This is a genomic window from Microbacterium sp. Root180 (assembly GCF_001428485.1).
Classification (GTDB): Bacteria; Actinomycetota; Actinomycetes; order Actinomycetales; family Microbacteriaceae; genus Microbacterium.
In genome coordinates this window covers 112,727-225,992 of record NZ_LMHS01000002.1, presented here as the reverse complement: position 1 = coordinate 225,992, position 113,266 = coordinate 112,727, and the positions used below count along the sequence as shown (strand labels likewise).

Here is a 113,266-nt window from a genome sequence, read left to right as displayed (position 1 = left end):
TTGGCCGACAGGAGCCGCGAGAGCTTCTTGTACTCGATCAGCGGTTCGACGACCGGATGCTTCTGCTCGGCCAGCTCCCATCGGCTCGTGGACTCGACCAGCACGCCCACGCGGTGAAGCGATCGCAGCAGCTTCGGCTGCGAGTCGAGACTGGCCGACGGGTCGCCGAGGGCCTCCCGCACCCGGCTCGCGGCAGCGGCGAGCCGGGCGGGCTGCCCCCCGCCGGGCGGGCGCTCCCCGAGGATCTCGACGAGAATGCGGTCGTGCTCGGCCACGTCCCAGGGCACCCCGGCGGCCCGCAGCTCCTCGGCGATGAGCGCACCGGCCGACTCGGCGGCGATGAGCAGCCGCAGGCGGCCCGCGTCGAGCGACGTCGCGATCGCCTCACGCTGACGAGCGAACTCGGCGAGCGCCTCCTCGAGATCGGAGGGCAGACCCGCCGGCTGATGCGACTCGTCCAGGTCGAACAGGGTCGGCGCGGTCGCCGGCGCAGCCTCGTGGGGTGCGGCATCCCACGCCATCGCCTGCCTCACACCCGTCGACTCCGGCACGAGGGCCGAGTCGCGCAGGATGGCATGAGCCAGCCGCAGGTCGTGGCATCGGCCGATGCGCACGCCGCCCGCGAGCAGTGCGGCATACCAGCGCGGCGCGTCGTTCCACACCCACCGCGGCGACCATCGCGCTTCACTCTCGGCTGCCCAGGAGCACAGGGCGGATGCCTCGACCCGCCGCCTCTCGAGCTCGGATCCGTCCGCGTCCAGGAGCGCGGCGTCGACACGCTCGCCCGCCCGCCCGAGGACGATCCAGGCCGGAGCTCTAGGGCTGACCGGCGTCGAAGTCACGTCGGAAGCTCTCTCGTAGGTCCATCGCCTCATTCGCCGCGGCATCCGCCCGCGCGTTCTCGAGGCGGGGCACCCATTCGAACGCGACGTCGCGTCCGGCGATCAGCGCGCGAGCGCGCCGCGCCTGCGCCTGCATGTCGGGGTGCGAGATGCGCCAGCGACCCGACATCTGCTCCACCACGAGTCGCGAGTCCATGCGCACGATCACCGATGCCTCGGGGTCCAGATCGAACGCGGCCCCGACCCCCGCGATCATCCCGGCGTACTCGGCGACGTTGTTCGTCGCGACGCCCATGTAGACGCCGACCTCGGTGAGGACGGACCCGTTGGCGGCGTCGAGCACCACGGCGCCGCCGGCCGCCACGCCCGGATTGCCGCGGGAGCCCCCGTCGGCCTCCACGACGAGGTGTCGGCTCACAGTCCCGAGTCGTAGGTGCGGACCAGGATGCTGCCGCACTCCGGGCAGTACACGACGTCGTCCTCCGCCGCCCGGCGCAGCGCGTTCAGGTCGGTGCCCGACAGCACCATGTGGCAGCCCTCGCACGTGCGCGCGCGAAGGATCGCTGCGCCCGCGCTGCGAACGGCGAGCTTCTCGTACGCGGCGAGGAGGTCGGCGGGCACCGAGGCGGCCAGGGCGGCACGGTCACGGGTCGCCGCGTCGAAAGCGGCGGTCGCCTCGGCGACGACGCGCTTGGCCTCGGCGCTCAGCTCGGCCCCCTGGGCGTTCGTCTCCGCGATCAGCGCCTCCTGAGCGGCGACCGCGGCGTCGGCCTGCTCGAGGCGCTCCATGACCTCGAGCTCGGCGTCCTCGAGGTCGGACTTGCGTCGCGCGAGGGATGCGAGCTCGCTCTCGAGGCCCTGCGCCTCCTTGGAGTTGCTCGACGCCGCGAGGCGCTCGGCATCGCGGGCGCTGCGGGCGTCGACGACCGCGACATCGGACTCGATGCGCGACAGCTCGGTGCGAAGGTCGTCACGGGCTCCGAGCCGCGCGGTGAGCTCCTGAGACAGCGTCTGGCGCTGCGCGAGCAGCTCCTGCACCCGGCCGGCCTGCGGCGGATTCCTGCGAGCATGATCGGTCTGGCGGATGCGGGCGTCGAGGCCCGCGACCTCGACGAGGCGGAGCTGGTCTGCGGGGCTGGCGTTCACGACACCAACCTACCCGGGCATCGACGGCCCTGCGCGGCGGGACTAGCATTCAACGACCGGCCCCCAGCAGGAAGGCGAGAACAATGAGCGTTCTGCGCACCAAGTCCGTCGAGCAGTCGATCGCCGACACCGATGAGCCGGAGTTCCGGCTGAAGAAATCGCTCACCGCGCTCGACCTGACGGTCTTCGGCATCGGCGTCGTCATCGGCGCGGGCATCTTCACGCTCACCGGCAAGGCCGCGCACGAGGTCGCCGGGCCCGCCATCGTCATCAGCTTCGCGGTCGCCGCCATCGCGTGCGCCCTCGCCGCGCTCTGCTACGCGGAGTTCGCCTCCACCGTCCCCGTAGCCGGGTCCGCGTACACGTTCTCGTACTCGTCGCTGGGTGAGCTCTTCGCCTGGATCATCGGCTGGGACCTGATCCTCGAGATGTTCCTCGGCGCGAGCGTGGTGGCCCAGGGCTGGAGCGCCTACCTCGGGACGCTCATGGAGCAGCTCGGCGCCCCGATCCCGGACGCCATCGGCTACGGCGGCACCGTCGACGTGATGGCGATCGTCCTCGTGCTCGTGCTCGGCGGCCTGATGACCTTCGGGATCAAGGAGTCCCTGCGCGTCAACATGGTGCTCGTCGCGGTGAAGCTGTTCATCGTCCTCTTCGTGATCATCGCCGGTCTGCTGTTCGTCAACCCGGCGAACTGGTCGCCGTTCGTCCCTGCGGCCGTGCCTGCCGAGAGCCCGTCGGGACTCACACAGCCGCTCCTCCAGTTCCTCTCGGGCATCGAGCCGACGGCGTTCGGCGTGGGCGGAATCTTCGCCGGCGCAGCGCTGGTGTTCTTCGCCTACATCGGCTTCGACGTCGTGGCGACCACGGCCGAGGAGACGAAGAACCCGCAGCGCGACCTGCCCATCGGCATCATCGCCTCGCTGGTCATCTGCACGCTGCTCTACTGCGCCGTCGCCTTCGTCGTGACGGGGATGGTCCCCTATCAGGAGCTCGACCCCACGGCGGCGCTCGCACAGGCGTTCGTGTTCCACGGCGCGACATGGATGGCCACGCTCATCTCGGCAGGTGCCGTCGCCGGTCTCACGACCGTCGTCCTGACCCTGCTGATCGGAGCCACGCGCATCATCTTCGCGATGTCGCGCGACGCTCTGCTCCCGGCGAGCCTCGCGAAGGTGCACCCCCGCTTCCGCACCCCGTGGGTGATCTCGATCGTCGTGACCGTGATCGTCGCGATCACCGCCGGATTCACGCCGATCGGCGTCCTGGAGCAGATGGTGAACATCGGCACGCTGTCGGCGTTCGTCCTCGTGTCCGTCGGTGTGATCGTCCTGCGCCGCAAGCGCCCCGATCTCAAGCGAACGTTCCGCGTGCCGCTGAGTCCGTGGCTGCCGGGCCTCTCCGCACTGATCTGCATCTACCTGATGCTGAACCTGTCCGTGGAGACCTGGCTGCGCTTCCTCGTCTGGCTCGCGGCAGGCTTCGTCATCTACTTCGCCTACTCGCGCCGGCACTCGCGGATCGGCCAGCCGGGGTACGAGGAATTCGCCCTGCCCCATGTCGTGTCGCACCAGCGGGACGACAGCGACGACGACCCGCGATCCTGAACGGTGGGCCCTGCCGGGATCGAACCGACGACATCCACGGTGTAAACGTGGCGCTCTACCAGCTGAGCTAAAGGCCCTCGCCGCCCAGTCTAGGAGGTGCATCCGCGCCGCCTCGGACTGGGTAGGCTGAGAGACGGCGCGTTGTGCACGGCGAACAAAGCCTGCACCGCTTCGGTAGCGATTAGCTGGCACGATCTGCCAGACGACGAAAGGTCATCTGTGACTGTCAACGATCAGGATCCGTACTCGCAGGACCCCCTCGACAGCGATCCCGATGAGACCTCCGAGTGGCAGGAATCCCTCCAGCAGCTCGTGCAGGCGAAGGGCCACGGACGTGGCCGCGAGATCATGCTCAGCCTGCTCCAGACCTCGCACGAGCTTCAGCTGAACGTGCCACAGGTCCCCACCACGGACTACATCAACACCATCGCGCCCGACAATGAGCCCGAGTTCCCCGGCGACGAGGAACTCGAACGGCGCTACCGTCGGTGGCTGCGCTGGAACGCGGCGATCACGGTTCACCGCGCGCAGCGCCCGGGCATCGGCGTCGGCGGACACATCTCCACGTACGCGTCGTCGGCGTCGCTGTACGAAGTCGGCTTCAACCACTTCTTCCGTGGCCTGGACGACCCGACCGGCGGCGACCAGATCTTCATCCAGGGCCACGCATCGCCCGGCATCTACGCCCGGTCGTTCCTCGAGGGACGCCTCAGCGAGACGCAGCTCGACGGCTTCCGTCAGGAGAAGTCGAAGGCGCCCGACGGCATCCCGTCCTACCCGCACCCGCGGCTCATGCCGGAGTACTGGCAGTTCCCGACGGTGTCGATGGGCCTCGGTCCGATCAACGCGATCTACCAGGCGATGTCGAACAAGTACCTCACCAACCGAGGCATCAAGGACCTCTCGAACTCGCGCGTGTGGGCCTTCCTCGGCGACGGCGAGATGGACGAGGTCGAGAGCCGCGGCCAGCTTCAGGTGGCCGCCAACGAGGGCCTGGACAACCTGACCTTCGTCGTCAACTGCAATCTCCAGCGGCTCGACGGGCCGGTGCGCGGCAACGGCAAGATCATCCAGGAGCTCGAGAGCTTCTTCCGCGGCGCAGGGTGGAACGTCATCAAGGTCGTGTGGGGCAGCGGGTGGGACGAGCTGCTCTCGAAGGACACCGACGGCGCGCTCGTCCACCTGATGAACACGACGCCGGACGGCGACTTCCAGACCTATCGGGCCGAGGACGGCGCGTTCATCCGCGAGCACTTCTTCGGGCGCGACGAGCGCACGGCGGCCCTCGTGAAGGACTGGTCCGACGAGGACATCTGGGGCAGGCTGCGTCGCGGCGGCCTCGACTACCGCAAGGTGTATGCGGCCTACAAGGCGGCGACCGAGCACAAGGGCCAGCCCACCGTCATCCTGGCGAAGACCATCAAGGGCTACGGCCTCGGTCACCACTTCGAGGGCCGCAACGCGACCCACCAGATGAAGAAGATGACGCTGCAGGACCTCAAGTACTTCCGTGACTCGATGCGCATTCCGATCTCGGACGAGCAGCTCGACGAGAACCCGTACCTGCCGCCCTACTACAACCCCGGCGCGCAGGACGAGACGATCCAGTACATGCTGGAGCGCCGTCGGTCGCTGGGCGGCTTCCTGCCCGAGCGTCGCAGCCACCACGTCGGCATCCAGCTGCCCGGCGACGAGGCGTACGCCCTGCCGAAGAAGGGCTCGGGAACGCAGGAGATCGCCACGACGATGGCGTTCGTCCGGCTGCTGAAGGACCTCCTGCGCGCGAAGGACTTCGGTCACCGCATCGTCCCGATCATCCCCGACGAGGCGCGCACGTTCGGCATGGACGCGTACTTCCCGACGGCGAAGATCTACAACCCGCACGGCCAGAACTACACCTCGGTCGACCGCGAGCTGCTCCTTGCCTACAAGGAGAGCCCGCAGGGTCAGATCATCCATGTCGGCATCAACGAAGCGGGCGCCCTCGCGGCGTTCACCGCGGCCGGCACCTCTTACGCGACGCACGGCGAACCGCTCATCCCGGTCTACGTCTTCTACTCGATGTTCGGATTCCAGCGCACCGGCGACGCCCAGTGGGCCGCCGGCGACCAGATGGCTCGCGGCTTCATCATCGGGGCCACCGCCGGGCGCACGACGCTGACGGGAGAGGGCCTGCAGCACGCCGACGGCCACTCGCAGCTCCTGGCGTCGACGAACCCGGCCACGGTCTCGTACGACCCGGCATACGGCTACGAGATCGCGCACATCGTCCGCTCGGGGATCGAGCGCATGTACGGCGGGAACCACCCCGACCCCAACGTCATGTACTACATCACGGTGTACAACGAGCCGCTGGTCATGCCGGCGGAGCCCGAGGGTGTCGACGTCGATGGCATCGTGCGCGGCATCCACCGCATCTCGTCCCCCGAGGGCGACGGCCCCCGCGCACAGCTGCTCGCGTCGGGTGTGGGCGTGCCGTGGGCCCTCGAGGCGCAGCAGCTGCTGCGCGAGGACTGGGGTGTCCAGGCCGACGTGTGGTCCGTGACGTCGTGGACTGAGCTGCGCCGTGACGGCCTCGCCGCCGACGAGCACAACTTCCTGCACCCGTCCGACGAGCCGCACACCGCGTACATCACCCGGAAGCTCGACGGCGCGGCCGGTCCGGTCGTCGCCGTGAGCGACTTCATGCACGCTGTGCAGGATCAGATCCGCCCGTGGGTGCCGAACCGCTTCGTGACGCTCGGAGCCGACGGCTTCGGATTCTCTGACACGCGCGCGGCCGCCCGTCGCTACTTCAAGATCGACGGCCCGTCGATCGTCGTTCGCACGCTCCAGGCCCTCGCGGCCGACGGCGTCGTCGACGGCGGACTCGCGGCGCAGGCGATCGAGAAGTACCGCCTGCACGACGTGACCGCAGGCACGAGCGGAAACGCCGGCGGCGAGAGCTGACCGGCGCGATGCCCGCCCCCGCCTCGATGGACAAGACCGAGACGCTCGCCTGGCTGCGGCGCATCTCGGGCGACCTCGCGACGGCCACGATCCAGCGCCTGGAGGACACGCTCCCCTGGTACGCCGATATGCCGCCCGCTCGGCGTTCGGCCGTGGGACTCGTGGCACAGGCGGGCATCACCTCGTTCATCTCCTGGTACGAGGACCCCACTTCCACTCCATGGATCGCGGCCGACATCTTCGCGGTGGCGCCCCGCGAACTGCTGCGCAGCGTCAGCCTGCAGCAGACCCTGCAGCTCATCAGGGTCACCGTGGAGATCACCGAGGAGCGCGTCGCGGGCAAGGGCGAGCACCTGCGCGAGGCGATCCTGCTCTACTCGCGCGACGTGGCGTTCGCCGCCGCCGACGTCTACGCACGCGCGGCCGAGGCCCGCGGGCTGTGGGATGCGCGCCTCGAGGCCCTCGTCGTCGACTCGATCCTCACCGGCGAGGCCGACGAGGAGCTTCCGAGCCGCATCGCGGCCCTCGGCTGGCACGGCCACGGCGAGGTCGCGGTGCTCGTGGGCACGACGCCCCCGCAGTTCGACATCGACCAGCTGCGGCGCACCGCGCGCAAGCTCGGTGTGGACGTGCTGATCGGTGTGCAGGGATCGCGTCTCGTGCTCGTGCTGGGTCGCGCCGAGCCGCCCACGCGCCCCGACGACCTCCCCGTCGATCTCCCCTTCACCGACATCGCCAAGCGCCTCGAGCCCGGCTTCGGCCCCGGTTTCCTCGTGCTCGGACCGACGGTGCCGGCGCTCGTCGAAGCCAGCCAGAGCGCCCGCGCCTCGCTCGCGGGGTTCGCCGTCGCGCGGGCCTGGCGCCACGCCCCGCGTCCGGTCGAGGCCGACGATCTGCTCCCCGAGCGCGCGCTCGCCGGTGACCCGCTCGCCAAGCTGACCCTCGTCGAGCGCATCTACCGCCCCCTCCAGGCCCACAGCGCCGACCTGGTGACGACGCTGTGGAGCTACCTCGACAACGGCCGGTCGCTCGAGGCGACGGCTCGTGAGCTGTTCGTGCACCCGAACACCGTGCGGTACCGCCTCAAGCGCGTGTCCGAGGTGATCGGGTGGGACGCCACCGGCCCCCGCGAGGCGCTCATCCTGCAGACCGCGCTGATCCTCGGGTCCATCGGAACGGATGCCGCACGCCGACGTGCGCCGCAGACACGCCGTTCCGCGCCCTGATCTGTACACCTCGCACAAAGGGTTCGGCGATTCTTGTGTCGGGATCGCCAGAACCGCACGCCTGATCCTTGGCAGGATGGACAAGTGAGAATCGCCGTCTTCCCCGGGCAGGGCTCGCAGTCCCCCGGCTTCCTCTCCCCCTGGCTCGCCCTCGACGGCGCAGCCGACCGGCTTTCGCAGTACTCGGAATGGTCGGGCGTCGATCTGGTCGCCGCGGGCACGGAGTGGGATGCCGACCGGATCCGCGACACGCAGGTCGCTCAGCCGCTCATCGTCGCGGCGAGCCTGCTCTCGTGGAACGCGCTGCAGAGCCGTGACGCGATCGACGGCGTGGCGGGCCACTCGGTCGGCGAGTTCGCCGCAGCGGCGGCCTCCGGCATCCTGAGCGAAGAGGACGCGCTGCGCCTCGTCGGCATCCGCGGTCGGGCGATGGCCGAGGCCGCCGCTGCCGAGAAGACCGGCATGAGCGCGGTGATCGGCGGGGAGGAGGCATCCGTCGTCTCCCGGCTCGAAGAACTCGGCCTCACGCCCGCCAACTACAACGGCGGAGGCCAGCTCGTGGCCGCGGGAGCCCTCGACGCACTGGCGCAGCTGACGGCGGAACCGCCCGCCGGCACGCGGGTCATTCCGCTTCAGGTGGCGGGCGCCTTCCACACCCGCTACATGGCTCCGGCCGTCGAGACGCTGCGCTCGGCAGCGGGGCGGGTGTCGGCATCCGACCCTCGCGTGACGGTGTGGACCAACCGGGACGGCTCTTCCGTCACCGCGGGGAGCGACTTCGTCACGCTGCTCGTCGATCAGGTCGCATCCCCGGTCCGCTGGGATCTGTGCATGGCGGCCTTCTCTTCCGCGGGTGTGTCGGGCATCGTTGAGCTATCACCCGCGGGTACGCTCACGGGGCTCGCGAAGCGGGCTCTGCGCGGCGTCCCCGCCGTCGCCGTCAAGGCTCCCGACGACCTCCAGGCGGCCGCAGACCTCCTCGGCTCCGCCGACGCATGACCGGAGAATCCCGCATGACCCCCACGCTCGTCCAGCCCACCGGCCCCGCCCACACGCGCATCTACTCGTACGGCGCCGCCCGCGGCGAGATCGCCGTGCCCAACGACGACCTCGTCGGCCCCATCGACTCGAGCGACGAGTGGATCCGTCAGCGCACCGGCATCATCACACGGACGCGGGCCGTGGCCGAGACCGACGCGATCGACCTCGCCTCGGACGCCGCGCGCGAAGCGATCGAGCGATCGGGAGTGGATGCCGCGAAGATCGACGCGGTCATCGTGGCCACGGTCAGCAACCCGAAGCAGACCCCGTCGGTGTCGGCGATCGTCGCCGATCGTGTCGGGTCCAATCCCGCCGCCGCCTACGACATCAACGCCGCGTGTGCGGGCTTCGCGTACGGGGTCGCTCAGGCCGACGCCCTCATCCGGGCCGGCGCCGCGCACTACGCGCTGGTGATCGGCACCGAGAAGCTCAGCGACATCGTCGATCCCGCCGACCGCAGCATCTCGTTCCTCCTCGGCGACGGGGCGGGCGCCGTGGTGATCGGTCCGAGCGACACGCCCGGCATCGGGCCGACCGTGTGGGGCTCGGACGGCTCGAAGGCCGAGGCTGTGGGCATGAACCACACGCTCACGGACTTCCGCGACGGTCTCGCGCCGTGGCCCACCCTCCGCCAGGAGGGCCCGACGGTCTTCCGCTGGGCGGTGTGGGAGATGGTGAAGGTCGCACGCCAGGCGCTCGAGGCGGCGGGGGTCGAAGCATCCGATCTCGCCGCGTTCGTGCCCCACCAGGCGAATATGCGCATCATCGACGAGTTCGCCAAGCAGCTGGGCCTGCCCGAGAGCGTCATCATCGGGCGCGACATCGAGACGACCGGCAACACGTCGGCCGCGTCGATCCCGCTCGCGACGCACCGCCTGCTCGAGGAGCACCCCGAGCTCAGCGGCGGGCTCGCCCTGCAGATCGGCTTCGGAGCGGGCCTGGTGTTCGGCGCGCAGGTCGTCGTGCTCCCCTGAGCCAGGACGAGCCCGACCATAGAATTGACCCGGACCACCCGGTCCCGCACCCCCGAGAAACAGGAGAAACCATGGCATTCAGCAGCGACGAGGTCCTTGCCGGGCTCGCCGAGCTCATCACCGACGAGACGGGCATCTCTGCCGACGAGGTCGCCCTCGAGAAGTCGTTCACGGACGACCTCGACATCGACTCGATCTCGATGATGACGATCGTCGTGAACGCCGAGGAGAAGTTCGGCGTCACCATCCCCGACGACGAGGTCAAGAACCTCAAGACCGTCGGCGACGCCGTCAGCTACATCGCGTCGAACCAGGCGTAGGACCATCCCGGTGGGGGCTTCGGCCCCCACCGGTCAACACCCGAGGACCTTGATCTCCATGAGTACACCCCGCATCGTCGTCACCGGCATCGGCGCGTCCACTCCGCTCGGCGGGACCGCGCCCGAGACCTGGGCGGCCCTCCTGGGAGGGGCCTCTGGCGCCCACACCCTCGAGTACGACTGGGTGGAGGAGTACCAGATCCCGGTGACGTTCGCCGCTGAGGCGCTCGTCCGGCCCGACACCGTGCTGGATCGCCCGGTCGCCAACCGCCTGGACCCGTCCGCGCAGTTCGCGCTCGTCGCGGCTCTCGAGGCGTGGGCGGATGCCGGGAGCCCGGAGGTCGATCCCGAACGGTTCGCGGTGGACTTCGCGACCGGCATCGGCGGGCTGCAGACGACACTCGCGGCCTGGGACGTCCTCAAGACCAAGGGTCCGCGACGCGTCATGCCGATGAGCGTTCCGATGCTGATGCCCAATGCCCCGGCCGCGGCGGTCTCGATGCACCTCGGCGCACGCGGCTACGCCCGCACCGTGGCCTCCGCGTGCGCGTCGAGCACGGAGTCCCTCATCAACGGGTTCGAGGCCCTCAGGGCCGGCCAGGCGGATGTGATCATCGCGGGCGGCTCCGAGGCCGTCATCCACGGTCTCACGCTCGCCGCGTTCGCCGCCATGCAGGCTCTGTCCAAGCGCAACGACTCCCCCGAGACCGCGTCGCGTCCGTACAGCGTCGACCGCGACGGCTTCGTCATGGGCGAAGGGGCGGCGTGCCTCGTGCTCGAGACGGAGGAGCATGCCAAGGCCCGCGGCGCCCGGATCTACGCCGAGATCGTCGGTGGCGGCGTGACTGCCGACTCGTACCACATCACCGCCCCCGAGCCGGATGGCCTCGGCGCTTCGCGCGCGGTGCGGATGGCGCTCGAGCAGGCCGGCGCCACCCCGGACGACGTGACGCACATCAACGCGCACGCCACCTCCACGCCCACCGGCGACATCGCCGAGTACAAGGCGCTGCGCAGCGTCTTCGGCGAACGCGTGCACGACATCCCCGTCTCCGCGACCAAGGGAGCCACGGGTCACCTTCTCGGCGGCACGGGCGCCCTCGAGGCGATCTTCACGATCCTCGCACTTCGCGACCGCGTCGCTCCGCCGACGATCAACATCTCGACGCAGGACCCCGAGATCCCGCTCCAGGTGTCCGGCGACGTCGTCCCGCTCGGCGACGGTCCGCAGCTCGCGATCAGCAACTCGTTCGGCTTCGGCGGCCACAACGCCGTCGTCGCGATCCGGTCGTACTGACGCACCCCTACCGACGCGAAGACGCCCCCGGATACTCCGGGGGCGTCTGTCGTGTCAGGCGGTGATTCGCGTTCCCGCGGCCCGGGATTGGTCTGCCTCCGAGCCTCGGTAGTGACGCCTCGCCCGCCTGAGCCTGTGCGGAGCCGTCAGCCGACCTTGTGCAGCCAGACGACCGGCGCGTCGTCGCTCGCGTGGCGGAACGCCTCGAGTTCCTCATCCCATGCGGCGCCCAGCGCGACCTGCAGCTCGCGGTGCAGCTCGATCATGTTGCCGGCGGCGACTTCCATCGCGTAGCGGATGCGGTCCTCGCCGATCACGACGTTGCCCGCCGAGTCGGTCTGCGCGTAGTGGATGCCGAGCCCCGGCGTGTGCAGCCACCGGCCGCCATCGCTGCGCGGCGTCGGGTCCTCGGTCACCTCGAAGCGCAGGTGCTCCCAGCCGCGGATGGCGGTCGCCAGCGCCGCGCCGGTACCGGCCGGACCCTCCCAGTAGTGCTCGGTGCGCCGGGCGCCGTGCAGCACAGGCTGGTCAGCCCAGTCGAAGCTGACCGCCTTGCCCAGGGCGCGGCCGACTGCCCACTCGAGGTGGGGGCACAATGCTCGTGGCGCAGAGTGAATGTAGATCACTCCACGCGCCTGTGGTGTCGCCATGATCTCTCCGTTTCATCAGGTGCGTCTTCCCCAACGACCTGACACGAAGCTCTGGCGGATGTTCGATTGTGCTGCGGCCATTATCGCCCACGCCGGCCCGGAATGACAAGCGTGTGATTCGGCCTGTCGCAGCATCCGTCCCACGACGAACGCCCCGGGCAAGAGACCGGGGCGTTCGAAGGATGCGAGGGTCAGGCTTCGCTCATGACGTTGACCGCCGCCTGGCCCTTCGCTGCGTAGTATGCGGCGCGCGCGGCGTCCTTGCGGGCCTGCTCGGCGTAGCCCGCCTCGAGCACGTCCTGCGGGACGGCGACGCTCTCGGTGTGGTTCACGCCGTTGTACTTCGCGATGTAGGCGTCGAGCTCCGGTCCTGAGGTCCACGACGTGATGAGGCAGTAGCGGGGATCGGTGCCGACGTGGGTCGCGGCGTGCCACAGTCGCTGCGTGTCGATGATGAGCTGTGCGCCCGCGGGAAGCGCGATGCGCACCTCGCCCTCGGGATCGGTGCGGTTCTCACGCAGGACGAAGAAGCTGTCCTTATCGTCGGTGAGGTTGAAGAATCCGCGCACGACCCAGCCGGTTCCATCCGGGTTCAGGCGGTTGTTGTCGTCCTGGTGCAGGTTGTAGAGGCACTCGCCGTAGGGCGTGGGCTGCAGCTCGATCACGCGGCAGCGGCCGACGTTCGCGCCGGGCTCCTGCGCGCGACGAGTCAGGTTCGGAGCCTTCTCGACCTGCGAGTCGATCCAGACGCCGTCCTTGTCGGTGCGCGGCGGCTTGTGGTTCCAGAAGCCGTTGCACTCGATCTCGCCGAATGCGCTCGCGAGCGGGGCGAAGCGCGTATCGCCCGACGACTTCCAGTCGTTGTACTCGATGTCGAGCCACTCCTGGGGGTCGAGCTCCTGGTTGTAGCGGTCGAGGACGACGTAGCCGGTCTCCTCGAGCGCAGCGGACTTGATGTAACCCATGACGGATTGCCTTTCGGTCAGCGGGCCAGCACGTTTTAACAGGCCCAACTAAGGCAAGCCTACCCGCGACCTCTGAGTGCCCTCGGGTACCGGACCGTGAATATCGGATGCCGCTCCCCGACCGCGCTCGGGACGGTCGATAGACTCGAGGAGGCGTGTCCGGCGGCTCTCGACCCCCGCGCCGACGAGATTCGAAGGAGCGTATCCGGGCGATGGTCACTGCCACGAACGTCGATGCCACCGCGGTCAACACGATCGGCTGGCTCTCGGCAGGAGACTGGACCATCGTCGTCCCGGTGTATCAGCGGCAGTATCGCTGGGACATCGGCGCGTGCGAGCAGCTGCTGTCCGACATCCGTGCCGTCGCCGACCTCGACGATCGACGCATGCACTTCATCGGATCGATCCTGTCGTCGACGGGCACCGTCGACGACCGCGCCGAACTCGTCCTCATCGACGGCCAGCAGCGCGTCACCACCCTCATGCTGCTGGTCGCGGCGCTGCAGCACACCGTGCGAGACACGGACCCGTCGCTGGCGGCGGAGCTCGCGCGCGTCCTCGTGCGGCCCGGCGACGCGGCCGCGACCAAGCTCCGTCCCCACGCGGCCTGGGCGGAGGTCTTCGAGAGCGTCGTGCTCGACAGGAGGGGTCCGGGCCAGGGGGCGCGCGACTCCCGATTCGACGACAACTACGCCTTCTTCCGCAGCCAGGTCAGCGCTGAGGAGGCGCCGCACGTCTGGCGCGGACTGCAGAAGCTGGAGCACGTCGCGATCACGCTGGGGACAGGGGCGAACGCCCAGCAGATCTTCGAGAGCCTCAACTCCACGGGCGAGCCGCTGCGCGACCACGAGCTGATCCACAACTACGTGCTGATGGGCCTCTCGCATGCGGAGCAGCGCGAGATCGAGAGGGAGTACTGGCTGCCGATCGAGCGCGACACCGGTGACTCCATTGCCGCCTTCTGGCGCCAGTACCTGGTGATGACGACAGGACGGGAGGTCGTCGTCACCCGCAGTCGGGGCGTCTACGACACGTTCCGCCAGGTCTTCCCGACGCTCGACATCCACGACCTCCGCCGCCACGCCGCCGAATGGCGCGAGTACGCCGAGATCTATCGCATCCTCCAGGAGCCCGGGAGGGAATCGGATGCTGCCATCTCCCGTCATCTGGCAGGCGTCGCGACGTTCGGCACCGCGATGCACCCGCTCGTCATGGAGACCTACCGCGACTGGAAACGGGGCTCGATCGGCCGGGAGGAGCTCACCGCGACCCTTGAGCACGTTCAGGCGCTCCTGCTTCGCCGCACCGTCGTGGCGACGGGGACCGACAGGATCGTGGCGCGCCTGTGCCGGGCCCGGCGCGGGGGCTGGGACGAACTCGTGTCGGCCTTCTCGCGGATCACCCCGTCGGACGAGCGGATCCGTGCCGCACTGAAGTACTCGGCACTCCCCCACCCGGCGTACGTTCTCGGCCGCCTCGCCGGCATCGACAGCACGAACGGGATGGAGGTCGAGCACGTGCTCCCACTCGCTCCCGCCGAGACGTGGACGGGCGACGGCGTGCGCACCTGGTCGGACTACAGCGAGGACGAGCAGAACAGCGCCCGCGCCCTCGCCTCGACCCTCGGCAACCTCACGCTCCTCGAGGAGGACCTCGCCCAGCGCGCCTTCGACGCCTCGTTCCCCGAGAAGCGGACGCTCTACGGGCGCAGCGGCGCCGACCTCACCCGAGCTCTGGCGACGGCGGAGTCCTGGAGCACCGCGGCAATCTCGCGACGATCGGCCGAGTTGGGCGAGCGGTTCGCACAGATTTGGACACGCCCCGGCAACTCCCTCATCGACGACGACGGCCTCACCCCCATCCTCGACGCCGTCCACCGACGCGGCTGGCCGATGGGCTGGGAGCGGGAGTGGGACTACGTCGAGTACCGCGGCGAGCACTGGGAGGTGCCCGACGTGAAGTACCTCTTCAACCGCATCTTCAAGCGGCTCTGGGCCGATGATCGCGCCGCCGTTATCGCGTACAGCGGGCGGCGCGGCGGACCCGTGTACCGGGCCCAGTCCTGGAACGGCCAGTGGGATCGCCTGGACGATCAGACCTGGCTCTACATGGGCTGGGACTCGAGCTACATGCTCAGTGCGCTGCAGGGCCTGCTCGAAGAGGCGGGCATCGCCGCCGAGGTCTTCGTGAAGTACTCGTACATCGGCACCGCGATGAACCGGGTCGCCGCGCGTTAGGCTCGGGTGCGCAAGGGGCGGTGGCCAAGCTGGTCAAGGCAGCGGGCTCATAACCCGACGATCGTGGGTTCAAGTCCCACCCGCCCTACGAGCAGGAGGGGTCGCCGTGCGGCGGCCCCTCCTCTCTTGTCCGCTCCGCGACGTCGGAGGGGGGTTATGGGGCCGGGTGACGCGGAGTAGCATGCCGATCGGCGAGGACGATCATGACTCAGATACGGGCTGCGACGGACGATTCGGACACGCTCCGCGGACGCCGGCGTCTCCGCGTGACGCACGCCATCATCGCGGCTTGTGCCCTGGGGGCGGCGGCGGTCCTCGGTACCGCACCGGCCGAAGCGGCACCGTCGGTCACCTGCGGCAGCGTGGTGACGAGCGATCTGACGCTGACGGCGAACCTGACATGCGCGGGCGGAGACGGCTTGATCCTGGGCTCCGATGTCACCCTCGACCTCGGAGGGCATCGCCTGTCCGGCGACGGATCGGGGATCGGCGTACAGACGAGCGCTGACTCCACGGGCGGCAACACCATCCGGAACGGGCTGATCGAGAACTGGGCGACGGGAGTCCAGCTGCAGGCGGAGAGTCTGAACGGCGTGCCGTACGCGGTGTCCGGGGTGAAGCTCGACCACGCGCCGGTCAGCCACCTTTTCGGAAACACCGAACTGATGCTCGTCGATGTCAGAGCCGCGGACTCCCCGATCACGGGGCAGTTCGGCGGCGATCTCGCGATCTCGGGTTCGAGGCTCACCCGCTCGCCGGTGGACGTGTTCTTCGCGAGCGCCGACATCGAGGACTCCACACTGATCCAGAGCGCGGTGAGCACGACCGCGCAGGGCGAGGTGCGGATCGAGGCGTCCCGACTCGACGGGAAGGGCAAGAGCGCGCTGGGGTTCGTGAGCGAGACGTCGATCACCATCACCGACAGCGTCGTGAAGAACTACGCACAGCCCATCAGCGGCTTCTGGGGCGGTGTGACCCTGACCGGCAACACCTTCACGGACATGCCCGGCGGTGTGCTCGGCGACATCAGCTCGAACATCGGCTCCGACGGTGTCTCGCTCATTTCGGGAAACTCGTTCACGCGCAGCGGGGTGGTGCTCCGGGGCAATGTCCCCATGGTCGTCGAGAACAACACCTTCACCCGCAACCGGGCCGGCGTGATCTTCAGCCGGGGCGAGCCTTTGCCGGGCGACCCGCCGCCGACGGCGGTGGGATCCCGCGCGACGGGCAACGTCTTCGCGAGGAACGCGGGCACGGGCATCGAGTCGCTCCTGCCTGGGCTCGCCGTGGGCGACAATCTGGCTCATCGCAACGGCGGCTACGGGATCTTCGCACCCGATGCAGTGGATCTCGGCGGCAACATCGCCTATCGCAATGGACTCGGCCAGTGCGTCGGGGTCACGTGCGCGGGCAGATGACCTGACCGCCGACCGAACCCGCACCTGGCAGAATTCTCCTGTGGACGCGATCGGATGGGTGGTGCTCGTGGCGGTCGCCGTCACCACGATCGTGTTGGTCGCGCTCGCCCCGCGTCTCAAGCGCGAACAGCTGCGGAAGCAGCTCGACGGGACGACGGGTGGCTCGCTGGCCGGTGTCGGATCGGGGTTCGACTCGGTGTGGCGGCCGTCTGCCGAAGACGCCCACGCCGATTGGGAGGCGTCGGTCGAGATGCCCGCACCGGCGCCTATCCCCGGAGACAAGGGACGCATTCAGGACGGCCGGCTGGTCATCCGGGTGGATGACGACGCCGCATCAGCGTGAGCCGGGGTCTTCCGCCCTGTTCTTGAGCGGGGGGTCCGGCCAGACCTTGGCGACCGCCTCGGTCACACGGATGGATCCGGTCATGGGCTGCGTGGAGTCGGCGCCGGGTTCGCTGCCGCGCTTGATCGGCAGCTCGTGGCTGTCGCTGAGGATCTGCGGATGGTACCGAGCGAGCTGATAGACGCCCCAGACGGCGACCGCGCCGACCGCGGTGAAGGCGAAGTAGACCCAGATCGGGGCCCCACTCGCCTCGCCGAGGATCGTGAGGCCGATCACGACCGCCACGATCGGATCGATGACCGTGAGCCCGGCGATCACGAGATCGGGCGGACCCGACGCGTACGCGGTCTGCACGAAGTACGCGCCGATGGTGGCGCCGAGGATCAGTGCCGCTAGGCAGGTCACGGTGAGCCACTCGAAGTCGCCCGTCTTGATGCGCTCGATGATCACCTTGGCGAGCGTGGCCACGAAGCCGTACATGACACCGGCGGCCGAGATGTAGAAGAGCGCTCCGATCCGCTTGCGCCGCCACAGCCACAGTCCGCCCAGAACGAGGGTCACGACCCCGAAGATGATGAGGATCGTGATGACCTGCGCGTTGGTGACCGGCCGCTCGGTCGCGAAGAGGGCGGCGATCGTGACGAAGACGAAGATGCCGCCGACGCACGCCGCGATCGCGATCAGCGACCGCTTGGTCGGACGGTGCCCGCTGATCTGCGCATTCAGCAGCGTGGTGATGACGAGGGCGATCGCTCCGAGAGGCTGCACGACGATGAGCGGCGCGACCGCGAGAGCCGATAGCTGGCACACGATCGCCAGCACCAGCATGACCGTCCCGATCACCCACGACGGCCGCGAAAGCAGCTTCAGAAGGTGATGGAAGTTGAGTCCGCCCGTGCCCGTGGACCCTGTGAGCTTCTCGACTTTGGTGACGCCGCGATGTTGGTACTGAGCGCCGAACGACATGAACACGGCGCCCAGAAGGGCCAGTGGGATGCCATACAGGAGGGCCGGATTCTGGAACGCGCCGACCAGCTGGTCGCCTACGTCCTGGAGTTCGTCCGCCATCCACACCACACGTCGACACTAGCCGCCGTCACCGCTCGGTAGGCTCAAGGCGTGGCCGTTCTGCCGATTCGCATCATGGGTGACCCCGTCCTGCACGCCCCTGCGGGCCTCGTCGAGGAGATCACGGACGAGATCCGCACGCTCGTAGCCGACATGTTCGAGACGATGGATGCCGCACCCGGCGTGGGGCTTGCGGGCCCGCAGGTCGGGGTGCCGCTTCGCCTCTTCACGTACTCCTACACGGACGACGACGGCGCACCCTGGCGCGGCGTCGTCATCAATCCCGAGCTGTGGCAGCGCCCGCTCGATCCGGGTGACCCCGACGAGGACGAGGAGTCCGAGGGCTGCCTGTCGTTCCCCGGTGAGCGGTTTCCCCTGCGCCGCTCCGACGAGGTGCTCGTGACGGGCACCGACCTCGAGGGCGAGCCCGTTCGCATCCAGGTCGCCGGCTGGCGGGCACGCATCATGCAGCACGAGTTCGACCATCTCGACGGCATCCTGTACGTCGACCGGCTCGGCGACGGCGACTGGAAGACCGCGCAGAAGATCGCACGCAAACGCGGGTGGGGACGCCCCGGCCAGGCCTGGACGCCCGGCGTCGACGACATCGACGCCTGACACGGCCGGGAGCCGCGGCACGAGCTGCCGGCATGAAGAAAGCCCCGGGGGTGGAGCCCCGAGGCCTTCGCTCCCCCACTTGGACTCGAACCAAGAACCTACCGGTTAACAGCCGATTGCTCTGCCAATTGAGCTATGGAGGAATGCTGTTCCGCTCGCGCGGGCAACCACACCATATTAGCAAACGATGGGACGTGCTCGTGACGTCACGAGGCGACCAGCCGATGATCTGCCTCGCCACTGGGCGTCCACAGCAGATCCTTCGTACCGTGCCCGTAGGCGATGGCGTGGCCCCCGCGAAGCACCAGCACATCGGCGTCGAGCTCCCGGACGACCTCGGGCTCGTTCGTCACCACGAGCATCGTCATGCCGTACTCTGCACGACGGCGCAGAAGCGCCTCGCGCGCGGCGCGGCGGACCTCGACATCCATGTTGGAGAACGGCTCGTCGCCGATGAACAGGCGCGGCTGCAGCACCAGCGCGCGAGCGAACGCAACGCGCTGGCGCATGCCCGCACTCAGCTCGTACGGGTACTTCGCCGCCGCGCCGAGAGGCAGCAGGAGCTCGTCGAGCAGCGTCGCAACGCGTACGGAGAGCGCCCGCTGGTTCACCCGCCGATCGCGGCCCGTGATGGGTTCGCCGATCACCTCCGACACGGTGAGCCGCGCGGGCAGGGCCGCCCCGGCGGCCTGCGGCAGGAATCCCGTCAGGTAGGTGAGCTGCCGGATGCCGCGACCCGGATGCCGCACGCCGATGCCCTCGACGAACGCGTCTCCGCCGACTACGGCGAGGCCGTCGTCGGTCGAGCCGGCGAGCACGGACACCAGGCTCGACTTGCCCGATCCGGTCGGACCCATCACGGCCAATGTGCCCGCATGCGGGAGCGTGAATGACACGCCGTCGACCACGCGCTGCGCGGGACCGCCGCGTCCTGCGCGTGCGATCGAGAGATCGCTCGACCGGATGGCGACGTCGGCTTCTCGGCGTCGAGTCATGCACTCATCCTGCCTCGTCGGACAAGACGGCGCCAGCGGTGAATGCGCTCAGACCTCGGCGACCAGCTGCTGCCGCTGAGCATCGAGCTCGCGCAGCCGCATCCGGATCTCGCGCCCTTCATCGGATGCCGCGGGCACGCGCTGGATCGCGCCGAGAAGCTCGTTCTTCTGTCCGTCCAGTCCGCGGATCACGAGGCGGCGCGCGAGGTCGGTCGTCGAAGAGACGGCCTCAGCGTCGTCCTGTGCCGGGAAGTCAGCGGCGAGCAGCTCGCCGCCCAGCGCCCGATATGGCTCGCGCACAGCGCCGATCGCCTCGACGGCCCAGCCCGGCCGAGACATTCCGGACGCACGCTGCTGCACCGCCTGGCGGACAGCGTCGAGGGCGGGATGCCGGAGCGGGAGCTCCAGTGCGCGCGCGACGAGTGCGGCATCCAGCCGGTGGCCGAACTGCAGCAATCCCATCAGCGCGTCGCGCTCGAGGGTGACGTCTGCCGTTCGAGGCAGCGACGCGAGCGTCACGCGCACCAGCGGCGCGTCCGGAGCATCGGTCACCGGGGGCGCGGCATCCGGAGCCTGCTCGCGGCGCGAGCCGCTGCGACCCGCACGTTCGACCTCTCGCCGCACGTCCTCCGTGTCCATGCCGAGCCGTCGTGCGAGCACGCGCACGTACTCGGGCTGCAGCAGGGCGTCCCGAAGCTCGGCCACCACGGGGGCGGCGGCGCGGAGCGCGCCGACCCGGCCCTCAACGCTCGCGAGATCGAAGCCGGCGATGCGCTGATCCAGCACGAACTCCACCATCGGCGCCTTGGTCTCCATGAGCCCGCGCACGGCGGCGTCGCCGCGATGCAGGCGCAGGTCGCAGGGGTCGAGACCATCGGGCCCGGTCGCGACGTAGGTCTGCGCGTTGAACCTCTTCGCATCGGCGAACGCCCGCAGGGCGGCCTTCTGGCCGGCGGCATCCGGATCGAAGGTGAAGACGACCTCGCCGGCGGTCGAGTCGTCGCCCATCACGCGGCGCAGGACCGTGATGTGGTCGGAGCCGAACGCGGTTCCGCACGTCGCGATCGCCGTCGTGATGCCCGCGAGGTGGCAGGCCATGACGTCGGTGTACCCCTCGACCACCACGACGCGGTGCTCGCGCGAGATGTCCCGCTTGGCCAGATCGAGCCCGTACAGCACCTGGGCCTTCTTGTAGATCACGGTCTCGGGGGTGTTGAGGTACTTGGGTCCCTTGTCATCGTCGAACAGACGCCGGGCGCCGAAGCCGATCACCTGACCCGTCACGTCGCGGATCGGCCACACGACCCGGCCGCGGAAGCGGTCGTAGACGCCGCGCTGCCCCTGCGAGACGAGTCCCGCATTCGTCAGCTCCTCGTCGGTGAAGCCCTTGGTGCGGAGGGCGTCGCGCATGCCCTCCCACCCCTTGGGCGCATAGCCGACGCCGAAGTGGGCCGCAGCGCCGGCGTCGAAGCCGCGCTCCCCGAGGAAGCGACGGGCGATGTCGGCCTCTCCCGTGGCGAGCTGCCCGCGGAAGAACTCGGCCGCCGCCGCGTTGGCGGCGTACAGGCGGGTGCGACCGGTGTGCTCCGGCGCCGCTCCCCCGTCCTCGTAGTGCAGGGTGAAGCCGATGCGGCCGGCGAGGCGTTCGACGGCCTCGGTGAACGAGACGTGGTCCATCTTCGTCAGGAAGGAGTAGACGTCGCCCGACTCCCCGCATCCGAAGCAGTGGTAGAAGCCCGCCTGGGGACGCACGTTGAAGCTGGGGCTGCGCTCGTCGTGGAACGGGCAGAGGCCCTTCATCGCACCGACGCCGGCGTTCTTGAGAGCGACGCGCTCGCCGATGATGTCGGCGATGTTGATGCGCGCCTTCACCTCCTCGACGTCGGCCTGACGGATGCGCCCCGCCATCAGCGGGCCCCGGTGACGCGTGAGGACGGGGTCCAGATGCCGACGGACGCGGGATCCAACTCGCCCACGAGCCTGCCGTGCCAGGAGATGGCGACCTGATCGGTGAGGCTTGCGACCTGATCCACCACGACGCGACGACGCGCCGCGTAGGTCTGGGCGGAGGCGAAGTCCTCGGCGTGGAGCGCGTCGAGCGCGTCGGGCTGCTCCCACAGGGCGGTCGCGAGCCGCTTCAGCACCCGGCGCTGCTCCTTGTAGAGGTCCTTGCGACCTTCGATCGACACGACGACGGCCCCGATGATGCCCTTGAGGACCGCCATCTCGGCCTCGACCACACGCGGCACCATCACGTGCGCACGATACCGGGTGAGCACCGACATCCCGTAGGCCTCCCGCGTGGCGGTCGTGGCCGCCCGGGCGAACCGGCCGATGAGGTCGGACGTGAGGTTCTTCAGCCGCGCCAGGGAAGAGCGCGTGCCGTCGAAGGCCGTGATCCACTCGGGCATGCGCATCAGGCGGTACAGCGCATCCTCGAGCTCGTCGCGGGCGAAGTCGAAGCCGACCCACGACTGGATCGCACTCAGCAGCGCCTGGTGCTCTGCGGGATCGGCCAGGCGCGCCGGGTCGAGGTAGCCGTTGACGACCGCGTCCTCGAAGTCGTGCACCGAATAGGCGATGTCGTCCGAGAGGTCCATGACCTCCGCCTCGATGCAGCGCACGCGTCCGGGGGCGCCCTCTCGCATCCAGTGGAACACTTCCTCGTCGTCGGGATACACGCCGAACTTGAGACGGCCCCCGGGATCGGGGAGCGGGTGCTCCGCCGTCCAGGGGTACTTGCACGTGGCATCGAGGCTCGCACGCGTGAGGTTCAGCCCGAACGTGCGTCCGTCGTCGTCGACGATCTTGGGCTCCAGACGCGTCACGATCCGCAGCGTCTGGGCGTTGCCCTCGAATCCGCCGATGTCGTCGGCCCACTCGTTCATCGCGCGCTCGCCGTTGTGCCCGAACGGCGGGTGGCCGAGGTCGTGACTGAGGCACGCGGTGTCGACGACGTCCGGCGCGAGCAGGAGCGCCGTCGCGAGCTCGCGCCCGACCTGGGCGACCTCGAGAGAGTGCGTCAGACGGTTGCGCGCGAAGTCCGCGGGGCTCGCCGGGCTGAGCACCTGCGTCTTGGCCGCGAGGCGCCGCAGGGCGGCGGAGTGCAGCACCCGGGCACGGTCGCGCGCGAAGTCGTCGCGCTGGGAGCGGTGGCGCTCGGAGTGGAAGCGTGCGCCGTCGGCATCGTCATAGCCCGACGGGCGCTCAGACGCGATGCCGATCGCGACGGCGCCTTCACCCGCCACTGTGGTCGAGCTCCGCTTCGGCGATGGCACAGGATGCCTCGGCACTGAGCTCGCGCGAGTCGAGCCAGTGCTCGGGCAAGGCGGGGCGCTTGGGGGTGCCGGCACGGCCGCGCTGTCCCTCGGCGGCGGCGCCCGGGTACGGGGCGTCGAGATCGAGCGTCGCGAGCAGGTCGTCGATCTCGGCGAGACTCGACACGGTCGCGAGGCGGGCGCGGATGTCTCCGCCCACGGGGTATCCCTTGAAGTACCAGGCGACGTGCTTGCGGATGTCGCGACATCCGCGGTCCTCGTCCTCGAAGAACTCCACGAGCAGCTCGGCGTGGCGGTGGAACGCCCGGGCGACGAAGCCGAGGGTCGCATCGACTGGAGCACCGGATGCCGCACCCGGCCCCCCGAGCTCGCGAGCGAGGTCTCCGAACAGCCACGGGCGGCCGAGGCATCCGCGACCCACGACGACCCCGTCGCAGCCGGTCTCGGCCATCATGCGGGCCGCGTCGGCGGCCGACCAGATGTCGCCGTTTCCCAGCACGGGGACGCTCGTGACCGCCTCTTTGAGCGCCGCGATCGCCGCCCAGTCGGCCTCGCCGGAATAGAACTCCGCGGCCGTGCGCGCGTGGAGGGCCACCGCGGCCACACCGGCGTCCTCGGCGATGCGACCGGCGTCCAGGTAGGTGAGGTGATCGGCGTCGATGCCCTTGCGCATCTTCACGGTGAGCGGCACGTCGCCCGCGGCACGAGCGGCGCGGGTCACGATCTCGCGGAAGAGGCCGAGCTTCCACGGCAGCGCCGCACCGCCTCCCTTGCGCGTGACCTTGGGGACGGGGCATCCGAAGTTCAGGTCGATGTGGTCGGCGCGGTCCTCCTCGACCAGCAGGCGGACGGCTGCCTCGGTCGTCGAGGGATCGACGCCGTAGAGCTGGATGGAGCGCGGCGTCTCGGACTCGTGGTGGGTGATGAGACGCATCGTGGTCGCGTTGCGCTCGACGAGCGCGCGGGTCGTGATCATCTCGCTCACGTAGAGACCGGCGCCGTACTCACGGCACAGGCGCCGGAACGCCGTGTTGGTGATCCCGGCCATGGGGGCCAGCACGACGGGCGCGTCCAGCTGGATGGGCCCGATGCGCAGGGTGCGCGCGGGAGCGAGGGCAGTGGTCACGTCGTCCATTCTCCCAGACTCCCGCTGGGCGAGCGCAGTGCGATCCCGGGCTGTGGAGCCGCCTCCTGCGCGAGGGCTTAGCCTGGGGTGATGACCGAGGCTACCGCGACAGATCTGCGCAGCATCCCGTTCCACACCGCCGACGGCGGCACCACGACGCTCGCCGACTACGGCGACAAGGTCCTCCTCGTCGTGAACGTCGCGTCGCGGTGCGGCCTGACCCCGCAGTACGAGCAGCTCGAGCAGCTCCAGCGCGCATACGCCGACCGCGGCTTCACGGTCCTCGGCTTCCCCTGCAACCAGTTCATGGGTCAGGAGCCCGGCTCGATGGACGACATCCTCGAGTACTGCTCGACGACGTGGGGCGTCTCGTTCCCCGTGCACGACAAGGTGAAGGTCAACGGAGGCAAGGCCGCCCCGCTCTACAAGGCTCTCAAGGATGCCCGCGACGTCGAGGGCAACAAGGGACGCATCCAGTGGAACTTCGAGAAGTTCGTGCTCACGCCCGAGGGCGAGGTGCACCGCTTCCGCTCCAACGTCAAGCCGGACGACCCGGCCATCGTGAGCGTCATCGAAGCGCACCTGCCCGGCTGAGCTCGGCTGCACGGAAGCCCGCCGCGTCCCGCGGCGGGCTTCTGTCGTATCGGTCGGAGGTCAGGCGCCGACGGGCGCGTCCTCGCGGCGCTCCGCCCACACCTGCCGCACGATCTGCGCGAAGGCCTCGGCGGGCTGGGCCCCCGAGACCCCGTACTTGCCGTCGATCACGAAGAACGGGACGCCGTTGATGCCGTAGGCCTGTGCCTGCGCCTGGTCGGCGCGCACCGCGTCGAGGAATCGTCCGCTGCGCAGCGCGTCACGCGCGGCATCCGCGTCCAGCCCGGCGTCGACGGCGAGCGCGACCAGCTCGTCCTCGTCGCCGAGATGGCGCCCCTCGGTGAAGTAGGCCGACATGAGACGTTCGGCGAGCTCGTGCTGCCGGCCCTGAGCCTTCGCGAAGTGCAGCAGCTCGTGCGCCTTCACAGTGTTCGTGTGCTTGAGCAGGTCGAAGCGGTACGCGAGACCGGCCTCTGCCGCGACGCCGGTCACCCGGTCGAGCATCTGCTGGGCCTGGTCCTGCGAGATGCCCTTGTGGGTCGCGAGATAGTCCGCCTCGCCGCCCTCGAAGTCGACCGGGGTGTCGGGCGAGAGCTCGAACGAGTGGAAGACGACCTCGACCGCGGGGGCGTCATCATCACCGGATGCTACGGCGAGCCCGTTCTCGAGGTTGCGCTTGCCGATGTAGCACCAGGGGCAGGCGATGTCACTCCACACGTCGATCTTGATGGCATCCGTCATGCTCAGGGACAACCACCCCGCACCGGGCGTCTATTCCGGCGAATGCGCCATCCGTCGCTCAGCATCGCGATGCGCGCGCGGTGGGAGCAGCCGGAACGGTGGCCTATAGGGCGGGCGCGTCGGGCGAGTCGACGGCGCCGCCGAAGCGGCGATCGCGATCGAGGTACAGTCCGATCGCGCGCCACAGGTCGGTGCGCGAGAAATCGGGCCACAGCGTGTCGAGGAAGACGAACTCCGCGTAGGCGGACTCCCAGAGCAGGAAGTTCGAGGTGCGCTGCTCGCCGCTGGAGCGGATGAAGAGGTCGACGTCGGGCATGTCGGGCTGATAGAGGCGCTTGCGGATGAGCTTCTCGGTCACAGCGGACGGTGCGATCCGGCCTGCGGCGATGTCGTCCCCGATGGAGCGCATCGCATCGACCAGTTCGATGCGACCGCCGTAGTTGACGCACATCGTGAGCGTCAGCACGTCATTGCCTGCGGTGAGGCGCTCGGCGAACTGAAGCTCCTTGATCACGCTGGACCAAAGGCGGGGCTTGCGTCCGGCCCATCGCACCCGCACGCCCCACTCGTTGAGCTGATCACGCCGACGGTGCAGCACGTCCCGGTTGAATCCCATGAGGAAGCGCACCTCGTCGGGCGAGCGGGACCAGTTCTCGGTCGAGAAGGCGTACACCGAGAGGTGGGTCACCCCTGCCTGGATGGCGCCGGCGACCACGTCGAGCAGGGCCGCCTCCCCCGCCTTGTGCCCCTCGACGCGGGTCAGCCCCTGACGGTTCGCCCAGCGGCCGTTCCCGTCCATCACGATCGCGACATGGCGCGGCACGGCTCCTGCGGGGAACGCCGGCGGATGGACACCGGTCCAGTCGATCGGACGGTAGGGGACGGCGTCGCGGTGCGTGAACGGCTTGGGCGTCATCGAGCGCCTCCTTCGGGCGCGGACACGACATGGGCGAGCGACCGGATGCCGCGCTCCAGGTGCCACTGCGCATAGGCCGCGATGAGACCGGATGCCGCGGCGCACGACGCCGGGGACGAGGCATCCACCCGCTCCCACTCGCCGGCCATCAGCGAGTGCAGGAGTCCGGCCGTCTCGGGGTGGACGCGCGCCGCACCCGTAGGCGCGCAGTCTCGACAGACCATGCCGCCGAGCTGGGCGACGAAGGTCTCGTGGGGTCCGGGGGCACCGCACCGTGCGCATTCGGAGAGTCCGGGTGCCCAGCCCGACAGCGCCATCGCCCGGAGCAGGTAGGAGTCGAGGACACTGCGCGAGGCATGCTCACCGCGGGCGAGGGCCCGCAATCCTCCGACCAGCAGCAGATACTGCTGGGGCGTGGCCTCGGCCTCGTTGAGCCGGTCAGCGGCCTCCACCATCGCATGCGCCGATGTGTACCGGTCGTAGTGCGCGGCGATGTCGGCGCCGTACGAGCCGAGCGACTCGGCCTGCTGGACGATGTCGAGGGAACGACCCTGATAGAGCTGCACGTCGGCGACCATGAACGGCTCGAGGCGCGCGCCGAAGCGCGAGGTGGTGCGACGCACGCCCTTGGCGACGGCGCGGAGCTTGCCGTGACGCCGGCTCAGCATCGTCACGATCCTGTCGGCCTCACCCAGCTTGTGGGTGCGCAGGACCACGACTTCGTCGCGGTAGGTGGGCACTCGTCAATTATGGTCGCCGCCGCCCACACGGGCGCGGTGGCGCCCCGTGGAGCGTCAGTGCCGGACGCCGCTCAGATCGGCCGCCACCTCTTTCAGGTGCGGGATGGCGCGCTCGATCGACTCCATCGTCGCCGTCAGCGAGATGCGGAAGTGGTGCGGCTGGTCGAACAGCGATCCGGGCATCAGATGCACGCCGCGCTCGGCGAGGGCGGCGCAGAACGCCTCGCCATCGCCTCCCGGCGCCTTTCCCCACAGATAGAACGTGCCCTCGGGCCGCGTCACCTCGACACCGGCGCCGACGAGCGCGTCGTACAGCCGATCGCGCTTGCGAGCGAGCTCCGCGACGTCGATCGACAGATGCTCGAGCGCGGGCACCGAGTACTGCATCACCGCATCGGGGAAGCCCCAGCCGATCGCGAGCCCGAGGGGGAACAGCGCCGCGCGCAGCTCTTCGCGCTCGGCCGGCGGGATCAGCGGAGACAGGGCGAGGTACCCCAGGCGCTGCCCCGGCGCGAGGAGGACCTTCCCGTAGCTGTAGTCGATGACCGTCCAGGGGTAGGCCGGCGCCGGGCTCGCGAACTCGATGCCGTCGAACCGGATGCGACGGTAGGGCTCGTCGGACAGCAGCCAGATCCGGCGGCCGTGCTCGCTCGACGCACGCTCGAGCACCTCCGCCAGGGCACGCCAGGCGGCCTCGGGGTAGACGCGTCCGGTCGGATTCGCGGGCGAGTTCACGATCACGATGCGCGTGCGGGGCGTGATCGCACGCGCGATGGCGTCGACGTCGAGATCGAAGGTGTCGGGATCGAGTGCGGCGCGCACGGGCACGAGGTCGGCGGCGTACAGCATCGGCTCGTAGCAGAACCATCCGGGGACGGGGATCACGACCTCGTCCCCGGCATCGGTGAGAAGTGCGAGCGCCAGGGAGATCGCGCCGAACGCCCCCTGGGTCATGGCGATGTCCTCGGGCTCGAACGGGAGTCCGAGTTCGGCTCGCAGTCCGGCCGCGACCGTGTGCTGCGCCTCGGGTTCGCTCGTCTTGTAGGCGAACCAGTCCACGGTCTGCGGCTCGACGTGGGCGCGCAGCGCGTCGGTGAGTCCCGGGAGCGCGAACTCGTGCGGGTTGCCGAAGGTGAAGTCGAGCGCGTCGGGGTCATCAGCGGCCCCCTGCACCTTCGCGAAGAACGTGGTGACGACATCCACCGCCGCCTTCGCCCTCGCCGCGCGTGTCGATATCGCCATCGCACTCACCTTCCCCAGCCGCGAGAACCTGTCGAAAGGATCCCAAGAGATCGGGGGCGGGTCAACGTCGAGGGCACATAATGTATTCTGTTCACTATGTCCGGAACGCACGTACTCGATACGCTCCTCGCGATCTCGCGCATCCTCGAGGCCGATCAGGAGCGCGAGCTCGATCGCCGCGGCCTCACCGTGCCGCGGACCCATCTGATGTGGGTGCTGTTCCACAGCGGTCCGGCGACGCAGATCCACCTGGCCGAGCAGCTCGAGGTCACCCCGCGCCACATCACCACCCTCGTCGACGCCCTCGACGCGACCGGTCTCGCGCGGCGGGAGCCCCACCCCACAGACCGGCGTGCCGTGCTCGTTCACCTCACCGAGCGAGGACTTTCCATCATGGAGACGATGGATGCCGAGCACACCGATCTCGGAGCGGCCCTGATCTACGGGCTGGACGACGACACGGTGGCCGCCGCCGTCCGCGCGCTCGACCACGTGCGGGAACGGCTCGCGCACCTGGTGGCCGAGCACGAGCAGGCCCAGCAGGAGCGTGAGGACCTATGACCCGCACGGCGCCCGCGCTGGCCGCGCCCGCGCGCACCGGCTTCCTCACCCGCGCCGCCGCACTCGCCCGCGCGGCGTGGCGGGCGGAGGTCGGCATCTGGCAGAGCCTCTACCGCTGGCTGTTCCGGCGTCCGCGGGTGCCGCGCGGAGCATCCGGCTTCTCCTACCACTCCCCCGTCCTCACGATCCTCGTGATCTTCATCGTGCTGTCGGCGATCGAGATCCCGATCGTCGACCTCATCGTGCATCAGTGGCCGTGGGTGCGCATCCCGCTCCTCGCGCTCGGGATCTGGGGCGTGACCTGGATGATCGGACTGCTCCTCAGCTACCTCACGAGGCCCCACGCCGTCGGACCCGAGGGCATCCGCGCACGCTACGGCGCCGACATCGACGTCGACCTCCCGTGGGAGGCTGTCGCGAGCGTCGAGAAGTCCCGCGACGTCCTCGAGAAGGCGCCCAAGGTGCGCGACGAGCCGCACGGGCACACCCTGGCCCTGCGCATGCAGAACGAGACGAATGTCCTCGTCATCCTCGAGAGGCCTGTCCGCATCCGGCTGGGCGACACCGAGACCGAGATCGACGCGGTCCGCCTGTGGGTCGACGACCTCGACGGATTCATGACGGCGGTGCGCACCCACATCCCGTGAACCGCCGCGACAATGGTGGGGTGGACGAACCGATCCTCGTGATCCCGCTATGGGCGGATCTCATCGCCGTGGGCCTCGGCGGCATCCAGGGCGCGCTGTTCGCCTCGGGCTTCCGCGGTCAGCGCCGCCTCGACCTGCTGGGCGTCGCGATCATCGGCATCGTCGTCGGCATGGGCGGCGGCCTCATCCGTGATCTGCTCCTCAACGTCACGCCGGTCTCGCTGCAGAGCAACTGGTACCTGCTCACGGCGACCGTGGCCGCCCTCGCCGGGATGCTGCTCGCCGGCGTCTTCCAGCGGCTCAACGCCGTGATCGTCGGCCTCGATGCCCTCGTCATCGGACTGTTCGGAGCCCTCGGCACCAGCAAGGCGCTGTACCTCGGACTCCCCCTCGTACCCGCCGTGTTCGTCGGGGTGTGCGCGGCGGTGGGCGGCGGCATCCTGCGCGACATCATCATGGGACTGCCCGTCGCGATCATGCACGTCGGCTCGCTCTACGCCGTCGCTGCGGGTGCCGGATGCCTCTTCCTCGCCGTCGCCAACACGCTCGGGCTCGATCTCGTGATCGCGGCCGTCATCAGCGTCGTCGTGACGACCGTCATCCGTCTGCTCGCGGTGATGTTCGACATCTCGCTGCCCGAGCAGCGCGCGCTCTACAGGCGCAAGGTCGCCGTCGAGACCTCGACGATCCCGATCGTCAAGTCCTGACGGCGCTCCGCCACGAGGTTCGGGGCGCAGATCTCATGCGACGCGCCGGGATCACCGGCGTGTCGCGCTCCATCCACGCCCCAAGTCAGAGCTCACAAGCCGGTCTTCGCGAGCCGAACGCGAGATCAGACCCCGGCCAGCTCGCCCGAGCGCTCCCGCGTGCGGATCGCACGGTTGACGCCGGACACGATCGCCTTGAGCGACGCGGTCGAGATGTCGCCGTCGATCCCGACGCCCCACAGGCGCTCGCCGTCGACCTGCAGCTCGACATACGCGGCTGCCTGGGCGTCGCCGCCGGCGCTGAGTGCGTGCTCCACATAGTCGTAGAGCGTCACGTCGAAGCCCTGCGCGCGCACGACCTCGAGGAACGCCGCGACCGGGCCGTTGCCGTGGCCGGATGCCTCGTACTGAGAGTCCGAATCCCGCAGCGTGACATCGAGCGCGACGTCGCCGGACATGTCGCTGCGCGTGCTGGTCGCCAGCAGCTCGAACCGGCCCCAGCGCTCGTCGTCCACCGGCGACGGCAGGTACTCGTCGTTGAAGATCGCCCAGATCTGATCGCTCGTGACCTCGCCGCCCTCGGCATCCGTCTTCGCCTGCACGACGCCCGAGAACTCGATCTGGAGCTTCCGGGGCAGGTCGATGGCGTGATCGGTCTTCAGGAGGTACGCGACGCCGCCCTTGCCGGACTGCGAGTTGACGCGGATCACGGCCTCGTACGAGCGGCCGAGGTCCTTCGGGTCGATCGGCAGGTACGGGACGGCCCATTCGATGTCGTCGACGGTCACGCCGTCCGACGCGGCACGGGCGGCCATGGCCTCGAAGCCCTTCTTGATCGCGTCCTGGTGCGAGCCGCTGAAGGCCGTGAACACCAGATCACCGGCCCACGGACTGCGCTCGTGAACCGGGAGCTGGTTGCAGTACTCGACGGTGCGCTTGACCTGGTCGACGTCGCTGAAGTCGATCTGCGGATCGATGCCCTGCGTGAGCAGGTTGATGCCCAGGGCGACGAGGTCGACGTTGCCCGTGCGCTCACCGTTGCCGAACAGGCACCCCTCGATGCGGTCCGCCCCGGCCATGTAGCCGAGCTCCGCAGCGGCGATCGCCGTTCCGCGATCGTTGTGAGGATGCAGGGAGAGGATCACGTTCTCGCGGTGAGCCAGGCGGCGGCTCATCCACTCGATCGAGTCCGCGTACACGTTCGGCGTCGCCATCTCGACCGTCGCCGGCAGGTTGATGATGACCTTGCGCTCGGGAGTCGGCTCGAAGACCTCGATCACCTGATTGCAGACATCGAGGGCGAACTCGAGCTCGGTGCCGGTGTAGCTCTCCGGCGAGTACTCGTAGAACACTTTCGTCTCGGGGATGCGCGTCTCGAACCGGCGGCACAGTCGCGCCCCCTCGAGGGCGATGTCGATGATGCCCTGCTTGTCGGTGCGGAAGACGACGTCCCGCTGCAGCACGCTCGTCGAGTTGTACAGGTGCACGATGGCCTGCTTCGCGCCGGCGATCGACTCGTAGGTGCGCTCGATGAGGTGTTCGCGCGCCTGCGTCAGCACCTGGATCGTGACGTCGTCGGGGATCAGGTTCTCTTCGATGAGCTGTCGCACGAAGTCGAAGTCGGTCTGACTCGCCGACGGGAAGCCGACCTCGATCTCCTTGTAGCCCATGCTCACGAGCAGCTCGAACATGACGCGCTTGCGCTCCGGGCTCATCGGGTCGATCAGCGCCTGATTGCCGTCGCGCAGATCCACGGCGCACCAGCGCGGTGCCACGGTGATCCTGCGATCGGGCCACGTGCGGTCGGGCAGGGACACGGCGATCTGCTCGTGATACGGCCGGTACTTGTGGACCGGCATGCCCGAGGGCTTCTGGGAGTTCTCCATGATGTCGCTCTTCTTCTCTCGTCGAATGGCGGGCCGACGACAAGCTCCGCGACGAGGAGGGCCCTAGATCGAGGCCTCGTCGCGGCAGCTAAGGAGAAGCGAGCCTGCACGCATGTGCCCAGGCTACACCCGCCCGCGGGGCCCGCGCGAACCATGCACCGTGTTCGATGCCCCAACAGGCCCGGGCAGCCCGACGGGAATCTGAGACGATCCCGCCGACGACGACACTTCCCGGATATGACACGTCACCGTCGACACCTCCTGGTCGCGCTGAGCGCGGCATCCGTCCTCGCCCTCGCAGGCTGCGCCACGCCTGCCGGATCGGGCGCGCCCGCCGGCGCGTCGGACGCCCCTCCGGGCGCCTCGCTCGGATCGCTGTGGCCCGCCCCGCCCGAGGGTGACGTGGTCGCTCAGGGCACGGTGATGGATGTCGGCGGCGAGGTCGAGCTGTGCCTCGGCGCGGTGGCGGAGTCCTACCCGCCCCAGTGCGGCGGGATCCCGATCACGAACTGGACGTGGGACGGCATCGACGGGTCCGAGACGTCGGGAGACACGACGTGGGGCGCGTATGCCGTCCAGGGCACCTACGACGGCGAGGAGTTCACGGTCACGCAGCCGCCGATCATGCTCGCGCTGTACGACCCGATGATGCCCGAGGACCCCACGGGCGGCGAGCCGGGCGCGGGCGACGAGCAGACGCTCCTCGCGATCCAGGAGGACCTGCCCGATGCCCTCGACGAGGCGTATCTGAGCTCGTATCCCGAGAACGGCTGGCTGTGGGTCGACGTCGTGTGGGACGACGGCACATGGCAGGATGCCGCGGACGCGGACTACGGCGACGACACGGTCGTGATCCGCTCGGCGCTGCGCCCGGTGGACGGCTGAGCCGCGTCAGAACCCGAGCCGCCCGAGCTGCTTCGGGTCGCGCTGCCACTCCTTCGCCACTCGCACGCGGAGTGACAGGAAGACGCGCGTGCCGACCAGCGGCTCGATGCCCGCTCGCGCCCGCTTCCCGACATCGGCAAGCCGCGATCCCTTGTGTCCGATGATGATGGCCTTCTGGCTGTCGCGTTCGACGACGATGTTCGCGTAGATGTCGGTGAGGTCCGTGCCCTCCCGGGGCGCCATGTCCTCGATCGTCACGGCGATCGAGTGCGGCAGCTCGTCGCGCACGCCTTCGAGCGCGGCTTCGCGGATGATCTCGGCGATGCGGTCCTCGAGCGACTCGTCCGTGACGACGTCGGCATCGTAGAGCGGCGGGCCCTCGGGCATGAGGTCCAGGAGCTCGTCGGTGAGCACGTCGAGCTGATCGCGGGTCAGCGCGGAGAGCGGGATGACGGCCGCCCAGTCCTCGCGCAGGGAGTCGACCTCCATGAGCCGCTCGGTGATCTGGTCGCGCGAGGCGGCGTCGGTCTTTGTGACGATCGCCACCTTCTTCGCGCGCGGATATCCGCTCAGCGACTCGGCGATGCGGCGATCGCCCGGGCCGACCTTCTCGGTCGCCGGCACGCAGAAGCCGATCACGTCGACGTCGCCCAGCACCTGTTCGACGAGGCTGTTCAGTCGCTCGCCGAGCAGCGTCCGGGGCTTGTGGATGCCGGGGGTGTCGACGATCACGAGCTGCCCTGCGGGGCGATTGAGGATGCCGCGGATCGCCCGGCGGGTCGTCTGGGGCTTGTCGCTCGTGATGGCCACCTTCTCGCCCACGAGGGCGTTGGTGAGCGTCGACTTGCCCACATTGGGCCGGCCGACGAAAGTCACGAACCCGGATCGGGTCTTCTCGGTCATGGGCGTTCGCCTTTCCTCGGTGCGCGGTTGTCTCCGCCGCGCGACGGGACGACGCGGACCTCGCCCGTGCGGGGCGAGCGCCCGAATGCCTGCTCGACCGCGTCGAGTGCGTCACCGCGCTCGACGAACACGGTCGAGATTCCGCGGCCGCGGCCACGGGACGCGCCGCCGGTCATCACGAGGCCGGAGTACTCCGCCGTCGCTCCGGGCTGCGGGATGCGCCCGAGCGCCTTGCCCAGCAGTCCGCCGATCGAGTCGACGTCCTCGTCCTCCAGCTCGATGCCGAAGAGATCGCCCACCTCGTCGAGCCCCAGGCGGGCGCTCACACGGAAGCGGCCGGGCTCGACCTCGGTCACCTCATCGCCGCGCGGGTCGTACTCGTCGGCGATCTCGCCCACGAGCTCCTCGATGAGGTCTTCGAGCGTCACGAGCCCCGAGACGCCCCCGTACTCATCGATCACAAGGCACACGTGCACAGCGTCGCGCTTCATCTGCTGCAGGAGCGTCTCGGCCTTCATCGACTCGGGGACGAACACCGCCGGCCGCGCGATGCGGCTGATGGCAGCATCCCGCCAGCCCGCCTCGTCACGGAAGCCGAACTGGACGAGATCCTTCAGGTAGAGCACCCCCACGACGTCATCGGCCTCATCGTCGACGATCGGCACGCGCGAGATGCCCTTGTCGAGGAAGATCTGCATCGCCTCGCGCGTGGAGGACGAGGCATCCACCGTCACCATGTCGGTGCGGGGAACCATCACGGCACGCACGAAGGTGTCGGTGAAATCGAACACGGAGTGGATGAGCTCCCGGTCGTCCTCCTCGATGAGCTCGTTCTCGGCGGCCTCGTCGATGATGCTGAGCAGTTGCTCCTCGGACGCGAACGACGAGCTGCGCGCGACGCCGGGCGTGATCCGCGTGCCGAGGGCGACCAGCCCGTGCGCCAGCGGGCCGAGCAGGACCCGCACCCCGCGCACCACCGGGGCGGCTCCCCGCAGCAGCCCCTTCGCGTGCTGACGGCCGACGTTGCGCGGGCTCGCGCCCACGACGACGAACGACACGCCGGTCATCAGCACCGCCGCCGCCAGCATCGCCCACCAGATGCTGTCGAACAGCAGCGTGAAGGCCACGGTCACCACGACGGCGGCGGTCGTCTCCGCCAGGACGCGAATGAAGATGACCGCGTTCGCGTGCGCTTCGGGGTCGGCGGCGATCCGCCGCAGGGAGGCCGCGTTCCGGCCCGACGCCCCGAGCTCGGCCAGGTCGGCGCGGGAGGTGACCCCGAGTGCGGCATCGATGGCGACCATGAGCGCGCCGAACGCCAGCAGCAGCGCCGCACCGACGAGAAGGAGTGCAGCGGTCATGCGCGATTTCGGCGACGCTCCACGGCCTGGAAGGCCGTGATGAGCTCGCGCTGAAGGCCGAACATCTCGCGCTCCTCGTCGGGCTCGGCGTGGTCGAAGCCGAGAAGGTGCAGCAGGCCGTGCGTGGTGAGCATCACGAGCTCGTCCATTGTCGAGTGCTTCGCTGCGACGGCCTGGGTCTCCGCAACCTGCGGGCACAGCACGATGTCGCCGAGCAGGCCGGCCGGCGTGGGCATGTCGTCGGTCCCGGGGCGCAGCTCGTCCATGGGGAAGCTGAGCACATCGGTGGGCCCCGGCTCGTCCATCCACTGGACGTGGAGCGCTTCCATGGCGCCCTCGTCGACGAGGAGGATCGCGACATCGGCGTCGGGGCTCACATTGAGCTCGGTGAGGTTGTTCTCCATGAGCCGCAGGAGCACGGTCTCGTCGACCGCGATTCCGGATTCGTTGCTGATCTCGATCGTCATGATGAGCGTCCTCGTTTGGGGAGATGATCACGCGGACCCTGCGGCCGCATACCGGTGCGCCGTTCGGCGCGATTGGCGAATTCGGATGCTTCGTCCCGCTCGCGACGCGATGCGATGCGACGCTCGTCGTATTCGCTGTACGCGTCGACGATGCGGCCGACGAGCGTGTGACGGACGACGTCATCGCTCGTGAGATAGGAGAAGTGGATGTCGTCGATGTCGCCCAGGACCCGTGTCACCAGTCTCAGCCCCGAGGAGCCCTGCGGCAGGTCGATCTGGGTGATGTCGCCGGTGACCACCATGCGCGTGCCGAATCCCAGACGCGTGAGGAACATCTTCATCTGCTCGGGCGTGGTGTTCTGCGCCTCGTCGAGCACGACGAACGAGTCGTTGAGCGTGCGCCCGCGCATGTACGCCAGCGGCGCGACCTCGATCGTGCCGGTGGCCATGAGCTTCGGCACGAGCTCGGGATCGAGCATCTCGTTGAGCGCGTCGTACAGCGGGCGGAGGTAGGGGTCGATCTTGTCGGTGAGGGTTCCCGGCAGGAACCCGAGCCGCTCCCCCGCCTCGACGGCGGGTCGGGTCAGGATGATCCGGCTGACCTCCTTGCGCTGCAGCGCCTGAACGGCCTTGGCCATCGCGAGATAGGTCTTGCCGGTGCCCGCCGGGCCGATGCCGAAGACGATCGTGTTCTCCTCGATCGCGTCGACGTAAGCCTTCTGCCCGAGCGTCTTGGGGCGGATGATCTTGCCGCGTGAGGTCAGGATCGCCTCCCCGAGCACCTCGGACGGTCGTGGCCCGCCCTCGGTGCGCAGGATGCGGCTCGAGGACGACACGTCCGAGGGGTCGAGCCCCTGCCCTGCCTTGGCCATGGCGAGCAGCTCATCGACGAGGGAACGGGCCTCGGCGACAGCATCCGCCTCTCCCGTCAGGGTGATCTCGTTCCCGCGCACGTGCACGTCGACGCCGGGGTGCTCCTTCTCGACGACGCGCAGCAGACGGTCCTGCGGGCCGAGCAGCTGCACCATGGCGACGCCGTCGGCGTACACCCGGTCGATCACGGGTTCGTGTGCTGATTCGTCAGGCACCGAGACTCTCTTCTCCCAGTCCCCCGGCGAGCACATGGGCGTGCACGTGGAAGACGGTCTGGCCCGCGTTCGGGCCGGTGTTGAATACGAGGCGGAAGTCGCCGTCGGCGTGCTCCGCCGCGAGGCTGTTGGCGAGGCCGACGACCTCGGCGAGGAGTTCGGGATCGCCTGCGGCGAGCTCGACGACGTTGCGGTACTCCTCGCTCTTCGGGATCACCAGGAGGTGCACCGGAGCCTTCGGCGCGATGTCGCGGATGGCGAACGCGTTCTCGGTCTCCGCGATGATCTCGGACGGGATCTCCCCGTTGCGGATGCGCGTGAAGATCGATGGATCACTCATGCCGCAAGTCTACCGACGGGGGTCGGCCGTGGGATGGGCAGCCCGGCCGTCACCAGCGCCCGAGCGCGGCACTCACCACGGCCAGCGCAGCGGGCCCGGCCGTCGATGTGCGCAGCACGCTCTCGCCCAGCCGCACGATCATCGCGCCCGCCGCCGCGAGGCTGTCGAGCTCCTCCGGTGCGATGCCGCCCTCGGGTCCGACCACGAGCAGCACGTCGCGCTCCTCGTCCCCGAGCTCGAGGCGCGTGAGGCGCGCGTCGCCGGTCGGCTCGAGCACGAGGGTGAGGGATGCCGCGGCCCGCGTCGCGAGCTGTGCGGTGCTGACGAGCGGCGCGACCTCGGGGATCCACGCTCGATGGGCCTGCTTCGCGGCCTCGCGCACGATGGTCGACCAGCGCGCGCGGCCCTTCTCCGCCTTCGCCGCATCCCACCGGGACACGCTGCGCGCCGCCTGCCACGGCACGATCTCGTCGATCCCCAGCTCGGTCGCCGCCTGGATCGCCAGCTCGTCGCGGTCGCCCTTCGCCAGAGCCTGCACGAGCACCACGCGCGGGCGCGGGGGCGCAGCATCCGTCCGCGCTTCGACCCGCACGACGACCTCACGCGGCGCCACGGACTCGCAGCGGCCCGTCAACCACGCGCCGCGACCGTCGCCGACGGTGACCTCCTCGCCCACGCGCACACGGCGGACGCTCGCGGCATGATGCGCCTCGGATCCCGTGAGCAGCACCGTGTCGCCGGGACCGGCGGCCGTCGGCTCGTCGAGCACGAAGTGCAGCGCCACGGGTCAGCCGTTCCGGAACCGGTCGCGCAGCTTGGCGAACAGTCCCTGGTGGAACTCGGCCAGGCGCGGGCTCGGCGCCTTGGTGCGCTTGGCGAAGTCCTCGATGAGCGCCCGCTCCTTGGCGTCCAGACGCGTGGGGGTCACCACGTGCACACCCACGCGCAGGTCGCCGCGCTGGGAGCCGCGCAACGGCGTGATGCCGCGACCCTTGATCGTGAGGATGTCGCCTCCCTGGACACCGGGCCGCAGTTCGAGCTCGACCTCTCCGTCCAGCGACTCGATCGTGGTGGTGGTGCCCAGGATCGCATCGGGCATCGACACCTCGAGCGTCGCGAGCAGGTCATCGCCGTCGCGGCTGAACACCTCGTGCGGCGCCACCGTGACCTCGATGTAGAGATCGCCGTTCGGGCCGCCGGCCGGACCGACCTCGCCGGAGCCCGGAAGCTGCAGACGGAGCCCCGTCTCGACTCCCGCCGGGATGTCCAGCGACACGGTCCGGCGCGCCCGCACCCGGCCCTGACCCTGGCACGTCGCGCACGGGTAGGGGATGGTCGTGCCGTACCCCTGGCAGATGTTGCAGGGCTGGTTGGTCAGCACGTTGCCGAGGAGGCTGCGGACCTGGCGCTGGACGTGACCCGTGCCGTGGCAGATGTCGCACGCGACCGGCGAGGTGCCCGGCTGGCAGCACGACCCCTGGCAGGTCTCGCACTGCACCGCGGTGTCGACCTCGATGTCGCGGTGAACGCCGAAGACGACGTCGCCGAGCTCGAGCGTGACGCGGACCAGGGCATCCTGGCCGCGCTCCCGGCGCGACCTCGGCCGTGCGCCCCGCGAGCCCCCTCCGGCCGCGCCGAAGAACGTCTCGAAGATGTCGTTGAACCCCCCGAAGCCGCCCGCGCCGCCGAACGGGCTGTCGCTGCCGCCCATGTCGTAGCGCGCACGCTGGTCGGCGTCGCTGAGGACGTCGTACGCGTGTGTCACGAGCTTGAACCGCTCGGATGCCTCCTCGCCCGGGTTCACGTCGGGGTGGAGCTCGCGCGCGAGACGCCGGTAGGCCTTCTTGATCTCGTCGAGAGAGGCGTCTCGCGAGACGCCGAGGACCTCGTAGTGGTCAGCCACATTCGCCTTCCTGCCCGCGGCCTGCCGCGGGGATCGTGGGGGTGCGCGTCCGCGTCAGCGGCTGCTCTCGTCTTCCTCGAGCATTCGCGTCAGATAGCGTGCGACGGCCCGGACCGCCGCGAGATTGGTGGGGTAGTCCATGCGCGTCGGCCCCAGGACGCCGACGCGGGCGCGCGAACCGGTCGCGTCGTAGTCGCTGACGACGACGGACGCCTCCGCGAGACCGAACGGCTCGTTCTCGCGCCCGATGCTCGCTGCGAGACCCTTCTCGTCGGCGACCATCTCGCCCATCAGATTGAGGATCGTGACCTGCTCCTCGATCGCCTCGAGCAGCGGGTAGATGCTGCCGCGGAAGTCCGCCTCGCGGCGGGCGAGCGTCGCGCTCCCCGCCATGACCAGGCGGTCCTGCCGGAACTCGTCGAGCTCCTCGGCGACGACTCGGACGATCGCTGCCGTGGCGGCCTCGTGCGCCGCCGTGCTCGCGGACGCCTGGTCGAGGTGATCGGAGATGCGCTGCAGGCCCTCGCGCACCGACCGGCCGACGAGCAGCGTGCCGAGCTCGGCGCGGATGCGGGCGAGGTCGGCGTCGTCGAACTCGTCGCGCACGTGCGCGAGGCGCTGCGACACGCGGCCGGTGTCGGTCACGACGATCACCAGCATCCGTCCACCGCCGAGCTGAACGAGCTCGACGTGGGTGACGTTCGCGCGCGAGAAGGAGGGGTACTGCACGATCGCGACCTGGCCCGTCAGCTGCGTGAGCGCACGCACGGTGCGTGCGAGGACGTCGTCGAGATCGCCGGGTCCGTCGAGGAACGAGGTGATGGCGGTGCGCTGCGCCGGGCTCAGGGGCCGCACCTCGGCGAGGTGGTCGACGAACACGCGATAGCCCTTGTCGGTGGGCACCCGGCCCGACGAGGTGTGCGGGGCGGCGATGAGCTCCTCGTCCTCGAGGAGGGCCATGTCGTTGCGGATGGTCGCCGCCGACACGCCGAAGGCATGCCGCTCGACGATCGCCTTGCTGCCGACCGGCTCGCGCGTGTCGACGTAGTCCTCGACGATCGCGCGCAGCACCTGGAGTCCGCGCTCGCTGACCATCCCGCCTCCTCACGCCGCTCTGGCACTCGCATGAATGGAGTGCCAATTCTACCGGATTCGCCGCCGCGAAGCCGTGAGCGCATCGCCCGCCGGTCTAGTCGGTCAGAGCCCGCACGACGGCGTCGGCCAGGAGTCTGCCTCGCCGGGTCAGCACGATGCGTCCGTGGATCGCCGACGGCCCGTCGATGAGGCCGTCCGCGATGAGCGTCGCCACCGCGCGGCGACCCTCGCCGAGCACCTCCGACACGGGCAGGCCCTCGCGGATGCGGGTGCGCAGCAGGACGTTCTCGAGCGTGCGCGCCTCGACATCGGGCACCTCCCGGCCAGCCGCGGGCGACTCCCCCGCGGCGAGGCGATGGGCGTACGCGGCGGGATGCTTCACGTTCCAGAAGCGCACACCGCCGATGTGGCTGTGGGCACCGGGGCCGAAGCCCCACCAGTCCGTCCCCTGCCAGTAGGCGAGGTTGTGGCGCGATCGCTGCGTGTCGCTGCGGGCCCAGTTCGACACCTCGTACCACTCGAAACCAGCTGCCTCGAGCGCGTCGTCGACGAGCTCGTACATGTCGGCCTGCAGATCGTCGTCGGGGGCGGGCACCTCGCCGCGCCGGATCTGACGGGCCAGCTTCGTCCCGTCCTCGATGATGAGCGCATACGCGGACACGTGGTCGGGGGCGAGGTCGACGGCGGTGCTCACGGACGTGCGCCAGTCCTCGAGCGACTCCCCCGGCGCGCCGTAGATGAGGTCCACGCTCACGGCGAGTCCCGCCCTGCGCGCCGCGGCGACGGCGGTGCGCACGTTCGCCGGGTCGTGCGTGCGGTCGAGCGCCGCGAGCACATGCGGGACGGCCGACTGCATGCCGATCGACAGTCGCGTGACGCCGGATGCCGCGAGCTCGGCCGCCACCGCGTCGGTGACAGTGTCGGGGTTGGCCTCCACCGTGACCTCCGCGCCGTCGGCGATGCCGAACGCCTCACGCACGCCGTCCAGCATGCGGCCGAGGTCGCCGGGCGGGAGCAGCGTGGGCGTGCCGCCGCCGAAGAACACCGTGTCAGCCGGACGCGCCGGCCCGATCCCGTCGAGGAGCCCTCGGGCGAGGGCGACCTCGCGCAGCAGGGTGTCGGCGTACTGGTCCTGGCGCGCTCCGCGCAGCTCATCCGACGTGTACGTGTTGAAGTCGCAGTAGCCGCAGCGCACGCGGCAGAACGGCACGTGGAGGTAGACCCCGAACGCCGTCGCCGGATCCGCCCGGGTGCCTGCGGGGAACGAGCCGTCGGCGGGGACCGGCTCGCCCAGCGGAAGCGCGGCGCCCATCAGCGGCTCACGCGGGCGTCGTGTACAGCGGTGAGATGGCGCGCAGGTACCTGGTGAAGAGCTCCCGGCGCCGTCGGCGCACGAGGCCGGGGAACACCCGGTACAGCAGCGCCTTCGGCGTATCGAAGGCCCGCACCGTGAACCAGACCTCGTCGTTCTCGTACCAATCGAGCATGAAGGACTCCTCGCCCGACACGACCGAATCGCCCACCGTTCCCAGCGCGAACCCGATGCGGCGCGGCTCCTCGATCGCGAAGATCACGCGGAGCTCGGCATCCGCTCGCAGCCCCCGGACGCGACCGTCGACGTGCACGGTCGTGCCGGCTCCGACATACGGCGTGCCATCGGCGTCGTAGCGCAGATCGGATTCGGACCTGCTCGGGGCGATGGGGTGGCCCTCGGAATCGAAGCTCACGCCCGAATACATCGGACCGGATGCCGGTCGCACATCCTTGAGATCGAGGCCGGCCCCGCGCTGCGCGGTCCACGACAGCAGCGCATCGGCCGCGCCCCGGAAGCGCGCCTCGCCGCTGCCGATGCGCCAGGACTGCTCGGCCGGGATGCTGCGCTCCGGCGGGTAGTGCATGAGGTCGGCCGCCTGCGTCGCCCCGACCGCGGCGTAGTCGACGGTGTCGTCCCGGAAGTTCCCTCGACGCATGACGGCCAGCCTACTTGGCGTCCTTCTTCTCGGTATCTCCCGAGAGCGCGGCGATGAACGCCTCCTGAGGGACCTCCACGCGACCGACCATCTTCATGCGCTTCTTTCCCTCCTTCTGCTTCTCGAGGAGCTTCCGCTTGCGGCTGATGTCGCCGCCGTAGCACTTGGCCAGGACGTCCTTGCGCATCGCCCGGATCGACTCGCGCGCGATGATGCGCGCACCGATGGCCGCCTGGATCGGCACCTCGAACTGCTGCCTCGGGATGAGCTTCTTCAGCCGCTCCGTCATGAGCACGCCGTACGCGTACGCCTTGTCGCGGTGCACGATCGCGCTGAACGCGTCGACCGGCTCGCCCTGCAGCAGGATGTCGACCTTCACCAGGTCGGCCTCCTGATCGCCGCTGGGCTCGTAGTCCAGCGACGCGTACCCCGCGGTCTTGGACTTGAGGTGATCGAAGAAGTCGAACACGATCTCGCCGAGGGGCATGCTGTAGCGGATCTCGACGCGGTCCTCGCCGAGGTACTCCATGCCGAGGAGGGTTCCGCGACGCGACTGGCAGAGCTCCATGATCGTGCCGACGTAGTCCTTCGGCGCGAGGATCGCGGCCTTGACCATCGGCTCGGTGACGCTGGCGATCTTGGTGCCCGAGGGGAACTCGCTGGGGTTGGTGACCGTGTAGCTCTTCTTGTCGTCGGTCACCACCTCGTACGTCACCGACGGCGCCGTCGAGATGAGGTCGAGCCCGAACTCGCGCTCGAGGCGCTCTGTGACGATCTCGAGGTGCAGCAGGCCCAGGAAGCCGCAGCGGAACCCGAAGCCCAGGGCGACCGAGGTCTCGGGCTCGTAGTTCAGCGACGCGTCCGACAGCTTGAGCTTGTCGAGAGCCTCGCGCAGCACCGGGTAGTCGCTGCCGTCGATCGGGTACAGGCCCGAGAAGACCATCGGCTTCGGGTCGGTGTAGCCCGGGAGGGCGCTCTTGGACGGCTTCGCCGCGTTGGTGACGGTGTCGCCGACCTTGGACTGGCGGACATCCTTCACACCGGTGATCAGGTACCCGACCTCGCCGACGCCCAAACCTTTGGTCGGGGTGGGCTCGGGCGACGACACGCCGATCTCGAGGAGCTCGTGCACGGCGCGGGTCGACATCATCTGGATCCGCTCACGCGGGTTGAGCGAGCCGTCCACCATGCGCACGTAGGTGATGACGCCGCGGTACGAGTCGTAGACCGAGTCGAAGATCATCGCGCGGGAGGGTGCGTCGGGGTCGCCCTTCGGCGCGGGGATCTGCGCGACGACATGATCGAGCAGGTCCTCGACGCCCATGCCCGTCTTGCCGCTCACCCGCAGCACGTCCTCGGGTCGTCCGCCGATCAGGCTCGCGAGCTCCTTCGCGTACTTCTCGGGATCGGCCGCAGGCAGGTCGATCTTGTTGAGGACCGGAATGATCTGCAGGTCGTTCTCGAGCGCGAGGTACAGGTTCGCGAGCGTCTGCGCCTCGATGCCCTGCGCGGCGTCGACGAGCAGGATCGCCCCCTCGCACGCGGCGAGCGACCGGCTGACCTCGTAGGTGAAGTCGACGTGGCCGGGCGTGTCGATCATGTTGAGGGCGAACGTGCCGTCGGCGGTCGACCAGGGCATGCGCACGGCCTGCGACTTGATCGTGATGCCGCGCTCGCGCTCGATGTCCATGCGGTCGAGGTACTGCGCACGCATGTCGCGGTCGGAGACCACGCCGGTGATCTGCAGCATCCGATCGGCCAGCGTCGACTTGCCGTGGTCGATGTGGGCGATGATGCAGAAGTTGCGGATCAGCTCGGGCGGGGTCGCGGACGGCTCGAGAGGCTTCAGGGCGCGCGGTGACATATCCCGTCGATTCTACGGGTGAGGGGAGCCTCGCCCCTGCGCGAGTCCTGTGTCCGGCGGTTAGCCTGGTGCCCATGGTGGTCCAGGTCGTGCTCGTGCACGGCATCCGCACGTCCGCGACCATGTGGCGTGCGCAGATCGCGTACCTCGAACGACGCGGGAATCCGGTGACCGCGATCGACCTCCCTGGGCACGGCGCCCGGATGGCGGAGGAGTTCACACTCGATGGCGCCTTCGCGACGATCGACGAGGCGGTGACGGATGCCGCCTCCCGCGGCCCCGTCCTCCTGGTGGGCCATTCGATGGGCGGCCTGCTGTGCCTCGAGTATGTCGGCGCGGAGGTTCGGCCCCCGGTCGCCGGGCTGATCGCGGCATCCTGCACCTCGATCCCGCGCGGCGTCGGGCTCGCCGCCTACCGCATGCTCGCACGGGGCTTCGACTCGCTCCCCGACCGCGGAATGTGGCTCACCGACCGGATGCTCGATCGCATCCTCCCCGTCGAGACGCGCGAGGACTTCGGGGCCGGGGGTTATGCGCTGGACGCCCAGGATGTCGCGCTGCGAAGCCTTTCGGTGCTCGATCTGCTCGCCGCGCTCGGCCGCATCGACGTGCCGCTGTGGTTCGTCAACGGGCAGTACGACCAGCTGCGCGTGAACGAGAGACTCTTCACCGGCATTGCCACACAGGCCGAGCTCATCGTGGTCCCCCGCACCACCCATCATGTGACCGTGATGCGGCCCGACGTCTTCAACGCGATGCTCCACCTCGCGATCACGACGCTCGAGCAGACCTGATAGACTCGGTGATTGGTTTGCGTGCGCGGTCCCACCTTCGCACGACGCCGCGAGCGGCCCCTCTACCCGTAACGCGGCAAATCCCCATCCATCTCACACGAAAGTTCTTCCACGTGGCGAACATCAAGTCGCAGATCAAGCGCAACAAGACCAACGAGAAGGCGCACGAGCGCAACAAGGCCGTCAAGAGCGAGCTGCGGACCGAGGTGCGTCGCACCCGCGAGGCCGTCGCCGCGGGCGACAAGGCAGCCGCCGAGAAGGCGCTGCTCAAGGCGAGCAAGAAGCTCGACAAGGCCGTCAGCAAGGGCGTCATCCACCAGAACCAGGCCGCCAACCGCAAGTCGGCGATCGCCAAGCAGGTCGCCGCTCTCTGAGCCGGCTCGACAGCTGATCGAAGGCCCGTCCCTCCGGGGGCGGGCCTTCGTCGTTCCTGCTCCTAGCCGCCGTATGGCGCGCGCGTCGCGATGACCGTCACGAGCCGCTCGAGCGAGAACACGGAGTCGCGCGATCCGCCCTTGACCTCGGCGTCGGCCCGGGCCGCCGCCTGGATCGCCATGCCGAGGGAGGCTTCGTTCCACCCGGTCAGATCCCTGCGGGCGCGGTCGACCTGCCAGTCCTTGAGTCCCACCCGCGCTGCGAGTGCGGCCGACGGCTCCCGGCTGCCCGCCACGCGGGCCATGGTGCGCAGCTTGAGCGCGATCGCGGCCACCATCGGCACCGGATCGGCACTCGAGGCGAGGGCATGCCGGAGGGCGATCAGCGCGTCGCCGTAGCGACCGGCGATCGCCGTGTCGGCGACCGTGAAGGCGGATGTCTCGACCCGGCCGCCGTAGTAGCGCTCGACGACCTGCTCGGTGATGTCGCCCGGGACGTCGGCGATGAGCTGCTGGCAGGCCGCGGCGAGTTCGGTGACGTCGTCGGCGAAAGCCGAGACGAGGGTGCGCAGCGCCGGTGCCGCGATGCGCTTCCTCGCAGCCTGGAACTCGCCCGCGGCGAAGTCGTAGCGATCGGAATCCCGCTTGATGGCGGGGCACGCGACCTCGACTCCCCCGCCCTCGCCGGCGCGGACCGCGTCGAGGAGCTTCTTGCCTCGCACGCTGGCGCCGGTGTGCCGGAGCACGACGGTCGCGCCCTCCTGGGGCATGGCGAGGTACGAGATCGCCTCCGACAGGAATGCGTCCGAGCACTTCTCGACGCCGGTGACCCGCACCAGGCGGGGCTCGCCGAACAGCGACGGCGACGTGACGGCGAGCAGCGAGCCCGCGGCGTAGTCGTCGGCGCGCAGATCGGATACCTCGAGGCTGGGATCCTCGGCGCGGAGGTAGTCGCGCACGCCGGCGATCGCGCGTTCGGCGCACACGTCTTCCGGACCGGAGACCAGCACGATCGGCGCCGGCTGGGGCGAACGCCACGACAGCTGCAGGATGGCGCTGCGCGCGGCCTTCGCGGGGGCGCGTCGGGCGGTCGGTGGCATGGCTCCAGCCTAGCCATCGCCTCCGACTCCGACTTCGCGCTCGCGCCACACCTCGAGACCGTCGGCGCCCTCCCACACGGCGACGACGCCCTCGGCATCCGTGCGCGCGATGCGGGCGTCGAGCGCGTTCAGCTCGTCGAGGATCTCAGCCCGCGGATGCCCGTAGTCGTTCTCGGCTCCCACCGTGACGAGTGCGAGCGCCGGTGCCGCCTGACGGTAGAGCCCGGCGTCCTGGTCGGCGCTGCCGTGGTGGGCGACCTTGACCACCGCGTACGGCGGATCGAGGCCACCGCCGGCGGCGATGGCGCGCTGCGGCGACGCGGAGAGGTCGCCCAGGAGCACGATCGGCGGGATGCCCCCGCCCCGCACGTCCAGCACGACGCTCGCGTCGTTCCCCATCGGGAACGCGCGCCCCTCGGGCGGCGGCCACACGGCACGCCAGCGGGCGTCGCCGAGCGTGCCGGTGAGTCCCGCGCGAGCGTCCACGAGCTCGGCGCCGGCCGACTGCAGGCGATCGAGGATCGCGGCACCGTCCTCGTCGGCGGGACCATGGAGCACCGTGCCGACTCGTCCCTCGACCGCGGCGACGCCACCCACGTGGTCGAGGTCGAAGTGGCTGAGCACGAGGAGATCGATCTGCCCGACCCCCGTGCGGTCCAGGCAGGCGGCAAGGGGTTCCGGCTCGGGTCCGGTGTCGATCAGCGCCACCGCTCCCGCCGATCGCAGGAGCACCGCGTCGCCCTGACCGACGTCGCATGCGAGGATGCTCCACTCGGCCGGGAGGGTCCACCGGCCGGCGAGGGTGGCGAGCAGCCCTCCGCCTGTTGCGGCGCCGATAACGAGCGCGACGATCACCACCGACGCCCCGCGCACCAGAGCGCGCAGGGGCGTGCCCCGCCGCAGCGCGATGAGCAGGCCGATCGCGAGACCGACCCCGCCGAGGGCGAATGCTCCGGGCCACCCCTCGAGCCAGGGCACCAGATCGCCTGGCAGGGCGCTCGTCGCCACCGCCGTCCCCGCGATCCACGACGCGGGAAGCCACGCGATGGCCGCAAGACCGTCCTGGAGCGGCGGAATCGGCGCCGCAAGACAGGCGGCGAGCCCGACGATGGTCGCGATCGGCGCGGCGGGGGCGGCAAGCAGGTTGGCGACCACCCCGTACACCGGCACCTGCGGCGCGATCAGGACGAGGAGCGGTCCGCACGCGAGCTGCGCGGCGAGCGGCACGGACAACCCCAGCGCGAGCGCGCGGGGAAGGCGGCGTGCGAGTCCCTGCGCGAGCGGCCGGGCGAAGAGCAGGAGCGAGGCGGTCGCGGCCACGGACAGTGCGAAGCCGAGCGACCCGGCCAGCCACGGATCCGCGACCAGCAGCGCGGCGACGCACAGCGAGAGGATGGCCGTGCCGGCGCCGGGCCGCCCGAGGAGCACCCCCAGCATCGCGACGGCGGCCATCGCGCCCGCCCGCACGACGCTCGGCTCGGGTGTGACGAGCACGATGAAGCCCACGAGGGCCGCCAGCCCGGCGCTCACCCGGACAGCGCGCGACGCTCCCAGCGCCGCGGCCGCAGCGAAGGCCAGACCGACGACGAGGGCGCAGTTGGCACCGGAGACAGCCGTCAGGTGCGACAGCGACGCCTCCTTCATCGCGGCGTCGAGCTCCGCAGGGACAGCCGAGGTATCGCCCACGGCGAGTCCGGGGACGAGCGACGCCCCGTCACCGGGCAGCCCCCGCACCGACCGGACCAGCTCCTGCCGCAGCGTCGCCGTCGTGTGCGCGATGCCGATCGGCGGGCGCGTCACGGCGACCCCGCGCGACGCCCGCACGGTGATCACCGCGCGCTCACCCGGTCTCGCCGCCGAAGCCGTTCCGCGCGCTTCGACCACGGCGCCGAGGTCGAGGTCGGCGCTCGATTCGACATCCCCCGGCGCCACTCGCACGACCGCCTCGGCACTGACGAGGGCCGATTCCGCGCCGGTCGCGATCCGTGAGACGTGCGCGTCGAATGCGAGGGCGCCGTCCGCGCGGCGCTCGACCTTTCCGACCACCGTCGCCTCCACGATGACGGCGCGGCCGTTCATGATCTCGAGGCCGAGGACGGCGTGACGACTCGGGTTGGCGAGAGCGACGTGGGATGCCGCGGCCGCCCCCGCCGCGATGGCGATGACCATCACCAGGGCCGAGACCCTTGCTGTCCGCGTCCGACCGGCCGTGGCCCACATCGCGAAGAGCGCCAGAGCGCCCAGGCACGCGGCCCACAGTGCCAGGGCGACGCCCGCTGCGGCATCCGGCCACCTCGTGGCGCACCACGCGGTCACCCAGGCCGCACCGGCGATCGGCACCAGACGCAGGGCGATCCGCAGCGGCGGCCTCACACGGCTACCAGGTCGCGCAGGGACTCGAGCATCTTGTCGCCGATGCCCGGCACGGCCAGGAGGTCCTCGACCGCCGTGAAACGGCCGTTGGCGTCGCGCCACTCGATGATGCGCTGCGCCAGCGCGGGCCCGATCCGCGGCAGCGTCTCGAGCGCGGCGACGTCTGCGGTGTTGAGATCCACGCGTGCGCCCGCGCCGCCGCCTGCGCCGGCGCCGGCATCGGCGGCCGGCGCCTCGCCGACCTCCGGCACGTCCAGCTGCTCGCCATCGGACACCGGGCGCGCGAGATTCACCGCCGCGTCGTCCGCGCCCTCGGCGAAACCCCCCGCGGCCGCGATCGCGTCCACGACCCGCGCCCCGCCGTCGAGCACGTACAGGCCCGGCTCGACCACCGCACCGGACACGTGGACGTAGAGCGCGGCCGGGGTCGCGGCATCCGTCCTCGCGTCATCGATGCTCACGCGCTCGACAGGGGCGGATGCTCCGCGAAGGATTCCGATCGCGACCGTGACGGCGAGCGCGACGATGACCAGCACGACCGCCGCGCCCAGACCGAGGCGTCGCCGCGGGGCGACGCGGTCTGGCTCGTCATCCGCACTCACCCGCCCACGGTAGGCACGCGGGAGTGCGGACAGCCGGTGTCAGAGGCCCACTGGGGACCGACCGGCCACACGGACGACCGGGGAGGAGTCGCGTCAGTGCGTGCTGAAGCTGACGACCTTCGGCGGACGCACCACTGCGCGGGTGATCTCGCGGCCGGCGAGCGAACGCACCACGCGCTCATCCGCCCGCGCGAGGCGCTCCAGCTCGGCGGCGTCGATGCGCGCGGGAACCTGCAGCGTCGCGCGCACCTTGCCGTCGATCTGGACGACCGAGGTCACCGTCTCCTCCACGAGCAGGGTCGGGTCGGCGCTGCGCCACGGCACGAGACCGACGAAGCCGTCGTAGCCGAGCATCTCCCACATCTCCTCCGCCATGTGCGGAGCGAAGAGGTCGAGCACCATGGCGGTCACCTCGGCAGCCTCGCGTACGGCGGGGTCGGCGGGTCCGGCGCCGGTGTCGATGGCCTTGCGCGTGGCGTTCACGAGCTCCATCAGCCGGGCGACGACGACATTGAACTTCGTCTGTTCGACCAGCCCGGGGGCATCCGCGAGCAGGCGGTGCGTGACCCGGCGAAGCGCGGGGTCGCCTTCGGCCCAGATCACGTCGGAATCGCTGGTCACATCCTTCGCGACACGCCACGCGCGTGCCAGGAACTTCTGGGCACCGGTCGTCGACACGTCCTCCCAGTTGATGTCGTCCTCGACCGGGCCGGCGAATGCGATCGCGACGCGCACGGCATCGGCGCCCGGGTCGATCATGCTGGCGGCGAATTCGACGAGGTTGCCCTTGCTCTTGGACATCTTGGAGCCGTCCAGCAGCACCATGCCCTGGTTGATGAGGCTGGTGAAGGGCTCGGTGAACTCGATGAGGCCCACGTCGAAGAGGACCTTGGTGATGAAGCGCGCGTACAGCAGGTGCAGGATCGCGTGCTCGACGCCGCCGATGTAGGAGTCGACCGGCGCCCACTTGTCCGCCTCGCGCGACGGGAAGGCCTGCGTGGGGTCGTTGGCGGCCAGGAAGCGCAGGAAGTACCACGAGCTGTCGACGAAGGTGTCCATCGTGTCGGCGTCCCGCAGCGCGGGCTCCCCCGTCTCGGGATCCGTCGTCGCCATCCACTCGGTGGCGCCCCCCAGCGGCGAGGTGCCCTTGGGGGCGAGGTCGAGGCCCTTCGCGTCGGGCAGGAGCAGCGGGAGCTGGTCCTCCGGCACGGGGACGATCCGCCCGTCGGCCGTGTGGATCATCGGGATCGGCGTGCCCCAGAAACGCTGACGCGAGATGAGCCAGTCGCGCAGGCGGTAGGACTTCGACGCCCGACCCGTGCCGGCAGCCTCGAGCTGTTCGATCACCCGCGCGATCGCGTGGCGCTTGGACAGCCCGTCGAGGGCTCCGGAGTTGATCATGCGGCCGTCGCCCGTCAGCGCGATGCCGGTCTTCTCGGGATCGATGTCGCCGAGGGTGGGCTCGTCCGCGCCCGGGTCGATCGGCACGCCGTCGTCGTCGAGCTCGATCACGGGGATCGCGCCGGTGATGGGCGCCGTGGTGTCCACGACGGTCTTCACCGGGAGGCCGAACGCACGCGCGAAGTCGAGGTCGCGCTGATCGTGCGCCGGCACGGCCATGACTGCGCCGTGACCGTAGTCGGCGAGCACGTAGTCCGCGGCCCAGATCGGCAGACGGTCGCCGTTGACGGGGTTGACGGCGTAGCGCTCCAGGAACACGCCCGTCTTCGGACGATCGGTGCTCTGGCGCTCGATGTCGGTCTCACGCTGAACGCTCTCGAGGTAGTCCTGGAAGCGCATCCGCACCTCCGTCGACGAGCCCGACGCCAGTTCGGCGGCGAGATCGCTGTCGGGCGCGACGACCATGAAGGTCGCGCCGTAGAGGGTGTCGGGACGCGTCGAGAAGACGGTCACCTTCGCGTCGCGGCCCTCGATCTCGAAGTCGATGTCGGCGCCGACAGAACGGCCGATCCAGTTCCGCTGCATGCGGATGACCTTCTGCGGCCAGAAGCCCTCGAGCTGGTTCAGGTCGTCGAGCAGGCGGTCCGCGTACTCGGTGATCTTGAAGTACCACTGCGTGAGCTTCTTCTTGACGACCTCGGCGCCGCAGCGCTCGCAGTGCCCGTCGACGACCTGCTCGTTCGCGAGCACGGTCTGGTCGTTGGGGCACCAGTTGACCGGGCTCTCCTTGCGGTACGCGAGGTCGCGCTCGTACAGGAGATGGAACAGCCACTGGTTCCAGCGGTAGTACTCGGGGTCGCTCGTGTGGAGGATGCGGGACCAGTCGTACGACGAGCCGTACTCGCGGAAGCTCTTCTTGTGCTGGTCGATGTTGGCGTAGGTCCACTCGCGCGGATCGGCGCCCCGCTGGATCGCGGCGTTCTCTGCCGGCAGGCCGAAGGAGTCCCAGCCGATCGGGTTCAGGACGTTGTATCCGCGGTGACGCCAGAACCGCGCGACCACGTCGACGTACGCATAGCTCTCGGCGTGACCCATGTGCAGGTCGCCCGACGGGTACGGGAACATGCCGAGCACGTACTTGCGAGGACGGGTGTCCTCATCGCCTCCCGCGCGGAACGGGTCCGCCTTCTGCCACCGGTCCTGCCACTTCTGCTGAATCGCGTAGGCGTCGAAGCCCCCGCCTTCTGCGGGCACAGCGGAGTCGGGCGGGAGGGTCTGTGACACGGAGGAACCAATCGAACGGATGCCGGAGACGCGCGCGAGCGCGAAACTCCAGGTTACCGGACCCGGCGCTCACCAGCCGGGGGGCAGCGACGCTCCGATGGCGGCCAGCGGTCCGCGGGCCTTGATCCCCACTTCGGCGACCTCTGCCGCGGCATCCGATCTCCACGTGATGCCTCCCCCGGCGCCGACATACGCGCCGTCGGGGTGCACCACGATCGAGCGGATCACCATCGCGAGATCGAGCGCGCCGTCGGACCCGACCCAGCCGAAGCACCCCGCGAACACGCCGCGCGGAGCGCCTTCCAGCTCGTGCAGGATCGTCATCGCGGAGAGCTTCGGCGCCCCGGTCATGCTGCCCGCCGGGAACGCCGCATCCAGCAGGTCGCCGACGGTGGTCTCGTGCACCAGTCGCCCGGACACGGTGCTGACCAGCTGGTGCACGGCGGGATACGACTCCACCTCGAGCAGGCCGTCGACGCCGACGGACCCGGGCTCGCTCACCCGCGAGAGGTCGTTGCGCATGAGGTCGACGATCATGACGTTCTCGGCGCGCTCCTTCTCGTTGGTGCGCAGCTCCTCCGCGAGGGCGGCATCGGCTCGTGGGTCCGCGCCCCGCGGGCGAGTCCCCTTGATCGGCCGCGTGCGCACGACGCCCCCCGCGACCTCGAGGAATCGCTCCGGGCTCGCGCTCGCGAGCGCCACGTCCCCCGCGCGCACGAGACCGCCGTGGTGGGCGGGAGTGAGCGCGCGAAGTCGCAGGTACGCCGCGACCGGGTCGACGGCGCCCGTGACCGAGAAGCGGGTCGTGAGGCACAGCTGGTAGGCGTCGCCCGTGCGGATCGCATCGCGGCAGCGTCCGATGAGGGCGGCGTACTCCCCCGGGACGTCGCGCGCGTCGGCGATCCGCGACCCGACGACGTCGGCCGCAGGCGGGCGCGGCGAGGCGATCCGGGCGACGGCGGCAGCCAGATGCTCGGCCTCGGCCGGCGCGCCGACCGCCCACGCGCGACGCGAGCGGTGGTCGAACGCGACGAAACTCGACACCCGGAGCCAGGCCTGGCGCGGCATCCGCTCGTCGAAGCGTGCGGGAGCCCCCGCGCGCTCCGCTGCGTCGTCGTAGCCGAGCCAGCCGACCCAGCCGCCGCGGAAGGGTCCGGCCGGCCATTCCTCGCCGGCGTCCTGCTGGCACGCGACCCGCCGCACGCGTTCGGGATCGGTCTCGGGGACGCCCGCGCCGACCCAGCTCCAGCCGTCGCGGGCATCCGGCCCGGCATCCAGCCAGAAGGCATGATCGTCCTGCCCGTGAAGGGAGACGTACACGGATGCCGGATCCGCCCACACCGTCAGCTCGACGGCGATGAGGGGCTCCGACATGTTCTCAGGCTAGACGGGGCAAGCGGGTTCTAGGCTCATGGCGTGAACGACTTCCTGACGTGGCTGCTCGACGCGGTGCAGAGCGTCGATCCTGTCGTCAGGACACTCGTCGCCGGGCTCGCGATCATGCTCGAGACGAGCGTGCTCGTGGGCCTCGTGGTGCCGGGCGACACCGTCGTTATCGTCGCGGCGACCGCCGTCGGCTCACCGGCGGAAGGGGTGCTGCTCGCCGTCGCCGTCGTGATCGGTGCGCTGATCGGCGAGAGCATCGGATTCTGGCTCGGACGATTCCTCGGCCCGAAGATCCGCCATTCGGCACTCGGCCGGCGCATCGGCGAGGAGAACTGGCAGCGCTCGGAGCGCTACCTGCGCCGCCGGGGCGGACCCGCGATCTTCATCTCGCGCTTCCTGCCCGTGCTGCACTCGCTCGTGCCCCTCACGGTGGGGATGAGCGGCTACCCGTACCGCCGCTTCCTCGCCTGGACCGTGCCGGCCTGCGTCATCTGGGCGACGCTCTACGTGACGGTGGGCGCCGCGGCCGCCGGCACCTACCGCCAGCTCGCCGATCAGCTGCACTACGCCGGGTACATCTTCGTCGGCATCATCGTGGTGTTCCTCGTGCTCGTGGTCGTGACCAAGAAGATCATCGAACGGGCTGAGCGCAAGCATCTCGATCACGGCCACGAGCAGGACGCGGCCGCACCTCAGGGCGATGCCATCGCGGAGGACGTGGAAGACTAGACGCGATGCCCGAGACCGCCACACCACCGCCCCGCACCAAGGTGCTGTGGTTCGCTCGACTCGAGTACCGCTTCCACTCCTGGCGCGAGCGCCGCGCCCGCCGCCGCGGCCAGACGCCGACCGTCACTCCGTTCCCCGGATACGGCGGACCGGGCTGGGTGCGGGTGCTCGGGCGCGTCATGATCGTCCCCCCGGTCAAGCGCACCGAGACCGGCGAGTACGCGAGCGTGCGCGGCTGGCGCAGCTTCGTGGCGGTTCCGATCGGCTACGCACAGGTGACGGTCACGATCGCCGGCGTCGAGCACGAGGTCGTCGCCGACCGCGGTGGAGTGATCGACGTGCGGCTGCCCGCCGTGCTCGAGCCCGGCTGGCAGACGTTCACCGTGACGGTCGAGGACGGCGAGCCCATCGAGACGCGCGCGTTCGTGGTGGCTCCCGACGTGACCTTCGGCGTGGTCTCCGACGTCGACGACACGGTGATGGTCACGGCGCTTCCCCGCCCGCTGCTCGCGGCATGGAACTCGTTCGTCGTGGACGAGCACGCGCGGCAGCCCGTGCCGGGCATGGCGGTGCTCATGGAGCGGGTGGTCCGCGAGAACCCCGGAGCACCGGTGGTGTACCTCTCCACGGGCGCCTGGAACATCGCTCCCACGCTCATGCGGTTCCTCCGCCGTCATCTCTTCCCGCCCGGGTCGCTGCTGCTCACCGACTGGGGCCCCACGCACGACCGGTGGTTCCGCAGCGGCAAGGCCCACAAGCTGTCGAACCTTCGCAGGCTGGCGGAGGAGTTCCCGCACGTGCGGTGGCTCCTCATCGGCGACGACGGTCAGCACGACGATGAGCTGTACACGACCTTCGCGGCCGAGCATCCGGGCAACGTCGTCGGCGTCGCGATCCGCCGCCTGTCCCCCGCCGAAGCCGTCCTCGCGGGCGGTCGCACGGCCGTCAACGACCACAGCGCGGCGCGCGTCCCGTGGGTCAGCGAGTCGGACGGGGCGGGCCTGCTCGAACGCCTCGAGGACGTCGGAGTCGTCCCGCACTGACGTCGGACCCCGCGCGTAGGCTTTCCCGCATGTGCGGACGCTTCGTGGTGGCCAGTGCCGGTTCCGATCTCGTCGGCGTGCTTCGCGTCGACGTCGAGGGCGACGACCTGCCCGAGCCCTCGTACAACGTCGCGCCCACCGCCCAGGCGGCCATCGTGCTCGACTCCGTGAAAGAGGAACTGCCGGTGCGGCGCCTCGAGAGCGCCCGGTGGGGCCTGGTGCCGGGCTGGGCGAAGGACGTGAAGATCGGCGCACGGGCGTTCAACGCACGCTCCGAAGAGCTGGAGGGCAAGCCGATGTTCCGCAGCGCGCTCGAGAAGAGGCGCGCCGTGGTGCCGACCTCCGGCTACTACGAGTGGAAGACCGTCGACGGGGTCAAGATCCCGCACTACATCCATCCCGCCGACGGCTCGCCGCTGTTCATGGCCGGACTCTACGAGTGGTGGCGCGACAAAGAGAAGGCCGACGACGATCCCGCACGCTGGCTCCTGAGCTTCACGATCCTGACCCGCGATTCGATCGGCCACCTGGGCTCCATCCACGACCGCATGCCGCTGTTCCTCGACCCCGACCACGCCGACGCGTGGCTCGACCCCACGACCGACAACGTGCGCGACGTGCTCGATGCGGCGATCGACGCGGCGCCCGCACTCGCCGACACCCTCGACGACCACGTCGTCTCGCGTGCGGTCGGCAACGTGCGCAACAACTCCCCCGAGCTCATCGAGCCGGCCGACGACTGAGGCGCTGCCCGCAACGGGGTCCCGCGCCGCGCGTATCCTCGAACGGTGACGATCGCGCCCCCTTCGAGCACCGTGCTCGCCGCACCCGTGTGGCGCGACCTCGAGCGCGCTCATGGCGCACGGGCCGACGCCCTCACGGCAGCGCATCGCGCCCGCGCGTCCCGCGGCGAGAAGCATCCGGTCGAGGACTTCCTGTTCACGTACTACTCCTACAAGCCCGCCGTTCTGCGGCGCTGGCATCCCGGCGAAGGCGTCGAACTGGCGGATGCCGCCGGCACGCCCCGCGCGCGTTGGCGCGGCTACGCACCCGGCGACGTGCCGGGATCGCTCGTCGTGGACGGCGCCGGGTGGCGCGGCGAGTACGACGCCCTCATCGTGAACATCGGCCGCATCCTCCGCGCCACCTCGGGACGCACCGCCGGGTACGGATGCTTCGGACTGCACGAGTGGGCGATGGTCTACCGCGAGTCCGACCATCGCCACGAGGTGCCGCTGCGGCTCGGTCAAGCCGCCACCGACGCGGTGGTCGAGGCGCACGATCTGCGCTGCACCCACTTCGACGCCTTCCGCTTCTTCACCCCCGACGCCGCGCCGCGCAATCGCGAGATCCCGACCCGCGACCGCCAGGCGGCACTCGAGCAGCCGGGGTGCCTCCACGCGGGCATGGACCTCTACAAGTGGGCGATCAAGCTCGGTCCGATCGTGCCGGGCGACGTGCTGCTGGACGCCTTCGAGCTCGCCCGCGACATCCGGACGCTCGACATGCGCGCATCCCCTTACGATCTCGCGCCGTGGGGCTACGAGCCCGTCCCGATCGAGTCCCCCGAGGGCAAGGCCGAGTACGTGCGCGCACAGCGCGCCTTCGCGGAACGCGGTCAGGCGATCCGCGCCAGGCTCCTCGAGGTCATCGATCGAGGCTGATCAGTCGGCGGGCTGGCAGTCGGCACACGGAACGAGACCTCGCCCGTCGGCGGCCAGGCTCATGCGCATCGCCTGAACGCGCGCCGCCGCCTCGTCGAGCCGCTCCGCCGGCAGCGTCCCCGACTCGACTGCCGCGACGATCCCGTCCACGATCCGCGTCGCACTCCGCGCGTCCGAGAACATCACGCCCAGCACGAGGTCGTTCCCGGCCGAGAGGGCGGCGACCGCATTGGCCACCGGATCGCGGTAGCGGGGATCGCCGGAGGCCTCGAGCATGCCGAGGTCGTCGGTCACCGCGATGCCTTCGAAGCCGAGATCCTCCCGCGCGATCCGATGCCACTCGGGCGACAGGCTCGCAGGTGCGGCATCGACCGCGGTGTAGGCGAGGTGCCCGAACATCAGCAGCGGGGCATCGGCATCGATGCCGGCGGCGAAGGGCACGCCATCGGAGCCGGCCCACTGATCCTTCGACATGTCCGTGGACGGTATGCCCTCGTGCGAATCGCCGGGCGCTGCGCCGTGACCCGGGAAGTGCTTGAGCGTCGACATCGCCGCCCCGCCTTCGCCGGCGACCGCCGCTGCGACGCGCTCCGCGGCCGCGTCCGGGGTCGTGCCGAGCGAGCGGCGGTAGATGAAGGAGCCCGGGTCGTCCGTCTCGTCGGCCACGATCCCGAAGTTCACCCCGATGCCGCCCCGCTGGACGAGGGCCGCACGAGCGGCGAAGGCGTCCTGGGCGGCGGCCGGCGGCGCGTCCTTGAGCTCGAGGGACGAGGGGAATCCGTCCCAGGGCAGCCTCGACACGTCGCCGCCCTCCTGATCGATCGCGATGAGCGGCGGCAGCGCCGGGTCGAGCGTGAGCGCGGTCGTCACGTCGCGCAGGGCGCTCTCGCTCCCGGGGATGTTCGCACCCATCAGGATGAACCCGCCGATGCCGCTCGAGGCCATGTAGTCCCGCAGCGCAGCCGTGTCCGTCGTGGGAATGTGCCCCATGACAACGGATGCCGCGCGTTCGCGGAGGGACATCGCGGCCACCGCGCGCACGGCCTGGTCGTGCACGCCGTCTTCGGCGGCCGCCTCGACCCGGACGGCTCCCACCTCCGCGGACGACGAAGGATCCACCTCTTCCGCTGAGGCCGACGGCATCACGCCGATCGCCACGAGCCCGAGCGCGACCGTCGCGGCGGCCATCCCCCGTCGAGCGACATCCACCCCGTCAGCCTAGGTCGCGCCCGGCGATCGCGCACCGCCCGCAGGCTGCGAGGACCGGGCCTCAGTGTCGCGCGACGATGGCGGCGGCATCCGTTCCCACCGGCAGGACTCCGTACTGCGCGCCACGGTCTTCGCCCAGTCGTGCGCCGATGAAGGCCTCAGCATCGCGCGAGGGTGCGTGGCGCAGCATGAGCGACGCCTGGAACGCCAGCGCCAGCGACTCCGTGAGCCTGCGCGCCTGTCCCTGCGCGGCATCCGCGTCGGCACCCTGCAGATCGCGCAGCAGGGCGAGTGTGCGCGCACTGTGGGCGTCGAGCGTCGCCGACGCGCCGTCGGTCGTCGCGAGTTCGGCGGCGAAGGCGTCCGCGGAGTCGGGATCACGCGTGAGCGCCCGCAGCACATCGAGGGCGATGACGTTGCCCGATCCCTCCCAGATCGCCATGACCGGCTGCTCGCGGTAGCGCCGTGCGAGCGGGAACGCCTCGGTGTAGCCGTTGCCGCCGAGGCACTCGAGCGCCTCGTACGCATGGTGCGGTCCGCGCTTGCATACCCAGTACTTCGCGATGGGCGTGGCCAGGCGGCGCAGGGCGACGTCGTGATCGGATGCCTCGGCCTCGAAGAGCTGCGCGAGGCGCAGGCCCGTCAGCATGGCCGCCTCGGACTCCAGGGCGAGGTCGGCCAGGACCGCCGTCATCGCGGGCTGCCCGACCAGGGGCGCGCCGAAGGCCTCGCGCCCGCGCGCGTGCCAGAGGGCCTCGGCAACGGATTGGCGCATCCCCGCGGCGGTGCCCAGAACACAGTCCAGGCGTGTGCGCTGCACCATCTCGATGATCGTCCGCACGCCCCGGCCGGGCTCGCCGAGCACGAATCCGACCGTGCCGTCGAACTCCACTTCGCCCGACGCGTTCGAGCGGTTGCCCAGCTTGTCCTTCAGCCGCTGCAGCCGGAAGACGTTGCGCGTGCCGCCCGGCAGGATGCGCGGCACGAACAGACACGACAGGCCCTCCTCCGTCCCGCCTCGCCGGGTGTGGGCGAGCACCAGGAAGCCGTCCGACATCGGAGCGGAGCAGAACCACTTGTGGCCGGTGAGCTGGTACGCATGCCCGCCCATCGACACCCCGACGGTCGTCCCGGCGCGCACGTCCGATCCCCCCTGCTTCTCCGTCATCGCCATGCCGATGAGGGCGCTGGGCTTCTGATCGGCGGGAAGCAGGCGCGGGTCGTACTCGCGGGACAGCAGGCGCGGCATCCACTCGTCCGCGACCCACGGCGAATCCGCGATCGACGCGACGGCGGCGTGGGTCATCGACACCGGGCAGGCGTGCCCGGGCTCGACCTGTGCGAAGAGCATGAAGGCGGCGGCCCGCGCGACGTGAGCGCCCGGTCGGGGATTCGCCCATGCCGAGGTGTGGGCGCCGTGCGCGAGCGCCGCGGCGATCACCCGGTGGTAGGACGGGTCGTACTCGACCTCGTCGAGCCGGAAGCCCCACCGGTCGTGCGTGTACAAGACGGGGGTGTGTGTATTGGCCAGCTCGGCATCGCGCTGGAAGTCGAGCGAGCCGACGAGCGCGCCGGCCTCGCGCAGCCCGGAGTCTGCCCAGCCCGCGCCGAAGGCGTCGAGGGCCGCGACCAGGGGCGCGTTGGCGGAGTACTCGTCGACATCGACGCGCCACGGCGGCTGGTTCTCGACGAAGTGGGTGAACGCGCCGATCACGCGCTGACCACGGGAGAAGGTCGTCACGCCCGCTCCGGCGCGGGCGCGAAGGCGAGGGCGGACTGCTCGTCGAAGGTGAGCGGGGCGCGCGTGATGATGTCGTGGACGAACTCGAGCTTGTGGCGGACCGGGCCCACGATCGTGAAGGGGTAAAGGTCGCCGAAGCCCATGGCGCGATTGATGCGGTTGAACGCCTGCGACATCCACTCCCAGTCCGTCAGCAGTCGCTGGATGGGCTCGTCGCGATACGACTCGATGGGGACGACGTCCGTGTCGCGGAGATTCGTGACGGCGGAGTCGAGGTGGATGCCGAGAGCCGCCGCCGTCTGGAGGGTGCCCGTGATGTGCAGGTAGTGAGCGAAGGTCTCGGCGAAGTCCTCCCACGGGTGCATCGTCGCGTACTCCGAGATGAAGCTCTCGTGCCAGCCGGCCGGTGCCCCGAGCTTGTAGTGGCGCGACAGCGCGTCGCGGTAGCTGGCGCGCTCGTCCCCGAACAGCGCCCGGCACTGCGCCCACAGTGCGTCGTCGGCGAGGAGCACGTTCTGGAAGTAGTGGCCGACCTCGTGCCGCAGATGCCCGAGGATCGTGCGATACGGCTCTCCGAGCCGCACGCGCAGCGCCTCACGCCGGTCGTCGAGGCTCTCGGCGAGGTCGATCGTGACGATGCCGTTCGCGTGCCCGATCATGACGGGCTTGCCGTCGGTGAGGCTCGAGATGAGATCGAAGCCGAGGCCGCCCTCGGCGACGTCCCACGGCACGATAGGCAGTCCGAGGTCACCCAGCTGGAGCAGGAGCCGGCGCTTGGCCTCCTCGGTCTTGGCGAGCTTCTCGAGCGCGACGGTGTCGTCCGCCGCGGGCCGCCGACGCGTCAGGCGGCACGAGAAGCAGCGTCCGGCCGGAGCATCCTCGCGTACCAGCCAGTTGCACGCCCATTCCCGGTTCGAGCAGGTGTACCAGGTCATGTCGTCGATCTGGACGCGACCGTGGCGGATGCCGTAGAACTGGCGCGTCACGATGTGAAAGCCGAGCTCCGCCTCGCAGTTCGGGCAGACCAAGGTGTCGAGGTACACGAAATGGCGGCAGTGCGGACAGCGGGGCTGGGAGCTCACGCTCTCACCGTAGCGCCGAGTCGCGTGCGCGGGGCGCGGCGACGCGTCACGGCGCGGGCACGAGCCGCAGGCGCAGGAGCAGGTCGTCCTCGGGCCGCGGCGATCCCCTGCCGTCGGTGTTGCCGGTGAGCACCCACAGCGTGCCGTCGGGAGCGGCGACGGCGTCGCGCAGCCGCCCCTGGTCACCGGTCAGAACGGCGGTCGGCTCCCCCGCCGCCGTCCCGTCTGCGGTGTCCACGACCCACAGGCGCTCACCGCGCAGGCCCGCCACGAACACGGTGTCCCCCACGGCGGCGATGCCGCTGGGACTGGCATCGGCGGTGGCCCAGCTGGCGATGGGATCGATCATCCCCTCGCGTCCCGCCTCTCCCTCGACCACGGGCCAGCCGTAGTTTCCGCCTGCCTCGATGCGATTGAGCTCGTCCCACGTGTCCTGACCGAACTCGCTCGCCCACATCGTGCCGTCCCGGGTCCACGCGAGCCCCTGCACGTTGCGGTGCCCCAGCGACCACACCGCGGTGCCCCACGGGTTGCCTTCGGCCGGATCGCCCTCGGGGTCCAGTCGGAGGATCTTGCCGCCGAGCGCGTCAGGATCCTGCGGTGCGTCGCGGTGCTGCGCGTCCCCGGTCGCCACGTAGAGCATGCCATCGGGGCCGAAGGCGATGCGCCCGCCGTCGTGGGTGCTCGCCCGCGGGATCCCGTCGAACACCAGCTCGCTCTCGCCGAGCGCCAGCGTCCCCGGTCCGCCGAGGAGCGGCATCCGCACCACGCGGTTGTCGTCGGCCGCGCCGTGATACGCGTACAGCCAGGTCGCGTCGTCGCTCTCGAAGAGAGCGAGTCCGTGCAGGCCGGACTCGCCTCCGGACACCACGCCCGGCACGGTCCCCGCCGTGCGCCGCTCCCCCTCCGGCGTCAGCTCGACGACGGTGCCGTCGTCGCGCTGCGAGATCAGCGCTCCTCCGCCGGCGAGCGGCACGACCGACCACGGAGCGGCGAGCCCGGATGCGAGCGCCTGCGGTGCGCCGTCGACGCGCCACGCGCCGGTCGGCTCGGCGCTCGGCGCAGGAGTGATCGACGTGGGCGGCACCAGCGACGGAGCGGCCTCCCGCGAGGGTGTCGGTGCGCAACCGGATGCCGCCATCGCGGCCAGGACGAGGCATCCGACCGCGACGAGGCGCGCGCGGCGGGTCACGCCCCTGCGGCCGCCGCCTCGAGCGCCGCGATGTCGATGCGGTGCATCGTGAGCATGGCCTGGACCGCGCGGTGAGCGGTTTCGGGGTCGGGGTGCCGGATCAGCTCGATGAGGCGATCCGGGATGATCTGCCAGGACAGCCCCCACCGGTCCTTGAGCCAGCCGCACGGCTGCTCCTGCCCGCCGTCGGCCGTCAGGGCGTCCCAGTACCGGTCCACCTCCGCCTGGTCCGCGCACGAGACATACAGCGAGATCGCCTCGGTGAAGGGGAACTGGGGACCGGCATCCATCGCGTAGTAGTCGCGGCCGGCGAGACGGAAGTGGGCGTGCATCACCTTGCCCCCCATTCCCGGGACCTCGTCGGGATACTTCCCCACCGACACGATCGACGAGTCGGGGATCAGTTCCGTGTAGAAGGTGATGGCGGTCTCGGCGTCGTCGTCGAACCACAGGAACGGGGTTGCTTCGGGCATGTCATCCTCCGGGGTCTCCCCTAGCGTCCCCCGACCGCACGGTTCGGTCAACGGCTGCGGCCCCACTGCCCGGAAAAGCCGAAAGCCCCCGATGTCTCGGGGGCTTTCATTCGGTGGACCTGAGGGGACTCGAACCCCTGACCCCCTGCATGCCATGCAGGTGCGCTACCAGCTGCGCCACAGGCCCGGATTTCGCCGCCCCTCGCGGGGCAACTAGACCAGCTTACAACACGGTTTCGGGTGCTCCGAACCGGCTGATCACTCCGCGGCGGCGGGCGTGGGGAGCTCGATCGGCACGACCGGGCAGTCCTTCCAGAGGCGCTCGAGCCCGTAGTACATGCGCTCCTCCTCGTGGAACACGTGCACCACCAGGTCGCCGAAGTCGAGCAGCACCCATCGCGACTCTTTGCGGCCCTCGCGACGCAGCCTCTTGTGTCCGGCCTCGAGCAGGCGGTCCTCGACCTCGTCGGCGATGGCGGCGACGTTGCGCTCGCTGCGCCCGGTCACGAGGAGGAAGACGTCGACGAGCGGGAGCGGCCCCGAGACGTCGAGCGCGACGAGCTCCTCGCCGCCCTTCGCGTCGGCGGCGATCGCCGCGATCTGCAGCATGTCGTGGGACTGGGCGGATGCCGTCATCACAGTGCTCCCGTCACGAAGGCGAGGATGAGCACACCGACGAGCGCCAGCGCGAGCGCACCCGCGGTGATGGCGAGCGTCAGCATGAGCTTGCTGCCCTTCTCCGGCACCGGCGGCCTGATGACCTCGCCGGCCGACTTGACCGTGCTGATCGCGGCGCTGGCGGCGATGGGCGTCGGGGACGAGTGCGCAGGAAGCTCGCCGTCGATGAGGGTGGCGTCGACTTCTTTGCCGTCGGCGGTGCCCAGGGCGTGGCCGGTGGACCCGAGTCCCTCTGGCAGGTTGAGCGTGCCGGTGATGAGCACCTCACCCGTCGCGCTCATCGGCGCGGACATGGGGGCGATCTCGGGCGCCTGCGACAGGATCAGCGCGTTGGGCATGGAAACCGTTCCGGTCGATCGCGAGAGCAGCTGATCGAACGATGCGGGCAGCGGAGCCTGCTCGGGCTCGCCGGCGAGCAGTCCTGCTCCCAGGAGCGGGTTGACGACGCGGTCCTCCTTGGCGTCCGTCTCCTCGACATCGGCTGCCAGCTCTTCCCACGCGGAGGGCTGGACCGCATCGACGGCGCGGAAGGCTTCGTACTCGGCGGGCGACTCTTCGAGGTGGGCGGGCGCCTCCGGCTCCGCGGACGTCTCGTCGCGTTCGGCGGGCGTCGGGATCACCGGAGCCGGTGCCGTCGCGAGTCCGAACAGGTCGTGCATGCCGCTGTTGGCGCTGACCGGCTGGTCGCGCGTCAACGCCGGAGTCGCTCCTGCGGCCGCGAGGGACGCCGTATGCGCGGCGGCGACCTCGGGGGTGATGACGGGCACGGAGGCGGTGCGGATGCGCTCCTGCTGACGCGCCTGGCGGCGAGTGAGCGGTGAGGCGCCGAGGTCGACGGTCGAGTCGGCGACGGGCGCCGGCGCGACGACGACGGGGTCGGCGGCGCGAGGAAGCGGCGCGACGGCCACGCGTGGAGTCGCAGCAGCAGGTTCCCACGCCGGAGCGCCGAAGACCGATGGCGGCGCGGGCGGCGACTCCACAACGAAGGTCGCCTCGTCGAGTTCGTCGGCGGGGGCCGCGGCCTCGGCCGCGGTTTCGGCGGTGATGACGGGCGTCGACCCCGTGTTGCGGATCTCCCGCATCTGCTTGCGTGTCAGCGGTTGATTCGCCGGCTGCTCGGTTTCACTCATTCCTTGCTCCGGTAGAGATGATGCTTCGCAATGTATTGGACGACCCCGTCGGGAACGAGGTACCACACCGGGTGTCCCTGACCTACGCGGTCCCGGCAGTCGGTGGACGAGATGGCGAGAGCGGGGATCTCGAGCTGACTGACGTCGTCACTGGGCAGTCCGTCCGTGCTGAGCACGTGACCGGGACGGGAGACCGCGACGAAGTGCGCGAGGTCCCACAACTCATCATGGTCCCTCCAACTGAGAATTTGCGCTATGGCGTCCGCGCCGGTGATGAAGTACAGCTCGGCATCCGGCCGCTCGGCCTTGAGATCGCGCAGCGTGTCGATCGTATAGGTGGGGCCGGAGCGGTCGATGTCGACACGGCTGACGGTGAAGCGAGGATTGGATGCCGTGGCGATGACGGTCATCAGGTAGCGGTGCTCGCTCAGCGAGACCCCGTCCTTCTGCCAGGGTTCCCCCGTGGGGACGAAGACGACCTCATCGAGGTCGAACCACTGGGCGACCTCGCTCGCGGCGACGAGGTGACCGTGATGGATGGGATCGAACGTCCCACCCATGACCCCGACCCTCGGGGCTCCCGTCACCGACATGCAGTGCGGCCTAGTGGCCGTGCCCCGATCGGTGCTCGACGTCGTCGGCGTGGGCGATCGCATACGCCTCCGCCTTGTGCGCGTGGCGGTTGGCCACGTTGCGATACGAGAGTGTGACGATCGCGAGAGCGGCGAAGATCGCGATCGCGATGATGCCGAAGCCGACGGTCTCGAGAGCGACGTTGCCGTGGTGCTCGGATTCTTCGGCGGCGAGGGCGACGATCGTGGCGATGGTCATTCGGGCTCCGTTTCGGGTACGCCGGCTGGCGGGCTGTTGTTCAGTTTAGGCGCTCAGACGCGGACTTGTCCGACGCCTCGCACGAGCCACTTGGTGCTCGTCAGCTCGGTGAGGCCCATCGGCCCGCGCGCATGGAGCTTCTGCGTGGAGATGCCGACCTCGGCGCCGAAGCCGAACTCGCTCCCGTCGGTGAACCGCGTCGACGCGTTGGCCATCACGACGGCCGAGTCGACCTCTGCCAGGAAGCGCTCGGCGTTGGCCCGATCCTGCGTGATGATCGACTCGGTGTGGTGCGTGGAGTAGCGACGGATGTGGTCGAGCGCCTCATCGAGGTCGTCGACCACGCGTACGGCGATGTCGAGGCTCAGGTACTCCGTCTGCCAGTCCTCCTCGGTTGCCGCCACGACGCCCTCCGCAAGGGCGGCGACGGCCGCGTCCCCGTGCACCGTCACCCCTCGCTCGCGCAATGCCGCGACGACCGGCGGAACGAGGCGGGGAGCGGCATCCGCCATGACCAGCACCGTCTCGACGGAGTTGCACACGCTCGGACGCTGGACCTTCGCGTTCACGACGATGTCGCGCGCCCAGTCCAGCGGCGCACTCTCGTCGAGCACGATGTGGACGACGCCGGCACCGGTCTCGATGACGGGCACCGACGACTCGGTGACGACGGTCTCGATGAGCTGTGCGCTGCCGCGGGGCACGAGCACGTCGACCACGCCGCGGGCCTGCATGAGCTCCCGCGCACCTTCGCGGCCGAAGTCGTCGACGGTCTGGATCGCCTCGGGGTCGATCCCCTGCTCGGCGAGAGCGCCGCGCATGGCGCTCACGAGGGCCGCGTTGGTCCTCTCGGCCGCCGACCCTCCACGGAGCACGACGGCGTTCCCCGACCGCAGCGCCAGAGCGGCGATGTCGACCGTGACGTTCGGCCGGGCCTCGTAGATCGAGCCGACCACGCCGAACGGCACGGCGATCTTGGTCAGCGCCACGCCGTTGTCGAGCGTCCGCTCGTCGAGGACGCGCCCGACGGGGTCAGGCAGCTCAGCGATGTCGCGCACCGCTGCCGCCAGAGCGGCCACACGCGGCTCGTCCAGCCGCAGCCGGTCCTGGAGCGCGACGGTCAGCCCCGTGGCCCGGCCCCGTTCGAGATCCTCGGCGTTGGCGGCGACGACCGCTGCCGCGGACTGCTCGATCGCGTCAGCGATGGCATGCAGTGCCTCGCGCTTGCGCCCGTCGTCGAGGAGACCGACGCTGCGCGAGGCCTCCTTGGCGAGCAGCATCCGTTCGCGGGCGGTCGTGGCCGTAGTGGTCATCCGCCCAGTTTATCGATGGGCGGTGCGCACCGGTCCGGTCGCCGCGTGCGCGGCCGGATCGGGGTTCGGCTGGAACCACGTGCCGATCTCAGCTCCGGTGAGCGCCTGATCCACGAGATCGGCGCTCGTGACGAGGACGCCGATTCCGGATGCCGCGGCCAGCCGCGCCGCCGACACCTTGGTGGCGGCGCCTCCGGTGCCGACGCTGTTGACGACGACCGAGCCGAACTCGAACCCGTGGAGGTCGTCTCCGTACGCCACACGCGGGATCGGCATCGCACCGGGCTCGTCGGGCGGTCGCGTGTACAGGCACTCGATATCGCTCAGCAGCACGAGAGCGTCCGCGCCGATCAGCTGTGCCACGAGCGCCGCGAGCCGGTCGTTGTCGCCGAAGCGGATCTCGTGGGTGGCGACGGTGTCGTTCTCGTTCACGATCGGCAGGATCCGCAGACCGAGCAGCCGCTCCATCGCGCGGCGCGCGTTGGAGCGGTGCGTCGCGTTCTCGAGATCGCCGGCGGTGAGCAGTACCTGCCCGGCCACGATCTTGAACGGCCGCAGCGCCGCCTGGTAGCGGTAGATGAGGACGTTCTGCCCCACGGCGGCCGCCGCCTGCTGCGTGGCGAGATCGCTCGGACGCGCGTCGAGCATCAAGTAGGGCATCCCCGTCGCGATCGCCCCGGAGGACACCAGCACGACCTCGGTTCCGCGTCCGTGCGCCGCGGCGAGGGCGTCGACGATCGGCCCGATCTTCTCCGTGTTCTCGCCGCTGATCGACGACGAGCCGACCTTCACGACCACACGGCGTGCCGACGCGAGGCTCTCGCGCTCGAGCCCGCTCACGCGTCGTCGCCCGCTTCGTCCCGGCTGCGTGTGGCGATGCGCTCGGCCTCGAGTTCCGCGCGGGCCTCGGCCTTGGCGTCCATCATGTCGTGGTACCGCTCGCGTCGCTCCGACGTCGTGCGCCGCGAGCTCTGGAGCAGGCGCGGATCGGTGCCGCGCGGTGCGGTCGCCAGCTCCGCCGTCGACTTGACCGACGGCTCCCAGTCGAAGACGATGCCGTCGCCCTCGCCGATGACGACCGTCGCGCCGGGAGTCGCCCCGGAGCGGAACAGCTCGTCCTCGACACCCAGCTTCTCGAGTCTGTCGGCGAGGTACCCCACGGCCTCCTCGTTCTGGAAGTCGGTCTGCTGCACCCAGCGGACGGGCTTCTCGCCGAGGATCCGGTAGATGTTGCCGTAGGTGCCGCCCTCGACACGGACCCAGAACTCCTTCTGGGATCCCCGGGGGCGGATCACGATGCGCTCGGGCACCGGCGTCTTCGCGAGCTCCACGCGGTGCGCGGCCACGATGTCGCCGAGCGCGAAGGTCAGCTGCCGGAGGCCCTCGTGGCTCACGGTCGAGATCTCGAACACGCGGAAGCCCCGCGCTTCGAGCTCCGGCCGCACGAGGTCGGCCAGATCCTTCGCCTCGGGGACGTCGACCTTGTTCAACGCGATCAGCTGCGGACGCTCGAGAAGCGGGGTCTGCCCTTCCGGCACGGGGTACGCGCCGAGTTCGGCGAGGATCACGTCGAGGTCGGTCAGCGGGTCGCGGCCGGGGTCGAGGGTCGCGCAGTCCAGCACGTGGACCAGTGCGGTGCAGCGCTCCACATGGCGCAGGAACTCGAGGCCGAGCCCCTTGCCCTCACTGGCTCCTTCGATCAGCCCGGGAACGTCGGCGACCGTGAAGCGGGTGTCACCGGCCTGCACGACGCCGAGGTTGGGGTGGAGCGTCGTGAACGGGTAGTCGGCGATCTTGGGCCGGGCCGCGGAGATCGCGGCGATGAGGCTAGACTTGCCGGCCGACGGGAATCCGACGAGCGCGACATCCGCCACCGTCTTCAGTTCCAGGAGGACGTCGCCCTCCCACCCGGGAGTGCCGAGCAGTGCGAAGCCCGGCGCCTTTCGCTTGGGGTTGGCCAGCGTCGCGTTGCCGAGACCGCCGATGCCGCCCGGAGCGACCACGAAGCGCATGCCGGGGTCGATCATGTCGACGAGCGTCTCACCGTCGGCATCCTTCACCACGGTGCCCACCGGGACCGCGAGTTCGAGCGCCTCACCCGCGGCGCCGGAGCGGTGGTCGCCCATGCCGAAGCCGCCGTTGCCGCCGGCGCGGTGCGGCGAGTGGTGGTACGACAGAAGGGTCGTGACCTGCGGGTCGGCGACGAGCACGATGTCGCCTCCGTGACCGCCGTTGCCGCCGTCGGGGCCGGCCAGCGGCTTGAACTTCTCGCGCTTGACCGACACGCAGCCGTTGCCGCCCTTGCCTGCACGTAGATGCAGCGTCACACGATCGACGAACGTGACCATGTGTTCCCCCTCACGAAGCGGTCTGGGTCAGGCCCAGAGTAAAGGGGAAGGGGCGAGCCGAAGCCCGCCCCTTCCTCGAAAAATGCGCAGCGCGTGGATTACTCCGCGGCCGCCACGATGTTGACGACCTTGCGGCCGCCCTTCTGACCGAACTCGACCGCGCCCGCTGCGAGAGCGAACAGCGTGTCATCGCCACCGCGGCCGACGTTGGCGCCGGGGTGGAAGTGGGTGCCGCGCTGACGGACGATGATCTCGCCGGCGAGGACCTTCTGTCCGCCGAAGCGCTTCACGCCCAGTCGCTGAGCGTTGGAGTCACGACCGTTGCGGGTGGAGCTTGCGCCCTTTTTGTGTGCCATCTCTGCGTCTCTTCCTGGACTTACTTGATGCCGGTGACCTTGACGCGCGTGAGGTCCTGACGGTGCCCCTGGCGCTTCTTGTAACCGGTCTTGTTCTTGAACTTCTGGATCACGATCTTCGGGCCGCGCTCCTCGCCGAGAACCTCGGCGGTGACGGTCACCTTGGCGAGCTTGGCGGCATCGGTCGTGACGGCGTCGCCGTCAACGAGCAGGACCGCAGGCAGCTCGATCTTGTCGCCGATCTTCGCGGCCTGGCGGTCGAGAACGACGATCGTGCCGACCTCGACCTTTTCCTGCCGGCCACCGGCGCGCACAACTGCGTAAACCACTTCACACCTGTTTCTACTGGATTGGAGCGCACGGCTCCGGTTGTCTTTGCGAGACTCTGCCCTTGCGAGAAGAGGAAGTCCTGGTGCGGCAGCGACGGCTCCAGCGGGCTGCTGAGCCTGTCGGGCATCGCCATCAACCTGCGAAACGGGACGCACCAAAGGACTACTTTACCGGATGCCGGCACCAACGGCAAAAGCACCCCTCGCCCGTGTCGCCGCATCAGGTTTGTAGGATCGCTGCGTGGCGATCCTCATTGACGATCCGCGCTGGCCGGCGCACGGGCGACTGTGGGCGCACCTCGTGAGCGACTCGGATCTCGAGGAGCTGCACGCGTTCGCCGCGGCCAACGGCATCCCCCGCCGCGGCTTCGATCGCGACCACTACGACGTCCCCGACGAGGCCCACGCGCGTCTCGTCGCCGCGGGCGCCGAGCACGTCACCGGGCACGAGCTCGTACGCCGACTCATCGCGTCGGGGCTGCGCATCACCGCGCGCGAGCGTCGCGCCGGCCGGTAGCCGGCGCGACGACCTCAGTCCTCGTTGGGCGTGTGCGCCACCGGCGTGCCCGTGAGGGCGGCCGTGGTGACCCGGCGACGCGAACGGCCGTGACCCGGCGCCTTCGGCTCGGGGAGAGCGCTGAGCACCGAGTCGAGCAGCATGTCCTTCTCGGTCTTCGGCGCGGAGGTCGCCTTGGCGGACTCGCCGCGCTTCTTACGAGGCTTCTTCGGCCGCTCGGCAGGCGCTTCGACCGCAGCGGCGGCCGCATCGACGGGGACCTCGTCGTGGTGATGGATGGTGGATGCCGCGATCTGCGCGAGCGCGGACTTCGCACCCTCGGTGATCACATGCGTGCCGTTGGAGCCACCGCCGGCGCTCGGCTGCTGGGCACCGCCGCGCTGACGACGACCCGAGGACGACGACGATCCGGCGGAAGCCTGCGGTCCACGGTGCTTCACGACGGGGTCGTGGTGCACGATCACGCCGCGCCCCGCGCAGACCTCGCACGCCTCGCTGAAGGTCTCGAGCAGTCCGAGCCCGAGCTTCTTGCGCGTCATCTGCACGAGTCCCAGCGAGGTCACCTCGGCGACCTGGTGCTTCGTGCGGTCGCGGCTCAGGCATTCCACGAGGCGGCGGAGCACGAGATCACGGTTGGACTCGAGCACCATGTCGATGAAGTCGACGACGATGATGCCGCCGATGTCGCGCAGACGCAGCTGGCGCACGATCTCCTCGGCCGCCTCGAGGTTGTTCTTCGTGACCGTCTCTTCGAGGTTGCCGCCCGAGCCGACGAACTTGCCGGTGTTCACGTCGACGACGGTCATCGCCTCGGTGCGGTCGATCACGAGCGAACCGCCGGAGGGCAGCCACACCTTGCGGTCGAGCGCTTTCTCGATCTGCTCCGTCACGCGGAACTGGTCGAAGGGATCGGCGTCACCCTCGTAGGCTTCGATGCGCTCGAGCAGGTCGGGGGCCACGCTCTCGACGTACTTCGTGATCGTGTGGTGCGCATCCTCACCCTGGATGAGCATCTTCGAGAAGTCCTCGTTGAAGACATCGCGGACGATCTTCACGAGGAGGTCGGGCTCGGAGTGCAGCAGCGCAGGCGCCTGGATCGACTGGATCTGCGTGCTGATGTGCTCCCACTGGGTGGTGAGTCGCTGGACGTCGCGCGTCAGCTGGTCCTCGGTGGCGCCCTCGGCGGCCGTGCGCACGATCACGCCGGACGACTCGGGGAGCACCTCCTTGAGGATCTTCTTCAGGCGAGCACGCTCGGTGTCGGGAAGCTTGCGCGAGATGCCGTTCATGGCGCCGCCCGGCACGTAGACCAGGTAGCGCCCGGGAAGCGAGATCTGGCTGGTCAGGCGAGCACCCTTGTGACCGACGGGGTCCTTCGTGACCTGCACGAGCACTCGGTCGCCGGACTTGAGGGCGAGCTCGATGCGGCGGGGCTGGTTGCCGGTCTCGACGGCGTCCCAGTCGACCTCGCCTGAGTACAGCACCGCGTTGCGGCCGCGGCCGATGTCGACGAAGGCCGCCTCCATGCTGGGAAGCACGTTCTGCACACGGCCGAGGTACACGTTGCCGATGAGCGAGGCGTCCTGGTTGCGCGCGACGTAGTGCTCGACGAGGACGTTGTCCTCGAGCACCGCGATCTGGATCCGCCCGTTCTTCGAACGCACGATCATGACGCGATCGACGGACTCGCGACGGGCGAGGAACTCCGCCTCGGTCACGACGGCGCGGCGGCGTCCGGCCTCACGGCCGTCGCGACGGCGCTGCTTCTTCGCCTCGAGGCGAGTGGAGCCCTTGATGCGCTGCGGCTCGGTGATGAGCTCGACCGCGCGCTGACGGGGCTGCGACGGCTCGGAGGGGCCGGATGCCTCGTCCCTGCCCTCTCCCCCGCGGCGGCGGCTGCGCCGGCGCGACGAGGTCGGCTGCTCCTGCTCCTGTTCGGGCTCCGCATCCGGGATCGAGGGAAGCGCGATCACCTCGGGTGCGTAGAACATCAGCTGCGTCGACACCGCCGACACGAACACCTCGGGCAGGAGCCCCAGCGACACCGCGGTGGCGGGACCATCGGCGTCGGGCGTGGAGGCGGGCGTCTCGGCGGGCTCGGGGGCATCGGCGGCGGGCGCCTCCGTCTCAGCGGACGCGTCCGTCTCGGCGGGCGCCTCCGGTCCGGCGACGCCGGCAGCGGCATCCGTCACCGGCTCATCGGCGGCGGGCGCCGGAGCGCCCTCTTCGTACACCTCGACCGCTTCGATCACCGCATCGGTCTCGACCGCCGCCAGATCGTTGCCCGCTGCGTCTGGCGCTAGCGGGGCATCCGATCCGGTCTGCGGGGTGAGGTCTTCATCGTTGCCATCGGCCATCACTGGCTTACTCCCTGCGGGTCGGCTCCGCGCGCCGCCCGGCGAAATCTCTTGCGGTGCCGCACCTGCGGTGCCGCGAACTCACTCGGTCTGCAACGGGTTCCCGGCTCATGCGGCGGGAGCTCACGCTGCCAAGGGCATTCGTCGCCCTGAAGTCTTCTGGTGATGAGCGTCGCGGCGCGGCCGCGGCACATCGGGGACCATTATCGCACTTTCGCCCGCCGATTGCTCGTCGGCGGCGCGCCGGGGATTTGGCACGGCCCGGCACGCGGCATCCGCTCAGCCCCCGATGCCATAATCCGGACATGCCCGAGCGCCCCTCGCACCCGCGTCCCACGGCCATGGCCGTGTGGCTCATCATCGCCGGCGTGATCGGCTGGTGGGCGGCCTTCTCGCTCACGATGGAGCGCCTGCACCTCCTGGCAGATCCCGACGCGATCGCCTCGTGCGACTTCAGCATCCTGGTGCAGTGCACCGCGAACCTCGAGTCGTGGCAAGGCAGCGTGTTCGGCTTCCCCAACCCGATCCTCGGGCTCACCGGGTGGGTCGCGCCGATCGTCGTCGGCGTCGCGATCCTCGCGGGGGCGCGGTTCGCCCGATGGTTCTGGTGGCTGTTCGAACTCGGGATGCTGTTCGCGTTCGCCTTCGTGATCTGGCTGATCACGCAGAGCATCTTCGTGCTGGGCACCCTGTGCCCGTGGTGCATGGTCACGTGGATCGTGACGATTCCGACCTTCTACGTCGTCACCCTGCACGTGCTGCGCGCCGGACTCGTCCCCGTCGGCCCGCGGGTGCGCCGCGGCGCCGCGGCGCTCATGGGCTGGGTGCCGCTGCTCGCCGTCGTCAGCTACGCGATCATCGCGGTGATCGCCCAGGTGCGTCTGGACGTGCTGGGCAACCAGTTCTGAGCGGGCCGGAGAACCGGTCTCGCGTCAGAACCAGATGTCGAGCTCTCGGGCCGCGGACTCCGGGCTGTCGGATCCGTGGACGAGGTTCTGCTGCACCTTGAGACCCCAGTCGCGACCGAAGTCGCCGCGGATGGTGCCGGGCGCGGCCGTGGTGGGGTCGGTGGTGCCGGCGAGCGAGCGGAATCCCTCGATCACGCGGTTGCCGGCGAGGCGGATCGCCACGGACGGTCCCGACATCATGAACTCGAGGAGAGGCTCGTAAAACGGCTTGCCCTCGTGCTCGGCGTAGTGGCGCTCGAGGGTGCCGCGGTCCGGCTCGACGAGACGGATGTCGACGAGCGAGTAGCCCTTCGCCTCGATGCGGGCGAGGATCGCGCCGGTCAGTCCGCGCGCGACTCCGTCGGGCTTGACGAGGACGAGGGTCTCTTCGGTGGCCATGGAGGTCTCCGTTCCGCCGGTCAGGCTTCTTCTGGGGGATTCGCCGCGAGCTGGGCGTTGCGTCGGTCGAGCGATGCTCCCTTGATCGTCGCATACGCGTACATGCCGCCGAAAATGAGGGCGACGATCGCCAGCGACGGCACGAGGAACGCGCCCAGCGCCACGATCACCTGCAGCACCCAGCCGAGGGCGATCCCCCACGGGTACCGCAGGAACCGCGTCGTCAGGATCATCAGGACGGCGACGACCGTGCCCGCGACGATCCCCCACCACGGGGCGATCGGCTCGGGCAGCGCGCGCAGGCCGTAGATCACCAGACCGCCGAGGAAGGCGATGATCGACTCGAACGCGAGGACGATCGACGCCAGTGACTCGGCCGCGCCGCGCGGCCGGCGCATGCGCGGCGCGGGGGCTTCGGCGGCGCTCATGCGTCCCACCCGGTCTTCCACTCCTCGGCGTGCGAGAGGGCGAGCGCCGCTCCGGCGAGCACGACGGAGCCGGCGATCACCACGGCGCGCCGGTCGGATGCCGCCGCCCACGCGCGCGCGGCCTCGGCCGCCTGCGCGAGGTCGTCGTGCACCGTGACCTGCAGGCCCTGCGCTTCGGCGAGATCGGCGAGACGATCGGCATCCTCGGCGCGGTCCGACGCCGGCGAGGTCGCGAAGACGTGGGTCGCCACAGCCGCCAGCGCGCGGACGATGCCGGCCGCGTCCTTGTCGGCGAGCACGCCGAGGACGACACCCCACTCGTCGAAGTCGAACGACTCCCGCAGCGCTGTCGCCAGCGCCGCAGCCCCGTGCGGGTTGTGGGCGGCGTCCACGAACACCGTGGGCGCGATGCCGACGAGCTGCAGCCGGCCGGGCGCGGTCGTCGCGCTGAGACCGTCGACGAGCACATCGCCCGCGATGGGAAGCGCCGCGCCGCCGATGAGCGCTTCGACGGCCGCGATCGCCAGAGCCGCGTTGAAGCCCTGATGCCCGCCGTACAGCGGGAGGTACTGCTCGTCATACGTGCCGGCGAGCCCGCGCACGCTGATCTGCTGCCCGCCGACCGCGAGACGCTGCTCGACGAGCGCGAAGTCGGTGCCCTCGAACGCGATGGTCGCGCCCTGGGACGCTGCGGCTTCCCGCAGCACGGCCTCGGCCGCGGCATCCTGTCGCGCCGATACGACGGCGGCGCCGGCCTTGATGATCCCCGCCTTCACCGACGCGATTTCCGCGATCGTCTCGCCGAGGCGGTCGGCGTGGTCGATGTCGATCGGCGTGAAGACTGCGACGTCGCCGTCGGCGGTGTTCGTCGAGTCCCAGGATCCGCCCATGCCCACCTCGAGCACGAGCACGTCGATCGGGGCGTCCGCGAAGGCGACGAACGCCAGGACGGTGAGCAGCTCGAAGAACGTGAGCGGGGCATCGCCGGCGGAGGCGAGCTCGGCGTCGACCAGGCCGACGAAGGGCTCGATCTCGTCCCACGCGTCGGCGACCGCGGCATCCGCGATGGGCTCGCCGTCGACCATGATGCGCTCGGTGAAACGCTCGAGGTGCGGACTGGTGAAGAGTCCGGTGCGCAGGCCGTGCGCCCGGACCAGACTCTCGATGATCCGACTCGTCGACGTCTTGCCGTTCGTGCCGGTCACATGGACGACGCGGTAGGTCCGCTGAGGGTCGTCGAGCAGCTCCAGGACGCGCCGCGTGCGCTCCACGCGGGGCTGCACCCAGCGCTCCCCCTGCCGCTCCAGGAGCGCCGCGTAGACGGCGTCTGCCCGGGCGATGTCGCGATCGGTCACGCGGATGCCTCCACTCTCGTCACCTCGACGCGGAACGCTCCCCTGTTGGCGAAGTCACCGGCCGCGTGCGTGCGCGAGAGATCGCTGGGGAGTGCGACGGACCCCGCCAGGACGGCACCGCCGGCGAGCAGACGCGAGCCGTCGGGACCCACGACCGAGTAGTCGAGCGCGAGCGTCTCGCCCGCGACATCGGCCACCGTGAACGCGCTGGCCACGGCGGCCGCGTCGTCGGCGTCCTCGAAGGCGAGGCGCAGGTCGATGCGGTCGCTCACCTCGAAGCCCGCGGCCTTGCGCGTGTCCTGCACCGCGCGCACGACGTCGCGGGCCAGTCCCTCGGCCTCGAGCTCGGGGGTGGTCGTCGTGTCGAGCAGCACGAAGCCGCCCTCCGCCAGGAGCGCGATCGCCGTGCCCTCCTCGACGCCGCCCGCTTCGAGGGTGAGGTCGTACTCGCCCTCCTGCAGCGCGACGCCGTCCACGACCACTACGCCGTCGATCTCCTCCCACACGCCGGCCCGCGCGCCTGCGATGACGTGCTGCACCTGCTTGCCCAGGCGCGGCCCGGCCGCACGCGCGTTGACGCTGAGCCGTTTGCTGATGCCGTAGCGCTCGGCGACGTCGCCGTCGAGCTCGACCAGGTCGACCGACTTCACGTTCAGCTCGTCGCGCAGGATGCCCTCGAACTGCGCGAGGGACGCGGCATCCGGCATCACCACCGTGAGCTGCGCAAGCGGCAGGCGTACGCGCTTGCCCTCCTTCTTGCGGAGCGCATTGGCGACGCTCGACACCTGGCGCACGGCGTCCATGGCCGAGCGGATGTCGTCGGCGCCGGCGAAGGCGGAGGCGTCCGGCCAGTCCTGAAGGTGGACGCTTCGTCCGCCGGTGAGTCCCTGCCACACGCGCTCGGAGACGAGAGGGATGAGCGGCGCGGCGACGCGCGTGAGCGTCTCGAGCACGGTGTACAGGGTGTCGAACGCCTCGCGGCTCTTCGGGTCCTCCGTCACGCCCACCCAGAAGCGGTCGCGCGAGCGCCGGATGTACCAGTTGGTCAGCGCCTCCGCGAAGTCGCGCAGCTTCGCCGCCGCCGTGGTCGAGTCCAGCCCCTCGAGATCCGCGGCCACGTCGCGCACGAGGTCGCCCGTGAGCGCGAGGATGTACCGGTCGAGCACGTCGGTGGAGTCGGTGCGCCAGGATGCCTCGTACCCGCCGCCGTCGGGACCACCCGCCGCGTTGGCATAGGTCGCGAAGAAGTACCACGCGTTCCACAGCGGCAGGAGGAACTCGCGCACGCCCGCGCGGATGCCCTCCTCGGTCACGACGAGATTGCCGCCGCGCAGAACCGACGAGGCCATGAGGAACCAGCGCATGGCGTCCGATCCGTCGCGGTCGAACACCTCGCTCACGTCCGGGTAGTTGCGCAGCGACTTCGACATCTTCTGCCCGTCGCTGCCGAGCACGATGCCGTGGCACGAGACACCCGTGAATGCCGGCCGGTCGAACAGCGCCGTCGAGAGCACGTGCATGACGTAGAACCAGCCGCGCGTCTGACCGATGTACTCGACGATGAAGTCGGCGGGGGCGTGCTCGTCGAACCAGTCGTGGTTCTCGAAGGGATAGTGCACCTGCGCGTAGGGCATCGACCCGGAGTCGAACCAGACGTCGAAGACGTCCTCGATGCGGCGCATCGTGCTGCGCCCCGTGGGGTCGTCAGGGTTCGGGCGCGTCAGCTCGTCGATGAACGGACGATGCAGGTCCACCTCGCCCGCCGCGTTCACCGGCAGACGGCCGAAGTCGCGCTCGAGCTCTTCGAGCGAGCCGTACACGTCGATGCGCGGGTACTCGGGGTCGTCGCTCTTCCACACCGGGATCGGCGAGCCCCAGTAGCGGTTGCGGCTCACGGACCAGTCCCGGGCGCCTTCGAGCCACTTGCCGAACTGGCCGTGCTTGACGTTGTCGGGCACCCAGGTGATCTGCTCGTTGTTCTCGAGCATGCGCTGCTTCAGATCGGTCACGCGCACGAACCAGCTCGACACCGCACGGTAGATCAGGGGGTTCCGGCACCGCCAGCAGTGCGGGTAGGAGTGCTCGTAGCTGGCGAGCCGCAGCAGCCGACCGGCCTGGCGCAGCAGCCGCACGAGCGGCGTGTTCGCGTCCATCCACAGCTCACCCGCGACATCGCTCACCTGCGGCAGGAAGCGGCCGCCGTCGTCGAGGCTCATGATGAGCGGGATGCCGGCGGCCTCGGTCACCCGCTGGTCGTCCTCGCCGTAGGCGGGAGCCTGGTGGACGATGCCGGTGCCGTCGCCGGTCGTGACGTAGTCGTCGACGAGGATCCGCCAGGCCGTACCGGTCCCCCACGTCTCGGCATCCGCGTAGTAGTCGAACAGACGGTCGTAGCCGACGTCCTGGAGCTCCGAACCCACGACGGTCTGCACGACCGCGGCGCGCGCCGCCACGGCGGACTCGTAGCCGAGGTCCTTGGCGTAGCCGGAGAGCAGCTCCTCGGCGAGGAGGTACCGGTGCGCGTACGCCTCGGCAGGCTCATCCGCATGGCCGTCGGGCGCGTGGTGCACGTCCGCCGCACCCTCGGGTCCGCCGGGAACCACGACATAGCGGATGTCGGGTCCGACGGCGAGCGCGAGGTTGGTCGGCAGCGTCCAGGGCGTCGTCGTCCACGCGAGAGCACGCACGCCGGTGAGTCCCAGCGCTTCGGCCTTCGCCCCGACCAGCGGGAAGGTGACGGTCACAGACGGGTCCTGACGCATCCTGTACACGTCGTCGTCCATGCGCAGCTCGTGGCTCGACAGGGGCGTCTCGTCGCGCCAGCAATAGGGCAGCACGCGGTGCCCCTCGTACGCGAGACCCTTGTCGTGCAGCGTCTTGAACGCCCACAGCACCGACTCCATGTACGACGTGTCGAGCGTCTTGTAGCCGCGCTCGAAGTCGACCCATCGCGCCTGGCGGGTGACGTAGTCCTGCCACTCCTCGGTGTAGGCGAGGACGGACTCGCGGGCCTTGGCGTTGAACGCGGCCAGGCCCATCTCGTCGATCTGGGTCTTCTCGGTGATGCCGAGCTGCTTCATCGCCTCGAGCTCGGCGGGGAGGCCGTGCGTGTCCCAGCCGAACACGCGGTCGACCTTCTTTCCCCGCATCGTCTGGAAGCGCGGGAAGAGGTCCTTCGCGTACCCGGTGAGCAGGTGGCCGTAGTGGGGCAGGCCATTGGCGAAGGGCGGGCCGTCGTAGAACACCCACTCCTGGGCGCCGTCGCGGTTCGCGATGGAGGCGCGGAAGGTGTCGTCGGCCTGCCAGAAGGCGAGCGTCTCGCGCTCGATCTCGGGGAAGCGCGGGCTCGGCACGACGGAGTCGGCGGCGGGTCCGAACGAGGACTTCGGGTAGGTCATGTCACTCCAGCAGGTTGCGATGCTTCCTGCGAGGACGACTCTTGCGAGCCGCGGTACCACCCCGCGTGGCGCCCGCCGTGCAGCGGGGCCCTCTCTCACTGCGGCTGTGACGGGCCTGCCCCGCTCGGTTCTAGTGGGGACCAGAGTCCTTTTCTTCCGAGAGCTCCCCGGTGATGTCCGGATCGACGCTTGTCCTTCGATTCTATCCCCGTCGCGCAAGGGGAATGCCCGAAGCGTCTTCGACGTTTCTGGACCCGTGCCAAAATTGATGCCCGTGACCGCTGCCGCCACCCCCGACGCCGCCTCGACCCCCACGCGCCGCGTCGCGTGGGCCTCGATGGTCGGCACCTCACTCGAGTCGTTCGACTTCTACCTCTTCGCCTACTTCTCGGCCTTCTTCGTCGGCCCGCTCTTCTTCGAGCCGCTCGGCGAGGTGGGGGGAACGACGCTCGCCTTCCTCGGCATCGCGCTGGCGTTCGTCGTGCGACCGATCGGCGCCATCATCTTCGGCTACATGGGCGACCGGCTCGGCCGACGCACCACGCTGCTGTGGACCGTCGCCATCATGGGCATCGCGACGGGCGCGATCGGCCTCCTGCCGACGTACGCTCAGGCCGGATGGATCGGCGCGGTGCTGCTGTTCCTGCTGCGCATCGTTCAGGGCCTGTCGCTCGGCGGTGAGTGGGGCGGCTCGATCCTCATCGCCACCGAGCACTCCGGCCGCGCGAAGCGCGCGTTCTACGCCGCCATCCCGCAGCTCGGCTCGCCGGTCGGCTCGATCCTGTCGGCGACGGTGTTCATCGTGATGACCATCGTGCTGCCTCCGGAGGAGATGGCGGCCTGGGGCTGGCGCATCCCGTTCCTCCTCGCGATCCCGCTGCTGCTCGTCTCGCTGTACCTGCGCTGGTCGATCACCGAGACCCCCGTCTTCGAGGGCATCGTCGCTGAGGGGCGCCGCGATCGGATCCCGTTCGTGACGATGTTCGCTCAGCGTCCCGCCGCCATGGCGATCGCGATCGGCGCGGCTCTGCTGGGCATCGGCTCCTACTCGCTGATGAACACGTACACGATCAACTACGGCGTCGCCGAGCTCGGCTTCTCGTTCCAGGACCTGCTCATCGCCACCACGATCGGCGCACTTCTGCAGCTCGTGACCATCCCTCTTTTCGGCGCGTGGGCGAACCGCGCCGGGTCGGCACGCGTCGTCGCGTGGGGTGCACTGGGCACGCTCCTCATCGCCTTCCCGATGTACTACCTGCTCCAGTTCGCGACGTTCCCGATCCTCGTCGCGACCATGATCATCGGCGGGATCCTCCCCACGATGTCGTGGGCGGCGCTGGGCGGCCTCATGAACGACCTCTTCCCGGATCACTTCCGCTATTCGGCGCTCTCCTTCGCCTACGCGCTGGCCGCCACGATCAGCGGCTTCGTGCCGTACCTGACCCTCGAGCTCGGAAAGGCGACCGACTTCGCGTGGTGGCACCCCGGCATCGTCCTGGCGATCCTGTCCGCCGTCACCCTCGTGTCCGCGTGGGCGGCGTCGCGTCGCCGGGTCGAGCCGGAGTTCACCGGGGCTGCCGAGCGCGACGAGCCCGCGATCGTCTGATCCGCGTCGGCGGGACCGGTAGCGTCGACGGCATGGCCCGTCCCGACCTCCCGGTCGCCCCGCGCATCGGCGAACCCGATCTCCCTCGCGACTTCACCGAGGTCGACGCGCTCTCCCCGTACGACGACCTGCTCCGCTGCCGCATCGCTGGGCTCGCGGACACGACGGATGCCTCGCACGCCGCGCTGACGGAGTGCGTCGTCGCCGCGGCATCCGTCGATCGCCTCGACCTTCTCGGTGCGACCCTCGTCGATGTCGAGATCGACGCTCTCAAGGCGACGTCGATCAGCGCGCGGGAGTCCCGTCTGCGCCGCGTGCGGTTCACGGGCGGGCGCATCGGCACCCTCGACCTGACCGGCGCCGGCATCGACGAGGTGGAGCTGCGCGGCATCCGCATCGACTACCTCTCGCTCGCCGCCGCGAAGGTCGAGGACCTGCTGATCGCCGACTGCACGATCGTGACGCTCGACCTGCCGCAGGCGACGCTCTCGCGCGTGCGGTTCGAGAGCACGCGCGCCGACGAGGTCGACACCCGCGGCATGCGGGCCGACAGCCTCGACCTCCGGGGGCTCGACGCGGCGTCCTACCTCGACGTCTCCTCGCTGCGCGGCGCGACGCTGACGCCGTGGCAGGTCGAGCAGCTCGCCCCCGCCTTCGCGTCGGCGCTGGGGATCGACGTCCAGGCCTGACGCGCCACCACCGCGCCACTTCTCCGGAGATCGGCCATTCTCCGGAGATCGGCCGATCTCCGGACGCGCAGGCCCGGAATCGTCCGGAGAACCGATGATCTCCGGAGAACGGACGCTCACCCGGCGAGATGCAGACCCTGCGCGACCGCCCGCATGATGACGTCCTGCACCTCGTGCCAGCGCTCGATCACGTGGCGGTAGTCGACGCGGATGACGTGATAGCCCAGCAGCATCAGCTGCGCGTCGTGAGCGATGTCGGCGGCGCGCTGCGCTCCCACGTGGTGGCCGCCGTCGATCTGGAACACGAGCCGGTCGCCGATGAGGAAGTCCACGCGGTGCCCGGCGATCCACACCTGCGCAACGATGGGCAGCCGCATCCACCGGAGGCGCGGCACGACGAAGGACTCGAGTCCTGAGTCCGACCACGGCGATGCGGCAGCAAGCACCCCGCGCGCCGCCGCCGACAGGTCGAGCCTCTCGAGCGAGCCGTGGCTCACGAGCCCGGGCCGCAGCGCGGACTCCCAGACGGCGAGCGCCGCCTCGAACGGCTGGCACACCGCGACGAGGGCGAGCACGTTCTCGATCGAGTCGACGAGCTGATCCGGATGCCTCGGCACGACCGGTTGCGCCCAATGGACGTGCGCTGCCGAGGGCGCGACAGAGCCATGCGGCCGCGCCGCGACGTGCGGCCGATTCTCGCTGAGCACCCACAGACCCAGGCGCCGCGCCTGCGAGATGCAGCTGATGACGACACCAGCACGTGCTGCGGACACGAGCTCGGGCTCCGCGCCCGGGAGCGCCACCCACCCGCGCCGCACTCGCGCGAGCGCACCACTGTCGAGCGCCTCGCTCACCACGTACTTGCTGTGCCCGGTGTCGATCAGCACTCGGACGCGCGCGACACCGCCCAGGCGCCGGACGGCCGAGGCCAGGTCCGCGATGCGGGTTTCGAGGGGAGGCACGTGACGACGATCGCGCATCGCGACCGCGCGGCAACGAGGCGACCCCCGTACCGGGGACAGTACGGCTGGAGCGCCCACCGGGGAGGAATCGCGCCTCGGCCGTTCTCCGCAGATCGGCCGATCTCCGGACGGCATCGAGCCGAGGCATCCGGAACAGCGCAGATCTCCGGAGAACCGGCGAGCCCCAGCGCCCCCGCGGCCGGGTCGGCGCCACCCGGTAGAATCGAGGGACATCCCACACTCAGGCACGCTCACACAGTGCCGCACATATCGCCAGGAGACCCGCATGGCCGACGCGCAGATTCCCGACAAGCCCGCCCTCGAGGGTCTCGAATCCAAGTGGGATGCCGCATGGACCGAACAGGGCACGTACCTGTTCGACCGCGTCCGCGCCGCACACGCGGGTCGCTCCGGGATCTTCTCCGTCGACACCCCGCCGCCGACGGCGTCGGGCAGCCTGCACATCGGCCACGTGTTCAGCTACACCCACACGGACGTCAAGGTGCGCTTCGAGCGCATGCGCGGCAAGACCGTGTTCTACCCGATGGGCTGGGACGACAACGGCCTGCCCACCGAGCGTCGGGTGCAGAACTACTACGGCGTGCGCTGCGACCCGTCGCTTCCGTACGTCCCGGGCTTCGCTCCCCCGTACGAGGGCGGCGACAACAAGTCCGGCCGCGCCGCCGACCAGGTGCCCGTGAGCCGTCGCAACTTCATCGAGCTGTGCGAGAAGCTCACCGTCGAGGACGAGAAGCACTTCGAGGCCCTCTGGCGCGCGCTCGGTCTGAGCGTCGACTGGACCCAGACCTACCGCACCATCTCCGACGACACCATCCGCACCAGCCAGCTGGCGTTCTTGCGCAATCTGGAGCGCGGCGAGGCCTACCAGGCGATGGCGCCGACGCTGTGGGACATCGACTTCCGCAGCGCGATCGCCCAGGCAGAGCTCGAGGACCGCGATCAGCCCGCCGCCTACCACCGCGTGGCGTTCCACAAGACGGACGGCTCGGGCGACGTGCACATCGAGACGACCCGCCCCGAGCTTCTCCCGGCCTGCGTCGCCCTCGTGGCCCACCCCGACGACGAGCGCTACCAGCCGCTGTTCGGCACCACCGTGCGCACTCCGCTGTTCGACGTCGAGGTGCCCGTGCTCGCGCATCCCCTTGCACAGCAGGACAAGGGCTCGGGCATCGCCATGATCTGCACGTTCGGCGATGTGACCGACATCATCTGGTGGCGCGAGCTCGATCTTCCGAACCGCACCGTGCTCGGGCAGGACGGCCGTCTGATCGCTGACGGCCCTGACGTGATCGTGACGGATGCCGCCAAGGCGGCCTACGCCGAGCTGGCGGGCAAGACCGTCTTCAGCGCGAAGAAGCGCGTCGTCGAGCTCCTGCAGGAGTCCGGCGAGCTCGAGGGCGAGCCGAAGCCCTTCACGCACGCGGTGAAGTTCTTCGAGAAGGGCGACCGGCCCCTCGAGATCGTGTCCACGCGTCAGTGGTACCTGCGCAACGGCGCCCGCGACGAAGCGCTGCGGGACCGGCTCATCGCACTCGGACGCGAAGTGTCGTGGCATCCGGACTTCATGCGCGTGCGCTACGAGAACTGGACCAACGGCCTCACCGGCGACTGGCTGGTGTCGCGTCAGCGATTCTTCGGCGTACCGATCCCCGTCTGGTACCCGCTCGACGAGAACGGCGAGCGGGACTACTCACGCGTGCTGACGCCGGATGCCGCGGCTCTGCCCGTCGATCCGTCGACGGACGCCCCCGCGGGCTACACCGAGGACCAGCGCGGCGTCGCCGGCGGGTTCGAGGGCGAGAACGACATCTTCGACACGTGGGCGACCTCGTCGCTGACGCCGCAGCTCGCCGGCGGGTGGGAGCGCGACCCCGAGCTGTGGAACCTCGTCGCACCGTTCGACGTGCGCCCCCAGGGGCAGGACATCATCCGCACCTGGCTCTTCTCCACGATGCTGCGCAGTGCTCTCGAGGACGGCCGCGCCCCGTGGACGGATGCCGCGATCTCCGGCTTCATCGTCGACCCCGACCGCAAGAAGATGTCGAAGTCGAAGGGCAACGTCGTCACGCCGGCCGACATCCTCGCCCAGCACGGCTCGGACGCCGTTCGCTACTGGGCGACCTCGAGCCGCCTCGGAACCGACGCCGCCTTCGACCCGCAGAACCCGACGCAGATCAAGATCGGCCGCCGGCTCGCGATCAAGGTGCTCAACGCGGCGAAGTTCGTGCTGTCGTTCCCCGTGCCCGAGGGTGCGACGGTGACCCACGCGCTCGATGCGTCGATGCTGACGACCCTCGACGGCGTCGTCCGCGACGCGACCAAGGCGCTCGAGGCGTTCGACCATGCGCGTGCCCTCGAAGTGACCGAGTCGTTCTTCTGGACGTTCTGCGACGACTACCTCGAGCTCGTCAAGGAGCGCGCGTACAACCAGACCGACGTCGGACAGGCCTCTGCCGCGCTCGCGCTGCGCACCGCCCTCTCCACCCTCCTGCGCCTGTTCGCACCGGTGATCTCGTTCGCCGCCGAAGAGTCCTGGTCGTGGTTCAACGAGGGCTCCGTGCACACGGCCGAGTGGCCCGAGCCGCTCGGCATCGACGGCGACCCCGCCGTGCTACGCGTGGTCGGTGAGGCGCTCATCGGGATCCGGCGTGCGAAGACCGAGGCGAAGGCCTCGCAGAAGACTCCGGTCGAGCGCGTCACGATCGCCGGGCCCGAGGCATCCGTCGCGGTCCTGCGCCTGGCCGAGGGCGACCTGAAGGCCGTCGGACGCATCACCGAGATCGACTACGCGGTCGCCGACGAGCTCACGGTCTCGGGCATCGTGCTCGCACCGCAGGAGGCCTGACATGCAGCTCGGCACGCGTTGGACTTCGGGCGACGAGCCACCCCGGGCGGTGCCTGCGGCCTTGCGTCGGGGCATCGAGGCGGTGGATGCCACGATCCCGGCCGATGCGCTGGGTCAGCCGCGTCCGCGGTGGACGCTCACCTGGCTCGAGGGCAAGCCGATCGCCGAACTCGACACCGGCGTCATCGTCACACTCGACGAGGACGGCGAACCCGTCGCACGACACGATCCGGACGACGGGTTCGCCTGAGCCCCACGCTCGTCAGTGCTCGATCTCGGCTCCGGCCCGCCGGGTTCCTCCGACGAGGAGGGGAATGGCCACCAGCGCGGCGACGACGATGAATCCTCCCCCGATGTAGAACGGGAGGCGCAGATCTGTGCGGCCGATCCACCCGCCCACGAGCGTCGCGATCGGGAAGAGGCCCCACGTGAGGGTGCGGATCACGCCCAGGACACGACCGAACATCTCGCCAGGCACGATCTGCTGACGCAGCGCGCCCCACGGGACGTTCCAGACCGACACGGCACCCGCCGCCACCGCGAACGCGCACACGGCCGTGATCGCGTCGGGGGCGAGCCCGGTGAGCACGGTGCCGATGCCGGCGATGACGATGGCCCACACCATGATCGGCCCGCGACCGAATCGCTCCACCAGGCGGGGGGCGATGAGCGAGCCGGCGAGGGCTCCGATGCCGATCCCGGCGGTCACGAACCCGATCGCGACGTATGCGACCTGCTGCTCGTCGAGGAAGAACAGGATGATGACACCCTGCGACAGCGACAGCGCGGACCCGATGAGGGACGTGAACACGACCATCGTGCGCAGGTAGCGGTGTCGCCAGAGGTACCCCAGCGCCTCGCGCGTCGTCACCCTGGTGCGTGCCGGCGGAACCGCCACGGGCTCGGACATGACTCCCATCGTCACGTCGGGAGCATCGGGGTCGGGCACGGCGGCCGGAGCAGGCTCCCGCAGGGGTCGGGCGGCACTCAGTGGAAGGAACAGGGCGAGGGCGATCGGGATGACGTAGGCCCCCGTCGTCGACCACAGCGGCAGCGCGAGCGATACGGCGAACAGCACACCCGCGATCGGGGTCGCGATGAAGTTGTCGATCGTGATCTGGGCGGCCTGCATCCAGCCGTTGGCGCGATCCAGGCCGCCCTTGCGCACCACCGAGGGGATGATGGCGTTGGTCGCGTTGTCGAACAGCGTCTCGCCGAGGCCGAAGGCCAGCGTTGCCGCGATGAGCGACCACAGGCTCAGCGAGCCCGTCACCGCGAGGACCGAGAGCCAGAGCGCGACCCCGCCACGCAGGGCGTTCGCGATCGCCATGACGATCCTGCGGTCGAAGTGATCGACGATCATGCCGGCCGGCAGCCCGAACAGCAGCCAGGGGACGAAGGCGACGGCACCCAGGGCGGCGATCGCGAGAGGGTCGTCCGTGAGGGTGGTGCCGATGAGCGGCACCGCGGTGCGCCCGAGGCCGTCCGCGAGGTTGCTGAACGCCGCGGCGGTCCACAGCTTCCCGAAGTCGCGACCCAGACGGGGCCGGCCCTTGCGCCCGGTCCCCTCGGTCGTCGCCGCGGCGTCGACGGTGTCCGTCATCGCGGAAGCATTCCGACCGCGCCCATGGCGAGTGCGTCCGCGCGGGCGTCGGTGGCGGCCGTCCGGGCCGAGATCGGCGGCGCGGTCGTGCCGCGCCGCGCGAGACGGGTGGCGACGAATCGGTCCATGCCGGCAGCGGCGGTGAGCAGCATCCGCTCGAAGGGCGTGGTGCGGACGGAGCGGTGCACGGTGAGCGCGGTCATGACTGTCCTCCCAGAGTGGGGAGCGGGAACAGATCGGCCCGGATCGTGACGGGGCGGACGTTCTCGCCGGTTTGGTTGCGGTAGTTGTCGACGGTTTCGTCGATGAGCGCCATGATCTTCAGCGCGAGTTCCTTGCTCTGCTCGGGGGTCAGCCGGGCGGTGGCGGTGGAGATGAGCGTGCCCTCCTGCCAGATCTCGTCTTCGCCGCTGATCCCGCGGTTGACGAAGTCGAGCAGCTGATCGTTGCGGCCGCGCAGGAACTCGTTCATCACGACCTGCGTGGCGGCGCGACCGGCGGGCGTCGTCATGGCATCGGGGTTCGCGAACGAGACGCCCCCGACCGGCCGCTCCCACCAGCGCTCCCGTCCGGTGCCGCGATCCTCCGCCTCACGGATGAGGTCGTGCTTGGCGAGCGCGCGCAGGTGGTAGCTCGTGGAGCCGGTGGACTCGCCCAGGCGCTCGGCGAGCGAGCTGGCGGTCTGCGGGCCGTACTGGCTGAGGATGTCGTACATCCTCACGCGCAGCGGGTGGGCCAGAGCGCGCAGCGCGCCCGAGTCGAGGACGCGGTCCTCGTTGTGACGCTTCTCGGCGCGAGCCAGGGCGTCCAGCTCTTCGCCGTTCTCGTTCTCTGCCATGGGTCGAATGTAGCAATGCAAAGGTTTCTTTGCAAGTGTTTCTTTGCAACTTCTCCTTTGCAAAGAAGTGTGGGCATGTCCGTCCCCGATGATTAGGCTGAGGGGCATGCCGAACGACAACCCGCTGCTGTCTCCCGCTCCGCTCCCCTACGGACTTCCCGACTACACCGCGATCCGCCCCGAGCACTACCTCCCCGCGTTCCGCGAGGCCTTCGAGAGCCACTCCCGGGAGATCTCGAACATCACCCGCGTGCGCTCGATGCCGACGTTCGAGAACACGCTCGTGCCGCTCGAGGAGAGCGGCAAGCTCCTCGGCGACGTCGCCCGCACCTTCTACACGGTGTCGTCGGCCGACGCGACGCCCGAGATCCAGGCGATCGAGGAGGAGCTCGCTCCGCTGATGTCCGCGCACCAGGACTCCATCCAGCTCGACGCGCAGCTGTACTGGCGCATCAAGACCCTGCACGACCAGCTGGACGAGCTCTCGCTCGAACCCGAGCAGCACTACCTCGTCGAGCGGCATTACCGCGAGATGTCGCACGCCGGCGCCGGACTCGACGAGGGCGCCAAGGAACGGCTCACGGCCCTCAATCAGCGGCTGTCCACGCTGACCACCTCGTTCGAGAAGAACCTCCTCAACGACACGAACGACCTCGCCATCGCGTTCGACACCGCCGAAGAGCTCGACGGGCTCACCGAGGGCGAGCTGTCGGCGGCAGCCCAGGCAGCGACCGACCGCGGACTCGACGGCAGGTGGGTGGTCACGCTCACCCTGTTCACCGGGCACCCGTACCTCTCCTCCCTCACGAACCGCGACAGCCGCAAGCGCATTCTCGAGGCGTCGCGCTCACGCGGATCGCGCGGAAACGAGAACGACAACCGCGGCGTCCTTCTCGAGATCGTGCGACTGCGCGCCGAACGCGCCGCACTCCTCGGCTACGACACGCACGCCGCGTACATCACGTCGGACGAGACCGCGGGGTCGCCCGATGCCGTGCACGACCTCCTCAATCGACTCGCCGTCCCGGCCGCTCGCAACGCAGAGCGCGAGCAGGCGGCCCTGCAGGCCATCATCGACAGCGAGCCCGAGCCGTTCCCCCTCGAAGCCCACGACTGGGCCTTCTACACCGAGAAGGTCCGTGCCGCGGAGTACGACCTGGACCGCAGTGCGCTGCGGCCGTGGTTCGAGGCGGAGCGCGTCCTGCAGGACGGCGTGTTCCGCGCCGCCACCGAGCTCTACGGAGTCACGTTCGCCGAGCGCACCGACATCCCGGCGTATCACCCCGATGCGCGCGTCTTCGAGCTGCACAACGCCGACGGGTCCGACCTCGGCCTGTTCGTGCTCGACCTGTACACGCGAGACACGAAGCGCGGCGGCGCGTGGATGAACTCGATCGTCTCGCAGTCGCGCCTGCGGGGCACGCGGCCGATCGTGGTGAACAACCTCAACGTGCCCAAGCCGGCGCCGGGCAAGCCGACCCTCCTCACGCTCGATGAGGTCACGACGCTGTTCCACGAGTTCGGGCACGCTCTGCACGGGCTGTTCGCGACCGTCACCTACCCCCACTTCGCGGGGACGAACGTCTTCCGGGACTTCGTCGAGTTCCCGAGCCAGGTGAACGAGATGTGGATCTACTGGCCCGAGATCCTCAATGCCTACGCCCGTCACGTCGACACCGACGAGCCGCTGCCCGCCGAGATCGTCGAGAAGCTGCACGCGTCCGAGGCGTTCAACCAGGGCTTCGCGACGAGCGAGTACCTCGCCGCGTCCTGGCTCGACCAGGCATGGCACTCCCTCACCGAGGAGCAGGCCGCTCGCAGCCTCGACGTCGGAGAATTCGAGTCTGCCGCGCTGCGCGACATCGGGCTCGACAATCCCGCGGTTCCGACCCGCTACTCGTCGACCTACTTCGCTCACGTGTTCTCGGGCGGCTACAGCGCCGGGTACTACTCGTACATCTGGAGCGAGGTCCTCGACGCCGACACCGTGGAGTGGTTCCGCGAGAACGGCGGACTCACGCGCGACAACGGCGACCGATTCCGCGATCGCCTGCTCGGTGTGGGCGGCTCGAAGGACCCCCTCGAGGCCTACCGCGACTTCCGCGGGCGGGATGCGGACATCCAGCCGCTGCTCGAGCGCCGGGGTCTCGTCGCCTGATCGGCGTGCCGAGGAGCTGCGCACGGCCACCGCGCGCAGCTCCTCGGCCTCAGTGATCGCTCGCTGACGGCGGATGCGGTCGCAGCAGCCCGAGTTCGCGTGCGAAGGCGCGGACGCGGTCGGCCATGGCGCCGGGAACCTCGGCGACGGTGAAGTGCCCGCCCTCCGGCAGCCGCTCGAACACGCGGAGGTCCCGGTAGTGGGCACGTGCGAGGGATTCGGGATAGTCCGCCTCGTGACGCTGGATGTAGACGGCGGCGGGCACGTCCGTCGCGGGAATCGGAGCGGGCGTGTCGGCGCCCTCGTAGTACGGGCGGAACGAGCTGCCGATCGTCTGCGTCGCCCAGTAGATCGTCGCCTCGGTGAGGATCCGCTCCCGCGAGATGCGCTGCTCGACTGCTGACGGCTCGTCAGTGGGAGTGTCGCTCCACTCCGCGAGCTTCTCGGCCAGCCACGCGACCAGGCCGGCCGGCGAGTCGTTGAGCGCGGCGGCGAGGGTATCGGGGCGCGTCGCCTGGACGTGCCCGTAGGCGCCGGCGGATTCGTGATCGGCGGCGATCCGTGCGAAGAAGGCGCGCTCGTCGGGTGCGGCCAGATCGCGGCGCTCCTCGCGCGTCGGGAAATGCGCGTGCGTCACGACGATCCCGAGAACAGATTCCGGATGCTGTGCCGCGAGCAGGTCGTTCACGTTGGCCGTCACGTCCTCGCCGTAGGTGAGATAGGCGGCGTACCCGAGCACGTCGGTCATGAGGGTGTGCATCGTGCCGGCCAGGCGCACCTCGGTCATGAGTCCGGATCGGTAGGGCGATGAGAACGCGAAGCCGGGAAGACTCGGCACGACGACGTGGAAGTCGTCGAGCAGGTCCGCGAAGTCCAGCTGCAGCGCGAAGGTATGCGGCCAGCCGTGCATCACCAGCAGGGCGGGAGCGTCCGGGTCTCGCGAACGCAGGTGCGCGAAGTGGATCGTCGTGTCGGCCAGCTCGGCCGTGAACTGGGGGTGCGCGTTCAGCCAGCGCTCACGCGACCGCCAATCGAGCGCCTGCCACGAGGCGACGAGATCGGAGAGGTAGGTCGCGGTCATCCCCGACGGCGGTCGGTGAGGTGAGTCCGCGAGCAGTCGCGAACGTTCGAGGCGGGCACGCAGGTCGGCGAGCACGTCGTCGGAGACACGGATCTCGAAGGGTGCGACATCCATCCCCCGACGCTAGCGCCGGGGTGCGACAGGGCCGAAGCGCTCAGTCGGTCAGGCGCTCTTGCGCTTCTGCCGCAGCACGAGCGTCGGCGGTGCGCCTTCTTCGACCGCGGCGCGCGTGACGACCACCTTGTCGACGTCGTCGGTGGACGGGATCTCGAACATGATCGGGCCGAGGACGTCTTCGAGGATCGCCCGGAGCCCACGGGCGCCGGTCTTGCGCTCCACCGCGAGATCCGCGATCGCCTCGAGAGCCTCGGCGTCGAACTCGAGTGCGACGCCGTCGAGTTCGAACATGCGCTGATACTGCTTGACGAGAGCGTTCTTCGGCTCGGTGAGGATCTCCATCAGGGCCGACTGGTCGAGCGGCGATACGGATGCCACGACCGGCAGACGGCCGATGAACTCGGGGATCAGGCCGAACTTGTGCAGGTCTTCGGGACGCACCTCGCTGAACAGGCTGAGGTCGTCGCCCTTGTTGTGCAGCGGGGCGCCGAAGCCGATGCCGTGCTTGCCGACCCGCGACGAGATGATGTCTTCGAGGCCCGCGAACGCTCCGGCCACGATGAAGAGCACGTTCGTCGTGTCGATCTGGATGAACTCCTGGTGCGGGTGCTTGCGGCCCCCCTGAGGCGGCACCGAGGCGACCGTGCCCTCGAGGATCTTCAGCAGCGCCTGCTGCACACCCTCGCCCGACACGTCACGCGTGATCGACGGATTCTCGGCCTTGCGGGCGATCTTGTCGACCTCGTCGATGTAGATGATGCCCGTCTCGGCGCGCTTCGTGTCGAAGTCGGCCGCCTGCAGCAGCTTGAGAAGGATGTTCTCGACGTCTTCGCCGACGTACCCGGCCTCGGTGAGGGCCGTCGCGTCCGCGACGGCGAACGGCACGTTGAGGCGCTTTGCGAGCGTCTGTGCGAGATAAGTCTTGCCGCAGCCCGTGGGACCGAGCAGCAGGATGTTGCTCTTGGCGATCTCGATCTCGTCGGCTCGCTGCTCCGCGGACTGGATCGTGCCGTGGGCGCGCACGCGCTTGTAGTGGTTGTAGACGGCGACCGAGAGCGCGCGCTTCGCCGCGTGCTGGCCGACGACGTACTCCTCGAGGAAACCGAAGATCTCGCGCGGCTTGGGAAGATCGAAGTCGGTGACGACGCCCGAGCTGGACTCGGCCATGCGCTCTTCGATGATCTCGTTGCACAGCTCGACGCATTCGTCGCAGATGTAGACGCCCGGACCCGCGATGAGCTGCTTGACCTGCTTCTGGCTCTTCCCGCAGAAGGAGCACTTGAACAGGTCGGCGCTTTCACCGATGCGTGCCATGCGGCTCCCCTTCGTCGCGGCGGGGACCGTGCCCCGGCTGTTCTCCGAGCCTAATCGCTCGGACCGACATGCGGCGGGATTGCGACACGCGTTGTGGAGGTCGGCGCGTCCGCTCACAGCGAAGCCCCGCCGCCCGTTGTCGGGAGGCGGGGCTTCGCGGCATCCGCTCTACTTCGTCAGCGCGGCGGGAGTGCGCTTGCGAGTCGTGAGGACCTGGTCGACCAGACCGTAGGTGACAGCCTCTTCGGCCGAGAGGATCTTGTCGCGGTCGATGTCCTTGTTGACCTCTTCGGGACTCTTGTTCGAGTGCAGCGACAGTGTCTTCTCGAGCCACGTGCGCATGCGCATGATCTCCTGAGCCTGGATCTCGATGTCGGAGGCCTGGCCGTGGCCGGCCTCACCCATCGCGGGCTGGTGGATCAGGATGCGCGCGTTCGGCAGCGCCAGCCGCTTGCCGGGGGCGCCGGCGGCGAGCAGGACGGCTGCCGCCGACGCAGCCTGGCCGAGCACGACCGTCTGGATCTGCGGCGAGACGTACTGCATCGTGTCGTAGATCGCCGTCATGGCCGTGAACGAGCCGCCAGGCGAGTTGATGTACATGATGATGTCGCGGTCGGGATCCTGCGACTCGAGAACGAGCAGCTGGGCCATCACGTCGTCGGCCGACGCATCGTCGACCTGGACGCCGAGGAAGATCACGCGATCCTCGAACAGCTTGTTGTACGGATCCTGGCGCTTGTAGCCGTAGGCGGTGCGCTCCTCGAACTGCGGCAGGATGTAGCGGCTGCCGGGCATCTGGAGCCCCTGCGGGGCGTTCGGTCCGAAGGTGGGGGTCTGCATTCCGGGTTCTCTCTCTTTCGCCTTCGAAGCCGTCAGGCCGCGGTTCCGCCGGCCGCGGTTCCGCCGCCGCCGATGACGTCGGTCGCGGACTCGCGGATGTGGTCGACGAAGCCGTACTCGAGTGCCTCCTCGGCGCCGAACCAGCGGTCGCGGTCACCGTCGGCATTGATCTGCTCGACGGACTTCCCCGTCTGCGCCGCCGTGATCTCCGCGAGTCGCTTCTTCATGTCGAGGATGAGCTGCGCCTGCGTCTGGATGTCGCTCGCCGTGCCGCCGAAGCCACCGTGGGGCTGGTGCAGCAGCACGCGGGCGTTCGGGGTGATGTAGCGCTTGCCCTTGGTGCCGGCGGTGAGGAGCAGCTGGCCCATCGAGGCGGCCATGCCGATACCGACGGTCACGATGTCGTTCGGCACGAACTGCATCGTGTCGTAGATCGCCATTCCGGCCGTGATCGACCCACCGGGCGAGTTGATGTAGAGGTAGATGTCCTTCTCGGTGTCTTCCGCCGCGAGGAGGAGGATCTTCGCGCAGATCTCGTTGGCGTTCTCGTCGCGCACCTCCGACCCGAGCCAGATGATGCGGTCCTTCAGCAGCCTGTCGAAGACGCTCGTCGCGACAAGTGGTTCGGCCATGTGTACTCCTGATTCCGTGGTCGTGCCATTGAATCTACCGGCGCGCTGCGATCGACCCGCCCGTGTTCGCCCTGGGCAGAGCGGCGCGCGCCGGCGCTCCTCGACGAAGAAGGGGACGGATGCCGCGGCATCCGTCCCCTGTCGCTCAGCGTGCGACTACTCCTTGTCGGCAGCGGCCTTCTTCTTGGCCGGCGCCTTCTTGGCGGGTGCCTTCTTGGCAGGCTTCTCCTCGGCCGCGATCACGGCGTCGGCGTCGGCCGCGGCATCCGCGATCTCCTGCGCCTCTTCGACGACCTCGTCCTCAGCCTCGGCCTCGTCCTCGACCGCCACGAAGCCGGTCAGGTCGACGGGGTTGCCGTTGGTGTCGACGACGGTGACCTTGCCGAGCGCGACGGCGAGGGCCTTGTTGCGCGCGACCTCGCCGACCATGGCGGGCAGCTGGTTGCCCTCCTGGAGCGCGTTCACGAACTCCTGCGGCGCCATGCCGTACTGGGCGGCCGACTGGACGAGGTACTGCGTGAGCTCGTCCTGCGAGACCTGGACGTTGACGGTCTCGGCGATCTTGTCGAGCAGCATCTGCGTCTTGAACTGCTTCTCGCTCGCCTCGGCGACCTCGGCGCGGTGCACGTCGTCCTCGAGGCGACCCTCACCCTCGAGGTGGTTGTGCACCTCGTCGTCGATGAGCTGCTGCGGGACGGGGATCTCGACCTGCTCGAGCAGCTGCTCGATGAGCTTGTCGCGTGCCGCCGTGCCCTGCGTGAACACCGACTGCTCGCCGACGCGGGACTTCAGGCTGTCGCGAAGCTCGGCGATGGTGTCGAACTCGCTCGCGATCTGTGCGAAGTCGTCGTCGGCCTCAGGAAGCTCGCGCTCCTTGACGGCCTTGACGGTGACGGAGACCTCGGCTTCCTCGCCGGCGTGGTCGCCGCCGACGAGCTTCGAGCGGAACGTGGTGTCCTCACCGGCGGTGAGGGAGTCGATGGCTTCGTCGATGCCCTCGAGCAGCTCGCCCGAGCCCACCTCGTAGGAGACGCCCTCGGCGCGGTCGATCTCGGTGCCCTCGATCGCAGCGACCAGGTCGAGCTCGACGAAGTCGCCGGAGGTCGCCGGGCGGTCGACGGTCACGAGCGTGCCGAAGCGGCCGCGCAGGCGGTCGAGCTCCTCGTCGATCGCCGACTCGTCGACCTCGACGGCCTCGACCTCGACGGTCGTGCCCTCGAAGGCAGGGAGGTCGAACTCGGGACGCACGTCCACCTCGACCTGGACCTCGAGGTCGCCCGAGAAGTCCTTCTCGTTCGGCCACTCGGTGACCTCGGCGTTCGGGCGGCCCAGCACGCGCAGCTCGTTGGCCTCGACGGCCTCGCGGTAGAAGCCGTCCAGGCCCTCGCTCACGGCGTGCTCGAGCACGGCGACGCGGCCGACGCGCTGATCGATGATCGGCGCGGGGACCTTGCCCTTGCGGAAGCCGGGGATCTGCACATCCTGCGCGATGTGCTCGTACGCGTGCGCGATGCTCGGCTTGAGCTCCTCGGGCGTGACCGTGATGTGGAGCTTCACCCGGGTCGGGCTGAGCTTCTCGACGGTGCTGTTCACCATGCCTGTTCGTTCTCCTCTATCGGACCGCGCGCGGACGCGGCGGCTGAAGGTCTGGGTTTCGCGGAATCTCTGGCCGTGATGTCGGGGCGACAGGATTTGAACCTGCGACCTCCCGCTCCCAAAGCGGGCGCTCTACCAAGCTGAGCTACGCCCCGGGCGGGATCGCACGCACGCGTGCGCCTTTCGGCCCCGAGAAGTCTAGCCGACGCGCCCGGAACGAATCTCCCCGTGCACTCAGGTCCGCTCGACCCACTCCGCGCGCCACTCCGGCGCGGGGAACGGCTTGGTCCAGTACGCGGTCTCCTTCGCGATGAGCCCGTCGCTCAGCTCGAAGACGAAGACCGTCTGATACGGATCGCCGTCGCCGTAGTCGAGATCGGCCTCGAGCACCCACAGGTCGCCGTCACCGGTGAGCCGGCGCGGCGAGATGCGCGGCAGTTGCGGGAACGCGCCGTAGATCGCCCGCCGGTTCGGCGCACCGACGATCCGTTCCCCCGACTGCGGCCATTCGATGACGGCGTCCTCGCGGAAGACGTCGTCCATGCCGGCGACCTCGCCGGCGTTGAGAGTGGCGACGAGCGCCTCCACCACCTGCCTGCCTGTTCGCTCCATCGCGTGTCCTTCCCTCGTCCGCGCGTCGGGTTCGCGGGCCGGAACGGGGTGAACGCCACCATGTACTACGATTGGTCGGTGCCCGTCCGCGGGCGCACGGGGATGTAGCTCAATGGTAGAGCCTCAGTCTTCCAAACTGATGGTGCGGGTTCGATTCCCGTCATCCCCTCCACTGCCCTGAGGTGCCGCCGCACGCGGCGCCCCAGGGCATTTCGTTTCGGATGCCGCGCACGACACGATCAGCGTCCGGCGGCGCGAAGCATCTCCCGCCACTCCTCGGGGACACGCCCGCCCGGCCCCGGCGACGGCTGGGCGGCCGGCCTGCTCGTCGGAGGCATGAGGGCCGGGCCGTTCGCCCAGTCCTCCGCGACGTAATCCCACCACCAGTCCTCGCCGGGCTCGAAGCTCTGCACGAGCCGGTGGCCGGTCTCGCGCGCGTGCGCCGAAGCGTGCTGCCCGAGCGACGAGTCGCAGCATCCGACATGCCCGCACGCCGCGCAGCGGCGCAGATGCACCCACCAGCCGTTCAGGTCATCGCATTCGCGGCAGCCGGTGCCGCTGGGCGGCACGGTCACGTCGATGTCCGGCATTCCCTCCGCCGTCCTCTCCTCGCGGGGCGAACCGCTCATCCCGCCAGTGCCCGGTGCACGGATGCCACGGCGCTCGAGCCTTCGCCCACGGCCGCCGCGACACGCTTCATCGACCCGCGCCGGACGTCGCCGGCCGCGAACACCCGCGGCAGCGACGTCTCGAACGGCAGCGGCTCGCGGCCCATCCGCTGCCACTGCGCGAGCGACTGAACGGCAACATCGGTGCCGGTGCGCAGGAAGCCGTCGTCGTCGCGATCCAGCGCCGGCAGCCACGCGGTCGCGGGGTCCGCGCCGATGAAGCAGAACAGGCCCCTGGCGTCGACTTCGCCGAGGCTGTCGATCCGCACACGCTGCAGCGAGCGATCCCCGTCGAGCCCGACGACGCGAGAGCCTCGGTGCACCTGGACACGCGGCTCCTCCATCAGCCGGTCGACGAGGTAGGACGACATGCGGCTGCCGAGCTCGGTCCCGCGCACGACGAGGTGCACGGGGCATCCGTTCGCCGCGAGATACAGTGACGCCTGACCCGCCGAGTTGGCTCCGCCCACGACCACCACCGGGGACTCGCTCACCTGCCGCAGCTCGAGCTGCGTCGCGGCGTAGTAGATGCCCGCACCTTCGAAATCGGACCAGCGGTCGAGGTCGAGCCGGCGATAGGCGGCACCGGACGTGACGATCGTGGTCCGCGACCGGATGACGCGGCCGTCGGCCAGCGTGATGTCGAGAAGGTCGCCGACCGGCTCGAGCTTCACGGCCTCGCACGGCGCATAGACGCGCACGCCGAACTTGAGCGCCTGGAGGCTCGCCTGGCCGATCAGGTCGCCACCGCTCACACCGAACGGGAAGCCGAGGAAGTTCTCGATGCGCGAGGTGGATGCCGCCTGCCCGCCGGGAGCCACCGCATCCAGCAGCACAGTGGTCAGCCCCTCGGATGCCCCGTAGATGGCCGCGGCAAGTCCCGCAGGGCCGCCTCCGACGACGACGAGATCGACGACCTCGTCCCCGTCGGCCGAATAGCTCAGACCCAGCCGCTCGGCGACGATGCCCGGAGTCGCCCGCGGAATCGGCTCGCCCTGGATGTAGGCGATGGGCAGATCCTCGGTGCTCACGCCGAGCTTGGCGTGCGCACCGAGGTCGGCGGCGGTGACCTCGACGGACTTGTGCACGAGGTCGAGTCGTTCGGCGAACCGCTGCAGGGCGAGGAAGTCGCTCGACGAGGTCTGCCCAACGAACTTCAGCGTCAGGGCGGCGGGTCCGCGCCGGAGGGACTCGCGCCTCGCCCACAGGGCGTGGAGGACGATGTCGCACAGCTCGTCGTCCTCGGCCATCAACCGCCGCAGCTCCGGCCGGGAGACGCGGAGCACGCGGGTCGGCTGCGTGGCACGCGCCGAAAGGAAGGCTCCTTGGCCGTTCAAGAGGCCGAGCTCGCCGACGAAGGTCCGTGGTCCGGAGCGGGTGAGGACGGCCTCGTCGATCCAGAAGAGCGAATCCCGCACGACCTCCACCTCCCCCTTGTCGACGAGGATCAGGTCGTAGTCGCGGTCGCCCGAGCGGAACAGGTAATCGCCGGCATCCACGTCCTCGGCCACGCCGAAGCCGCGCAGGCGCTCCCATTGCTCATCGGTCAGCTCGGGTCGCTGCACAGGATCGAAGGCCGGTTCCACTGTCGGTTCCATCGCGACAAGGCTACTTCTGCGGAACGCCCGAGGGCCCGGCGGAGTCGCCCTGACTCTCCTCGAGGGCACGGATGAGCGACTGCGCGTCGTAGGGGCCGACATGGCGGCGCCCGTTGACGAACAGCGTCGGCACCGACGTGATGCCCATGGCCTCGGCATCCAGCATGTCCGCCTGCACGCGGCCGGTGGCCTCGGGGGATGTCAGGTCGCTCTCGAACCGGTCCACGTCGAGGCCGAGGTCGCGCGCGAGGCGGACGATGTCGGACGGTCGCTGGTTCTCCTGATCGGCGAAGAGGGCGCGCTCGAACTCGAAGAACTTCCCCTGCATGGCCGCGGCCTCCGCAGCCTCCGCCCCGGCGAGGGCGTTGGGATGGACGTTCGTCAGCGGAGCATGACGCCACACGTAGCGCAGCTGATCGCCGAGCACGCTATGGACCTCCTGGATGGACCCCGAAGCCTTGAGGCAGAACCCGCACTGGAAATCGCCGTACTCGACGATCGTGTAGGGCGCGTCGGGCGATCCGAACACGTGGTCGCGGCGCGGATCGACGGGGCGGGCGAGCGTGAGCCCCGTGTCCTCGCTCGGCCGCAGGGAGTCCGAGACCCGGAAGAGGATCGTGGCGATCACGAACGCGATGACCGAGGCCGCCAGCACCCCCACGCGCGCCTCGTTCTGCGCGTCCTCGTCGGAGATCGCGAGGTCGACGATGAAGAGCGAGATCGTGAACCCGATGCCGCACAGCGCAGCGCCCCCGGAGAGCCGATCGAGGGTGAGGCCCGGTCCGAACTCGCCCAGCCGGAACAGCTTCATCACGGCCGTAGATCCGAGGACGCCCACGAGCTTGCCCGCCACGAGGCCCGCGATGATGCCCCACGTGAGCGGAGAGGCGATCGCACCCGCGAGGATCTCCGGGCTCAGCACCACGCCCGCGTTCGCGAGCGCGAACAGCGGCAGGATGACGAACGCGACGTAGGGGGCGTACGCCGACTGCAGCCGCTCATTGATCGAGATCGACTCGCGCAGGCTGTTCGCCGCCGCCCGGGCGTACTCCGAGTTCGGTGACTGCCGGAACGTCCGGGCGAGCTCCAGCGCGTGCTCGACGTCGCGGCGGTCGGGCCGATAGACCGGCACGAGGAGGGCGATCGCGACGCCGGCGAGGGTCGGGTGCACGCCCGACGCGAGGAACGCCAGCCACACGATGATCGAGAGCGTCGCGTACACCGGCCCGCGCCCCGTCGGGAGATAGCGCGTGAAGTACACGCCGACGAGGCCGGCCGCGGCGATGAGCAGCGGCATCGGCGTGAAGTTCTCGGTGTAGACCAGCGCGATGATCGAGAGCGCGCCGATGTCGTCGACGACCGCCAGCGCCAGCAGGAACACGCGAAGCCTGCCGGGAGCGCGTGGGCCGACCAGAGCCAGGGCGCCGACGAGGAAGGCCGTGTCGGTGGAGATCACGACCCCCCACGCGTGCTCGTAGCCCGATCCCATCGCGACCATGACGAAGACGAGCGCGGGGAGGGCGAGACCTGCGACGGCCGCGATGACCGGCACCATGGCACGCGACCAGCTCGTGAGCTCGCCGATCGCGAACTCACGGCGCACCTCGAGCCCCACGGTGAAGAAGAAGATCGCCATGAGTGCGTCGTTCACGAGCGCATGCAGCGTGAAGTCCAGCTGGAGGTCGCCCACTCCGACCGTCAGGTGCGTCTCCCAGAACGTCTCGTACGACGCCCCGGCGATATTCGCCCACAGGATCGCGGCCGCCGTGGCCAGCAGCAGGAGCAGCGCGCCCGAGCGGCTGAGGCCCATGGCCCGGATCTTCTCGGCGATCGAGCGCCGCGTGCGCGAGCGCTCCCCTGCCGGCTCAGGCTCGGGCGGACGCGAGGTGATCGTCACATTGGTCATCACTCGAATTCTGGCACCGCAGCCGTGACAAGGGGATGACGGTGGGCAATTCGTGCCGGATCTGCCGGGACTCGGACGTGCGTGGTCAGCGGAGTAGCGTGAGGGCCATGGCCGCTCTCGATCCCGCATCCCTGGCCGCCGCTCTCGACGAGCGTGCGCGCGCCGACGCCATGAGCGGAGTCCTGTCGATCGACGTCGACGGCGCGACCGTGTTCGCCGAGGCGTACGGTCTCGCCGACCGCGCACACGGCGTAGCGAACACGATCGGCACCCGCTTCGGCATGGCGAGCTCGTGCAAAGCGTTCACGGCGCTGGCGGTCCTCTCGCTCGTGGAGGAGGGCACGCTGCGGCTCGACACCCCGGTGCGGGAGATCCTCGGCGCGGATCTCCCGCTGATCGACGACGCCGTGACGGTCGAGCACCTGCTGTCGCACATGTCCGGAATCGGCGACTACCTCGACGAGGAGGCCGATTGGGAGGTAGACGACTACGTCCTCACGGTCCCCGTGCACGAGCTCGCCACGACCGAGGCGTTCGTGCGAGCCGTGGACGGCTTCGCGCAGAAGTCCGCACCCGGCGAGCGCTTCGCGTACAACAACGGCGGCTACATCGTGCTCGCGATCGTGGCGGAGCGGGCGAGCGGCATTCCGTTCCACGACCTGGTCGCCGAGCGTGTCTTCTCCCCCGCGGGCCTCGACGCCACCGGGTATCTCAGGCTCGACGAACTCCCCGGCGATGCCGCGCTCGGCTACGTCTACGACGACCCGGCGTCGCTGCGCACCAACGTGCTCCACCTGCCGGTCCGGGGGAACGGCGACGGCGGCGCGTTCACGTCGGCGGGCGATCTCAGCCGATTCTGGCGCGCTCTGGCGGACGGACGCGTGCTTCCTGCGGCGACGGTCACCGAGATGTGGCGGCCGCGGCAGTACGACGAGTCCGAGGGCCTGCGGTACGGGCTGGGTTTCTGGCTCGACCGCGACGGACCCGGCATCGTGCTCGAGGGCTATGACGCGGGGGTATCGATCAGGTCCCGCTTCGACCCGGTCACCCGCACGACGGTGACCATCGTCTCGAACACGTCGGAGGGCGCGTGGGGCGTGGTGCGCGCCTACAGCGACCACCTCGCGGCGCTCTCGGACTGAGCCCTCAGGCGGCGATCCCCGTCTTCTCCGACGTGATCGCGCGCACGGCGGCGCGTCCGGCGCGGTTCGCTCCCACGGTCGACTGCGACGGCCCGTAGCCGATCAGGAACAGCCGGGGCTCGTCGAGCGAGCGCCCGTCCGCGACGCGGATGCCGCCCTCGGGCGTGCGCAGGCGCAGCGGAGCGAGGTGGTCGAGGGCGGGGCGGAACCCCGTGGCCCACAGGATGACGTCGGCCGCGACGAAGCTTCCGTCGGGCATGCGCACACCGTCCTCCTCGATCGAGGCGAACATCGGATGCCGCACCAGCACACCTCGCTGCTCGGCCGCGCGAGCCCACGGCGTCCAGTGCATTCCGGTCACCGAGATGACGCTCCCAGGCGGCAGCCCGCGACGCACTCTCTCCTCGACACCGGCGATCGCGGCGACGCGCGCGGGTACGTCGAACGCGGCGTCGGACCACTCCGGCTCGCGTCGGGTGACCCAGAAAGTCTCCGCGACGTGCGAGATCTCGTCGAGCAGTTGGACGGCTGAGATCCCCGCGCCGACGATGACCACCCGCTTGCCCGTGAATTCCTCGCGCGAGACGTAGTCGGCGACATGCAGCTGACGGCCTCGGAACCGCTCCTGCCCGGGGTAGCGGGGCCAGAACGGGCGCGACCACGTGCCGGTGGCGTTGACGACGTGCGAAGCGGCCCAGGTCGCGGCATCCGTCTCGACGATCAACCGGCCCGCCGGGTCCTCGTCCTCCCGCCGAACCGACCGCACGCGCACCGGCCGGACGACCTCCAGGGCGAATCGCTCCTCATAGGCGGCGAAGTACGAGGGGAGGATGTCGCGGCTCGCAGCCGCCGGGTCGGCGGCGGGCACCGGGAAGCCGGGAAGCTCGTGGATGCCGTTCACCGTCGCCATCCGGAGGGATGGCCAGCGGTGCTGCCACGCTCCGCCGGGACGCTCCTCAGCGTCCAGGACGACGAACGTGGGGACGTCGCCGATCGCCCGCCCGACCGGAACGTAGCCACGGCGCTGGAGGTGGTAGGCGGCCGAGAGCCCCGCCTGGCCGGCGCCGATCACGACGACGTCGACGGGTACCGGCTGCATGCCCGTGACAACGCCGCCCCCGCTGCCCCGATTCCCGAGCACCCACGACGAGTCGCCAAGACACGCCGGCGCCGGGACGGCGGATCGGCGTGTCTTGGCGACTCGAGTCTCGGGGAGGCTGTCAGTTGAGGCTGCGGGTGGACGCGGGGATCACGCCTCCGGCGTAGATCTCGGCGGCGACGTCCTGGAGCGCGGTGAGCGCGACGCGCTGCGGCAGGGGGCCGTACGAGATGCGCGCGACGCCGAGCGCCTCGTACTCGGTCGAGGTGAGCGATCCCGGCAGGCCGATCACGCTCACCTTGCGCTCGCCGATCCCGTCGACGAGCTGCCGAGTGACATCCGCGTCGAGGATGCCGGGCACGAACACGAGGCTCGCCCCCGCAGCGAGGTAGGCACGGCCGCGCTCGATCGCGTCGGCGATCGACTCCTCGACCGGGCGGCCACCGCCGCGCACGATCGCGTCGGTGCGGGCGTTCAGAACGAACGGAACGCCCTCCGCCTCCCCGGCGGCGACGATCGCCTCGACCGTGGCCACGGATTCCGCGAGCGGACGGAGGCGGTCCTCGACGTTCGCGCCGACGACGCCCTTTCCGATCGCGCGGCGGATCGTCTCGCCGGCGTCGCCGTGCCCGTCGTCGAGGTCTGCGGTCACCGGCAGATCACCGACGGCCTCCACGATGCGCCCGACCATGTCGAGCATCGTCTCGATCGGGATCTCGCCGTCGCGGTAACCGTAGGTGGCGGCGATCGAGTGGCCGGCGGTGGCGATCGCGCGGGTCTCGGGGAGTGCGGCGATCGTCCGCGCCGAGACGGCGTCCCAGACATTGACCACGCGAAGGATCTCGGGAGCGGCGTGCAGCCTCTCGAGGGACTGGGCTTTGTCGACCTGTGTGCTCATGCCCTCCACGCTAACGGGACGGCGTGAGCCGGGGGGCCGTCAGTCGACGATCCCGTCCAGGTACCACCAGCGGCCGCCCTGCCGGCGGAAGCGGCTCCGCTCATGCAGCTCGCCGCGCTCGCGGCCGTGGCGCCAGAGCGCCCGGAACTCGACGACTCCGCGGGTGTCATCCACACTGCCGACCTCCGCGTCGAGCACCTCGAGCGCCGTCCATCGCTGGGCCGGATCGAGCTCGACCGCATCGGGCCGCGTCCCCGGATGCCAGGTCTCCTCGAGGTAGCGCGCGTCCCCGACGACGAACGCCGTGTACCGCGATCGCATGAGGCGTTCGGCGGTAGGAGCCGCGGCGCCGCGCAGGAGCGGAGCACAGCATCCGCCGAACCGCTCGCCGGTGCCGCACGGGCACGCGGCGTCGTCGGCCGGACGAGGGAACCGCGGGTCCGGCGTCCGCGACGCGGCGGCGCCGAAAGACACGTCAGGCCTCCGCTCGCGCGGCGCAGTCCACGCATCGGCTCGCTGTCGGTCTCGCGAGAAGGCGGGCGATCGGGATGCTGCGTCCGCAGTCCGCGCAGCGTCCATCGTCACCCGCTGCACGTCGGGCGATGGCCGCGTCGACCTCGGCGAGCTCGCGCTCCGCGTCCTCGCACAGGCCTGCGAGCCGCGCCCACTCGCTCGAGAGCGTCACGCCCTCCGGGTCGTGCTCGTCATCGGCGTTGTCCGCACCTCGATCGGCACGCAGCTGCGCGATGTCGCGCTCGAGTCCGTTCAGGCGAGCCCGCGCGGACGTGCGCAGCTCGGCCAGGCGCGCGTCGCGATCATCGGGGTCGGAGGTTTCGGACGGCGGGGACATGGCCCCTCGAGCGTACGGCGTCGAGGCTGCGCAAAGGCGAGGGACAGTCCTCTCCCAGGTCCCGGTGAGATCCTGGAAGCATCTCCGCGGTCCGGCCACCCGACCGGTCGGCGGACTCCGCGACGGAGACGCTCAGCGGGACCCCTCCTCGTGCTCCCCCCAGGGCACGAGGGGCGGTCTCATCGAGTCGCCCAGAGCCGGCGGTCACGGCCCCCCACGGGATCGCCGGCTCCTTCCGCTCCGCGAGCGCGATGAACCCAGCGCACCGTGGCGCGCGCGGGCACCCCGACCGCGAGCGCGACGAAGCCACGGAGCGATCGGTCCTGACGCCCGAGAACGGTCTTGCGCTCCCACACGTCGCGCAGCGCACCGCCTCGCCGCACGAGCGGGACGCGCGGCGCGAGCAGCCCGGCCGCGCGGGCGTCGATCAGTCGCTCCGCGCGCACGGTCCAGTCGTCGTCCGCGGTGTCGTGGAAGTAGTTGTCGTCGAGCCAGGCCGCCGCGGGGCGGCGGAACCGGCGGGCGACGACGTCGTCCTCGCCGGCGAGCAGCCCGGCGTCGGCGAGCACCTCGTTGATGAGCTCGGGGCTCACTCCGAACGTGTCGAGGGCGATCACGGGGATGCCGCGTCCGACCGCTTCGATCGCCGCGGTGGAGCTCACCGTGACGAGCCCCTCGGCCGACGCCAGCGCGTGCGCCATCGAGGCGGTCGACGTGACGAGGTTCGGCGGCGATTCTCCGAGCGTCGCGAGCAGATCGGGGTAGCTGTCACGCTCGGCGTGCGTCTGCTGCTCGCCCGAGGACGCCCGCAGCTTCACCACCACACGACGCGAGGGATCGGCGGCCGCGGCTTTCTGCAGGAGCTTCGCGATCCGCAGCCGGTCCGCTCGCTCGGCGGGCACCTTGGCCTGCACCGCAAAGACGAGGTCCGTCCCGCGCGGTCCGGCCGCGACCCCGCGACGCGCGAACGGAAGGCTCGCCAGGGCGAACCTCTGCGGCATCCGCTGCTCTCGCGCCAGCGCGGTGAACTCGCGACACTCCCGGCGGGAGTGGAGCACGAACAGGTCGCACTGCGTGCGGTACGCGATGGCCTTGCGCGTCGCGGGAATCGAGATGCCCGGGAGCCCCGTCACCATCACCGGCCGAGGCGTCATCCCGGCGATCTCTCTCGCGAGCACGCGCACGAGCGGGCCTCGGGCGGCCAGGAGCACGGCGTCGGCGCCCGCGCGGCGCACCGCCGGGACGAGCTCCTCCCACGTGACGCGCGTGACCCGATCGGCGGCGAGCCCGCTGCCCGCGAGTGCCGTCGCAAGCTGCGCATCGGAGACGACCAGCGGCGTCTCGAGCACGAGGAGCGAGGCATCCCACTCCCCCTCCAGGGCGCCCACGAGCGCGGCCGCCCATTTGACATAGGAGTCGGTGTCGGCGACCGCGACGATGCGCCGCGCGGGCTTCACGCGGGAACGCGGCGCAGCTTGGCCATGGGGGCGAACTCGCCCGGGTAGACGCGCTTCACCCCGTCGCCCAGCGCTTCCTCGATCACGCGGATGTCCCGCACCAGGTGCTGCAGACCCGTCGGCTCGAGGGAGGCGGCGTGGTCCGAGCCCCACATCGTGCGGTCGAGGGTGATGTGGCGTTCGATCGCGACGGCTCCGAGGGCGATGGCGGCGAGAGAGATCTGCAGACCGCGCTCGTGACCCGAGTACCCGACCGGCACGCCGGGATAGCGGTCGCGCAGCGCGGGGATCATGCGCAGGTTGGCCTCGGCCGGCTCCATCGGATACGTCGAGGTGGCGTGCATGAGCAGAAGGTGCTCCGTGCCGAGCACGCCGATCGCGGCATCGATCTGCTCGATGGTGGACATGCCGGTCGAGAGGATGACGGTCTTGCCGGTGTCACGCAGCGCGCGAAGCAGGCCGTGGTCGGTGAGCGATGCCGAGGCGACCTTGTGCGCGCTGACGCCGAGATCCTCCAGGAACGCGACGCTCGGCTCGTCCCACGGCGAGGCGAACCATTCCAGACCGCGCAGCAGGGCGTGGTCGGAGATCTCGATGTACTGGTCTCGATCGAACTCGACGCGGCGGCGGTAGTCGAGATAGGTCATCGTGCCCCACGGCGTCTCGCGCGGGATGTCGCGCATGTGCTCGGGGGTGGCGAGCTCCGGCGTGCGCTTCTGGAACTTGACCGCGTCGGCCCCGGCATCGGCGGCCACGTCGATGAGCTGCTTCGCGAGCTCGACGTCGCCGTTGTGGTTGAGGCCGATCTCTGCGATGACGTAGGCGGGACGGCCGCCTCCGATGACACGGGTGCCGATGGTGACGGTCATGCTTTCTCCTGGGGTGTGACGAGGGGTGGAGCGGATGCTGCAGCGCGGCCCGCGAGCACACGCTCGGCGAGGTCGCGCACGGCGCCTGCGCCGCCTGGTCGGTCGAGGACGACCCGCGCGGCGGCGAGGACGAGCGGGTGCGCCTCCGGGACGGCCACGGGCCAGCCGACGAGCTCGAGGCAGCCGAGGTCGTTCACGTCGTTGCCGAGGTAGGCGATGCGCGACAGCGGGATGCTCCGCCCGGCCGCCCACGCGCGCAGCGCCTCGGCCTTATCGGACTGCCCCTGCACGACGTCGACACGCAGCTTGCCGGCGCGCGCGGTGACGACCGGATTCACCTCGGTGGACAGGATCAGCACCGGGATGCCCGCAGCGCGCAGCAGTGCGACCCCCATCCCGTCCGCCCGGCTCACCGTGACCGTCTCGGTGCCGTCCTGCGAGACGTGCACGGAGTCATCGGTGTGGACGCCGTCGAAATCGGTGACGACCGCATCCACGGCGATCGGCGCGGCGACGTCGATGAGCGGGGCGATCGCCCGCGCGAGCTGCAGCTCGCCCTCTGTGTCGATCTCGATCGCCGTGCGCCCGGGGACCTCGGCGATCCCGATGCTGCCGAAGAAGCGGTGCTGCGTTGCACGGAATCCTGCCGCGCGCACCACGTAGAACGCGCCCGTCTCGAGGTAGTGGGGGTCGCGGTCCTGCCGTCGGGGTCGCACGGCGGCGTCGTGGTTCACGGCTTCCGCCGCACACGCCGCCGAGCGCGCCCACAGGAACCCGTACGTCTCGACGGCCGAGAACACGCTGTCGCGCCGGCGCGAGCGCACGAGCTGCACGGCGTCTTCGAGTGCGGGGACGTCGATGAACGGGGAGGTCGCCTGCAGGAACGCGATCACCCCGACATCGACCTTGCGCTCCTCGAGCGTGTCGAGGGCGTGCAGAAGCGCGCTCTCGGAGCTCGCCGTGTCGCCCGAGATCTCCTCGGGCCGGACCACGATCTCAGCGCCCCACTCCTCGGCGACGGCGGCGATGTCGGCGTCGTCGGTCGTGACGACGATCCTGTCGACGGACGGGCACTGCCGTGCGGCGTCGATCGCGCGGGCGACGAGCGGGATCCCGCCGACCCGGCGAAGGTTCTTGCGGGTGACTCCCTTCGAACCCCCGCGGGCCGGGATGATCGCAACGACCTCGCTCATGCCGCCGACCCCGTCATCGCGACGGCACCGCGTCCGACGCGCAGAGTGGAGCCGGTGCCGGCGAGCACGAGCGGGAGGGTCGTCGCGGTGCTCGAGGCCAGTGTGCGGATGTCGAGCGGCCGCGTGGCTCCCGCGAGCACGAGCTCGACCGGCAGCTCGGTCTCGCGGATCGTCACGCCGGCGATCGCCGCGACCGCCGCGATCTGCTCGCGCGGCTCCCGCCGATGCGGCAGGTAGACCGCGGGGCCGTGGGATGCCGCATCGCTCACCCACGCCTGATAGTCGGTCATCGCCATGCGGCCGTCGACCGGCAGCGCACTGCCGAGCACGACACGGCGTCCCAGCTCCGCGACAGCGGGCGCCGTCGCACGGGTCCACTCGAACCGGTGACGACGGACGGTGAGGCCGCGGTCACTCAGGGCGTCGACGCGGTCCTCGCCGAGCTCGAAGGCGGTGAAGAACTCGGCTCTTCCCACGGCCGCGCGCCGCAGCACGGTCTCGTGCGCGAAGGGGGCGAGCAGGGTCGTGAGACCGCGCTCCGCGACGGCCGGCCGGGCGTACGCGCGCCGGCCGAGGAGTGCGTCGGCGTACGCGATCGCGTGCGCACCGTCATCGAGGAATGTCACGCGGTGCGGACGCAGGACGGGTGCCGCGAGCCGGAACTGCCCCGAGAAGCCGTCGCCGACGAGCCAATGGCCGTGGCGGGCCAGGAGCGAGAAGGGCACACCGAGGTACGGCTCGAGATCGCGGAAGCGCGCGCCGCGTGCGAGCAGGGCCTCCGCCGTGGCGGACATCTGAGCGGTCAGGCGCCCCGCCACCGGCACCGTGACACGGTGCGCCGCGGCCCACTCCGCCGCCCCGATCAGCTGGAGCGGGGACTCGACCCACGCGATCACGTCGTTCCGGGCCATGTCGCCTCCTGCCGCAGCCGTCTCCTCACCGTGAACGGCGAGAGTGAACGGGTTGCCGCATGGCGGACATACGGCTCGCGACGGGGAGGTGAACGGACGGTGGCTCGTCTCGCCGCGCGGCGCACCCGGGCGCGGGGGCTCGAGGGTGGCGCGGCGGCGGCGAGCACGGCAGGGTGGGCGCATGACCCGCGTCACCGCCGACATCGCCGTCTCCGCCGACGGGTACTCCGCCGGGCCGGAGCAGAGTGAGCAGCATCCGCTCGGAGTCTTCGCCGAGGACGCGCTGCACGGCTGGATGTTCCAGCATCCCGATGAGAGCCGCGCCGAACTCGACGCGATCCTCGAGGCGCGCGCCTATGTCATGGGTCGCAACATGTTCGGGCCCGTCCGCGGGGAGTGGAGCGGAGACTGGCGCGGATGGTGGGGGCCCGAGCCGCCCTACCATGCTCCCGTGTTCGTGCTCACGAATCACCCGCGGGAGCCGGTCGAGATGGAGGGCGGCACGACCTTCTTCTTCGTCACCGACGGCATCGAATCCGCGTTGGCGCAGGCCCGCGCGGCGGCGGGTGACGGCTCCGTGTCGATCGCGGGAGGGGCGACCACGCTGAACCAGTTCCTCGTCGGCGGCCACATCGACGAGCTGCGGCTGCACATCGCGCCGGTCACCCTCGGCCTGAACGGCCGCACCGACGTCGTGCGCCTGTTCGACGGCGTGCCGCCGCTGAGACTCGATCCGGTGAGCGTGCGCGCGACACCCCACGTCACGCACCTCACCTACCGTCTGCGCTGACGGCGTCGCCGGCGCGTGCCAGGATGATGCGCGTGACCGACCGCCTCATGCTGCTCGACTCCGCCAGCCTGTACTTCCGCGCGTTCTACGGCGTTCCCGACACCGTGCGCGCGCCGGACGGGACTCCCGTCAACGCCGTCCGCGGCTTCCTCGACATCATCTCGAGGCTCGTGACGACGTATCGGCCCACGCACCTCGTCGCCTGCTGGGACGACGACTGGCGGCCGCAGTGGCGCGTCGATCTCATCCCGACCTACAAGACCCACCGAGTCGCCGAGGTGGTCGCCGTCGGACCCGACGTCGAAGTGGTCCCCGACCCGCTCGAGGTGCAGGTCCCGGTGATCCGCGACGTGCTCGACGCGCTCGGCATCGTCATCGTCGGGCAGGCCGCCCACGAGGCCGACGACGTGATCGGCACCCTCGCCACGGTCGCCGACCTTCCCGTCGACATCGTCACCGGCGACCGCGATCTGTTCCAGCTCGTCGACGACGCCCGCGACGTGCGCGTGATCTACACGGCTCGCGGCATGAGCAACCTCGAGGTCGTCACGGACGCGACCGTCGTGACGAAGTACGGAGTGCTCCCCTCGCAGTACGCCGACTTCGCGACGCTGCGGGGCGACTCGTCCGACGGTCTTCCCGGCGTCGCCGGCATCGGCGAGAAGACCGCAGCAGGGCTGCTCGCGGCGCACGGCGACCTCGCCGGCATCCTCGCGGCGGCAGAGACCGGCGAGGGGATGTCCGCCGGGGTGCGGGCCAAGCTCGAGGCCGGCCGCGCGTACCTCGCCGTCGCGCCGACCGTCGTCGAGGTCGTGCGCGACCTTCCCGTTCCCGACGTCGACGCGCGGCTGCGCCCGCTCGACGAGCGGCAGAGGGCGGATGCCGCGTCGCTGGCGGAGCAGTGGGCCCTCGGCACGGCGATGACGAGAATCGTCGAGACCCTCGACCGCGTCGACGAGCGCTGAGCCCCTGCGCGCACTCCCCAGGGAGTATGCGCGACCGCTCCCCCGGTCAGACGACTCCCAGCGGGGCCCGGCGTACGATCGTGGCCATGCGCGGCCGGACGTGGGACGAGAATGCTCTGCGCTTTCGTCCTCCGCCGGGAGTGACCCTGTACGTTCCCGTCGTCGCCGCGCTGCTCATCCAGGTGCCGGCCACGATCGCCGCCTCGTGGTGGACGCGTGCGCCGATGCCGGCCGCCGCGATCAGCGTCGCCCTCGCCGCGGCATCCGCTCTCGCACTGCTCGCGGCCCGGCGCTGGCCCGGTCCGACCGTCGCGGTCGTGGCAGCCCTCACGACCGCCGACCTGCTGGTGCCCCCGGAGGCGGGACCGTCCGCTGTCGCGCTGGCGTTCGCGATCGTCGGCGCGGTGGTGCGGGGTGCGCGGGTGTGGGCACTCGTATCGGTGGGTGCCGGGTGGGTCGTCGCGATCCTGTCCGCCGGCGCGCTCGGGATGTCCTGGCCGCCCTTCCGCATCGCCCTGGCGACGGTCGGACTCGCGCTGTGCTTCGCGATCGGCGAGGGCGCCCGTGCTCGGCTGATGCACGCCTCCGAGCGTCGAGCTCAACTGGCCGAGCGAGCGCGGGCGGTCGAGCAGGAGGAGCGCACCCGCATCGCGCGCGACCTGCACGACGTGCTCGCCCACTCGCTCAGCCAGATCGCGGTGCAGTCCGGCGTGGGCCTGCACCTCTTCGATCGCGAGCCCGAGCGCGCACGCGAGGCGCTGGCGAACATCCGCGTGCTGAGCGCCACGGGTCTCGACGAGGTGCGCGGCGTGCTGTCGTTCCTGCGCGGTGATGAGGCCGGCGCGCCGGCGACCGCGCCGCTGACCCCTCAGCCGCAGCTGGCGGAGCTCCCCGCGCTCGTGCAGGCGCGATCGGGACTGGGACTCACGGTGACGCTCGAGGACCGTCTGCACGGCGAAGCGCCCTCCAGCGCCGTCCAGACCGCGGCGTACCGCATCGCACAGGAGGCGCTGACCAACGTCGTGCGGCACTCGGCCGCATCCCGCGCGGTCGTCACCGTCGCGCGCTCGGAGGACGAACTCGTCCTGACGATCGCCGACGACGGGAGCGGCATCCGTCCCGACTCCCTCGAGCGCGGCGGACTGAAGGGCATGCGCGAGCGGGCCGAGCTCGCCGACGGCACGCTCCGGGTCGACGGCGCGGAGCGCGGGACGACCGTCATCGCCCGACTGCCCTGGCGGGTGGCGAGGTGATCCGCGTGGCGCTGGCCGACGACCACCAGCTCGTCCGGGCAGGATTCCGGGCGCTGCTCGAGTCCGAACCCGGCATCGAGGTGGTCGTGGAGGCCTCGGGCGGGCAGGAGCTCCTCACGCGGCTGCGCGAGACGCCCGTCGACGTCGCACTGGTCGACATCCGGATGCCCGACGGCGACGGGCTGTGGGCGACGGAGCAGATCACGTCGGACCCCGCCCTCGCCGCCGTGCACGTCGTGATCGTGACGACATTCGAGCTCGACGAATACGTCTCGCGGGCGATCCTCGCCGGCGCCGGCGGGTTCCTCGTGAAGGACACGGAGCCCGCCGACCTCATCCGCGCCGTCCGCGCGGTCGCCGACGGGGACGCCCTGCTCTCGCCGAGCGTGACCCGACGGCTCCTAGATCGGGCGGCGACGGGCCTCCGCGAGGCGCCCGACGCGGCTCTGCTCGGCGCTCTCACGGATCGCGAAGCCGACGTCCTGCGCCTGGTCGCCGAAGGGCTGACCAATGATGAGATCGGCGCCCGCCTGCATCTGTCGCCGCTCACGGCGAAGACGCACGTGTCGCGCATCATGCAGAAACTCCATGCCCGCGACAGAGTGCGCCTCGTCGTGCTGGCGTACGAGTCCGGAATCGCGACCCCCGGCTGGCACTGAGCGGAGCTGTCGCGTACTCCGCAGGGAGCAGGCGAGATCACTCCGGCGGGCAGATTCCCGGATGCCGCTCCCGGCGTTGACTCGAGGCATCCGGTCGCCGCGCGGCGACCTCGACCGAGAGGGAACCCATGTCCGCAACGCTCGCCACCGCACTCGTGGCCACACACTTCGTCGGCCCCTGGGGCTTCGGCTGGTGGTTCGTGCTCATTCCGCTTTTCTGGATCCTCGTGTTCGTGCTGATCTTCGCGATCTTCGGACGACGCTGGCGCCGCGCGGCCGCCGAGAACGGCTACGGGCCGTACGGCCGGCGCAGTCCTGCCCGCCAGGCCGAGACGACCCTCGCGGAGCGCTTCGCGAAGGGCGACATCGACGAGACCGAGTACCGCGCACGTCTGGAGGTCCTCCGAGCGAACGCCGCCGGCTGAGCGCCGCGCGCCGATCCTGCTTCGGCGGGGTCGGCGCGCCATTTCGGCCGCGCGCCGGGGCGAGGTGCAGCGCGAGGTGCGCGAGCGACGGTCAGCGGGGGCGCCGCGTCCACTCCCGCAGCCGCTCCAGGGGCCACGTCGTGACGATCCGCTCCGCCGGCACGCCCATGCGCTCGGCACGGGCCGCGCCGTGGTCGATCAGCGACAGCTGGCCCGGCGCGTGGGCGTCCGAATCGATCGAGAACAGGCATCCGATCTCCAGCGCCATCGCGATCAGCTCGTCGGGCGGGTCCTGCCGCTCGGGGCGCGAGTTGATCTCGACCGCGACGCCGTGCGCCGCGCACGCCTCGAACACCGCGCGCGCATCGAACGTGGACTGCGGCCGCGTCCCGCGGGATCCCTCGACGAGGCGACCGGTCACATGGCCCAGGACGTCGACGTGACGGCTGGATGCCGCCTTGACCAGCCGCCGCGTCATCGGCCCCCGCTCCATGCGCAGCTTGGAGTGCGCGGACGCCACCACGATGTCGAGTTCGTCGAGGAGCTCGGGTTCCTGATCGAGTGCGCCGAAGTCGAGGATGTCCACCTCGATGCCCGACAGCAGCGTGAACCCGTCCCCGCTCATGCCCGCCACGACCCCGAGCTGCGTGCGCAGCCGCTCCGATGACAGGCCGTTCGCCACCCGCAGCCGGGGAGAGTGGTCGGTGAGCGCGAGATACTCATGGCCGAGCGCTCGCGCCGCGGCCACCATCAGGTCGATCGAGGTGAGGCCGTCCGACCACTCGCTGTGCGAGTGCAGGTCGCCGCGCAGCATGCCCCGCAGACG

The 113,266-nt window shown here is 70.1% G+C and carries 107 protein-coding genes and 6 tRNA genes (2 of these 113 cut by a window edge); 37 read left to right on the top strand and 76 right to left on the bottom strand.

All coding sequences use genetic code 11. From position 1 onward, the window contains the following. The 3 genes in view from ASD93_RS05380 to ASD93_RS05370 are tightly spaced (each overlapping or abutting the next) and all read right to left on the bottom strand, a layout consistent with a single transcriptional unit that may run on beyond the window. Positions 1-875, bottom strand: the 5' end (the start) of a protein-coding gene (locus tag ASD93_RS05380) for a bifunctional 3'-5' exonuclease/DNA polymerase (RefSeq protein WP_200950590.1). It extends 901 nt beyond the left edge of the window; 875 of the gene's 1,776 nt are visible here — the first part of the coding sequence; it begins with the start codon at positions 873-875; the stop codon falls past the left edge of the window. Beyond that, complete coding sequence (locus ASD93_RS05375) at positions 817-1,260, bottom strand: reverse transcriptase-like protein (RefSeq protein ID WP_056119792.1); 444 nt, start codon at positions 1,258-1,260, stop codon at positions 817-819. The genes ASD93_RS05380 and ASD93_RS05375 overlap by 59 nt, the downstream gene beginning before the upstream one ends. Further along, entirely contained in the window at positions 1,257-1,988 is a 732-nt protein-coding gene (locus ASD93_RS05370) for a zinc ribbon domain-containing protein (RefSeq protein WP_056119790.1), read from the bottom strand. The genes ASD93_RS05375 and ASD93_RS05370 overlap by 4 nt, the downstream gene beginning before the upstream one ends. A gap of 83 nt (positions 1,989-2,071) precedes the next feature. Here ASD93_RS05370 and ASD93_RS05365 point away from each other — a divergent pair, with 83 nt between their 5' ends. Then, on the top strand, positions 2,072-3,595 hold the full coding sequence (locus ASD93_RS05365; protein WP_056119788.1) for an amino acid permease: 1,524 nt from the start codon (positions 2,072-2,074) through the stop codon (positions 3,593-3,595). Positions 3,596-3,599: 4 nt separating this feature from the next. On the opposite strand, the gene ASD93_RS05360 is transcribed toward ASD93_RS05365, so the two are convergent. Next, a tRNA-Val gene (locus ASD93_RS05360) sits at positions 3,600-3,672 on the bottom strand. A 142-nt stretch (positions 3,673-3,814) separates the two neighbouring features. Here ASD93_RS05360 and aceE point away from each other — a divergent pair. From aceE to ASD93_RS05330, 6 genes are all read left to right on the top strand, one after another. After that, a complete protein-coding gene (aceE, locus tag ASD93_RS05355) occupies positions 3,815-6,544 on the top strand; it encodes a pyruvate dehydrogenase (acetyl-transferring), homodimeric type (RefSeq protein WP_056119784.1) in 2,730 nt (909 codons plus the stop codon). An 8-nt stretch (positions 6,545-6,552) separates the two neighbouring features. After that, positions 6,553-7,770, top strand: coding sequence for a PucR family transcriptional regulator (locus ASD93_RS05350; protein ID WP_056119782.1), 1,218 nt, complete (start codon positions 6,553-6,555; stop codon positions 7,768-7,770). An 84-nt stretch (positions 7,771-7,854) separates the two neighbouring features. Next, entirely contained in the window at positions 7,855-8,769 is a 915-nt protein-coding gene (locus ASD93_RS05345) for an ACP S-malonyltransferase (protein ID WP_056119779.1), read from the top strand. Positions 8,770-8,783: 14 nt separating this feature from the next. Next, positions 8,784-9,785: a beta-ketoacyl-ACP synthase III gene (locus tag ASD93_RS05340; protein WP_056119777.1), complete on the top strand. Its 1,002-nt coding sequence runs from the start codon at positions 8,784-8,786 to the stop codon at positions 9,783-9,785. A 71-nt stretch (positions 9,786-9,856) separates the two neighbouring features. Beyond that, positions 9,857-10,105, top strand: a complete 249-nt coding sequence (locus ASD93_RS05335) for an acyl carrier protein (protein ID WP_056119775.1) — start codon at positions 9,857-9,859, stop codon at positions 10,103-10,105. A gap of 58 nt (positions 10,106-10,163) precedes the next feature. Continuing rightward, the gene (locus tag ASD93_RS05330; protein WP_056119772.1) at positions 10,164-11,402 is read left to right on the top strand and encodes a beta-ketoacyl-[acyl-carrier-protein] synthase family protein; all 1,239 of its coding nucleotides are present in this window, start codon (positions 10,164-10,166) and stop codon (positions 11,400-11,402) included. Positions 11,403-11,548: 146 nt separating this feature from the next. Here the strand turns inward: ASD93_RS05330 and ASD93_RS05325 are convergent, their stop codons facing one another. Together ASD93_RS05325 and ASD93_RS05320 are read right to left on the bottom strand one after the other, a co-directional pair. Further along, a complete protein-coding gene (locus tag ASD93_RS05325) occupies positions 11,549-12,052 on the bottom strand; it encodes a DUF3145 domain-containing protein (protein WP_056119769.1) in 504 nt (167 codons plus the stop codon). A 191-nt stretch (positions 12,053-12,243) separates the two neighbouring features. After that, positions 12,244-13,017 carry a hypothetical protein gene (locus ASD93_RS05320; RefSeq protein ID WP_056119766.1) on the bottom strand — a complete coding sequence of 258 codons (774 nt, stop codon included), beginning with the start codon at positions 13,015-13,017 and terminating at the stop codon, positions 12,244-12,246. Positions 13,018-13,229: 212 nt separating this feature from the next. Here ASD93_RS05320 and ASD93_RS05315 point away from each other — a divergent pair, with 212 nt between their 5' ends. The 4 genes from ASD93_RS05315 to ASD93_RS05300 all read left to right on the top strand — a co-directional run bounded on the left by ASD93_RS05315 (position 13,230) and on the right by ASD93_RS05300 (position 17,015). After that, entirely contained in the window at positions 13,230-15,254 is a 2,025-nt protein-coding gene (locus ASD93_RS05315) for a DUF262 domain-containing protein (RefSeq protein ID WP_056119763.1), read from the top strand. Positions 15,255-15,268: 14 nt separating this feature from the next. Further along, positions 15,269-15,342 (top strand) — tRNA-Ile (locus ASD93_RS05310). A 178-nt stretch (positions 15,343-15,520) separates the two neighbouring features. Then, complete coding sequence (locus tag ASD93_RS05305) at positions 15,521-16,672, top strand: right-handed parallel beta-helix repeat-containing protein (RefSeq protein WP_157536876.1); 1,152 nt, start codon at positions 15,521-15,523, stop codon at positions 16,670-16,672. A 40-nt stretch (positions 16,673-16,712) separates the two neighbouring features. Next, positions 16,713-17,015 carry a hypothetical protein gene (locus tag ASD93_RS05300; protein WP_056119758.1) on the top strand — a complete coding sequence of 101 codons (303 nt, stop codon included), beginning with the start codon at positions 16,713-16,715 and terminating at the stop codon, positions 17,013-17,015. Here ASD93_RS05300 and ASD93_RS05295 read toward each other — a convergent pair. Next, positions 17,007-18,083, bottom strand: coding sequence for a DMT family transporter (locus ASD93_RS05295; RefSeq protein WP_056120901.1), 1,077 nt, complete (start codon positions 18,081-18,083; stop codon positions 17,007-17,009). The two genes, ASD93_RS05300 and ASD93_RS05295, sit on opposite strands and share 9 nt — an antisense overlap. Before the next feature lie 51 nt (positions 18,084-18,134). Here ASD93_RS05295 and def point away from each other — a divergent pair, with 51 nt between their 5' ends. Then, complete coding sequence (gene def / locus ASD93_RS05290) at positions 18,135-18,701, top strand: peptide deformylase (RefSeq protein ID WP_082569192.1); 567 nt, start codon at positions 18,135-18,137, stop codon at positions 18,699-18,701. A 70-nt stretch (positions 18,702-18,771) separates the two neighbouring features. On the opposite strand, the gene ASD93_RS05285 is transcribed toward def, so the two are convergent. The 5 genes from ASD93_RS05285 to dusB form a co-directional block, all read right to left on the bottom strand. Then, a tRNA-Asn gene (locus ASD93_RS05285) sits at positions 18,772-18,844 on the bottom strand. A 63-nt stretch (positions 18,845-18,907) separates the two neighbouring features. Further along, positions 18,908-19,696 (bottom strand): ATP-binding cassette domain-containing protein, encoded by a 789-nt coding sequence (locus ASD93_RS05280; RefSeq protein WP_056119755.1) that lies wholly within the window; start codon positions 19,694-19,696, stop codon positions 18,908-18,910. A gap of 48 nt (positions 19,697-19,744) precedes the next feature. Further along, complete coding sequence (gene dnaG / locus ASD93_RS05275) at positions 19,745-21,604, bottom strand: DNA primase (RefSeq protein WP_056119753.1); 1,860 nt, start codon at positions 21,602-21,604, stop codon at positions 19,745-19,747. Then, positions 21,604-22,944: a deoxyguanosinetriphosphate triphosphohydrolase gene (locus ASD93_RS05270; RefSeq protein WP_056119749.1), complete on the bottom strand. Its 1,341-nt coding sequence runs from the start codon at positions 22,942-22,944 to the stop codon at positions 21,604-21,606. The genes dnaG and ASD93_RS05270 overlap by 1 nt, the downstream gene beginning before the upstream one ends. Beyond that, entirely contained in the window at positions 22,934-24,100 is a 1,167-nt protein-coding gene (gene dusB, locus ASD93_RS05265; protein ID WP_056119747.1) for a tRNA dihydrouridine synthase DusB, read from the bottom strand. Before dusB ends, ASD93_RS05270 begins: the two co-directional genes overlap by 11 nt. 90 nt (positions 24,101-24,190) lie before the next feature. Between dusB and ASD93_RS05260 the strand changes: the two genes are divergently transcribed. Beyond that, positions 24,191-24,694, top strand: a complete 504-nt coding sequence (locus tag ASD93_RS05260; protein WP_056119744.1) for a glutathione peroxidase — start codon at positions 24,191-24,193, stop codon at positions 24,692-24,694. A 60-nt stretch (positions 24,695-24,754) separates the two neighbouring features. On the opposite strand, the gene ASD93_RS05255 is transcribed toward ASD93_RS05260, so the two are convergent. From ASD93_RS05255 to ASD93_RS05240, 4 genes are all read right to left on the bottom strand, one after another. Next, the gene (locus ASD93_RS05255) at positions 24,755-25,435 is read right to left on the bottom strand and encodes a DsbA family protein (RefSeq protein ID WP_056119741.1); all 681 of its coding nucleotides are present in this window, start codon (positions 25,433-25,435) and stop codon (positions 24,755-24,757) included. A 103-nt stretch (positions 25,436-25,538) separates the two neighbouring features. Beyond that, positions 25,539-26,351: an isoprenyl transferase gene (locus tag ASD93_RS05250; protein WP_056119739.1), complete on the bottom strand. Its 813-nt coding sequence runs from the start codon at positions 26,349-26,351 to the stop codon at positions 25,539-25,541. Further along, positions 26,348-27,091 (bottom strand): DNA repair protein RecO, encoded by a 744-nt coding sequence (gene recO / locus ASD93_RS05245; protein ID WP_056119736.1) that lies wholly within the window; start codon positions 27,089-27,091, stop codon positions 26,348-26,350. The genes ASD93_RS05250 and recO overlap by 4 nt, the downstream gene beginning before the upstream one ends. A gap of 54 nt (positions 27,092-27,145) precedes the next feature. After that, positions 27,146-28,333 (bottom strand): aminotransferase class I/II-fold pyridoxal phosphate-dependent enzyme, encoded by a 1,188-nt coding sequence (locus ASD93_RS05240; protein WP_056119734.1) that lies wholly within the window; start codon positions 28,331-28,333, stop codon positions 27,146-27,148. A 96-nt stretch (positions 28,334-28,429) separates the two neighbouring features. Here ASD93_RS05240 and ASD93_RS05235 point away from each other — a divergent pair, with 96 nt between their 5' ends. The 3 genes from ASD93_RS05235 to ASD93_RS05225 are packed head-to-tail and all read left to right on the top strand — an operon-like array spanning position 28,430 to position 30,248. After that, positions 28,430-28,894 (top strand): MarR family winged helix-turn-helix transcriptional regulator, encoded by a 465-nt coding sequence (locus ASD93_RS05235; RefSeq protein WP_056119732.1) that lies wholly within the window; start codon positions 28,430-28,432, stop codon positions 28,892-28,894. After that, positions 28,891-29,541, top strand: a complete 651-nt coding sequence (locus ASD93_RS05230) for a hypothetical protein (RefSeq protein WP_056119729.1) — start codon at positions 28,891-28,893, stop codon at positions 29,539-29,541. The genes ASD93_RS05235 and ASD93_RS05230 overlap by 4 nt, the downstream gene beginning before the upstream one ends. 20 nt (positions 29,542-29,561) lie before the next feature. Beyond that, positions 29,562-30,248, top strand: a complete 687-nt coding sequence (locus tag ASD93_RS05225) for a trimeric intracellular cation channel family protein (protein ID WP_056119727.1) — start codon at positions 29,562-29,564, stop codon at positions 30,246-30,248. 125 nt (positions 30,249-30,373) lie between these two features. Here ASD93_RS05225 and leuA read toward each other — a convergent pair whose 3' ends face one another. After that, positions 30,374-32,134, bottom strand: coding sequence for a 2-isopropylmalate synthase (gene leuA, locus ASD93_RS05220; protein ID WP_056119722.1), 1,761 nt, complete (start codon positions 32,132-32,134; stop codon positions 30,374-30,376). Positions 32,135-32,371: 237 nt separating this feature from the next. Here leuA and ASD93_RS05215 point away from each other — a divergent pair, with 237 nt between their 5' ends. After that, positions 32,372-33,019, top strand: a complete 648-nt coding sequence (locus ASD93_RS05215; protein WP_056119719.1) for a hypothetical protein — start codon at positions 32,372-32,374, stop codon at positions 33,017-33,019. 6 nt (positions 33,020-33,025) lie between these two features. Here ASD93_RS05215 and era read toward each other — a convergent pair whose 3' ends face one another. The 11 genes from era to lepA all read right to left on the bottom strand — a co-directional run bounded on the left by era (position 33,026) and on the right by lepA (position 44,010). Then, complete coding sequence (gene era, locus ASD93_RS05210) at positions 33,026-33,922, bottom strand: GTPase Era (protein WP_056119715.1); 897 nt, start codon at positions 33,920-33,922, stop codon at positions 33,026-33,028. Next, entirely contained in the window at positions 33,919-35,283 is a 1,365-nt protein-coding gene (locus tag ASD93_RS05205) for a hemolysin family protein (protein ID WP_056119712.1), read from the bottom strand. The genes era and ASD93_RS05205 overlap by 4 nt, the downstream gene beginning before the upstream one ends. Next, entirely contained in the window at positions 35,280-35,750 is a 471-nt protein-coding gene (gene ybeY / locus ASD93_RS05200; RefSeq protein ID WP_056119709.1) for an rRNA maturation RNase YbeY, read from the bottom strand. Before ybeY ends, ASD93_RS05205 begins: the two co-directional genes overlap by 4 nt. After that, positions 35,747-36,778, bottom strand: coding sequence for a PhoH family protein (locus ASD93_RS05195; protein ID WP_235566907.1), 1,032 nt, complete (start codon positions 36,776-36,778; stop codon positions 35,747-35,749). Before ASD93_RS05195 ends, ybeY begins: the two co-directional genes overlap by 4 nt. A 52-nt stretch (positions 36,779-36,830) precedes the next feature. Then, entirely contained in the window at positions 36,831-37,178 is a 348-nt protein-coding gene (locus ASD93_RS05190; RefSeq protein WP_056119701.1) for an HIT domain-containing protein, read from the bottom strand. A gap of 49 nt (positions 37,179-37,227) precedes the next feature. After that, entirely contained in the window at positions 37,228-37,962 is a 735-nt protein-coding gene (locus ASD93_RS05185; protein ID WP_056119700.1) for a 16S rRNA (uracil(1498)-N(3))-methyltransferase, read from the bottom strand. Positions 37,963-37,965: 3 nt separating this feature from the next. After that, positions 37,966-39,081 carry a molecular chaperone DnaJ gene (gene dnaJ / locus ASD93_RS05180; protein ID WP_056119697.1) on the bottom strand — a complete coding sequence of 372 codons (1,116 nt, stop codon included), beginning with the start codon at positions 39,079-39,081 and terminating at the stop codon, positions 37,966-37,968. Positions 39,082-39,135: 54 nt separating this feature from the next. Then, complete coding sequence (gene hrcA, locus ASD93_RS05175) at positions 39,136-40,176, bottom strand: heat-inducible transcriptional repressor HrcA (RefSeq protein WP_056119694.1); 1,041 nt, start codon at positions 40,174-40,176, stop codon at positions 39,136-39,138. A 94-nt stretch (positions 40,177-40,270) separates the two neighbouring features. Then, positions 40,271-41,488, bottom strand: coding sequence for a radical SAM family heme chaperone HemW (gene hemW / locus ASD93_RS05170; RefSeq protein ID WP_056119691.1), 1,218 nt, complete (start codon positions 41,486-41,488; stop codon positions 40,271-40,273). Between the two features lie 7 nt (positions 41,489-41,495). Next, a complete protein-coding gene (locus ASD93_RS05165) occupies positions 41,496-42,146 on the bottom strand; it encodes a DUF1990 family protein (protein ID WP_056119689.1) in 651 nt (216 codons plus the stop codon). Between the two features lie 10 nt (positions 42,147-42,156). Continuing rightward, complete coding sequence (lepA, locus tag ASD93_RS05160) at positions 42,157-44,010, bottom strand: translation elongation factor 4 (protein ID WP_056119684.1); 1,854 nt, start codon at positions 44,008-44,010, stop codon at positions 42,157-42,159. A 74-nt stretch (positions 44,011-44,084) separates the two neighbouring features. On the opposite strand from lepA, the gene ASD93_RS05155 reads away from it, so the two are divergent. Together ASD93_RS05155 and rpsT are read left to right on the top strand one after the other, a co-directional pair. Then, a complete protein-coding gene (locus tag ASD93_RS05155) occupies positions 44,085-44,804 on the top strand; it encodes an alpha/beta fold hydrolase (protein ID WP_056119682.1) in 720 nt (239 codons plus the stop codon). Positions 44,805-44,917: 113 nt separating this feature from the next. Beyond that, the gene (gene rpsT, locus ASD93_RS05150) at positions 44,918-45,178 is read left to right on the top strand and encodes a 30S ribosomal protein S20 (protein WP_056119679.1); all 261 of its coding nucleotides are present in this window, start codon (positions 44,918-44,920) and stop codon (positions 45,176-45,178) included. A 62-nt stretch (positions 45,179-45,240) separates the two neighbouring features. On the opposite strand, the gene holA is transcribed toward rpsT, so the two are convergent. From holA to pabB, 5 genes are all read right to left on the bottom strand, one after another. Then, entirely contained in the window at positions 45,241-46,278 is a 1,038-nt protein-coding gene (gene holA, locus ASD93_RS05145) for a DNA polymerase III subunit delta (protein WP_056119676.1), read from the bottom strand. A 9-nt stretch (positions 46,279-46,287) separates the two neighbouring features. Next, the gene (locus tag ASD93_RS05140; protein WP_082569191.1) at positions 46,288-48,651 is read right to left on the bottom strand and encodes a ComEC/Rec2 family competence protein; all 2,364 of its coding nucleotides are present in this window, start codon (positions 48,649-48,651) and stop codon (positions 46,288-46,290) included. Continuing rightward, positions 48,648-49,253 (bottom strand): ComEA family DNA-binding protein, encoded by a 606-nt coding sequence (locus tag ASD93_RS05135; RefSeq protein ID WP_056119673.1) that lies wholly within the window; start codon positions 49,251-49,253, stop codon positions 48,648-48,650. Before ASD93_RS05135 ends, ASD93_RS05140 begins: the two co-directional genes overlap by 4 nt. Positions 49,254-49,346: 93 nt before the next feature. Beyond that, positions 49,347-51,938: a leucine--tRNA ligase gene (gene leuS, locus ASD93_RS05130; RefSeq protein ID WP_056119671.1), complete on the bottom strand. Its 2,592-nt coding sequence runs from the start codon at positions 51,936-51,938 to the stop codon at positions 49,347-49,349. Positions 51,939-52,007: 69 nt separating this feature from the next. Continuing rightward, positions 52,008-53,312 carry an aminodeoxychorismate synthase component I gene (gene pabB / locus ASD93_RS05125; RefSeq protein WP_056119670.1) on the bottom strand — a complete coding sequence of 435 codons (1,305 nt, stop codon included), beginning with the start codon at positions 53,310-53,312 and terminating at the stop codon, positions 52,008-52,010. A gap of 42 nt (positions 53,313-53,354) precedes the next feature. Between pabB and ASD93_RS05120 the strand changes: the two genes are divergently transcribed. From ASD93_RS05120 to ASD93_RS05105, 4 genes are read left to right on the top strand one after another with little or no spacing between them, the layout of a single operon-like run. Then, positions 53,355-54,053 (top strand): DedA family protein, encoded by a 699-nt coding sequence (locus tag ASD93_RS05120; protein WP_056119667.1) that lies wholly within the window; start codon positions 53,355-53,357, stop codon positions 54,051-54,053. A 5-nt stretch (positions 54,054-54,058) separates the two neighbouring features. Next, positions 54,059-55,096, top strand: a complete 1,038-nt coding sequence (locus ASD93_RS05115; RefSeq protein ID WP_056119665.1) for an App1 family protein — start codon at positions 54,059-54,061, stop codon at positions 55,094-55,096. Between the two features lie 29 nt (positions 55,097-55,125). Further along, on the top strand, positions 55,126-55,839 hold the full coding sequence (locus tag ASD93_RS05110) for an SOS response-associated peptidase (protein ID WP_056119662.1): 714 nt from the start codon (positions 55,126-55,128) through the stop codon (positions 55,837-55,839). Between the two features lie 45 nt (positions 55,840-55,884). Beyond that, a complete protein-coding gene (locus ASD93_RS05105) occupies positions 55,885-56,760 on the top strand; it encodes a hypothetical protein (RefSeq protein ID WP_056119658.1) in 876 nt (291 codons plus the stop codon). Here the strand turns inward: ASD93_RS05105 and ASD93_RS05100 are convergent, their stop codons facing one another. From ASD93_RS05100 to rplU, 15 genes are all read right to left on the bottom strand, one after another. Then, positions 56,761-57,969, bottom strand: a complete 1,209-nt coding sequence (locus ASD93_RS05100; protein ID WP_235566889.1) for a glycoside hydrolase family 3 N-terminal domain-containing protein — start codon at positions 57,967-57,969, stop codon at positions 56,761-56,763. A gap of 61 nt (positions 57,970-58,030) precedes the next feature. Continuing rightward, complete coding sequence (locus ASD93_RS05095; RefSeq protein WP_056119654.1) at positions 58,031-59,710, bottom strand: acyl-CoA dehydrogenase family protein; 1,680 nt, start codon at positions 59,708-59,710, stop codon at positions 58,031-58,033. Continuing rightward, a complete protein-coding gene (locus ASD93_RS05090) occupies positions 59,707-60,792 on the bottom strand; it encodes a putative zinc-binding metallopeptidase (RefSeq protein ID WP_082569190.1) in 1,086 nt (361 codons plus the stop codon). The genes ASD93_RS05095 and ASD93_RS05090 overlap by 4 nt, the downstream gene beginning before the upstream one ends. Before the next feature lie 46 nt (positions 60,793-60,838). Then, a complete protein-coding gene (locus tag ASD93_RS05085) occupies positions 60,839-61,984 on the bottom strand; it encodes a PQQ-dependent sugar dehydrogenase (protein ID WP_056119647.1) in 1,146 nt (381 codons plus the stop codon). After that, positions 61,981-62,457: a VOC family protein gene (locus ASD93_RS05080; protein ID WP_056119644.1), complete on the bottom strand. Its 477-nt coding sequence runs from the start codon at positions 62,455-62,457 to the stop codon at positions 61,981-61,983. The genes ASD93_RS05085 and ASD93_RS05080 overlap by 4 nt, the downstream gene beginning before the upstream one ends. Positions 62,458-62,571: 114 nt before the next feature. Next, positions 62,572-62,644 (bottom strand) — tRNA-Ala (locus tag ASD93_RS05075). Positions 62,645-62,715: 71 nt separating this feature from the next. Next, on the bottom strand, positions 62,716-63,093 hold the full coding sequence (rsfS, locus tag ASD93_RS05070; protein ID WP_056119641.1) for a ribosome silencing factor: 378 nt from the start codon (positions 63,091-63,093) through the stop codon (positions 62,716-62,718). After that, positions 63,093-64,265 (bottom strand): hypothetical protein, encoded by a 1,173-nt coding sequence (locus tag ASD93_RS05065; protein ID WP_082569189.1) that lies wholly within the window; start codon positions 64,263-64,265, stop codon positions 63,093-63,095. Before ASD93_RS05065 ends, rsfS begins: the two co-directional genes overlap by 1 nt. Next, complete coding sequence (gene nadD / locus ASD93_RS05060; protein WP_056119636.1) at positions 64,262-64,858, bottom strand: nicotinate-nucleotide adenylyltransferase; 597 nt, start codon at positions 64,856-64,858, stop codon at positions 64,262-64,264. The genes ASD93_RS05065 and nadD overlap by 4 nt, the downstream gene beginning before the upstream one ends. 10 nt (positions 64,859-64,868) lie before the next feature. Beyond that, positions 64,869-65,096, bottom strand: coding sequence for a hypothetical protein (locus ASD93_RS05055; RefSeq protein WP_056119633.1), 228 nt, complete (start codon positions 65,094-65,096; stop codon positions 64,869-64,871). A gap of 53 nt (positions 65,097-65,149) precedes the next feature. Beyond that, entirely contained in the window at positions 65,150-66,409 is a 1,260-nt protein-coding gene (locus ASD93_RS05050; protein ID WP_056119630.1) for a glutamate-5-semialdehyde dehydrogenase, read from the bottom strand. Positions 66,410-66,418: 9 nt separating this feature from the next. Further along, positions 66,419-67,249: a glutamate 5-kinase gene (proB, locus tag ASD93_RS05045; RefSeq protein ID WP_056119628.1), complete on the bottom strand. Its 831-nt coding sequence runs from the start codon at positions 67,247-67,249 to the stop codon at positions 66,419-66,421. Then, a complete protein-coding gene (gene obgE / locus ASD93_RS05040) occupies positions 67,246-68,757 on the bottom strand; it encodes a GTPase ObgE (RefSeq protein ID WP_056119625.1) in 1,512 nt (503 codons plus the stop codon). Before obgE ends, proB begins: the two co-directional genes overlap by 4 nt. Before the next feature lie 98 nt (positions 68,758-68,855). Then, positions 68,856-69,113 (bottom strand): 50S ribosomal protein L27, encoded by a 258-nt coding sequence (gene rpmA, locus ASD93_RS05035; RefSeq protein WP_056119621.1) that lies wholly within the window; start codon positions 69,111-69,113, stop codon positions 68,856-68,858. Positions 69,114-69,133: 20 nt separating this feature from the next. Beyond that, complete coding sequence (gene rplU, locus ASD93_RS05030) at positions 69,134-69,442, bottom strand: 50S ribosomal protein L21 (protein ID WP_056119616.1); 309 nt, start codon at positions 69,440-69,442, stop codon at positions 69,134-69,136. A 241-nt stretch (positions 69,443-69,683) separates the two neighbouring features. Between rplU and ASD93_RS05025 the strand changes: the two genes are divergently transcribed. Beyond that, entirely contained in the window at positions 69,684-69,959 is a 276-nt protein-coding gene (locus tag ASD93_RS05025) for a DUF4031 domain-containing protein (protein ID WP_056119613.1), read from the top strand. Between the two features lie 14 nt (positions 69,960-69,973). Here ASD93_RS05025 and ASD93_RS05020 read toward each other — a convergent pair whose 3' ends face one another. Next, complete coding sequence (locus tag ASD93_RS05020; protein ID WP_056119610.1) at positions 69,974-72,316, bottom strand: Rne/Rng family ribonuclease; 2,343 nt, start codon at positions 72,314-72,316, stop codon at positions 69,974-69,976. A 305-nt stretch (positions 72,317-72,621) separates the two neighbouring features. On the opposite strand from ASD93_RS05020, the gene ASD93_RS05015 reads away from it, so the two are divergent. After that, complete coding sequence (locus tag ASD93_RS05015; RefSeq protein WP_056119606.1) at positions 72,622-73,224, top strand: vitamin K epoxide reductase family protein; 603 nt, start codon at positions 72,622-72,624, stop codon at positions 73,222-73,224. A gap of 24 nt (positions 73,225-73,248) precedes the next feature. On the opposite strand, the gene ndk is transcribed toward ASD93_RS05015, so the two are convergent. The 4 genes from ndk to ileS are packed head-to-tail and all read right to left on the bottom strand — an operon-like array spanning position 73,249 to position 78,843. Beyond that, entirely contained in the window at positions 73,249-73,662 is a 414-nt protein-coding gene (gene ndk / locus ASD93_RS05010; protein ID WP_056119602.1) for a nucleoside-diphosphate kinase, read from the bottom strand. A 20-nt stretch (positions 73,663-73,682) separates the two neighbouring features. Beyond that, positions 73,683-74,090: a DUF4233 domain-containing protein gene (locus ASD93_RS05005; RefSeq protein ID WP_056120895.1), complete on the bottom strand. Its 408-nt coding sequence runs from the start codon at positions 74,088-74,090 to the stop codon at positions 73,683-73,685. Next, a complete protein-coding gene (locus ASD93_RS05000) occupies positions 74,087-75,445 on the bottom strand; it encodes a bifunctional folylpolyglutamate synthase/dihydrofolate synthase (RefSeq protein WP_056119600.1) in 1,359 nt (452 codons plus the stop codon). The genes ASD93_RS05005 and ASD93_RS05000 overlap by 4 nt, the downstream gene beginning before the upstream one ends. Then, positions 75,442-78,843 (bottom strand): isoleucine--tRNA ligase, encoded by a 3,402-nt coding sequence (gene ileS, locus ASD93_RS04995; protein WP_056119596.1) that lies wholly within the window; start codon positions 78,841-78,843, stop codon positions 75,442-75,444. The genes ASD93_RS05000 and ileS overlap by 4 nt, the downstream gene beginning before the upstream one ends. Before the next feature lie 268 nt (positions 78,844-79,111). Between ileS and ASD93_RS04990 the strand changes: the two genes are divergently transcribed. Continuing rightward, on the top strand, positions 79,112-80,449 hold the full coding sequence (locus ASD93_RS04990) for an MFS transporter (RefSeq protein WP_082569188.1): 1,338 nt from the start codon (positions 79,112-79,114) through the stop codon (positions 80,447-80,449). A 32-nt stretch (positions 80,450-80,481) separates the two neighbouring features. Continuing rightward, positions 80,482-81,138: a hypothetical protein gene (locus ASD93_RS04985; protein WP_056119593.1), complete on the top strand. Its 657-nt coding sequence runs from the start codon at positions 80,482-80,484 to the stop codon at positions 81,136-81,138. A 116-nt stretch (positions 81,139-81,254) separates the two neighbouring features. Here the strand turns inward: ASD93_RS04985 and ASD93_RS04980 are convergent, their stop codons facing one another. Continuing rightward, a complete protein-coding gene (locus ASD93_RS04980; RefSeq protein WP_235566887.1) occupies positions 81,255-82,100 on the bottom strand; it encodes an endonuclease domain-containing protein in 846 nt (281 codons plus the stop codon). 286 nt (positions 82,101-82,386) lie between these two features. Between ASD93_RS04980 and valS the strand changes: the two genes are divergently transcribed. Then, positions 82,387-84,966, top strand: a complete 2,580-nt coding sequence (gene valS, locus ASD93_RS04975; protein ID WP_056119587.1) for a valine--tRNA ligase — start codon at positions 82,387-82,389, stop codon at positions 84,964-84,966. A 1-nt stretch (position 84,967) separates the two neighbouring features. Continuing rightward, positions 84,968-85,216: a hypothetical protein gene (locus ASD93_RS04970; protein ID WP_056119586.1), complete on the top strand. Its 249-nt coding sequence runs from the start codon at positions 84,968-84,970 to the stop codon at positions 85,214-85,216. 12 nt (positions 85,217-85,228) lie between these two features. Here ASD93_RS04970 and ASD93_RS04965 read toward each other — a convergent pair whose 3' ends face one another. Genes ASD93_RS04965 through ASD93_RS04955 form a run of 3 tightly spaced genes read right to left on the bottom strand, consistent with a single transcriptional unit; the run spans position 85,229 to position 87,407 of the window. Next, positions 85,229-86,569 (bottom strand): MFS transporter, encoded by a 1,341-nt coding sequence (locus ASD93_RS04965; protein WP_082569187.1) that lies wholly within the window; start codon positions 86,567-86,569, stop codon positions 85,229-85,231. Then, positions 86,566-86,772: a hypothetical protein gene (locus tag ASD93_RS04960; protein ID WP_056119584.1), complete on the bottom strand. Its 207-nt coding sequence runs from the start codon at positions 86,770-86,772 to the stop codon at positions 86,566-86,568. The genes ASD93_RS04965 and ASD93_RS04960 overlap by 4 nt, the downstream gene beginning before the upstream one ends. Continuing rightward, a complete protein-coding gene (locus ASD93_RS04955) occupies positions 86,769-87,407 on the bottom strand; it encodes an ArsR/SmtB family transcription factor (RefSeq protein ID WP_082569186.1) in 639 nt (212 codons plus the stop codon). Before ASD93_RS04955 ends, ASD93_RS04960 begins: the two co-directional genes overlap by 4 nt. A 106-nt stretch (positions 87,408-87,513) precedes the next feature. On the opposite strand from ASD93_RS04955, the gene ASD93_RS04950 reads away from it, so the two are divergent. Next, positions 87,514-89,565: a M3 family metallopeptidase gene (locus ASD93_RS04950; protein WP_082569185.1), complete on the top strand. Its 2,052-nt coding sequence runs from the start codon at positions 87,514-87,516 to the stop codon at positions 89,563-89,565. A 49-nt stretch (positions 89,566-89,614) separates the two neighbouring features. On the opposite strand, the gene ASD93_RS04945 is transcribed toward ASD93_RS04950, so the two are convergent. The 7 genes from ASD93_RS04945 to ASD93_RS04915 all read right to left on the bottom strand — a co-directional run bounded on the left by ASD93_RS04945 (position 89,615) and on the right by ASD93_RS04915 (position 95,757). Continuing rightward, a complete protein-coding gene (locus tag ASD93_RS04945) occupies positions 89,615-90,760 on the bottom strand; it encodes an epoxide hydrolase family protein (protein WP_056119581.1) in 1,146 nt (381 codons plus the stop codon). A 48-nt stretch (positions 90,761-90,808) separates the two neighbouring features. After that, complete coding sequence (clpX, locus tag ASD93_RS04940) at positions 90,809-92,077, bottom strand: ATP-dependent Clp protease ATP-binding subunit ClpX (RefSeq protein WP_056119579.1); 1,269 nt, start codon at positions 92,075-92,077, stop codon at positions 90,809-90,811. Between the two features lie 168 nt (positions 92,078-92,245). After that, entirely contained in the window at positions 92,246-92,917 is a 672-nt protein-coding gene (locus ASD93_RS04935) for an ATP-dependent Clp protease proteolytic subunit (protein WP_056119578.1), read from the bottom strand. A gap of 32 nt (positions 92,918-92,949) precedes the next feature. Then, positions 92,950-93,549, bottom strand: coding sequence for an ATP-dependent Clp protease proteolytic subunit (locus ASD93_RS04930; protein ID WP_056119575.1), 600 nt, complete (start codon positions 93,547-93,549; stop codon positions 92,950-92,952). A 156-nt stretch (positions 93,550-93,705) separates the two neighbouring features. After that, positions 93,706-95,145, bottom strand: coding sequence for a trigger factor (gene tig / locus ASD93_RS04925; protein ID WP_056119572.1), 1,440 nt, complete (start codon positions 95,143-95,145; stop codon positions 93,706-93,708). 81 nt (positions 95,146-95,226) lie between these two features. Continuing rightward, positions 95,227-95,300 (bottom strand) — tRNA-Pro (locus ASD93_RS04920). Between the two features lie 79 nt (positions 95,301-95,379). Further along, positions 95,380-95,757 carry a nuclear transport factor 2 family protein gene (locus ASD93_RS04915; RefSeq protein ID WP_056119570.1) on the bottom strand — a complete coding sequence of 126 codons (378 nt, stop codon included), beginning with the start codon at positions 95,755-95,757 and terminating at the stop codon, positions 95,380-95,382. A gap of 98 nt (positions 95,758-95,855) precedes the next feature. On the opposite strand from ASD93_RS04915, the gene ASD93_RS04910 reads away from it, so the two are divergent. Continuing rightward, positions 95,856-95,929 (top strand) — tRNA-Gly (locus tag ASD93_RS04910). Positions 95,930-95,996: 67 nt separating this feature from the next. On the opposite strand, the gene ASD93_RS04905 is transcribed toward ASD93_RS04910, so the two are convergent. Genes ASD93_RS04905 through nhaA form a run of 3 tightly spaced genes read right to left on the bottom strand, consistent with a single transcriptional unit; the run spans position 95,997 to position 99,929 of the window. Further along, entirely contained in the window at positions 95,997-96,347 is a 351-nt protein-coding gene (locus ASD93_RS04905; RefSeq protein ID WP_056119567.1) for a UBP-type zinc finger domain-containing protein, read from the bottom strand. 35 nt (positions 96,348-96,382) lie between these two features. Further along, entirely contained in the window at positions 96,383-98,023 is a 1,641-nt protein-coding gene (locus tag ASD93_RS04900; protein ID WP_056119564.1) for an FAD-dependent oxidoreductase, read from the bottom strand. Positions 98,024-98,033: 10 nt separating this feature from the next. Then, positions 98,034-99,929, bottom strand: coding sequence for a Na+/H+ antiporter NhaA (gene nhaA / locus ASD93_RS04895; protein ID WP_082569184.1), 1,896 nt, complete (start codon positions 99,927-99,929; stop codon positions 98,034-98,036). A gap of 107 nt (positions 99,930-100,036) precedes the next feature. Here nhaA and ASD93_RS04890 point away from each other — a divergent pair, with 107 nt between their 5' ends. Further along, positions 100,037-101,071, top strand: coding sequence for a serine hydrolase domain-containing protein (locus ASD93_RS04890; RefSeq protein ID WP_056119559.1), 1,035 nt, complete (start codon positions 100,037-100,039; stop codon positions 101,069-101,071). Positions 101,072-101,075: 4 nt separating this feature from the next. Here ASD93_RS04890 and ASD93_RS04885 read toward each other — a convergent pair whose 3' ends face one another. From ASD93_RS04885 to ASD93_RS04850, 8 genes are all read right to left on the bottom strand, one after another. Continuing rightward, positions 101,076-102,170 carry an NAD(P)-binding domain-containing protein gene (locus tag ASD93_RS04885; RefSeq protein WP_056119556.1) on the bottom strand — a complete coding sequence of 365 codons (1,095 nt, stop codon included), beginning with the start codon at positions 102,168-102,170 and terminating at the stop codon, positions 101,076-101,078. Between the two features lie 121 nt (positions 102,171-102,291). After that, a complete protein-coding gene (locus ASD93_RS04880) occupies positions 102,292-103,068 on the bottom strand; it encodes an isocitrate lyase/PEP mutase family protein (RefSeq protein WP_056119553.1) in 777 nt (258 codons plus the stop codon). A 39-nt stretch (positions 103,069-103,107) separates the two neighbouring features. Further along, on the bottom strand, positions 103,108-103,542 hold the full coding sequence (locus ASD93_RS04875; protein ID WP_056119550.1) for a YchJ family protein: 435 nt from the start codon (positions 103,540-103,542) through the stop codon (positions 103,108-103,110). A gap of 1 nt (position 103,543) precedes the next feature. Next, positions 103,544-103,918, bottom strand: a complete 375-nt coding sequence (locus tag ASD93_RS04870) for a TraR/DksA family transcriptional regulator (RefSeq protein WP_082569183.1) — start codon at positions 103,916-103,918, stop codon at positions 103,544-103,546. A gap of 179 nt (positions 103,919-104,097) precedes the next feature. Further along, positions 104,098-105,375, bottom strand: a complete 1,278-nt coding sequence (locus tag ASD93_RS04865; RefSeq protein ID WP_056119548.1) for a DUF6716 putative glycosyltransferase — start codon at positions 105,373-105,375, stop codon at positions 104,098-104,100. Continuing rightward, on the bottom strand, positions 105,372-106,244 hold the full coding sequence (locus ASD93_RS04860; RefSeq protein WP_056119545.1) for an N-acetylneuraminate synthase family protein: 873 nt from the start codon (positions 106,242-106,244) through the stop codon (positions 105,372-105,374). Before ASD93_RS04860 ends, ASD93_RS04865 begins: the two co-directional genes overlap by 4 nt. Next, positions 106,241-107,437, bottom strand: coding sequence for an acylneuraminate cytidylyltransferase (locus ASD93_RS04855; RefSeq protein WP_056119542.1), 1,197 nt, complete (start codon positions 107,435-107,437; stop codon positions 106,241-106,243). The genes ASD93_RS04860 and ASD93_RS04855 overlap by 4 nt, the downstream gene beginning before the upstream one ends. Then, positions 107,434-108,348, bottom strand: coding sequence for a hypothetical protein (locus tag ASD93_RS04850; protein WP_056119538.1), 915 nt, complete (start codon positions 108,346-108,348; stop codon positions 107,434-107,436). The genes ASD93_RS04855 and ASD93_RS04850 overlap by 4 nt, the downstream gene beginning before the upstream one ends. A gap of 181 nt (positions 108,349-108,529) precedes the next feature. Here ASD93_RS04850 and ASD93_RS04845 point away from each other — a divergent pair, with 181 nt between their 5' ends. The 5 genes from ASD93_RS04845 (at position 108,530) to ASD93_RS04825 (ending at position 112,440) form a co-directional block, all read left to right on the top strand. Continuing rightward, positions 108,530-109,138 (top strand): dihydrofolate reductase family protein, encoded by a 609-nt coding sequence (locus ASD93_RS04845; RefSeq protein ID WP_056119535.1) that lies wholly within the window; start codon positions 108,530-108,532, stop codon positions 109,136-109,138. 32 nt (positions 109,139-109,170) lie between these two features. Continuing rightward, entirely contained in the window at positions 109,171-110,103 is a 933-nt protein-coding gene (locus tag ASD93_RS04840) for a 5'-3' exonuclease (protein WP_056120884.1), read from the top strand. 86 nt (positions 110,104-110,189) lie between these two features. Beyond that, positions 110,190-111,356 carry a sensor histidine kinase gene (locus tag ASD93_RS04835; protein WP_162253379.1) on the top strand — a complete coding sequence of 389 codons (1,167 nt, stop codon included), beginning with the start codon at positions 110,190-110,192 and terminating at the stop codon, positions 111,354-111,356. Then, complete coding sequence (locus tag ASD93_RS04830; protein ID WP_056119528.1) at positions 111,353-112,015, top strand: response regulator transcription factor; 663 nt, start codon at positions 111,353-111,355, stop codon at positions 112,013-112,015. Before ASD93_RS04835 ends, ASD93_RS04830 begins: the two co-directional genes overlap by 4 nt. A 128-nt stretch (positions 112,016-112,143) precedes the next feature. Next, a complete protein-coding gene (locus tag ASD93_RS04825; protein WP_056119512.1) occupies positions 112,144-112,440 on the top strand; it encodes an SHOCT domain-containing protein in 297 nt (98 codons plus the stop codon). Positions 112,441-112,531: 91 nt separating this feature from the next. Here ASD93_RS04825 and ASD93_RS04820 read toward each other — a convergent pair whose 3' ends face one another. Beyond that, a protein-coding gene (locus tag ASD93_RS04820) for a PHP domain-containing protein (protein ID WP_056119502.1) crosses the window boundary here: on the bottom strand, positions 112,532-113,266 show its 3' portion. 261 nt of this gene lie beyond the right edge of the window; 735 of the gene's 996 nt are visible here — the last part of the coding sequence; its start codon lies off the right edge, out of view; its stop codon occupies positions 112,532-112,534.

Excerpts from the sequence above, each read along its gene's own strand:
- ASD93_RS04880 (WP_056119553.1), bottom strand. The coding sequence starts at position 103,068 with ATGAGCACACAGGTCGACAAAGCCCAGTCCCTCGAGAGGCTGCACGCC.
- ASD93_RS04970 (WP_056119586.1), top strand. The coding sequence starts at position 84,968 with ATGCAGCTCGGCACGCGTTGGACTTCGGGCGACGAGCCACCCCGGGCG.
- ASD93_RS05115 (WP_056119665.1), top strand. The coding sequence starts at position 54,059 with ATGCCCGAGACCGCCACACCACCGCCCCGCACCAAGGTGCTGTGGTTC.
- rsfS (WP_056119641.1), bottom strand. The coding sequence starts at position 63,093 with ATGACGGCATCCGCCCAGTCCCACGACATGCTGCAGATCGCGGCGATC.
- ASD93_RS04965 (WP_082569187.1), bottom strand. The coding sequence starts at position 86,569 with ATGACGGACACCGTCGACGCCGCGGCGACGACCGAGGGGACCGGGCGC.
- nadD (WP_056119636.1), bottom strand. The coding sequence starts at position 64,858 with ATGTCGGTGACGGGAGCCCCGAGGGTCGGGGTCATGGGTGGGACGTTC.
- ndk (WP_056119602.1), bottom strand. The coding sequence starts at position 73,662 with ATGGCCACCGAAGAGACCCTCGTCCTCGTCAAGCCCGACGGAGTCGCG.
- dnaG (WP_056119753.1), bottom strand. The coding sequence starts at position 21,604 with ATGGCGGGGCGCATCCGTCAGGCCGACGTCGAGGAGGTGAAGGCGCGC.
- ASD93_RS05190 (WP_056119701.1), bottom strand. The coding sequence starts at position 37,178 with ATGAGTGATCCATCGATCTTCACGCGCATCCGCAACGGGGAGATCCCG.
- ASD93_RS04870 (WP_082569183.1), bottom strand. The coding sequence starts at position 103,918 with ATGTCCCCGCCGTCCGAAACCTCCGACCCCGATGATCGCGACGCGCGC.
- valS (WP_056119587.1), top strand. The coding sequence starts at position 82,387 with ATGGCCGACGCGCAGATTCCCGACAAGCCCGCCCTCGAGGGTCTCGAA.
- ASD93_RS05110 (WP_056119662.1), top strand. The coding sequence starts at position 55,126 with ATGTGCGGACGCTTCGTGGTGGCCAGTGCCGGTTCCGATCTCGTCGGC.
- ASD93_RS05365 (WP_056119788.1), top strand. The coding sequence starts at position 2,072 with ATGAGCGTTCTGCGCACCAAGTCCGTCGAGCAGTCGATCGCCGACACC.
- ASD93_RS05320 (WP_056119766.1), bottom strand. The coding sequence starts at position 13,017 with ATGGGTTACATCAAGTCCGCTGCGCTCGAGGAGACCGGCTACGTCGTC.
- ASD93_RS05255 (WP_056119741.1), bottom strand. The coding sequence starts at position 25,435 with ATGACGGATGCCATCAAGATCGACGTGTGGAGTGACATCGCCTGCCCC.
- ASD93_RS04855 (WP_056119542.1), bottom strand. The coding sequence starts at position 107,437 with ATGAGCGAGGTCGTTGCGATCATCCCGGCCCGCGGGGGTTCGAAGGGA.
- ASD93_RS04945 (WP_056119581.1), bottom strand. The coding sequence starts at position 90,760 with ATGGATGTCGCACCCTTCGAGATCCGTGTCTCCGACGACGTGCTCGCC.
- ASD93_RS05155 (WP_056119682.1), top strand. The coding sequence starts at position 44,085 with ATGGTGGTCCAGGTCGTGCTCGTGCACGGCATCCGCACGTCCGCGACC.
- ASD93_RS05055 (WP_056119633.1), bottom strand. The coding sequence starts at position 65,096 with ATGACCATCGCCACGATCGTCGCCCTCGCCGCCGAAGAATCCGAGCAC.
- hemW (WP_056119691.1), bottom strand. The coding sequence starts at position 41,488 with ATGGGCGCCGCGCTTCCGCTGGGCGAGCCGGTCCCCGCCGACGGCTCG.
- ASD93_RS04950 (WP_082569185.1), top strand. The coding sequence starts at position 87,514 with ATGCCGAACGACAACCCGCTGCTGTCTCCCGCTCCGCTCCCCTACGGA.
- ASD93_RS04845 (WP_056119535.1), top strand. The coding sequence starts at position 108,530 with ATGACCCGCGTCACCGCCGACATCGCCGTCTCCGCCGACGGGTACTCC.
- hrcA (WP_056119694.1), bottom strand. The coding sequence starts at position 40,176 with ATGGTCAGCGAGCGCGGACTCCAGGTGCTGCGCGCGATCGTCGAGGAC.
- ASD93_RS05350 (WP_056119782.1), top strand. The coding sequence starts at position 6,553 with ATGCCCGCCCCCGCCTCGATGGACAAGACCGAGACGCTCGCCTGGCTG.
- tig (WP_056119572.1), bottom strand. The coding sequence starts at position 95,145 with ATGGTGAACAGCACCGTCGAGAAGCTCAGCCCGACCCGGGTGAAGCTC.
- ASD93_RS05195 (WP_235566907.1), bottom strand. The coding sequence starts at position 36,778 with ATGGTGCAGCTGCTCGGCCCGCAGGACCGTCTGCTGCGCGTCGTCGAG.
- ASD93_RS05280 (WP_056119755.1), bottom strand. The coding sequence starts at position 19,696 with ATGACTCGACGCCGAGAAGCCGACGTCGCCATCCGGTCGAGCGATCTC.
- ASD93_RS05020 (WP_056119610.1), bottom strand. The coding sequence starts at position 72,316 with ATGGCCGATGGCAACGATGAAGACCTCACCCCGCAGACCGGATCGGAT.
- ASD93_RS05215 (WP_056119719.1), top strand. The coding sequence starts at position 32,372 with ATGACACGTCACCGTCGACACCTCCTGGTCGCGCTGAGCGCGGCATCC.
- clpX (WP_056119579.1), bottom strand. The coding sequence starts at position 92,077 with ATGGCACGCATCGGTGAAAGCGCCGACCTGTTCAAGTGCTCCTTCTGC.
- holA (WP_056119676.1), bottom strand. The coding sequence starts at position 46,278 with ATGCCACCGACCGCCCGACGCGCCCCCGCGAAGGCCGCGCGCAGCGCC.
- ileS (WP_056119596.1), bottom strand. The coding sequence starts at position 78,843 with ATGACCTACCCGAAGTCCTCGTTCGGACCCGCCGCCGACTCCGTCGTG.
- ASD93_RS05015 (WP_056119606.1), top strand. The coding sequence starts at position 72,622 with ATGCCCGAGCGCCCCTCGCACCCGCGTCCCACGGCCATGGCCGTGTGG.
- ASD93_RS04835 (WP_162253379.1), top strand. The coding sequence starts at position 110,190 with ATGCGCGGCCGGACGTGGGACGAGAATGCTCTGCGCTTTCGTCCTCCG.
- ASD93_RS05230 (WP_056119729.1), top strand. The coding sequence starts at position 28,891 with ATGACCCGCACGGCGCCCGCGCTGGCCGCGCCCGCGCGCACCGGCTTC.
- ASD93_RS05065 (WP_082569189.1), bottom strand. The coding sequence starts at position 64,265 with ATGAGTGAAACCGAGCAGCCGGCGAATCAACCGCTGACACGCAAGCAG.
- ASD93_RS05250 (WP_056119739.1), bottom strand. The coding sequence starts at position 26,351 with ATGACGCCCAAGCCGTTCACGCACCGCGACGCCGTCCCCTACCGTCCG.
- ASD93_RS05080 (WP_056119644.1), bottom strand. The coding sequence starts at position 62,457 with ATGCCCGAAGCAACCCCGTTCCTGTGGTTCGACGACGACGCCGAGACC.
- ASD93_RS05165 (WP_056119689.1), bottom strand. The coding sequence starts at position 42,146 with ATGCGTCGAGGGAACTTCCGGGACGACACCGTCGACTACGCCGCGGTC.
- era (WP_056119715.1), bottom strand. The coding sequence starts at position 33,922 with ATGACCGAGAAGACCCGATCCGGGTTCGTGACTTTCGTCGGCCGGCCC.
- ASD93_RS05330 (WP_056119772.1), top strand. The coding sequence starts at position 10,164 with ATGAGTACACCCCGCATCGTCGTCACCGGCATCGGCGCGTCCACTCCG.
- ASD93_RS05315 (WP_056119763.1), top strand. The coding sequence starts at position 13,230 with ATGGTCACTGCCACGAACGTCGATGCCACCGCGGTCAACACGATCGGC.
- ASD93_RS04955 (WP_082569186.1), bottom strand. The coding sequence starts at position 87,407 with ATGGCAGAGAACGAGAACGGCGAAGAGCTGGACGCCCTGGCTCGCGCC.
- ASD93_RS04960 (WP_056119584.1), bottom strand. The coding sequence starts at position 86,772 with ATGACCGCGCTCACCGTGCACCGCTCCGTCCGCACCACGCCCTTCGAG.
- ASD93_RS04985 (WP_056119593.1), top strand. The coding sequence starts at position 80,482 with ATGGCCCGTCCCGACCTCCCGGTCGCCCCGCGCATCGGCGAACCCGAT.
- rpmA (WP_056119621.1), bottom strand. The coding sequence starts at position 69,113 with ATGGCACACAAAAAGGGCGCAAGCTCCACCCGCAACGGTCGTGACTCC.
- ASD93_RS05335 (WP_056119775.1), top strand. The coding sequence starts at position 9,857 with ATGGCATTCAGCAGCGACGAGGTCCTTGCCGGGCTCGCCGAGCTCATC.
- ASD93_RS04905 (WP_056119567.1), bottom strand. The coding sequence starts at position 96,347 with ATGCCGGACATCGACGTGACCGTGCCGCCCAGCGGCACCGGCTGCCGC.
- ASD93_RS04825 (WP_056119512.1), top strand. The coding sequence starts at position 112,144 with ATGTCCGCAACGCTCGCCACCGCACTCGTGGCCACACACTTCGTCGGC.
- ASD93_RS04915 (WP_056119570.1), bottom strand. The coding sequence starts at position 95,757 with ATGGAGCGAACAGGCAGGCAGGTGGTGGAGGCGCTCGTCGCCACTCTC.
- ASD93_RS05005 (WP_056120895.1), bottom strand. The coding sequence starts at position 74,090 with ATGAGCGCCGCCGAAGCCCCCGCGCCGCGCATGCGCCGGCCGCGCGGC.
- lepA (WP_056119684.1), bottom strand. The coding sequence starts at position 44,010 with ATGTCACCGCGCGCCCTGAAGCCTCTCGAGCCGTCCGCGACCCCGCCC.
- ASD93_RS05295 (WP_056120901.1), bottom strand. The coding sequence starts at position 18,083 with ATGGCGGACGAACTCCAGGACGTAGGCGACCAGCTGGTCGGCGCGTTC.
- leuA (WP_056119722.1), bottom strand. The coding sequence starts at position 32,134 with ATGGAGAACTCCCAGAAGCCCTCGGGCATGCCGGTCCACAAGTACCGG.
- ASD93_RS05235 (WP_056119732.1), top strand. The coding sequence starts at position 28,430 with ATGTCCGGAACGCACGTACTCGATACGCTCCTCGCGATCTCGCGCATC.
- pabB (WP_056119670.1), bottom strand. The coding sequence starts at position 53,312 with ATGTCGGAGCCCCTCATCGCCGTCGAGCTGACGGTGTGGGCGGATCCG.
- ASD93_RS04885 (WP_056119556.1), bottom strand. The coding sequence starts at position 102,170 with ATGCAGCCGGTACCCGTCGACGTCGTCGTGATCGGCGCCGGCCAGGCG.
- ASD93_RS05325 (WP_056119769.1), bottom strand. The coding sequence starts at position 12,052 with ATGGCGACACCACAGGCGCGTGGAGTGATCTACATTCACTCTGCGCCA.
- ASD93_RS05050 (WP_056119630.1), bottom strand. The coding sequence starts at position 66,409 with ATGACCACTACGGCCACGACCGCCCGCGAACGGATGCTGCTCGCCAAG.
- ASD93_RS04900 (WP_056119564.1), bottom strand. The coding sequence starts at position 98,023 with ATGGAACCGACAGTGGAACCGGCCTTCGATCCTGTGCAGCGACCCGAG.
- ASD93_RS04990 (WP_082569188.1), top strand. The coding sequence starts at position 79,112 with ATGCCCGTGACCGCTGCCGCCACCCCCGACGCCGCCTCGACCCCCACG.
- ASD93_RS05240 (WP_056119734.1), bottom strand. The coding sequence starts at position 28,333 with ATGGCGATATCGACACGCGCGGCGAGGGCGAAGGCGGCGGTGGATGTC.
- nhaA (WP_082569184.1), bottom strand. The coding sequence starts at position 99,929 with ATGACCAATGTGACGATCACCTCGCGTCCGCCCGAGCCTGAGCCGGCA.
- obgE (WP_056119625.1), bottom strand. The coding sequence starts at position 68,757 with ATGGTCACGTTCGTCGATCGTGTGACGCTGCATCTACGTGCAGGCAAG.
- ASD93_RS04930 (WP_056119575.1), bottom strand. The coding sequence starts at position 93,549 with ATGGCCGAACCACTTGTCGCGACGAGCGTCTTCGACAGGCTGCTGAAG.
- ybeY (WP_056119709.1), bottom strand. The coding sequence starts at position 35,750 with ATGACGATCGAGATCAGCAACGAATCCGGAATCGCGGTCGACGAGACC.
- ASD93_RS04850 (WP_056119538.1), bottom strand. The coding sequence starts at position 108,348 with ATGGCCCGGAACGACGTGATCGCGTGGGTCGAGTCCCCGCTCCAGCTG.
- ASD93_RS04890 (WP_056119559.1), top strand. The coding sequence starts at position 100,037 with ATGGCCGCTCTCGATCCCGCATCCCTGGCCGCCGCTCTCGACGAGCGT.
- ASD93_RS05340 (WP_056119777.1), top strand. The coding sequence starts at position 8,784 with ATGACCCCCACGCTCGTCCAGCCCACCGGCCCCGCCCACACGCGCATC.
- ASD93_RS05260 (WP_056119744.1), top strand. The coding sequence starts at position 24,191 with ATGACCGAGGCTACCGCGACAGATCTGCGCAGCATCCCGTTCCACACC.
- ASD93_RS05205 (WP_056119712.1), bottom strand. The coding sequence starts at position 35,283 with ATGACCGCTGCACTCCTTCTCGTCGGTGCGGCGCTGCTGCTGGCGTTC.
- ASD93_RS04935 (WP_056119578.1), bottom strand. The coding sequence starts at position 92,917 with ATGCAGACCCCCACCTTCGGACCGAACGCCCCGCAGGGGCTCCAGATG.
- ASD93_RS04860 (WP_056119545.1), bottom strand. The coding sequence starts at position 106,244 with ATGACCGTCACCATCGGCACCCGTGTCATCGGAGGCGGCCGTCCCGCC.